At 39.0% G+C, this 115,343-nt stretch carries 90 protein-coding genes and 3 pseudogenes (1 of these 93 running past the window's edge); 55 read left to right on the plus strand and 38 right to left on the minus strand.

What is annotated here, in order from left to right; genetic code table 11:
* Positions 1-97 precede the first annotated feature (97 nt).
* Positions 98-517 (plus strand): annotated as a pseudogene (locus tag P20495_RS20205) (group II intron maturase-specific domain-containing protein); the annotation flags it as partial.
* Positions 518-585: 68 nt separating this feature from the next.
* Here P20495_RS20205 and P20495_RS20210 read toward each other — a convergent pair.
* Complete coding sequence (locus P20495_RS20210) at positions 586-1,083, minus strand: hypothetical protein (protein WP_033015166.1); 498 nt, start codon at positions 1,081-1,083, stop codon at positions 586-588.
* Positions 1,084-1,716: 633 nt separating this feature from the next.
* Here P20495_RS20210 and P20495_RS16185 point away from each other — a divergent pair.
* The gene (locus P20495_RS16185) at positions 1,717-2,016 is read left to right on the plus strand and encodes a hypothetical protein (RefSeq protein WP_242401456.1); all 300 of its coding nucleotides are present in this window, start codon (positions 1,717-1,719) and stop codon (positions 2,014-2,016) included.
* Positions 2,017-2,583: 567 nt separating this feature from the next.
* On the opposite strand, the gene P20495_RS16180 is transcribed toward P20495_RS16185, so the two are convergent.
* Entirely contained in the window at positions 2,584-3,495 is a 912-nt protein-coding gene (locus tag P20495_RS16180; RefSeq protein WP_008134411.1) for a LysR family transcriptional regulator, read from the minus strand.
* Positions 3,496-3,685: 190 nt separating this feature from the next.
* On the opposite strand from P20495_RS16180, the gene P20495_RS16175 reads away from it, so the two are divergent.
* The 3 genes from P20495_RS16175 to P20495_RS16165 all read left to right on the plus strand — a co-directional run bounded on the left by P20495_RS16175 (position 3,686) and on the right by P20495_RS16165 (position 6,538).
* A complete protein-coding gene (locus P20495_RS16175; protein WP_008134412.1) occupies positions 3,686-4,363 on the plus strand; it encodes a glutathione S-transferase family protein in 678 nt (225 codons plus the stop codon).
* Positions 4,364-4,449: 86 nt separating this feature from the next.
* Positions 4,450-5,577, plus strand: a complete 1,128-nt coding sequence (locus tag P20495_RS16170) for a zinc-binding dehydrogenase (protein WP_008134413.1) — start codon at positions 4,450-4,452, stop codon at positions 5,575-5,577.
* 403 nt (positions 5,578-5,980) lie between these two features.
* Positions 5,981-6,538, plus strand: coding sequence for a TMEM165/GDT1 family protein (locus P20495_RS16165; RefSeq protein WP_008134414.1), 558 nt, complete (start codon positions 5,981-5,983; stop codon positions 6,536-6,538).
* 121 nt (positions 6,539-6,659) lie between these two features.
* On the opposite strand, the gene P20495_RS16160 is transcribed toward P20495_RS16165, so the two are convergent.
* From P20495_RS16160 to P20495_RS16145, 4 genes are all read right to left on the minus strand, one after another.
* Positions 6,660-8,813 carry a TonB-dependent siderophore receptor gene (locus P20495_RS16160; protein WP_008134415.1) on the minus strand — a complete coding sequence of 718 codons (2,154 nt, stop codon included), beginning with the start codon at positions 8,811-8,813 and terminating at the stop codon, positions 6,660-6,662.
* A gap of 87 nt (positions 8,814-8,900) precedes the next feature.
* Entirely contained in the window at positions 8,901-9,428 is a 528-nt protein-coding gene (locus P20495_RS16155; protein WP_008134416.1) for a DUF6436 domain-containing protein, read from the minus strand.
* Positions 9,412-10,878 (minus strand): methyl-accepting chemotaxis protein, encoded by a 1,467-nt coding sequence (locus P20495_RS16150; RefSeq protein WP_007375610.1) that lies wholly within the window; start codon positions 10,876-10,878, stop codon positions 9,412-9,414. The genes P20495_RS16155 and P20495_RS16150 overlap by 17 nt, the downstream gene beginning before the upstream one ends.
* A gap of 136 nt (positions 10,879-11,014) precedes the next feature.
* Entirely contained in the window at positions 11,015-11,569 is a 555-nt protein-coding gene (locus P20495_RS16145; protein WP_007375611.1) for an isochorismatase family protein, read from the minus strand.
* 152 nt (positions 11,570-11,721) lie between these two features.
* On the opposite strand from P20495_RS16145, the gene P20495_RS16140 reads away from it, so the two are divergent.
* Positions 11,722-16,233 (plus strand): EAL domain-containing protein, encoded by a 4,512-nt coding sequence (locus P20495_RS16140; protein ID WP_008134417.1) that lies wholly within the window; start codon positions 11,722-11,724, stop codon positions 16,231-16,233.
* Between the two features lie 48 nt (positions 16,234-16,281).
* On the opposite strand, the gene P20495_RS16135 is transcribed toward P20495_RS16140, so the two are convergent.
* Positions 16,282-17,178, minus strand: coding sequence for a cation diffusion facilitator family transporter (locus tag P20495_RS16135; RefSeq protein WP_033015172.1), 897 nt, complete (start codon positions 17,176-17,178; stop codon positions 16,282-16,284).
* Between the two features lie 447 nt (positions 17,179-17,625).
* Here P20495_RS16135 and P20495_RS16130 point away from each other — a divergent pair, with 447 nt between their 5' ends.
* Together P20495_RS16130 and P20495_RS16125 are read left to right on the plus strand one after the other, a co-directional pair.
* Entirely contained in the window at positions 17,626-18,579 is a 954-nt protein-coding gene (locus P20495_RS16130) for a slipin family protein (protein WP_007375614.1), read from the plus strand.
* Between the two features lie 21 nt (positions 18,580-18,600).
* Positions 18,601-19,056: an NfeD family protein gene (locus tag P20495_RS16125; protein WP_008134418.1), complete on the plus strand. Its 456-nt coding sequence runs from the start codon at positions 18,601-18,603 to the stop codon at positions 19,054-19,056.
* A 34-nt stretch (positions 19,057-19,090) separates the two neighbouring features.
* Here P20495_RS16125 and P20495_RS16120 read toward each other — a convergent pair whose 3' ends face one another.
* Entirely contained in the window at positions 19,091-19,963 is an 873-nt protein-coding gene (locus P20495_RS16120) for an SMP-30/gluconolactonase/LRE family protein (RefSeq protein ID WP_007375616.1), read from the minus strand.
* Positions 19,964-20,117: 154 nt separating this feature from the next.
* Between P20495_RS16120 and P20495_RS16115 the strand changes: the two genes are divergently transcribed.
* Positions 20,118-20,954, plus strand: coding sequence for a patatin family protein (locus P20495_RS16115; RefSeq protein WP_008134419.1), 837 nt, complete (start codon positions 20,118-20,120; stop codon positions 20,952-20,954).
* Between the two features lie 9 nt (positions 20,955-20,963).
* Here P20495_RS16115 and P20495_RS16110 read toward each other — a convergent pair whose 3' ends face one another.
* Genes P20495_RS16110 through P20495_RS16100 form a run of 3 tightly spaced genes read right to left on the minus strand, consistent with a single transcriptional unit; the run spans position 20,964 to position 23,085 of the window.
* Positions 20,964-21,209: a hypothetical protein gene (locus P20495_RS16110; protein WP_008134420.1), complete on the minus strand. Its 246-nt coding sequence runs from the start codon at positions 21,207-21,209 to the stop codon at positions 20,964-20,966.
* Positions 21,206-22,801: a PepSY domain-containing protein gene (locus P20495_RS16105; protein ID WP_193371847.1), complete on the minus strand. Its 1,596-nt coding sequence runs from the start codon at positions 22,799-22,801 to the stop codon at positions 21,206-21,208. Before P20495_RS16105 ends, P20495_RS16110 begins: the two co-directional genes overlap by 4 nt.
* Positions 22,798-23,085, minus strand: coding sequence for a hypothetical protein (locus P20495_RS16100; RefSeq protein ID WP_007375620.1), 288 nt, complete (start codon positions 23,083-23,085; stop codon positions 22,798-22,800). The genes P20495_RS16105 and P20495_RS16100 overlap by 4 nt, the downstream gene beginning before the upstream one ends.
* A 642-nt stretch (positions 23,086-23,727) precedes the next feature.
* Here P20495_RS16100 and P20495_RS16095 point away from each other — a divergent pair.
* The 3 genes from P20495_RS16095 to P20495_RS16085 all read left to right on the plus strand — a co-directional run bounded on the left by P20495_RS16095 (position 23,728) and on the right by P20495_RS16085 (position 26,426).
* Positions 23,728-23,949 carry a hypothetical protein gene (locus tag P20495_RS16095; RefSeq protein WP_007375621.1) on the plus strand — a complete coding sequence of 74 codons (222 nt, stop codon included), beginning with the start codon at positions 23,728-23,730 and terminating at the stop codon, positions 23,947-23,949.
* Between the two features lie 180 nt (positions 23,950-24,129).
* Positions 24,130-26,154, plus strand: coding sequence for an ATP-binding protein (locus tag P20495_RS16090; RefSeq protein WP_008134423.1), 2,025 nt, complete (start codon positions 24,130-24,132; stop codon positions 26,152-26,154).
* A gap of 32 nt (positions 26,155-26,186) precedes the next feature.
* Positions 26,187-26,426 (plus strand): hypothetical protein, encoded by a 240-nt coding sequence (locus tag P20495_RS16085; protein ID WP_008134424.1) that lies wholly within the window; start codon positions 26,187-26,189, stop codon positions 26,424-26,426.
* 109 nt (positions 26,427-26,535) lie between these two features.
* On the opposite strand, the gene ahpF is transcribed toward P20495_RS16085, so the two are convergent.
* Together ahpF and ahpC are read right to left on the minus strand one after the other, a co-directional pair.
* On the minus strand, positions 26,536-28,116 hold the full coding sequence (gene ahpF, locus P20495_RS16080; RefSeq protein WP_008134425.1) for an alkyl hydroperoxide reductase subunit F: 1,581 nt from the start codon (positions 28,114-28,116) through the stop codon (positions 26,536-26,538).
* Positions 28,117-28,271: 155 nt separating this feature from the next.
* On the minus strand, positions 28,272-28,841 hold the full coding sequence (ahpC, locus tag P20495_RS16075) for an alkyl hydroperoxide reductase subunit C (protein ID WP_008134426.1): 570 nt from the start codon (positions 28,839-28,841) through the stop codon (positions 28,272-28,274).
* A 278-nt stretch (positions 28,842-29,119) separates the two neighbouring features.
* On the opposite strand from ahpC, the gene P20495_RS16070 reads away from it, so the two are divergent.
* The 3 genes from P20495_RS16070 (at position 29,120) to P20495_RS16060 (ending at position 30,827) form a co-directional block, all read left to right on the plus strand.
* Entirely contained in the window at positions 29,120-29,539 is a 420-nt protein-coding gene (locus P20495_RS16070) for a DUF3429 domain-containing protein (protein ID WP_008134427.1), read from the plus strand.
* 67 nt (positions 29,540-29,606) lie between these two features.
* Complete coding sequence (locus tag P20495_RS16065; protein WP_008134428.1) at positions 29,607-30,008, plus strand: hypothetical protein; 402 nt, start codon at positions 29,607-29,609, stop codon at positions 30,006-30,008.
* 3 nt (positions 30,009-30,011) lie between these two features.
* Positions 30,012-30,827: a class I SAM-dependent methyltransferase gene (locus tag P20495_RS16060; RefSeq protein ID WP_008134429.1), complete on the plus strand. Its 816-nt coding sequence runs from the start codon at positions 30,012-30,014 to the stop codon at positions 30,825-30,827.
* A 27-nt stretch (positions 30,828-30,854) separates the two neighbouring features.
* Here the strand turns inward: P20495_RS16060 and P20495_RS16055 are convergent, their stop codons facing one another.
* Positions 30,855-32,459 (minus strand): GMC family oxidoreductase, encoded by a 1,605-nt coding sequence (locus tag P20495_RS16055; protein ID WP_008134430.1) that lies wholly within the window; start codon positions 32,457-32,459, stop codon positions 30,855-30,857.
* Between the two features lie 101 nt (positions 32,460-32,560).
* Here P20495_RS16055 and P20495_RS16050 point away from each other — a divergent pair, with 101 nt between their 5' ends.
* The 4 genes from P20495_RS16050 to P20495_RS16035 all read left to right on the plus strand — a co-directional run bounded on the left by P20495_RS16050 (position 32,561) and on the right by P20495_RS16035 (position 36,923).
* Complete coding sequence (locus P20495_RS16050) at positions 32,561-33,568, plus strand: AraC family transcriptional regulator (RefSeq protein ID WP_007375630.1); 1,008 nt, start codon at positions 32,561-32,563, stop codon at positions 33,566-33,568.
* 28 nt (positions 33,569-33,596) lie between these two features.
* On the plus strand, positions 33,597-34,592 hold the full coding sequence (locus P20495_RS16045) for a Gfo/Idh/MocA family protein (protein ID WP_008134433.1): 996 nt from the start codon (positions 33,597-33,599) through the stop codon (positions 34,590-34,592).
* A 442-nt stretch (positions 34,593-35,034) separates the two neighbouring features.
* A complete protein-coding gene (locus P20495_RS16040; protein ID WP_007375632.1) occupies positions 35,035-35,775 on the plus strand; it encodes a FadR/GntR family transcriptional regulator in 741 nt (246 codons plus the stop codon).
* A 284-nt stretch (positions 35,776-36,059) separates the two neighbouring features.
* Entirely contained in the window at positions 36,060-36,923 is an 864-nt protein-coding gene (locus P20495_RS16035; protein ID WP_008134437.1) for a DMT family transporter, read from the plus strand.
* A 71-nt stretch (positions 36,924-36,994) separates the two neighbouring features.
* On the opposite strand, the gene P20495_RS16030 is transcribed toward P20495_RS16035, so the two are convergent.
* Complete coding sequence (locus P20495_RS16030; protein WP_008134438.1) at positions 36,995-38,191, minus strand: MFS transporter; 1,197 nt, start codon at positions 38,189-38,191, stop codon at positions 36,995-36,997.
* Positions 38,192-38,266: 75 nt separating this feature from the next.
* A complete protein-coding gene (locus P20495_RS16025) occupies positions 38,267-39,361 on the minus strand; it encodes an NADH:flavin oxidoreductase/NADH oxidase (protein WP_008134439.1) in 1,095 nt (364 codons plus the stop codon).
* 478 nt (positions 39,362-39,839) lie between these two features.
* Between P20495_RS16025 and P20495_RS16020 the strand changes: the two genes are divergently transcribed.
* Together P20495_RS16020 and P20495_RS16015 are read left to right on the plus strand one after the other, a co-directional pair.
* Positions 39,840-42,254, plus strand: coding sequence for a TonB-dependent receptor (locus P20495_RS16020; protein WP_008134440.1), 2,415 nt, complete (start codon positions 39,840-39,842; stop codon positions 42,252-42,254).
* Positions 42,255-42,339: 85 nt separating this feature from the next.
* The gene (locus P20495_RS16015) at positions 42,340-43,920 is read left to right on the plus strand and encodes a sulfotransferase (protein ID WP_008134441.1); all 1,581 of its coding nucleotides are present in this window, start codon (positions 42,340-42,342) and stop codon (positions 43,918-43,920) included.
* A gap of 87 nt (positions 43,921-44,007) precedes the next feature.
* Here the strand turns inward: P20495_RS16015 and P20495_RS16010 are convergent, their stop codons facing one another.
* Positions 44,008-44,496, minus strand: a complete 489-nt coding sequence (locus P20495_RS16010) for a GNAT family N-acetyltransferase (RefSeq protein ID WP_008134442.1) — start codon at positions 44,494-44,496, stop codon at positions 44,008-44,010.
* Positions 44,497-44,828: 332 nt separating this feature from the next.
* On the opposite strand from P20495_RS16010, the pseudogene ltrA reads away from it, so the two are divergent.
* Positions 44,829-45,938, plus strand: a pseudogene (gene ltrA, locus P20495_RS16005) (group II intron reverse transcriptase/maturase); the annotation flags it as partial.
* 79 nt (positions 45,939-46,017) lie between these two features.
* Here ltrA and P20495_RS16000 read toward each other — a convergent pair.
* The 6 genes and pseudogenes from P20495_RS16000 to P20495_RS15980 all read right to left on the minus strand — a co-directional run bounded on the left by P20495_RS16000 (position 46,018) and on the right by P20495_RS15980 (position 50,932).
* Positions 46,018-46,671 carry a hypothetical protein gene (locus tag P20495_RS16000; RefSeq protein ID WP_008134444.1) on the minus strand — a complete coding sequence of 218 codons (654 nt, stop codon included), beginning with the start codon at positions 46,669-46,671 and terminating at the stop codon, positions 46,018-46,020.
* Between the two features lie 345 nt (positions 46,672-47,016).
* Positions 47,017-47,313: pseudogene (locus P20495_RS21465) on the minus strand (transposase); the annotation flags it as partial.
* Positions 47,314-47,556: 243 nt separating this feature from the next.
* Entirely contained in the window at positions 47,557-48,531 is a 975-nt protein-coding gene (locus tag P20495_RS15995) for a transposase (RefSeq protein ID WP_008134448.1), read from the minus strand.
* 111 nt (positions 48,532-48,642) lie between these two features.
* Positions 48,643-49,593 (minus strand): Abi family protein, encoded by a 951-nt coding sequence (locus P20495_RS15990; RefSeq protein ID WP_008134450.1) that lies wholly within the window; start codon positions 49,591-49,593, stop codon positions 48,643-48,645.
* A 333-nt stretch (positions 49,594-49,926) separates the two neighbouring features.
* Positions 49,927-50,472 carry a hypothetical protein gene (locus tag P20495_RS15985; RefSeq protein ID WP_008134451.1) on the minus strand — a complete coding sequence of 182 codons (546 nt, stop codon included), beginning with the start codon at positions 50,470-50,472 and terminating at the stop codon, positions 49,927-49,929.
* 55 nt (positions 50,473-50,527) lie between these two features.
* Positions 50,528-50,932 (minus strand): hypothetical protein, encoded by a 405-nt coding sequence (locus tag P20495_RS15980; protein WP_007375644.1) that lies wholly within the window; start codon positions 50,930-50,932, stop codon positions 50,528-50,530.
* A gap of 256 nt (positions 50,933-51,188) precedes the next feature.
* On the opposite strand from P20495_RS15980, the gene uvrA reads away from it, so the two are divergent.
* Complete coding sequence (gene uvrA, locus P20495_RS15975; RefSeq protein ID WP_008134453.1) at positions 51,189-53,747, plus strand: excinuclease ABC subunit UvrA; 2,559 nt, start codon at positions 51,189-51,191, stop codon at positions 53,745-53,747.
* Between the two features lie 53 nt (positions 53,748-53,800).
* Here uvrA and P20495_RS15970 read toward each other — a convergent pair whose 3' ends face one another.
* Together P20495_RS15970 and P20495_RS15965 are read right to left on the minus strand one after the other, a co-directional pair.
* Positions 53,801-54,292, minus strand: a complete 492-nt coding sequence (locus P20495_RS15970; RefSeq protein WP_008134455.1) for a DUF2798 domain-containing protein — start codon at positions 54,290-54,292, stop codon at positions 53,801-53,803.
* A gap of 64 nt (positions 54,293-54,356) precedes the next feature.
* Positions 54,357-55,127, minus strand: a complete 771-nt coding sequence (locus P20495_RS15965) for a rhamnogalacturonan acetylesterase (RefSeq protein WP_007377242.1) — start codon at positions 55,125-55,127, stop codon at positions 54,357-54,359.
* A gap of 565 nt (positions 55,128-55,692) precedes the next feature.
* Between P20495_RS15965 and P20495_RS15960 the strand changes: the two genes are divergently transcribed.
* From P20495_RS15960 to P20495_RS15930, 9 genes are all read left to right on the plus strand, one after another.
* Positions 55,693-58,722 carry a TonB-dependent receptor gene (locus P20495_RS15960; RefSeq protein ID WP_008134456.1) on the plus strand — a complete coding sequence of 1,010 codons (3,030 nt, stop codon included), beginning with the start codon at positions 55,693-55,695 and terminating at the stop codon, positions 58,720-58,722.
* A 218-nt stretch (positions 58,723-58,940) separates the two neighbouring features.
* Positions 58,941-60,410, plus strand: coding sequence for a glycoside hydrolase family 28 protein (locus P20495_RS15955; protein ID WP_008134457.1), 1,470 nt, complete (start codon positions 58,941-58,943; stop codon positions 60,408-60,410).
* Between the two features lie 14 nt (positions 60,411-60,424).
* Complete coding sequence (gene eda, locus P20495_RS15950; RefSeq protein WP_008134458.1) at positions 60,425-61,054, plus strand: bifunctional 4-hydroxy-2-oxoglutarate aldolase/2-dehydro-3-deoxy-phosphogluconate aldolase; 630 nt, start codon at positions 60,425-60,427, stop codon at positions 61,052-61,054.
* A 64-nt stretch (positions 61,055-61,118) separates the two neighbouring features.
* The gene (uxaC, locus tag P20495_RS15945; protein ID WP_193371848.1) at positions 61,119-62,564 is read left to right on the plus strand and encodes a glucuronate isomerase; all 1,446 of its coding nucleotides are present in this window, start codon (positions 61,119-61,121) and stop codon (positions 62,562-62,564) included.
* Between the two features lie 57 nt (positions 62,565-62,621).
* Positions 62,622-64,304, plus strand: a complete 1,683-nt coding sequence (locus P20495_RS20215) for a DUF4861 domain-containing protein (protein WP_008134462.1) — start codon at positions 62,622-62,624, stop codon at positions 64,302-64,304.
* Entirely contained in the window at positions 64,304-65,173 is an 870-nt protein-coding gene (locus P20495_RS22415) for a glycoside hydrolase family 105 protein (RefSeq protein WP_242401461.1), read from the plus strand. Before P20495_RS20215 ends, P20495_RS22415 begins: the two co-directional genes overlap by 1 nt.
* Positions 65,174-65,202: 29 nt before the next feature.
* Positions 65,203-66,396 (plus strand): glycoside hydrolase family 105 protein, encoded by a 1,194-nt coding sequence (locus P20495_RS15940; protein WP_008134465.1) that lies wholly within the window; start codon positions 65,203-65,205, stop codon positions 66,394-66,396.
* A gap of 9 nt (positions 66,397-66,405) precedes the next feature.
* Entirely contained in the window at positions 66,406-68,091 is a 1,686-nt protein-coding gene (locus P20495_RS15935; RefSeq protein WP_008134466.1) for a glycoside hydrolase 43 family protein, read from the plus strand.
* 92 nt (positions 68,092-68,183) lie between these two features.
* On the plus strand, positions 68,184-69,086 hold the full coding sequence (locus P20495_RS15930; RefSeq protein ID WP_008134469.1) for an alpha/beta hydrolase: 903 nt from the start codon (positions 68,184-68,186) through the stop codon (positions 69,084-69,086).
* A gap of 127 nt (positions 69,087-69,213) precedes the next feature.
* Here P20495_RS15930 and P20495_RS15925 read toward each other — a convergent pair whose 3' ends face one another.
* The 6 genes from P20495_RS15925 to kduD all read right to left on the minus strand — a co-directional run bounded on the left by P20495_RS15925 (position 69,214) and on the right by kduD (position 74,949).
* Complete coding sequence (locus tag P20495_RS15925) at positions 69,214-70,230, minus strand: LacI family DNA-binding transcriptional regulator (RefSeq protein WP_008134471.1); 1,017 nt, start codon at positions 70,228-70,230, stop codon at positions 69,214-69,216.
* Positions 70,231-70,493: 263 nt separating this feature from the next.
* Positions 70,494-71,795, minus strand: coding sequence for a TRAP transporter large permease (locus P20495_RS15920; protein ID WP_007377231.1), 1,302 nt, complete (start codon positions 71,793-71,795; stop codon positions 70,494-70,496).
* A complete protein-coding gene (locus P20495_RS15915; RefSeq protein ID WP_008134473.1) occupies positions 71,795-72,286 on the minus strand; it encodes a TRAP transporter small permease in 492 nt (163 codons plus the stop codon). The genes P20495_RS15920 and P20495_RS15915 overlap by 1 nt, the downstream gene beginning before the upstream one ends.
* A 6-nt stretch (positions 72,287-72,292) precedes the next feature.
* On the minus strand, positions 72,293-73,270 hold the full coding sequence (locus tag P20495_RS15910; protein WP_033015175.1) for a TRAP transporter substrate-binding protein: 978 nt from the start codon (positions 73,268-73,270) through the stop codon (positions 72,293-72,295).
* A gap of 50 nt (positions 73,271-73,320) precedes the next feature.
* The gene (kduI, locus tag P20495_RS15905; RefSeq protein WP_007377228.1) at positions 73,321-74,163 is read right to left on the minus strand and encodes a 5-dehydro-4-deoxy-D-glucuronate isomerase; all 843 of its coding nucleotides are present in this window, start codon (positions 74,161-74,163) and stop codon (positions 73,321-73,323) included.
* A gap of 21 nt (positions 74,164-74,184) precedes the next feature.
* Positions 74,185-74,949, minus strand: a complete 765-nt coding sequence (gene kduD, locus P20495_RS15900; protein ID WP_008134475.1) for a 2-dehydro-3-deoxy-D-gluconate 5-dehydrogenase KduD — start codon at positions 74,947-74,949, stop codon at positions 74,185-74,187.
* A gap of 131 nt (positions 74,950-75,080) precedes the next feature.
* Here kduD and P20495_RS15895 point away from each other — a divergent pair, with 131 nt between their 5' ends.
* The 5 genes from P20495_RS15895 to P20495_RS15875 are packed head-to-tail and all read left to right on the plus strand — an operon-like array spanning position 75,081 to position 81,492.
* A complete protein-coding gene (locus P20495_RS15895; protein ID WP_008134476.1) occupies positions 75,081-76,583 on the plus strand; it encodes a tagaturonate reductase in 1,503 nt (500 codons plus the stop codon).
* Between the two features lies 1 nt (position 76,584).
* On the plus strand, positions 76,585-78,072 hold the full coding sequence (locus tag P20495_RS15890) for a UxaA family hydrolase (RefSeq protein WP_008134477.1): 1,488 nt from the start codon (positions 76,585-76,587) through the stop codon (positions 78,070-78,072).
* Complete coding sequence (locus tag P20495_RS15885; protein ID WP_008134478.1) at positions 78,073-79,023, plus strand: sugar kinase; 951 nt, start codon at positions 78,073-78,075, stop codon at positions 79,021-79,023. It abuts the gene before it with no gap.
* Entirely contained in the window at positions 79,023-80,072 is a 1,050-nt protein-coding gene (locus P20495_RS15880) for a pectinesterase family protein (RefSeq protein ID WP_008134479.1), read from the plus strand. The genes P20495_RS15885 and P20495_RS15880 overlap by 1 nt, the downstream gene beginning before the upstream one ends.
* Positions 80,073-80,088: 16 nt before the next feature.
* On the plus strand, positions 80,089-81,492 hold the full coding sequence (locus P20495_RS15875; RefSeq protein ID WP_242401458.1) for a polysaccharide lyase family 1 protein: 1,404 nt from the start codon (positions 80,089-80,091) through the stop codon (positions 81,490-81,492).
* Between the two features lie 104 nt (positions 81,493-81,596).
* Here the strand turns inward: P20495_RS15875 and P20495_RS15870 are convergent, their stop codons facing one another.
* Positions 81,597-82,214 carry a LysE family translocator gene (locus tag P20495_RS15870; RefSeq protein ID WP_007377221.1) on the minus strand — a complete coding sequence of 206 codons (618 nt, stop codon included), beginning with the start codon at positions 82,212-82,214 and terminating at the stop codon, positions 81,597-81,599.
* A 71-nt stretch (positions 82,215-82,285) separates the two neighbouring features.
* On the minus strand, positions 82,286-84,748 hold the full coding sequence (locus tag P20495_RS15865; protein ID WP_008134481.1) for a prolyl oligopeptidase family serine peptidase: 2,463 nt from the start codon (positions 84,746-84,748) through the stop codon (positions 82,286-82,288).
* Positions 84,749-84,914: 166 nt separating this feature from the next.
* On the opposite strand from P20495_RS15865, the gene P20495_RS15860 reads away from it, so the two are divergent.
* The 3 genes from P20495_RS15860 to P20495_RS15850 all read left to right on the plus strand — a co-directional run bounded on the left by P20495_RS15860 (position 84,915) and on the right by P20495_RS15850 (position 88,488).
* Positions 84,915-85,919 carry a LacI family DNA-binding transcriptional regulator gene (locus P20495_RS15860; RefSeq protein ID WP_008134483.1) on the plus strand — a complete coding sequence of 335 codons (1,005 nt, stop codon included), beginning with the start codon at positions 84,915-84,917 and terminating at the stop codon, positions 85,917-85,919.
* Positions 85,916-87,145 (plus strand): glycosyltransferase, encoded by a 1,230-nt coding sequence (locus P20495_RS15855; protein ID WP_008134484.1) that lies wholly within the window; start codon positions 85,916-85,918, stop codon positions 87,143-87,145. The genes P20495_RS15860 and P20495_RS15855 overlap by 4 nt, the downstream gene beginning before the upstream one ends.
* 116 nt (positions 87,146-87,261) lie before the next feature.
* Positions 87,262-88,488 (plus strand): threonine/serine exporter ThrE family protein, encoded by a 1,227-nt coding sequence (locus tag P20495_RS15850; RefSeq protein ID WP_008134486.1) that lies wholly within the window; start codon positions 87,262-87,264, stop codon positions 88,486-88,488.
* Positions 88,489-88,858: 370 nt separating this feature from the next.
* On the opposite strand, the gene P20495_RS15845 is transcribed toward P20495_RS15850, so the two are convergent.
* Entirely contained in the window at positions 88,859-89,206 is a 348-nt protein-coding gene (locus P20495_RS15845) for a hypothetical protein (RefSeq protein WP_008134487.1), read from the minus strand.
* A 259-nt stretch (positions 89,207-89,465) separates the two neighbouring features.
* Positions 89,466-91,190, minus strand: a complete 1,725-nt coding sequence (poxB, locus tag P20495_RS15840; protein WP_008134489.1) for a ubiquinone-dependent pyruvate dehydrogenase — start codon at positions 91,188-91,190, stop codon at positions 89,466-89,468.
* A 321-nt stretch (positions 91,191-91,511) separates the two neighbouring features.
* Here poxB and P20495_RS15835 point away from each other — a divergent pair, with 321 nt between their 5' ends.
* A complete protein-coding gene (locus P20495_RS15835) occupies positions 91,512-93,167 on the plus strand; it encodes an RluA family pseudouridine synthase (protein ID WP_008134491.1) in 1,656 nt (551 codons plus the stop codon).
* A gap of 177 nt (positions 93,168-93,344) precedes the next feature.
* On the plus strand, positions 93,345-95,264 hold the full coding sequence (locus P20495_RS15830; RefSeq protein WP_008134493.1) for a GGDEF domain-containing protein: 1,920 nt from the start codon (positions 93,345-93,347) through the stop codon (positions 95,262-95,264).
* Between the two features lie 36 nt (positions 95,265-95,300).
* Here the strand turns inward: P20495_RS15830 and P20495_RS15825 are convergent, their stop codons facing one another.
* Positions 95,301-95,519: a DUF6500 family protein gene (locus P20495_RS15825; protein ID WP_007377212.1), complete on the minus strand. Its 219-nt coding sequence runs from the start codon at positions 95,517-95,519 to the stop codon at positions 95,301-95,303.
* Positions 95,520-95,545: 26 nt separating this feature from the next.
* A complete protein-coding gene (locus P20495_RS15820; protein WP_242401459.1) occupies positions 95,546-95,719 on the minus strand; it encodes a hypothetical protein in 174 nt (57 codons plus the stop codon).
* Positions 95,720-96,258: 539 nt separating this feature from the next.
* On the opposite strand from P20495_RS15820, the gene P20495_RS15815 reads away from it, so the two are divergent.
* The gene (locus P20495_RS15815) at positions 96,259-96,684 is read left to right on the plus strand and encodes a hemerythrin domain-containing protein (RefSeq protein ID WP_008134499.1); all 426 of its coding nucleotides are present in this window, start codon (positions 96,259-96,261) and stop codon (positions 96,682-96,684) included.
* An 86-nt stretch (positions 96,685-96,770) separates the two neighbouring features.
* Here the strand turns inward: P20495_RS15815 and P20495_RS15810 are convergent, their stop codons facing one another.
* Complete coding sequence (locus tag P20495_RS15810; protein ID WP_007377208.1) at positions 96,771-97,184, minus strand: hypothetical protein; 414 nt, start codon at positions 97,182-97,184, stop codon at positions 96,771-96,773.
* A gap of 416 nt (positions 97,185-97,600) precedes the next feature.
* Here P20495_RS15810 and P20495_RS15805 point away from each other — a divergent pair, with 416 nt between their 5' ends.
* The 12 genes from P20495_RS15805 to P20495_RS15750 form a co-directional block, all read left to right on the plus strand.
* On the plus strand, positions 97,601-99,961 hold the full coding sequence (locus P20495_RS15805; RefSeq protein ID WP_008134502.1) for a TonB-dependent siderophore receptor: 2,361 nt from the start codon (positions 97,601-97,603) through the stop codon (positions 99,959-99,961).
* Between the two features lie 10 nt (positions 99,962-99,971).
* A complete protein-coding gene (locus P20495_RS15800) occupies positions 99,972-102,125 on the plus strand; it encodes an FAD-dependent oxidoreductase (RefSeq protein ID WP_008134504.1) in 2,154 nt (717 codons plus the stop codon).
* A 2-nt stretch (positions 102,126-102,127) separates the two neighbouring features.
* Positions 102,128-102,946, plus strand: coding sequence for a DUF547 domain-containing protein (locus tag P20495_RS15795; protein WP_008134505.1), 819 nt, complete (start codon positions 102,128-102,130; stop codon positions 102,944-102,946).
* Positions 102,933-104,267 (plus strand): ABC transporter substrate-binding protein, encoded by a 1,335-nt coding sequence (locus P20495_RS15790; protein WP_008134506.1) that lies wholly within the window; start codon positions 102,933-102,935, stop codon positions 104,265-104,267. The genes P20495_RS15795 and P20495_RS15790 overlap by 14 nt, the downstream gene beginning before the upstream one ends.
* Positions 104,264-106,018, plus strand: a complete 1,755-nt coding sequence (locus tag P20495_RS15785) for an ABC transporter permease (RefSeq protein ID WP_008134507.1) — start codon at positions 104,264-104,266, stop codon at positions 106,016-106,018. Before P20495_RS15790 ends, P20495_RS15785 begins: the two co-directional genes overlap by 4 nt.
* Positions 106,019-106,092: 74 nt before the next feature.
* Complete coding sequence (locus P20495_RS15780; protein ID WP_007377202.1) at positions 106,093-106,731, plus strand: ATP-binding cassette domain-containing protein; 639 nt, start codon at positions 106,093-106,095, stop codon at positions 106,729-106,731.
* A gap of 32 nt (positions 106,732-106,763) precedes the next feature.
* Positions 106,764-107,444, plus strand: a complete 681-nt coding sequence (locus P20495_RS15775) for a CDP-alcohol phosphatidyltransferase family protein (protein ID WP_008134508.1) — start codon at positions 106,764-106,766, stop codon at positions 107,442-107,444.
* Positions 107,437-108,228 (plus strand): sterol desaturase family protein, encoded by a 792-nt coding sequence (locus P20495_RS15770; RefSeq protein ID WP_008134509.1) that lies wholly within the window; start codon positions 107,437-107,439, stop codon positions 108,226-108,228. Before P20495_RS15775 ends, P20495_RS15770 begins: the two co-directional genes overlap by 8 nt.
* Positions 108,229-108,504: 276 nt before the next feature.
* The gene (locus tag P20495_RS15765) at positions 108,505-109,212 is read left to right on the plus strand and encodes a hypothetical protein (RefSeq protein ID WP_007377199.1); all 708 of its coding nucleotides are present in this window, start codon (positions 108,505-108,507) and stop codon (positions 109,210-109,212) included.
* A gap of 25 nt (positions 109,213-109,237) precedes the next feature.
* On the plus strand, positions 109,238-110,209 hold the full coding sequence (locus P20495_RS15760) for a hypothetical protein (protein ID WP_008134510.1): 972 nt from the start codon (positions 109,238-109,240) through the stop codon (positions 110,207-110,209).
* A gap of 222 nt (positions 110,210-110,431) precedes the next feature.
* Positions 110,432-112,558 (plus strand): glycoside hydrolase family 16 protein, encoded by a 2,127-nt coding sequence (locus P20495_RS15755; RefSeq protein WP_008134511.1) that lies wholly within the window; start codon positions 110,432-110,434, stop codon positions 112,556-112,558.
* Positions 112,559-112,800: 242 nt separating this feature from the next.
* On the plus strand, positions 112,801-115,343 hold the 5' portion of the coding sequence (locus tag P20495_RS15750) for a TonB-dependent receptor (protein ID WP_008134513.1). 391 nt of this gene lie beyond the right edge of the window; the window shows 2,543 of its 2,934 coding nt (coding positions 1-2,543); it begins with the start codon at positions 112,801-112,803; its stop codon lies off the right edge, out of view.

Consider the following 115,343-nt stretch of genomic DNA (forward strand, 5'->3'; position numbering starts at 1 on the left):
CTTTTTGCGTGATTCCTTATTTATAATAACGCACTCTCATGCTGTTTTTGTTGGCTTTTTTCGTAATAATTAGGATGGCTGCCATCCTAATCTTCCACAGTTCCACGAACAGGCGCTAAAGAAATTTAAAGCAAATGTAAGGGAACTCACTAACCGCAACTGGGGGATCTCAATGACCCTACAAATTCATAAACTCACGCAGTATTTACGTGGCTGGGGACACTATTACCTAATAGCCAACACTTATCAGTTAACGGTGGATTTAGATCATTGGATCCGCCGTAGGATAAGAATGTGCTACTGGCGGCAATGGCGTAAACCACGCACGAAAGTACGCAGTTTAATAAAACTGGGTGTTAGCGAACGACTCGCCATAGCCTGTGGTATCACCAGCAAAGGCCCTTGTCGAAGCTCGAAAACAAAAGGAATTAACATTGCATTAGGTAATGACTATTTAGCGTCACAAGGTTTAGTGTCATTAAGAGATATTTGGATCAATATTCATTACGGGAGATGAACCGCCCATTGCGGACCCGCATGATGGGTGGTGTGGGGGCTGGAGGTTAGAGACCTCCGGCTACCCGATTAGGCATATATATCTACTACCTCAGTTGGTATTTCTAAACGAATATCGATACGAACTAAATCCCCAGCCGCTGTGTTTTTGAGAGTAGGCGCTTCATCAAATGATTTACATTGAGGAAAAACTACTAAAGATAGGAATGGCTCTTTACGAACAGTATGGTACATCAGAGTTTCACCCATTTCATTGGCCGTCCATTGATTTGGACCACTTAATATTTTTCCTATGGCGTGAAAGACAACCCGAATAGATGAACCGTTATCAGTATCTCCGAATTTATATAGATCAGTGGGATGCCTTATCTCGATACCTATTCTAGTTAACTGCTCCCGCAAATCTTTAGGTAGCAACTCTGTAAATCCGCATTTCCAGATAAAACACCATTCGCAATTGCAATCATGGGCAGGCAAACCCTTTTGATTCTGTATTTCTCGGGTAGCCTCTAGGTGAGTAGCTAGCTTCCACTCTGAAATTGGTATTGTGGGTCGCTGTTTCTTCATGAGTGTCTAACGAGCCTGTAGATTAACTCGTTTTTTATTTGTTTTTATTGATGCATTAACCATAGCCGAGTTCCTATTTTGATTCAATTAGTTACTTCAATTTTACGTAAAATATAAAAAGAGGATTTGCTGTTATTTTAACTGGTTTTACAAGGGATTACGGGGTTTTAGAAGTTTATTTTAGGGGTTCAAACTAAAGCCGACAGTCACTCTAATTGAACAAGTAAATGCACGGTTATTCTCATTTAATCCATTAAATAAGTCATTAGCCCTATTAAACCTAAATTACACACATGAAATGGCTGCATGATTCAGTTTTAACTTTTTATTGAGTAGTTTAAGTTTTATGCGAATAGTTTTTCGCAGTTACTGATATTCGCTCGCCGTTTTCGGTTAAAAATTTTACAGTAACTTGCTTATTATGACAGCCTGTCTACTACATCATGAAATACTCGCGAAAGTTTAGGATGGGCGTCTTTGTTACTTTCACTTATGTCATTAAATGTTAATTTTTTTGTCACCAATCTTAAGTAAGTTACTAGGTATTATCATTTTACTAACAATTAGGTTGGTAAATAATATAGGATTACAGTGATGAAAAATTTATTTTTGAAAGTAGTTTTAAGTCTTATCTTGGCGATATCATTTTCAAGTCAAGCCAAAGTATTTACTTGCAGTGGTATTATTACAGACGTATTTTCAACGTTTGATACTTTTGAAGTTCGTTATGAACGAGCTTCTGGATTTGAGCTTGAACCTGTTATTGTATACCCAGAACAGGCATATCTATTAGCACCGGTATTAGTGGCAATAGCTGAAGGAAAAAATGGCAGTGAATACACTTTAATCATAGAGAATAGAGACGGTAATGATAGCCGTTGCCATGATGGTGAAAGTGAGAATGCATTAATTGGTTTATCAAAGATTAACTAATAAGACGTTGTAGCCTTTTAGTCATATTGTTACGACTGAGTGACTTAATAGATTATATCCTGACCTACTAAAATTCAATTTCAGAACTAAGCTAAGAAACTAAGATGTTGAATATAATTTATTTTCGGCTTAATGAGATACATATTTTATGTGGGTTGGGTGTACTACCTTTATGTCAGTTCTGGTCTATGGCTTAGTTTTTAAGCGGCATAAAGATAAGCAGTAATACCAATCCGCAATAATACTTAATCAATTTTAGGGATTAAATTTAACGCTAACCACGTTAAAAATTTCTGATATAGAACAACTAAATAACGAAATTTTTGCCTTGTTATCGACACGATTTTCTAACAAAATAAACTAGACAGCCACTCTAATTGCGCAAACAAAACGGTGGCAATTTAATTTAATTTTTAAGTTAATAATTTACCTTTTATTGCGGGTTATTTTCATTCCATCCATTAGATAATAGTGAACGAATAGGTCGCTGGTTAAAAACAATCGATTCGCGGATTCAAATCTGAAGTGCCTAAGCGTAAATATAGCGCCCTGAGATTACTCACTTTATTAACTTTCATTTGTTACTTTTATTTTTTGCACTAAAAAATCCACAGCCGCTTTTACCTTTGGTACTAAGTAGCGTTGTTTTTGATATAACAAGTACACGGCCATTTCGGCGCTTTGCGTTATGGTAAGTTCATGTTCAAACGTAAGCTCTTGCAATTTTCCTGACTCTAGATATGAAGCTAACGCCCATCGGGTAGACATTAAAATACCTTCACCGTTGCACGCCTTTTTTGCAAGCCAAGGTCCATTGTTTGAAATAGCGACAGCAGGCCCTGAAACATCATGCCATTGACCACTCATATTGCACAACCAAGGCGTTGGCCCTAATGGAGCTTTAAAATAAAGACCCTTATGATGCTGCAACTCCATCGCGTTCATCGGCACCCCGTATTTTTCTAAATAACGGGGTGAAGCGACGGGAATGAATCCATTGTCCATAAGCCTTATTGCAAGTACTCGCTCATTTGGGGCGTAACCGCCACGAATAGCAATATCAACATCATCACGTCCAAGTGTTGATAACTCATCACTTAAACTAACATCTAATATAATTTCTGGGTACAGCTGGCTGAACTCATCAAGTAAAGGAAGTAGGATTTTTTCGCCAAAACCCACCATCGAACTAATACGTAGACGTCCCATTGGGGTAGTTTGGTAACTACGAACAGTTTCATTGCTTTGCTCTAACTGATTTAGTATTTGCTGCATGTCGTTATAATAAATCTGGCCTACTTCAGTCAGCTTTACAATACGGGTCGATCGCTTTAAAAGCGTTGCACCTAAACTTTTTTCTAAATCTGCAACTCGCCTTGATAAAGAAGATGGCGGTACATTAAAAACGTTTGCAGCTTTAGTAAAACTTCCTGTTTCTACTACTTTATTAAAATATCGTATTGCCCGAAGTTGATCCAACTCTTCTCTCCATTAAGTAAATTTGCGAATGCCTTTATTATTGTCTTAAAGGCAAAAGTGATTCGCATTTTCTCTTATATATAACCAAATTAAAACAAGTAATAATGTATTTAGCTTAACGACTGAGATTTTAATTTGCATTTTTGATGCAATTAAAAAGTACCTTCACATTAATAATGGGAACTGATTTATGATTACTTTGCACGGCTTCGCCGCGAGTAACTATTACAACTTAGTAAAACATGTACTTTTGTATAAAGAACTCTCATTTAAAGAACACCTAATTTATAGTGGTAACGATGACTTATTGGCCATCAGTCCGGTCGGTAAAGTCCCTGCTATTACTACATCTGAAGGACTTAATATTTCAGAGTCGAGTGTTATTTGTGACTTTATTGAAGAAACTTATCCTGAAAATGCGTTATACCCAGAAAATGCCGGAGAACGCGCTGTTGTTCGCCAAATAATGAAAGTAGCTGAACTTTATTTTGAATTGCCAAGTAGACGATTAATACCTTATGTATTTTCAGGCACTGAAGTCCCTGAATCACTAAAAGTTGAAGTACGCCAAGTATTAAGCCGTGGCGTTATTGCCTTAAGTCGATTATGTAAATTTTCTCCTTGTATTGCGGGTGAGCAATTTACAATGGCTGATATTTACGTTTATTACGTTAACACCATTGTCAGTGCTTTTGGCTCTAGCCAACTTGACTGGGATGTACTTGCACAAGTACCTAAAATGAAAGAGTGGAACGATTCGATGAGTCAATCTGCTATTGCCCAAAAAGTAGAAGCGGATCGACAGGCAAATATACCTGAGTTTATGCAAAAGATTAAAACTCAAATTCAAGCAGTGAATCCAAAGTAATATTTTACGCTAAGTGTAATCAAAAAATAACCAATACAATAAAGCGATTGGTTCAACGAACTTAATTATTGACAGGAGTGACCCAAATGGCAGATACAAATATTCAACTTACTTCAACTATTAGTGAAAATGGTAAGCTAACACTTGCTTTAAAAAACATCGAAATGCCGCAACCTGGCCCCGATGAAGTTGTTGTTCGTCTTGAAGCTGCTCCACTAAACCCTTCAGACTTAGGCGTTTTATTCAGCGCAGCTGATATGTCTACAGCGGTGCAATCAGGTACTGTGCAAAACCCTGTTATTACAGCTGATGTTCCGGCTCAATTTATGCCCTCACTTAAAACGCGAGTTGATAAAGCAACGCCAGTTGGAAATGAAGGTGCTGGGACTGTTGTTGCAGCTGGCTCATCGCCAGCAGCACAAGCATTAATAGGTAAAACCGTAGCTGTAATTGGTGGAGGAACTTATCGTCAATTTATATGTGCCAATGTGCAGAGCTGTTTAGAATTAAAAGAAGGGACTACAGCTAAAGAAGGTGCGTCATCTTTTGTTAACCCGCTTACCGCACTAGCAATGGTAGAAACCATGCGCGCGGAGGGTCATAAAGCCATTATTCATGCCGCTGCAGCTTCTAACCTAGGCCAAATGTTAAACCGTATTTGTATTGCCGATGGTATTGATTTAATAAATATTGTGCGTAAAGCAGAACAAGAAACACTATTACGTAACATGGGTGCAAAATATATTGTTAACTCAAGTAGCGACTCTTTTCTTTCGGACTTAACGGCGGCAATTATTGAAACGGGTGCAACGATTGCGTTTGACCCCATTGGCGGTGGTCAATTAACAAGTGATATTCTTAATTGTATGGAAGTTGCTGCAGCTCGTGATATGAAAGAGCACACTATTTATGGCTCTGACACATTCAAGCAAGTTTATATTTATGGTGCATTAGATCGAGGCCCAATTACGCTAAACCGTAACTTTGGTTTTGCTTGGGCTGTAAATGGATTTTTATTATTTAATGCATTAGGTAAATTAGGAACTAATACAGTAATGGCGATGCGCGAACGTGTTGCAAATGAAATTACTACCACATTTGCAAGTCACTACACACATGAAGTGTCATTAGCTGAAGTATTGCATTTAAAATCAATTGCGGCTTACTCTAAGCAAGCAACCGGTGAAAAATACTTAATTAAACCTCAGGCTTAAGTGAATTTTAAAGCTCACTATGGTTTAACTAATTGATTTTAAATATATAAAAGCAGATGCTATTTATAGCGTCTGCTTTTTATTCATTTTTTAAAATAAAAGCAAACGCCATACTCTTCTTAATATTTACCGAATAAAAAATTTATGGAATAATGCAATTTCTCTTGGGGGAGTAGCCCACTCAGTACTGTCAATTACAATAAATAACTAGTTAGTGAACTAGAGCACTTATATTTTAATTAATTGATAAACGAGTAAACTTATCAACATAATTGCACCTCACGTGCATGGTAAGTTTGTAATGTTGTAGCAGCATTATCGGCGAGACCTAGGTAGGCACTATCCTCATGGCGGGAGATAGTTGTTTGCCTTGGTTTAATATTCCCGCCTGTAAGTAATATTTATGGAAGTTTTTTTCACATCAACCGTCACCGTAGCCTTAGCTGAAATAGGTGATAAAACACAGCTTTTATCGTTAGTACTTGCCGTCCGTTTTCACAATAAAATAGCACTTATTTTAGGTGTATTAGCCGCAACTATTATTAACCATGGCCTCAGTGCTTGGTTTGGAAATTGGCTGAGCAATAACTTTGCAACTCAGTACATGCCATGGATTGTTAATGTTAGTTTTATTGGCGTTGGCCTTTGGCTGCTTATTCCTGATAAGGATGAAAAAATTAGCCATAAGCACGATAAATATGGTGCTTTTTTTGTCGCGTGTATATTGTTTTTTATTGCCGAAGTTGGTGATAAAACACAAATAGCAACCATTCTATTAGGCGCGCAATACCAATCAATTTGGTGGGTTACTCTTGGCACTACACTGGGCATGTTAATAGCAAATGTACCTGTTATTTTTGCAGGTAATGCGCTTTTAAGCCAAGTGCCATTAAATACAGTGCGTGCAGTTTCGGCCAGTGTATTTGTTTTACTAGGGTTATATGGTTTTGCTACTATTTAACCCAAACTCCGGAGAATAAACCTATCTCAAGCAGCTATTTCCAACCTTAACTACATTTACTTTAAAACGAAAGCTCAATATTATTGAGCTTTCGTACTTTTATCTTAGAGGTACTTTGGTATTAAAACTGATATTTTGCAGATAAGTATACGCGTCTTGGCTCACCAGGAAAATGCCCAGTGCGGTCAATAAAGCCACTCGATGCATATTCTTTATCAAAGACGTTTTTAACTGATATTTGCCATGTCCAGTTTTCTACTTGCGTTTTCCAGGCCATGTTATAAATTGTATATGGCTTAACGTGTGCGCCATCAAGGCTTACTTGTTCGTCAACATAGTCAAGCCCTGCAGCTATTGATGAGTTGATGTTTGGTAAATCGTAGCGCGTCCATAAGCCAGCTGTATTTTGTGGGGCATTTGCAAATTTATCAGTGCCTTCTGCTTGCGCAGAAAAATCTTCACTTTGCTCATTAATACGCGTGTCGTTATACGCATAACTTGCGGTAACAACCCACTTGTCAGTTATATCACCCACTATCTCAAGCTCAAAACCATCACTTTGTACTTCACCTAGGGATTCAAGTTGATCAATTCCCGTGTCGTTTTGCAATAAGCTGGTTTGTAATATATTTTTACGAATAATCTGATACGTCGCAATATTAATGGCTAACGAGTCATCAAGTAACTTAGTACGTAAACCTAGCTCTGTAATATGGCTGTTTTCAGGCTCAAATGGTCCACCAACTTCTTGCGACTGGCTTGCTGCATCTTGCGGTAAAAAACCGGTGCCATATAAAGCATAAGGAAAAAAAGTATCGCTAATATTGTAGCTAGTACCTACCCTAAAAGTAACATCGCTATCAGAGAACTCAACGTTAGATACTTTATCCGTGTCTTCAAAATGATCGTAGCGCAAGCCTGCAGTTACATTCCATTTTTCAGTGATATCTACTTGGTCTTGTATATAAATACCTAACCTTTTTGAGTCTGTGCTTATAATTCGCGGTGTTATATTTTCTAAGTCGTAATTAGCCGCCGATGTTAAACCATATTGTGGATCAATCAGCGAGAGTCCAGGTACAGGGCCGCCTTTACTTTGTTGAGTCGCAGTGCGGTACACGGCATCAAATTTTGATGAGTACCAATCAGAGCCCACTAAAAACATATGTTCCATATTGGCTATGGTTGTTTCAGCAATTAAATTAGCGGTAATACTTAGCCCTTCATTCTCGCGCTTTTGATCTCTAAATTCGCGTTCACTCCAATCAACAACACCATCATTATCGGTATCAGACAAGCCACGTGGCTCATGATAGTTTTGTTGCTCTTCATTGGTAAAATAACGAGTCGTAACATCTAAGCTAAACACATCACTTAATTGGTTTTTATACGTTGCTTGGTATACGTCCGCAGACATTTTTTGATAGTCAGTTGCTTCATTATGATTCCAATCTCTACTTGCAATAAAATCACCATTTTCGTCAACAGGCACACCACGTAAACGTGCTCCTCCTAAATCTTGATCTATATTAGTATATTGCAGCACAAGATTAGACTCATCATTAAAATCAAAGCGATAGCCTAAATCTATAATGGTATTATCTTCTGCCGTGTTATATCTAAACGGGTTTTGACTATCTTTGTAAATACCAATTCTGTAAGCTTGCGTTTGCTCATCATTCACGCTACCCGTTGATTCGAATGCGCCACTTATAAAGTCATCATTCCCGATTTCTAATTCAATGGCAGTATTAGCGTCATATTGTGGCTTTTTAGTCATATAGTTAATAATCCCACCAGGATTACCACTTCCATAAACTGCCCCACTGGGACCTTTTAACACAGCAACTTGCTCAATGTTAAATAACTGCGGAACAGCAAAGCCATTAAACGGATCACCTTTTACGCCATCATATAAAATTTCGTCTTGGCGAAATCCTCTAAAAGTAACACCCGAATAGCTAAAACCATTTACACCTGCGATATTACTGTATAAATCGGTAATTTGACGTGCAGCTTGGTCACTTATTAAAGCTTGTGGCAATATTTGAATTGATTGTGGTATTTTTTCTAGTGGAGTATTGGTGCGTGTGCCAAATGCTGACTCTGTTGGTCGATATAATGAAAAAGCGCGACCCGTTACTTCAATAGTCTCAATAGCGTTTTCAGCTTTGTTTAATGAATTAAGTGATGTTTGTTCTACTTCACTAGCGATTACGTTTGCAGAACTGAAAATAATAGATGTGATTGCAAGAGATAAAAGAGAAAATTTCATTAGAATTAAATAGGCAAAAATACGGTGCGGGCATGATAATGAAAATAAATCTCACTTGCAATAACGTAATTACTTAACGAGGCGTGTTTATGATTCGTTATTTGTGCAATAACAGCCCTTTGTGTCAGTAATTAATAACTCAGAATTAAACCCTAAAGCCAAATTAGTAATGACTGTTTCAACAAAGCCACTCCCCTGTGAACACGCTAATCCTTCAGACAATGGCCCTGCATAAACAAATTGCCCGTGCTTATCTATAATGACAGCAGCAGGCGTAGCAGGTACAACTCGCTTCAATTGCTGCGTTAGTTGAACCTGCACAACACCAAGTCCTTTGCTTTTGGCAAAAGTAGTGAGTGAATTTATATGCGGCTTAGCCTGCGTAAAACAGCCACAACTTTCCTCAGTAACGAGTAGCAGCGACGCTGTATCTTTATTGTCCCACACAATCTGTTGTTTAAAGTCATTAAACCAACTTTTTTGCATAAATACTTTAGCGCTATCAAAAGTTTTTAACTGCCCTAATTGAAAATACACCAGCCCAGTTATAACAACACTAAACCACACAATGATAAGTATGGCATTCCAATAATTAACCTTATTTAAATTTGGCAATACTTTGCTCTAGCACGTCAATACTGACATGTATTAATTGTACTTTAGAGGTCAGTTGTTGAACTATTTTAGTGTCTTCATATTGATTTTTTCGCATATGATCAGTGCTCGTAGCTATTTGCGAGGTGTTTACTGCTTGTTCTGCAACAACCTGTGATACCGAATTTGTACTTGTAGATACCGCAGCAATTTGCTCGCTCATTGCAGAAATGTTCTCTTTCATTGCAGTACTTATATGTGTTAAATCAACAACAAAATCAACACATTGGCTCATAGACTGGGTTGATGTTTTACTGTTATTAACTAAATCTTTTAATGTAAGGCTAATTTTGTCTGTCGTCGCTTTACTGTTATTCGCAAGTGATCTAACCTCATCAGCAACCACAGCAAAGCCACGCCCGTGCTCACCCGCTCTCGCAGCCTCAATTGCCGCATTTAATGCTAATAAATTAGTCTGTTCAGCAATACCTGATATTTCATTAAGAAGACTTGAAATAACATCCCCAGCGGCAACTAAATGATTAATTTGCTCTTCAGTATGATTTAAAAGAGTTAGTAGTTCTCTACTCTTACTGTCAGTTTGTAGCACTTCATGCAGGGCATCACTTGCGGCTTGGGTGATGTTATCTACTTGATGTTTTAAAATCTCACTTTCTTGCTCTACAAGTTTAAAGCCATGCGCAACTTGGGCACCCGAACTGGCAATATCATCAGTTTGTTGTGTTCGTTGCTGTGCCCCGTCAGCTAATTGAGCCTGTACTTGAATCAACTCTTGAGAGTTACCTTGTAAAGAGTCAGATTGTGTCTGCACTTCTTTAATTACATCAGATAAATAGTCGAGCAACGTATTAAAACCTAAAACAGCTTCACTTTCAGTAGCGTCAGCCCGTAAAGAAAGCTTAATGTGAGCAGGGTCTTGCATTATTTGCTCTGTTGCATAGCTTAGCGATAAACCAGCTCTACGCTCTCGTCGTAATGTTATTGCGATATACCCAGCTACGATAACTTCAACTATTGCATACCCGGCATGGATAAGTACCGTTGTAAAAGCAAGTCTGTCAGGGTCGAATACATACACACCTGTATTTTGAGTTTGTAAGTAATAAAAAGAAAAGTGATGGACAGCGACAAATAAAATTGCAGTTATAAATACACGCCATTGTACAAATACGATTAGCATGGGCATTAAAATAAATATTTCAAAATGCACTTCAATCAGACCAAACGTTTGTTGTATATGCAAAAAAGAAAACATCATAGTTGCTGCTGCAACAATATGTGGTGTTATTTGACTATTTACATTTGTGTTGAGTAACCAAATAGGTAACAAACAAAGTGGCAAACCTACAACAAAAGCTTGCATCAACGTATCAAAATATAAGCCTAAAACTATTGATTCAATAAATAGCAGACTAAATATAATTGTAAATAACCTAGAAACATTAGACATAAAAACCTTACTACTTTTGATTTATCAGTTAAGCCCGATTCATACGTAGTTAAACGCCAATAAGTTCATTGGAATCAGGAAAATTTGGTGAATTTATTTATCCGCTTTATTTTTAATTTAAAGCAGGGTCTATTCATTATTTTATTATAGACAAAACTTCTTTAAATGTTGTCGTTGCTGAATTTTTTACCCATTGAAAAATAACAGTTTCAGCACACGAAATTATAGCACCCGCTTGTTGTAATTGATCAATAGCAATTTGCTTATGCTTTTCATTTCTAGAACCGACGGCATCTGCAATCACAATTACGTCAAACCCGCTTTGTAAAAGATCTAAACATGTTTGCAATACACAAACATGTGCTTCAGTACCAACAACAATTATCTGAGGCCGAGCAAACTGCTTCATACTCGCCAGAAAACCAGGTTCGGCACAGGCACTAAAGTGTGTTTTATCGAAATACGTTGCTTTTGGTAAAAGCGCTTTTATTTCATCTTGTGTGCCACCTAAGCCTTTTTTATACTGCTCTGTAATTAAAACGGGTATACCATATATAAGGCTCGTTTGAGCCAGCTGTAAAGTACAGCTCAAGATTGTAGGAAAACACTCTATCGCAGGTGCCAACTTGCTTTGCAAATCAATCACTAAAAGCACACTTTGTGAAGCATCAATATTAAATACCCTACTCATATTTACCTCATGGGTTTATAACACCAGTATTTAAAAGTTAACTTAATTCAATCACCAAAAAATGTTTGACTCATGTATCTTTCATACGAGTCAAAATTTAAATTTATGCTATATTACAATACTATCCTACTTATTATGGGGCGAGTTTATAAGTGTATTGGAGTAAGTTTTTTTTCCTCACCATCGCTGTTTGTTTTCTTGGCATAGGAAGTGTATCAGCTTCGCAAAATTATGCTCAACAGCTACAACGCATCTCAACTGATGAAGGCTTATCACAAAGTTATGCACTGCAATCGATTCAAGATGATATTGGTTACATCTGGATTGCCACGGCACAAGGACTAAACAGATATGATGGTTATCAAATAAAAACCTTTGATGGGGGTTTCGACCTAGACCAAGACTACATTAATAAACTGTTTAAAACCCAAGACGGTCAAATAATTGTTTCTACCGATGTATCTGGCGCATACATGATTAACCCGCTGACCCTAAAAACAGAAAAAATTTATTCGGGTCAACTAGATAAAAAACAAACAGATTTCTCTCCTATATCTAGTATCACACAATTAGAAAATACATTTTATTTTGCGATAAACGAAAAAATATTTAGCTTTAATAATGCTGAAAAAAAATTAGATTTAAAAATAGCTCTAAAAAATAAAAATTATTACATCAGAGCTCTTAAAATTTACGACAATATACTCTATGTAGGTACAGATAATGGACTTTTTACGTATAATTTAAAAACACAAAGTCTGGCGCCGCTGACAATTCACCAACCTAAAAAAACAACAGTCGACAACAATGACATCAAGTTTTTAACAATTGATGATGACTTAGGGCTGTTAATTGGCACTGTGGAAGGAATGTATCGCATTGCATTTAACACCACTAAACAGATTGATCCTACCCAGATTACCACTCTTATTGCTGATTATAATATTTGGGATTATGCGAACACTGTATATGGTGAGTTTATTGCAACTGAAAGTGGTTTGTTTCAATATCACAGAGACACAACCCAATTAGAATTCATTTTAAGCTTTGATAAAAGCAAATTTAACATCACCGAAAATACAATAAACAATTTAATGCTTGATAGATCAGGTGTACTTTGGCTCGCGTCTCGAACACAAGGCGTACTTACATGGGCAACTCAGACTCGTAGATTTAAGCAGATTACCTTACCTAAAAACAATACCATAAATAAAATTTATCAAGATAAAAATCACATTCTTTGGTTAGGCACCAACGATGGTCTAACTCGCTACAACTTAACAACAAAAGACAGTAAAACATATTTGCAATCAACTGACTCTAAAGCGGTTTATGGTGAATATTCCGTATACGACATTTTTCCTTCTCAGCTTGATAATAAGTACCTCTGGTTAGTGCGGTTTAATGGACTGGATCTATTTGACAAAAGCACCGGCAAAATTATCGGAAAAAGAAACCAGAAAAAAAGTGGCGTGAATGGTGAGAATCTATATGGGTTTTCCCCTTTCAGCTCCGATGTTTTTACCTATATGTCTAGTGAAAACTTTTATATCTATAGTGGAAAAACAGGAGAAAGCAGAGTAATCAATGGATTGAAAGACAAAGTCAACCCTCTAAAGGCTTATACATTTCACCAACCATTGAAATCGCATCCTGAAGAGCTGCTATTGAGCACTGCAAAAAGACTATATCGCTATAATGAGAAAACGCAAAAGCTCACCACTATTTTTCAATCGAACAGCACTAAAGATAATGTTTTTCATACAGTAGAAAATATTTACCTTGATGAAGCTCGGGATACTTTGTGGCTAGCTACCACTCAGGAAGGGCTAATTGGTGTAAACCCAAGTACGTATCAAAGAAAACATTATATAGGCTTAAAAAACACACTGAGAACTGATTCTATCTATTCGTTGCTTGCAGATGATCACAACGGATTTTTATGGGTTAGTAGTAATAATGGTTTATATCAGCTCAATTTAGATACGCTTAATACTAATACTTACACAATAGAAGATGGTTTAAGTACAAATGAATTTGAGCCAATTTCAGCCGTTAGACTGCAAGATAATCAGCTCGCATTTGGCAGTAACTCTGGACTACAGGTATTTGATCCATCTGATTTTATCACTACCAGTTCAAAGAGTAGCCTTGCAATTACTGATATAGGCCTATTTTCAAAAAGCCTAAGTTATTATCCAAATGAATACACTAACAAGCCATTAATGCTTAGCCATAAAGATATGGGCCTGATGATTAGCTTTTCTATCTTTGATTATCAAAACAAAGACAAAGTACGTTATAAAGTCACTTTATCAGGACCAACCTTGCTTACCTATGATGATTTAAAAGTAAATAAAGTCTTTTTTACTAAATTACAACCCGGCGATTACTCTCTCACTGTATCGGCATACACCAGAGATGGAGTTAATATAAGCATACCAAAAACATTCAACTTTAATGTAGCGTATGCCCCTTGGCAATCACCTATTGCCTATACTGCCTACTTATTCGGTATTATCATCATTTTGTCTTTACTTTTTTGGCAGTATCGCAGTCGCCAAATTGTGATTGGAAAAGCTCACAGAGCGACGAACGATTCGCAAAAGCAAACTGAGCTTGCGCTTAAAAATAATAAAAGCGGTGTATGGAACTATTACTTTAAGGATAACTCTGTAAACACACAACGCGGAAAAGAGCTAGGTTATTTAGACTTACCTAAACGTATTCAACTAGATGATTTTTTAGCCTTGATACATCCAGATGATCGCCGACGAATTGAGGGGCAATTACTTTCATATGCTCAGCAAAACGATACGCTAAGCTTGCAAAATAATTGGCAAGCTACATATAGATTACGCCATAAAACAGGTCATTGGTTATGGTATCAAGACCTTGGCCAAATTGTGTATAAACCACAATCCTCTGAGCCTTTGTATATTTCAGGTATTTATACAAACATTACAGAGCAACGAGCCAATGAACAACAAGCGGCTATTCTTGGTCAGGTTTTTAGTCAAATAACCGATTGGCTATTGATCCTTGATGATCAACTTATGCCTTTTTCAGCCAATAATAGCTTTATTAATACATTTTCAAACAAAAAATCTATTGCCGAATTAAACCCTAAACTTTTCATTAAAGCGATAGGTAAAGCCAAGTGTAAAGAATATTCAGCAATATTAAAGGCGTTAAAGCCAACACAAAATTGGCGTACAGATGCCTATATCAACACCGCAATAAACAATGAGCATCCTATACATATAAGCGTTACAGCAGTAGCAAAAGACACCAATGACGTAAGCTACTACGTTGTCGTTATCTCTGATTTAACCGAACAGAAAAATGCAGAAAACGAGCTTCGCTATCTAGCAAATTTTGATCCCCTAACACGCTTACCAAACCGTAGCTTAATGCATCAAAAAATAGAAAAAGCGATTAATCATGCAGACAAAAGCAATAAGCAATGTGCACTACTATTTATCGATCTTGATAAATTTAAACCCGTAAATGACTCATTTGGGCATGCCGTGGGCGATAAGCTACTTTGTAATATTACACAACGCGTAACAAATATACTGAGTAACAAAGCAATACTTGGCCGCCAAAGTGGTGATGAATTTTTAGTACTGATAAAGCACGTAGATTCACTAAAGTCGCTTACTGAGACAGTAAAAGAAATTAGCCGCGAATTGGCAAGCAAAGTCATTATTGAGGATTTCTCTATCAATATATCTGCCAGTATTGGTGTTGCTCTTTATCCATTCGATGCTATAAATGCAGATCTACTGATCCGAAATGCTGATGTTGCAATGATGCATGCAAAGCAAGCTGGCAGAAATGGATTTAAATTTTTTAGTGAAGAAATGAATGAAGAAATAAAACAAAAGCTTATTCTTGAAAATGATTTAAAAGATGCCGTAAAAGACAATCGGTTTTTTAATCATTACCAACCTATAGTTGATATAAAAACAAAAACTATAAATGGTGTAGAGCTACTGATGCGCTGGGATAATAAAGGTCAATTAGTGTCACCTGCTGTATTTATCCCTATCGCAGAAGAAACAGGATTAATAGAAAAACTTACAGAGCAAGCAATGAAACGAGCACTTATTGAGCTTGCTCCAATTCTGAGCAATAACCCATTGTTTTATATTTCTTTAAATTTATCACCTAAACATATTTTAAAAGCGAATATAACTGATCGGCTACTCTATATATTAGCAAAATCACAAATATCACCAAGGCAGATCAGACTTGAAATTACAGAAAGTATCTTACTTGAAGACAAGTTTAAAGCAGCTAAACAATTACAAAACTTAAAAGCAGCTGGTTTCAAATTACTGCTTGATGACTTCGGCACGGGTTACTCGTCATTAACGTACTTAAGTCAGTTCCCTATAGATGTAATTAAGATTGATCAAAGTTTTGTTAATAGTATTGGCATTGATAAAGACGATGAATCTATTATTAAAACGATATATTCGTTAGCTGAAAACTTAGAGCTTTATTGCATTGCCGAAGGTGTTGAAACACGAGAGCAAATGATATTTTTAGCAAATATAGGTTGCCATGTACTACAAGGGTATTACTTTGCAAAGCCAATGAGCGCCAAAGAGTTACGAAAAAATAGTTGTTTTGAAGAAATTTTGGGGTTAATTTAATTTTACTAATTCGTATGCGAATAAAATCACGCCCAGCATGTTCATAAATTAATGAACATGCGTATGCTCAGCATGGCTCTCTATTTGCAACACACTACTTTTAACATTGAATTTGTCTGACAGCACTTGCTCTACTTTTAAGCGACACGCTTCGTCGTGTTTTTCAATAGTGCAGTGCTGTTTAAGTACAACATGGGCACCAACTACGATCCCTCTGTACTTACGAGTAACAGTGACATTATGCACATCATGCACGTGCTCCATACGCGTTATTTCGTTTTCAATATCAATTGCTTTTGGTAACTGCGTTTTATTTAAACGTAAACCTTTAATACAACTAATAATTACTTTAATACCAGTAAATAAAACAAACGACGCAATCAACATGCTAGATAGAATGTCAATTACATCCCAGCCAGTAAAATAAATAAGCACACCAGCAACAAAAGTCGATACAGTAGAAATTAAATCAAAAAATGAGTGTAGGAATACGGCATAGATATTAATACTTGCTTTGCGTCCTTTGTATAAAACCCAAGCAGCGGCACCATGAAACAAAAACCCGATCCCCGCAATTACCGACATTAAATAACTATTAATAGCAAGCTCATGCCCCTCACTATGATGCATGAACCGTTCACCGCCTTCATACAAAATAATTAAGCTAATAGCTAAATACAAAACACCATTTACAAGTCCACCTAATAACTCAGCCCGTTGATGTCCATCATTATAGGTTTTAGCAAAATGAATCGCTAAGCTAGACGCAATTAAAGCAATAAAAAGTGAGCTATTATGGACAAATAAATGACCCGCATCAGCAAGTACCGCAAGTGAATTTGAATAATAAGCCCCGATGACTTGAATAACCATAAATGAGCACGTGATAGCCAGGGCAATCAGTAGCCTACGGCGTGAAGCTTGGTGTGTAGTGATCTCTGTCATGAAGTGCTTGAATTACCTATACTTAAAATGCAAGTAAGCCATTAAAAGGCTCAACTGGAAGGAGTAATGATATACAGTATCAATTGTAATACTTTACGCACTTAAACGCACTAAAAAGTTAAGTAAATAGATATAATAATTTTGTCTCGTTATGGGGTGGTTTTCTCATTGTTAAATAGCCCTGTATTTAAGTAAATTAATATACAGCTATTGAGTTACATCCAATATAAAACTGAGAATAGAATATTTTTTCGAAAGTAAACTTTCCGGTTCGTGCAGTAAAAATTGATAAAATTAAAATGCCAGCACTTTCAAAAAATGCTATATCACCCCACTTCTCTAGTGCCTATTTTTGTGGTTAAAACGCCTTAGTAGTGATAATCTACACACGCTGAAATTATAAACAATACAACTGCTCAGCGTTTAATTATTATAAGGAATGTTTAAATGGATCCAGTCACACAAATTCTCGATATGGTTTTTACTGTTGAGGCTTTTTTACTTGTTTTTGTTATCGTGCTTTTAAAAAGTAGCGTTAAATTTGTACCACAAAATCGCGCTTGGTTAATCGAACGTTTTGGTAAGTACCAATCAACTAAAGAAGCTGGTCTTAACTTTATTATTCCATTTATTGATAGAATATCGGCTGATCGTAGCTTAAAAGAACAAGCTCAAGATGTACCATCGCAGTCAGCTATCACTAAAGATAACATCTCACTTATAGTTGATGGCGTACTGTACTTTAGAGTACTAGACCCGTACAAAGCAACGTATGGCGTTGACGACTATACATTTGCGGTTGTACAACTTTCGCAAACAACCATGCGTTCAGAATTAGGTAAAATGGAGCTTGATAAAACATTTGAAGAGCGTGATTTACTTAATACAAACATTGTTGCAGCTATAAATCAGGCATCTGAGCCTTGGGGTATTCAAGTACTTCGCTACGAAATTAAAGATATTGTGCCGCCTAACTCTATTATGGAAGCGATGGAAGCACAAATGAAAGCTGAGCGTGTTAAACGAGCTCAAATTTTAGAGTCAGAAGGTGATCGCCAAGCAAATATCAACGTTGCTGAAGGTAAAAAACAAGCACAAGTACTTGCTGCTGAAGCCGACAAAGCCGAGCAAATTTTACGCGCTGAAGGTGAAGCAACAGCTATTACTACGGTTGCAGAAGCACAAGCAAATGCACTTATTAAAATAGGTGAAGCCGCAGATACAGAGCAAGGCCAAAAAGCAATTCAGTTAGACTTAGCAACTAAAGCAATCGCTGCTAAAGAAGCCATTGCTCGTGAGTCATCAATTGTATTACTGCCAGACAACGCGACAGATGCAAGTTCAATGGTTGCCCAAGGTATGGCAATCATTAATAGCTTAAATAAAAAGCATCAGGGTTAATAACTAAATAAAGAGGTTTGTATGGATTTTATTACGCAAAATTTACCGCAAACACTTATGGTACTTGGTATTGTTGCTTTAATAATAGAAGTAGCAGTACTTGGCCTTTCTACATTTATTTTATTGTTTTTTGGATTATCGTTATTCCTTACCGGATTATTAATGAGTTTTGGTATTTTACCTGACTCATTAACCATAGCCCTTTGGAGTAACGCAGTTGTAACCGCAGGCTTGGCGGTTGTACTTTGGAAACCATTAAAACAAATGCAAAATCGCGTAGATAAAAAACAGGTAAATAGTGATTTTGCTGAACTTACTTTTGTACTTGCTAGCGATGTAACAGAACAAGGTTTAACTACACATCAATACTCAGGTATTAGCTGGAAACTCAAAAGTGAGCAACCAATTAGCGCCGGTACTGAAGTCTTAGTAACCAAAAAAGAAGTGGGTGTTATGTGGGTTAAGCCTAAAAGCTAATCATCACTTTAAAACAAGCACTGTGTATAATAAATTACAGTAAAACGGGCGGCTCAAACTGCCCGTTTTTTATGCCTGAGATTTGAAATACAGCGCCTTGCTCACTAACAGTATTATTAACCGCCTCATCAAACGCCGATGTCACAAGTAACAACTCAGCATTTTTACCACCGAATGCAGCGCATGTCGGTTTTATTGCACAAAGCTTTATCGTTTTAATTAACGCACCGTCTGGGGATAAACACATAACACACCCCATTCCCCACACAGCTAGCCACAAATTGCCTAATTTGTCGGTTACGCAGCCATCGGGGTCAACATCCATATTATTAAATTGATAAAAAACACGTGGCTCAGCGCAAGGTTCGCCAGTTTGCTCATCCAAATCTAATACATAAATACAGCTCGTTAAAGAGTCGCAGTAATAACCGCGTAAACGTGGCTTATCAAAGCACAACCCATTTGGGATACTCAAGCCATTTACAACGGCTTTAAGCTGGCGTTTATAATAACGGTATATTTTACCATCCCCTTTTTTAGCATTTACATCCATTGTACTTAACCAAAAGCCACCCCATGGATCAGCACGGCCGTCGTTTGAACGCCTATTTAGCTGTGTATTTTCAATATTAAGAATAAGATGTCGAGTAGTTGAATTAATATGATATTTATATAAGCCAGTACTTGTACAGAGCAGCAAGTGCTGCTCATCAATCCAAGCGATTGCACTGAGCGTATCGGGCATATTAACTGTTTTTAGTTGGCTTTCACTGTGTATGTTTTTGCTTAAAAGTAATTTTTTATTTATGTCGACCCAAAAAAAAGTATTCAGCACAGGATGCCAAAGTGGACTTTCTGCAAGCTGATACTGTGTGCTTTCAAAAATGGTTACGCTAGGATCAAACATAAGTAATTATTCTTTATTATTAACAAAGCCTTGTAATATTAAACCTTACCAGAAAACAGTGAATTTCGCGATGTGTACCAGGCTTTAATTTATCAACACCATTAGTAATTTTTAGACTGAGTTGATAACATCAAATTTCATAAAAGGATTGACCATGAACAACAATAATAAAAATACACTCGTCGTTGAAGGCGGTGCAATGCGTGGTATATTTGCCGCAGGTGTACTTGATGAGTTTTTAAAACAACAATACCAACCGTTTGAACGCTATTTTGGTGTATCAGCTGGCGCAACGAATATAGCCGCATTTTTATGTAAGCAACCAATGCGAAATTATAAAGTGATTACCGACTACTCGTGCCGACCTGAATTTATCAATTTAGCGCGTTTTATTAAAGGTGGTCATTTATTTGATTTAGACTGGCTCTGGCAAGAAACAATTCGCGAAATACGCCTCCATACGGAAGTATTTGATCAAACTCCACACGAGTTTTATATTGTATCTACGGCAATCGAATCGGGCAAAGCGCACTATTTAAAAGCCACCAGCACCGATATGGTACATCAATTAAAAGCATCGTGCGCTATACCCATCGCATATCGTGACTACCCTATTATTAATGGCATAGCGATGACCGACGGCGGGGTTGCTGATTCAATTCCGGTAATAAAAGCTTACGAAATGGGCGCACGTGAAATCACCGTTATTTTGTCTCAATGTTTGGGCTATCGTAAAAAACCAAGTAAAGCACCTTGGCTTACTAAAAAAATGTATAAAGACTACCCCGCATTAATTCAAACTACGTTAGGTAGATCTGATTTTTATAATAAGTCTATCGATTTTATTATGAATCCACCAAATGACTGCAAAATCAATATTATTGCACCACCTGCTAACTTTAAAGTTGGGCGTACCACTAAAAAGTTTGAAATACTTAATAGTGGTTACAACATGGGGATTGATGCTGCTAAGGCCTTTTTAGCTAAATAACTGCATTTTTCACCCTAATAATTGCGGTGCTTTACCCGCAATAACTGCAGTTAGTAAACCAGCTAACATGGCCCCGACAACGGTGCATATTGCACCGCCTAAAATACCGTAAATACTCATAAAACATATCAGCGCTAAACCAAATAACAGCGTACTTAAAAATGTTTTAGTCACTATTGTTAGTGTATTTTTTCGTATGTTGAGCATCATTAGTAGCAAACTCACCATTGCAATTGTAATTAGTAGCTCGTTCATGCGGGTTGTACCTCGGCTTGTAATTTTTGTGTGTTTTTTATTTTTAAGGCAGCAAAAATACACGCGATACCCACCACCATAAAGCTTATATCTACTACCGCAACAAACGTACTATTAAGGTTAATAACATTGCTCACGCCAAATATAATATTGAGCGGCAGCACCAACGCAAGCGAAGCGCCGCATAGCAAAAGAGTCAGCTTAAAATAGTTTTTATAACCTACAGGCAATACACTTAAGAGTAACCATGCCAACCACGTATAAAAAAACACGGGTCCAAAAAAGCTATTTTGCGCCACACCAATAACGGTATAATTAAGTACAACTTGTAAAGGAAATAACACAAAGCTTGCTAATACCAAACCTCCACAACTGCCAATAATAAAACGATTCCATCGTGCATATGCCTGCATACTCAGCGACGGGCTACTGCCACGTGTACGCTTTGCCAGCCACATCATCATCCCTGAAATAGGTAAAAGCGCGGTACTTAAGCCAAGCAATACCCAAAGTAATTTTACAAACACCCCTGCAAAGTTCCCAAAGTGCAGCGGAAACATCAACTCAATTACTTGTATTGATACACCCGAAATATCACCAAAACTACTCATCGACTGCACAAACTCACCATTACCACGATAATGCAGTAACTGAGAAGCAACAGCCTCGCCACCTAACAAACGCAAATACACCTGCGCATTCGCATCGTTATGCGCCATTATTGTGACATCCCTAATTACTGCTTCAGGGTAACGGCTATGGGCATTCTCTAAAATAGTGTCTATTTTTGTAGGTTGCTTAATATGGCTAACTACCGGCTCAGGAATGGCGGTAAACGTTTCTATTAACTTATCTTGATCGCCACCAAAGCTCACAAACGCAGCTGCTGGTAGTAAAATAATGGTCGCGAGCCCTAAAAATGATCCTGTAAAACCAATCACAATATTAAATACGCTGCCCCAAATACCTATAACTTTGTGAGCATCACTGACTGCAATATCTAACCCTTTATTTCGTCTAAACGTAAAAAGCTCTTTTATCAATTTACGATGAATAAACAAGCCTGTAACCGCACTTACTAAAAGCGTTAGGCCTAAAAATCCAGTGAGTATTAACCCAATTGGTCGCCCTAAATGCAAGTCTGCATGAAACTCGCCTATATAAGTTGGCGCATCCGTTTTTTTATTAGCGTAAAATTCTTTACTAGGCCCATAGTAAGTATTTTCCAGCGCCAATGTATTGGGATGAAATTGAAATACTCTGGCCACCTCTTGGTCGTAATTTTCATCACCATGGTGAGATTCAAATACCAACGTTAATAAATGAAAGTTATGTCCACTTGGCAAAAACACATGAATGTTTTCGCCAAATTCACTAGGTACTTGTTTATGGTATTCATTTACTAGTCGATTAATTTGCGCGCTGGCAACGTGTTGGCTAGATTGTAGCTCTGGATTTGCCCATATTTTTAACTCAGGTCGCGACAGCACTGCTAATGCCCCACTAAATGCAACAATAAACAGCAGTACCGCAGTAATAATTCCTACCCAGCTATGTAATAAAAATAGCTTTTTTAAAGTAATCGACTTCATCCCTGCCCCTGCGTTAACGCCCAAAAACTCAATAAACCATGTGATACACACAGTACAATCATCACAACAAAAGGTTGCCATACCTTTTGCGCCAAATACGCATAAATAAACAACGCAGTCCAAATAACAGGAAAAAGTAAAATAGGCAGTAATATTTGTTCATTCATTTGAAACGGTAAGTAGGTTGTCATACCCGGAATTATTATTACCGCAGTAATTAGTGCTAATACACACGCAATTAAGTGTCTTCGCCGTGTGGCTGTAAACGTTTTTTTATTATCCATTCTTCGCTCATTAAATTTGCCTAAACATATACAAAACCGCACATGCAAATGATAACAATTGCCATTATATTGTGCATTTATTACTTAATGCAATTTATTAAACAAATTAAGCCGCTTTTATACTAAAAGCACGGTTGGTTTTTCTTATTAGCTTTTATGCTATGCAGTGCAATTTAGGTACGCAGTAATGCCCCTTTTCAGTGAAGCCGAGTTTGATTTTTTCGTTTTCTCTTGGCTTACCTGTATTAGCTATTCCCTCAGGCTACGAGTTGCTTAAACATTAGATGGCGTAACAGCCCTTTTAAAGCCTTTTATAGTCACTTATTTTTCTATTAAACTATTCATACGGTTTCTAGAAAATTTCACTTTTGTTAGTTTTGGTCTTTACCGAATCGTATTTGGTGGTATTTTATTAACTAACCTGAATTCTGGTTAAGAGATTTAAAAACACTATAAATAATAACGATATTTAAGTCTGTTTCTCTCTAGCTAGAAATTTTTGGTGAAAACAAGGCGAATTTACGCGTCAATAGCTGGTCTATTGCAAGGAAATTCAACGCAATTAGCGCTAAAAATAGCTGCTTGAGATAGATTTATTATCCAGAACTCAGGTTAGCTATAACCTACACATAAGAGAACATTATGAGCGAAAAAATAAACGAAGAAGCACTCCACGCACTTAAAATAGCCTTTACTTACATGCCTAAAGCGATTGAAGTGACAAAGTATGAATATGGCGAGCGCTACCAAAGTGTGCTTGATCACATTGAAGCTGTACGCGAAACATTGCTTATTAACGATGTTGATCCTGAAGAAGTAGGCGGCGATATCAACCCTGAGTACACACCCAATTCAACTTATTAATATAATGATTTGATAATTAAAAGATTTATAAATAATCTTTTGTGCTCAAATTCAGTAAGAAATATTGAACAAGTACTACAAATAAAAGCTGAATAACGCTATCTTTAGTTAAGCTGCTTTACTAGCTAGTTCCATATCAAGATATTAATTAGATTCTAAAAAATTAAGGGATGTTTTCTATTGAATTTTCTTAGACGTTTTCACGATATAGTATCGGATCAAGACCTTAATTTTGACGATAAAACCCACCAGCTTCTAGAGTTCGGACTCGAGGTTTTTAACCTCGATTTAGCAATCATTAGCCGTGTTGAAAATAACTGTTATTCAGTGTTACATGCCATAACCCCTAATAACGAATTAAAAATAGGCACTCAATTTGATCTGGATGGCACCTACTGCGTACACACACTTGAGGCAGGTTCCGCACTTGCATTTCATAAAGTATCACAGAGCATAATTGCAGATCACCCATGCTATATTAATTTTCAGTTAGAATCGTACATTGGTGCACCTATAAAAGTAGGTAACAATGTATACGGTACTGTTAACTTCTCTTCTGCAACTGAATCACCAGTATTTTCAGACGACGCCTACGACTACATTGAGTTATTTGCACAATGGTTAGGGGCTGAATTTGCTCGCAGCATCACAAGAGAAGAACTCACTAAAAACAGTAATAGTTTATTGAAACTAGAAAGTGTAGCTAATATAGGCACGTGGGAAGTAGACTTAACTAATAATAATATTTATTGGAGTCAACAAACTAAACGCATCCATCAAGTTGACGAAAATTATCAACCAAAAATAGACTCTGCGCTTGAGTTTTATAAAGAAGGTCAAAGCAGAGATAGTATAACAAAAGCAGTCGAACTTGCCGTACAATCAGGTGAAAAGTGGCATTTAGAACTGGAGATAATCACAGCTAAAAAGCAACATATTTGGGTGTCAACTTTTGGCGAAGCTGAGTTTGATGACGGTATTTGCGTAAGACTTTTTGGCACATTTCAAGATGTGACAGAGTCAGTTACCCTCAGAGAAGAACTTAAAAATAAAAAGGCCGAAGCGGAACGATTACTTGACGATAGAAGCATGTTACTTGCAAAAATAAGTCATGAACTAAGAACACCGCTCAACGGTATAACAGGCATGCTAACCACATTAATAGATGAACAAAACGAAGAAAAACGGTCTGAAAAAATAAAAGTTGCATTACGCAGTGCCGACATTCTTCTGAGCATAATCAATGAAGTACTCGATTTTTCTAAAATCAATCATGGTGAATTGAAACTCGAACCAACCGATTTCTTACTTAAAACAATTTTTACTGATCTTACTTCCTTGTACTCCCCATTGTTTACAAATACTAATGTGGACTTAAAAGTTAGCAACAATATACCCGACCATTGCTGGGCTTATTCAGACAATACAAGATTAAGTCAAATAGTCTCTAACCTATTAAGTAATGCTTTAAAATTCACCGAGCAAGGGTCGGTAAAATTGCAAACATCAATAACTAAAGCGAGTAATCAATTCACTTTAAATATTGAAGTGCATGACACAGGCAGAGGCATGACAAGTGGGTTTTTAAAGTCATTATTTTCACCTTTCACTCAAGAAATCGACGCCAAAAACAGCAAAGGTGGAACAGGACTTGGCTTAGCAATAGTTAAAGAACTTGTAGAGTATATGGGCGGTACAATAAAAGTAGAGAGTGAGATAAATAAAGGCACTCATTTTTTACTGAGTATTCCAATTAAACCGGGCAAAGAACAAATACATCACTCAAGTAACATATCGCAAGTTAACCCTTATGCTTGCAAGCTTTCTGTTTTAGTTGTTGATGATAACGATATAAATAGATTAGTACTTGATGCATCATTAAATAAGTTTAGTGTGAGACCCGACTTTGCAGTTGATGGGCAAGACGCCATATTAAAGTGTCAGCAAAAACACTACGATCTTATTTTTATGGATTGTATTATGCCTATACTCGATGGCTTTGAGGCAACAAAACAACTGCGTTCAAAAAACATTTGCAGGCATGACTCAACTTATATTGTTGCCTTAACAGCTAATACATCAGCGCAAGATAAGCTAACATGCAAACAAGCTGGTATGGATATGTTTATCTCAAAACCATTTAAAATGCACTCATTAGAAATTGCGATTGCATCGGCTGCTGAGCGGCTGAAACTCAAACATTAATAAGAAAATATAATTGTATAAAGAATTCAACAATGAAAAATATATTTAGAACCGTACTGTTCGCTATATTAGCTGTAGTGCTATTCAAAGGTTTTTCAACTCAACAATGGCAGGCATTAATTATTGTCATTGTGGGGATCAGTATTTTACTACTCTCAACTTTTGTTACAAAGGCTAAATCTACTACAGGCTCGTCAATTTATGTAAGCGGTGGCACGTCTCATACGGATAGCAATTGCGGCGGTGTTGATTCTGGTGGTCGCTGCGATTAAATCGCATGTTAATTTTTAAGTATAAAAAAGCCGCCTTTGGAGTAGGGCGGCTTGGGTGAACAAACAGCTAAGGGTGAACGCTGTTATATCAAGAGAGATTTCTGGTTAACTAAGCAGCGCTTTGATCTTGTTCGGTTTCATCGCTGTGGCGAATTAAATAATCAAATGCACCTAAACTTGCTGTTGCACCGCTGCCCATTGCAATAATAATTTGTTTAAACGGAGTGTTGGTTGCATCCCCCGCGCCGTAAATGCCTGGTAATGACGTTGCGCCTTTAGCATCAATCAGTATTTCACCAAATTCACTTAATTCAAGGTCGCTGTCTTTTAACCACTCGGTATTTGGTATTAAGCCTATTTGTACAAATATACCGGCAAGTTCAAGCTCTTTGCTCTCCCCAGTCACTCTATCTGTGAACATTAAGCCTGTTACTTTTTTACCATCACCAAGTACTTCGGTTGTTTGTGCACTTTTGATAATAGTAATATTAGCCATACTTTTAGCTTTACGAATAAGCACTTCATCAGCTCGTAATGTGTCTGCAAATTCAAGTACCGTAACGCTTTGCACAATATTGGCTAAATCGATTGCCGCTTCTATACCTGAATTACCACCGCCAATTACAGCAACAGGTTTGCCTTTAAACAAAGGGCCGTCGCAATGTGGGCAATATGCCACACCGTGGCCGCGATATTCTTGCTCACCTGGTACGTTCATTTCGCGCCAGCGTGCACCAGTTGCAAGTACGAGCGATTTAGCTTTAAGTACTGCGCCATTTTCTAGTGTAATTTCGTAACCATTGTTATAACCAAGTGCCGCTGCACGCTGATTATGCATTACATCTACATCGTATTCTTTAACGTGCTCTTCAAGCTGAGCAACCAATTTAGGCCCTTCAGTCGCCTTTATTGAAATAAAGTTCTCTATTGCTAATGTATCGGCAACTTGTCCACCAAATCTGTCGGCAACAATGCCTGTATTTAACCCTTTTCGCGCTGAGTAAATAGCAGCCGATGCGCCCGCAGGCCCACCACCGATGACAAGTACATCAAATTTATCTTTTTTACTTAGCGATTCAGCTTGGCGCTGTGCCCCTTTGCTATCTACTTTATTGAGTATGTCGGTAAGGCTTAGTGCACCTTGGCTAAATGGTTCGCCATTTAAATATACAGCCGGTACAGCTAAAATATTTCGCTCTTCTACTTCATCTTGAAATAATGCGCCATCAATCATGGTGGCTTTAATATTACTGTTTGTCGCAGCCATAGTGTTAAGTGCTTGCACGACTTGCGGGCACGTTTGGCAACTTAGACTTATGTATACTTCAAAGTTTAGCTCTTGAGTAAGCGATTGTATTTGATCAATGTCTTCGCTTTTAGCTTTACTTGCGTGTCCGCCAGTATGCAAAAGTGCTAACACTAAACTTGTGAATTCGTGACCCATAGGTACGCCTGCAAACGTAATATGAGTGTTTGTAATAGGTGAATGTACAACCATTGATGGGCGACGCGCGCTTTTATCAGGATTGTTTATTACCGTAAATTTATCGCTTAGTGAGGCTAAATCGTTTGCTAAGCTTTCTACCTCTGCTGATTTTTTGCTGTCATCCAAGGCAATAAGCAGCTCAACAGGTTGAGTAAGCGATTCGAAATGGCTTTTTAATTGATTTTTTATGTTGTTATCTAACATGGCTTAACCCTTTTAGGAAAATTTAAACAGCAAGCCTCCCAAGCCAAATAATGCATGTGCTTAAACAAATATATTGATATAGGAGGCATCAACAAGCGTACGTTTGTTGATTTAAGGGCAGTTACCTGCCCTTACTTGATTGGAAAATCAGGTAGTTAGATTTTACCAACTAGGTCTAGTGAAGGTGCAAGTGTGTCTTCACCTGGCTGCCAAGATGCAGGACAAACTTCACCGTCGTGAGTTGCAATGTATTGTGCAGCTTGTACTTTACGAACAAGTTCTTTAGCGCTACGGCCAATTCCTAAATCGTGAGTTTCGATAATTTTAATTTCGCCCTCTGGGTTCATTACAAATGTACCGCGAAGTGCTAAGCCTTCTTCTTCAATCATTACACCAAAGCTGCGTGTAATACGTCCTGTTGGGTCGCCAATCATTGGGTAAGTAATTTTACCAATTGTGTCTGACGTGTCGTGCCATGCTTTATGAGTAAAATGAGTGTCAGTAGATACTGAGTAAACCTCTACGCCCATTTCTTGAAGTTGTGCGTAATGATCTGCAACATCACCAAGTTCAGTAGGACATACAAATGTAAAATCAGCTGGGTAAAAGAAGAAGATTGACCATTTACCTAGAACATCTTTTTCAGACAATTCTACAAAGTCACCGTTGTGGTAAGCGGTTGCATTGAATGGTTGTAATTTTGTGTTGATTAATGAAGTGCTCATGGTATTCCTCATTTATATTTAAGTAGAATTAAAGTTACTCAACGCAGCCGTAATATGTGGCCTCTTGCGTTGGCTTGATTAGTACAATAAGGGCAATGGGAAATTAAATAAAATTGATTGTTTAGATTAAACCAATCGATTTTTAAGATTGAACTATATAATCTCTTTTATCGTAAGCATTATTTGGACTGTAGATACTGGCGAATTATTAAGATAGCTAATCGCAATACTGCTACAATACCCACGCTTTTAATCACACAAATACAAGGCATACTATTATGGAAAAATTTATCAACCACATTCAATTAGGTTACTTAGGCTTAATACCATTTTTAGGCTGCGTGGGTTGGCCGCTTGTGTTTGGTAGTAACAGTATTAACTTAGAATTTTTCACTTTTTATAGCATTGCTATATTAGCATTTATGGCAGGTAACCTATGGCGAGCGGGTGAGCAAAGCTATAGCGATGCAGTAAAAGCCGTACTACCGGTTATTCCTGTGCCATTTTTAGCCTTTGTAACTGTTGAGTGGGCACTGGGTTGGTTAGCTATAAGTTTTTGGCTTGTGCTACTTTTTGAAAAAGCGACTGCGCAATGGCAAACCTACCACAAGGATTACCAAAAAATGCGTGTTGTACTCACCTCTGTTGTGTTTGTTTGTCACATTCTGACTATTGGTATGAGTATTTACCCTAAATAACAGCTGTAAACTTAAATATTGTTCGGTAATAAGGTAATATCCGCGCACTGCTATTTGAGGACACACCATGATTGACCAACTACGCCAACAACTCGATGAACTAGGCGAAAACTACGTAGAGAAAAACGCTGCATTTAAAATCAAAGTGATCCCTTTTTTTTGTGCTATTCGCATTAAAAAAGATCATAAAAGTGAAGGTCGTTTAAGCTTTTATTCAAGTCAATTACTCGAAATATTTTTAGTCGTCTTATTTTTGCTATTCGGTTTAACACTTTACGATACAGATGCAGGATTTACTCATGGCCCTATTCATATTGCCTTTGCTGTTTTAATTACTTTTAATCTTATTATTAAACAAATCGCAATCGAAGGGTTAAAAACCAGACTTGCGTTTCATCGTTTACTAGCAAAAGACTCACAAACAAATAGCGATATAAATAATACTGCTACAAACATAAACGCTAAATAAAATATGTACTTAAATCCTCAATGGCGAATACTCACCGTAGGCGATGGCGATTTATCGTTTTCGAATGCTATTTACACTCACCTATCGCCAAAAGCTTTAGTTGCATCTACTTTCGATGACCAGACCACAATTGAGCAAAAGTACCAGCACAATGCACTTAGCAATTTAAAAGCGCACAACGTTGAGGTACTTAATAGTTTTGACGTAACAAACCCTGCGTGTTGGCAAGCTCTAAGTGAAAGCAAGCACAGCTTTGATGTGGTTATTTTTCAGTTTCCACTCATACCTGCGTTTGTTGGCCGTGAAGCGTTTGAAAACAACACGCGCAAAACCAGCATGAATGTACTTAACCGCGCTTTACTGCACCAGTTTATTAAATACGCTAACGAATACGCGCTTGATAAAAATGGTCCAATGCTGTGCTACATCACCTCAAAGGATGTAAAACCCTATCGCGAATGGAATATAGAAGGCAGTTTAAATACTCATCTAAACATTGAGTATTGTGGGCAAATGCCTTTTGATATTAGCCGCTTTGAAGGTTATAAAATTCGTAATGTTGACCGCGATAAACACGTTAAAGACACCAGCGGTATAACTTACGTTTTCAGCCCAAAAAGTATCGATAAACATACTAGCGAATTAAGCTCACGTCTTACAAAGCCTACATACTTAACACCAAACCATTGCCCGCTTTGTCGCGTTGGCCCCTATATGGCAATTGAAGATGAAACTAAGCACATAAATGCTAAAAAACATCAGCAAATGCTGCACCTTGAAAGCGATTGGCAACAATGGCTAAATGAGTTTTATAGCTAATTAATAGCCCTACTGCAGTTTATTTAATTACACCTTTTCGTGTTTAATTAAATCAGCCGCTTTTTCAGCAATCGCAATTACCGGTGCATTTGTGTTGCCGGTAATAATGGTAGGCATAATCGACGCATCGACTACGCGTAAGTTACTTACCCCGTGCACTCGCAAATTAGTATCCACCACTGCCATTGGATCTTGCCCCATTTTACATGTCCCTACTGGGTGATATTCGGTATCTGCAGTTTGGCGTATAAACTCAATTAGCTGATCATCATTATTTATATCAAGCGGGTAGACCATTTTACCGCGTATGTTATCAAAAGCTTTGCTTTGCATAATAGCGAGTGTTTTTTTAAGGCCTGCAAGCATTGCTGTTAAGTCATCTGGATGGCTTAAGTAATTAGGGTCGATAAGCGGTGCACTACGCGGGTTGTTATCAGCTAACGTAATCGTGCCTCGGCTTTTAGGACGCATAATACTGCTGTGAATACTGTAACCATGCCCAGTGTGTAATTTACGACTATGATCGTCCACCAGCCCAATAACAAATTCTAATTGCACATCTGGCGCTGGCGAGTCTTCAAATAATTTAATAAACGCATGCGACTCTGCAAAATTACTGGTTAAACGCCCTTGTCGTTTACAAAACCAATCTACACAACCTTTTAAAATATGTCCTATACCTAACGGGCTCATCCCAAACGTGCCTTTATTGTATTTGGCTTTAAATAATGGCACCACGGTTAAATGATCTTGTAAATTATTACCGACTCCCTCAAGCGGCACAGCAACGTCAATATTATGCGCTTTTAAGTGATTTTTTGGCCCAATGCCTGAAAGCATCAATATTTGCGGAGAGTTAATAGCACCTGCGCTTAATATTACTTCTTTACGTGCGAGCAAATTAATAACCTGCTTATTGCACTCTATTTGCACGCCTTTCGCTGTGTTATTTTTTATATTTATTTTATTAACATGGCTATTGGTTAATACAGTTAAATTTGGGCGGTTTAAATACGGTGTTAAATATGCCTTTGCTGCACTACACCGCTCGCCATTATGCTGCGTTACTTGCGATAAACGTGCACCGTTTTGTTCTTCGCCATTTATATCATCGCTTAAATTAACGCCCTGCTCAGCACAGGCATTTAAAAAGTATTGATTGACATGGCTTGGGCTATTTAGCTCTTGTATATGCAGTGGGCCTTTTGTACCGTGAAGATCATTATTTATAAACGTTTTATTGTTTTCAGCTTTAATAAAATATGGGAGTAAACTCTCAAAATCCCAACCAGTATTGCCACTAGCCGCCCATTGGTCGTAATCGTATTTATTACCTCGAATATAAACCATTGCATTAGTCGAACTTGACCCACCCAATACTTTGCCTCTAGGTACAAAACCGCAACGATTATTCAGCGCTTTTTGCACTACTGTATTGTAATGCCAACTATTAATACCATAAGGCACACTCGCCGCAATTCCCGCTGGCATTTGAACAAATGCGCTGTTATCACTTTTTCCTGCTTCAATTAAGCACACGCTTACATTTTTATCCTCTGACAAGCGCGATGCAATAACGCAACCGCCACTGCCAGCTCCAATAACAATGTAGTCAAATGCGGTGTTGTTCATGGTGTACCTTAATTAAAATTTAAACGGCTTTAATGGCAATAGTGCATAGAAAAACCCAGCAAAACTTGATATTTTTAGACACCGTTTATTTGAGGTTAACTATGAGCAGCCTAATTAGAGCTACGTCACTACAAGGTATAGATACCCTAATTAGAGAGTTTGGCGGCGATCCGTATATGATCATGCGAAGTAATAATATTAATATTGACTTTGAATGTCTGGAAAACCAATATTTGCCTTATCGTGCCTACGCCGAGGTATTAGAATACTGCGCCTGTAAATTTAATTGCCTCAGCTTTGGCCTTCAGCTTGCATGCAGGCAAAATTTTGATATTTTAGGACACGTTGCAATAGCAGCCAAAAACGGCACTAACTTAGGTGATGCGCTCAATTGGGTTGTTAAATACTTGCATTTACATAGCCCTGCACTGAGTTTAACGTCGCACCCTTTAGAGGATGAAAAAAGCTTATTTCTCTCATTCGAAATTAGCCTAAAACCCTTACCTAACATTAGCCAAGCGATTGAGCTTACCATTGGTTTAGCACTCGCTATTATAAAAAAGCTGAGCAATAACCGCTGTAAACCAATGAATGTATTTTTGCCACAAAGATTAAGTGCTAACGCTCGCGCTTATAACGCTTATTTTGGCTGTGACGTTATAGAACACCGTAATAGCGCCGGCATTGTAATAGTGAAAAGCGACTTGGCACTTAAGCTTGAACAATCAGAGCTAAATAAGGTACAAGCTGCGCTGAGTTTTTTAGCCAAAAATGCAGAGCACACGCAATCATTACCCAACCAAGTCAGTGCGTTAATAAGGCCAATGTTGCCTATTTATCAATGCAGTAACCAAACTATTTCTGCTGCGCTGGGTATGCACCCTCGCACCCTACACCGAGAACTTGCAAAACATAATACGAGCTTTGTAAAACTAAAAGATGCCACTCGCCGCGCTTTAGCTGCTCATTACTTAGCGCAGAACCAATATACAATATCAACCATATCTGAGCTTTTAGGGTATCAGGAGCAAGCAACATTATGTGCTAATGTTAAACGCTGGTTTGGGTGTTCTCCTCGTACATACAGGGCTAAAAAAGTGATAGACTAAGCGCTCTTATATTTTCTAAGGAGCGGGTATGAACTTTGTTATTGTTGGCACCAATTTTATTAGCGACACATTGTTAGCCGCTGCAAATACGTTAAACGATTTTAATTTGTACGCAGTGTGCTCGCGTGCAGTATCAAGCGGCGAAGCGTTTTTAGCCAAACACCCACAAAATGCCCAAGCTAAAATTTTCACCTCAATCGAGCAAGTTTGCCAAGATCACAATGTCGATGCTGTCTACATAGCCGCCCCTAACAGCTTACACAAACAATATGCCGTTATGTGCCTAGAAGCGGGTAAACATGTCCTTGGCGAAAAACCATCAGCAGCCAATTCTAAAGAGCTTGCAAGCATTATAGCTACAGCAAAAAAGCATCAGCGCCTTTACATGGAAGCCATGATGACCACTCACTTGCCTAACTTTGCACGGCTGCAACAGGCAATGGTAAAAATTGGCACACCACGTAAATACATTGGGCAATATAGTCAATATTCATCTCGCTACGATAAGTACAAAAATGGCGAACGGCCAAATACATTTTTACCTGAGTTTGCTAATGGTGCACTGGTTGACTTAGGTATCTATCCGCTTTATTTACTCATTGCACTTTGGGGCGCACCAAAAAGCGTGAGTGCCAGTGGCGTATTGCTTGATACAGGTGTAGATGGTGCGGGCGATGTATTACTAAATTACGCAGATAAACAAGCTGTTATTAGTTACTCCAAAATATCGCAAGGCGACAACATAACCGAAATACAAGGCGAACTTGGCCGTATTCGTATCGAAGCCGTATCACAACTTAAAAAAATAGAGTTTATTGCTAACAATGGAGAGCGTGAGTTAATGTCTATCGCATTTGACGAGCACTTTATGAAATTTGAAGTTGAGCATTTTATGCAAATGGTTAGTCAAAAAAAGTTACAATCGGACATTAACACACATCAATTAGCACGTAATGTGATGGCAGTACTTGACGAGGCCCGTAAACAATTAGGGGTTATTTACCCAAACGACACGGTATCCTAAAGATCTAAAAATAAATGTGGGCGTTAACCAACGACAATTAACGCCCACAGTAATTTATTTTGTAATATGACTTAGCTACCAATATTACCTAAGCCAGAGCGACCCCCTTCCATGGGCAATCAATTTGGCTTAAATTACTTTTTACAATTGTTGCTAATGGCACATGCACTTTGAATATGTAAATTATTTGTTTCAAAAAAGTACGATGCAAAACTATCACAGCAAAACCTACCAATCAAGATTACCAATTATTTATTTTAAATTAAATTGGTAATACATGTAAAAATTACCAATAATGTACTATGATTTTAGTTATAATATGACTTTGCAATTTTGACATAGTGGTTAACTTTACGGTAACCTTTGGTCTTAACATTTGGTCTACGCTTTAAGTTTTACAAGATCTAGCGCGTACAGTCCTTAAGGTATATAAAGGTAAAATATGGGAAATCGTCGCTTATTTTGGCGCATCGTTGATAAGGTTGAGTCTTTAATAAACCAAGGTGAATTTTCTGCTGGCATGCGTTTGCCGCCAGAAAGAGAACTAGCAGAGATGTTCGACGTTAGCCGCCCTACAATTAGAGAAGCTATTATCGCATTAGAAGTGCGCGGTCGTGTTGAAGTAAAAACGGGTTCCGGTGTTTACGTAGTAGAAAGCCTCGACGCACCAATTAAATCCCAAGAAATCAGTGCTTTTGAACTAACTCAAGCCCGTGCACTCATCGAAGGTGAAATTGCAGCTTTAGCAGCGTTAAGTATTACAGAACAAGAACTTGAAAAACTAAACAAGACGCTTGAAGCCATGCAAGAAGGCTTATATGTTGAGCAAGCAGACAGAGAATTTCATGAAATAATAGCACGTGCAACGCGCAACAAAGCGCTTGAATTTGCCGTCGCTAATTTATGGGATTTACGCTTAACTAATGCACAAATTGTAACTGATTACAGTAGCGTATGTGCTAATAACAACGAATGCGTAATGGACGAACATACTGCTATTTATAATGCATTAAAGCAACATGATGCAAATGCTGCTCGTGCAGCAATGCATCAACATTTTAATCGACTCATTAACGCGTTATTTGATGCCGTTGAGTCGCGCGCTTTAGAAGAAGTGAAACGTAAAAATAGCGAAAAACGAGGCCTCTACTCTTTAGATGGCTTAGTAAAAAGCGCTCATTAATACAATGAAAAGCTAGCACTCGTCCTGATTGCTAGCTTTTTCTGCTCTTTAGTAATAAAAATACCACTTAAATTTAGAATAACCCTCCTTACTTTTGAACATAAAACCTTACGTATAAATATAAAAAAAGATACTATGCCTGCCATTCAACTGGTTGTAATACCAATCTGCTTGTATAGGATCTATTTGACGATAAGAAAATCACGCTAGAACTAGGCAAAAATTTTTGTATCTAGTTGTTCTAAATGAAAGATTTATGCAGATTGGTATAATTAAGGAGTATTATGCAAGCATCTTCAAAAAGTTATTTACTGGCTATCGTGTGTGTGCTGCTTGCCATGATGACCATTCAAACGGGCGCGTCGTTTGCAAAACAGCTTTTTCCGATTGTTGGCCCTGAAGGTACAACCGCCCTTAGGCTTGGTTTTTCTGCATTTATACTTTGCTTAGTGTTTAAACCTTGGAAACACTTACCCACGTCGGGTAATCGTATTCCTATAATTGTGTATGGTTTAAGTTTAGGCGGCATGAACATTTTGTTTTATTACGCCATTGAACGCATTCCACTAGGCATTGGTGTAGCGCTTGAATTTACAGGTCCGCTTGCTGTTGCCTTGTTTTCCTCTCGCCGTAAACGTGACTTGTTTTGGGTTGCCTGTGCTATTATCGGTATTTTGCTTTTGCTTCCAAATATGAGCGGCCAAGACAGCCTTGATCCATTAGGTGTAGCCCTTGCGCTTGGTGCTGGTGCGTGTTGGGCAGGTTATATATTATTTGGTAAAAAAACAGGCACACAAAGCTCTGGTGGAGCCACTGTCGCATTGGGAATGACCGTTGCCGCTATAGTGCTAGTGCCTTACGGCGGCATTATGCAAAGCGCCGCGTTTACGTGGGAAATTATCCCACTGGGTATTGGTATTGCTATTTTATCAAGCGCACTGCCTTACACACTTGAAATGGTTGCACTGCGTAACATGCCTTCACAAGGGTTTAGCGTAATGATGAGTTTAGAGCCTGCAATTGCCTCGCTCGCAGGGTTTATTATACTGGGTGAATTGCTTACTTTATGGCAGTGGCTCGCTATTTTACTTGTAATTATTGCATCTGTTGGTAGCTCTTTTTCAAACGCAAAAAAACAAACTACTTAATTAACTACCAAATAACCTAAATAAAGTCACCACGCAACATGGTGACTTTATTGTGCTCTTTACAGTGATTTTTAACTCACAGCCTTACTTTGCTTTTTAGTTGTAACCAAATAACCAATCAACGAAATAAGCGGCATGCCGGTAGCCACCAGTGCAATACCAGTCCAACCGCCCGCTTCATATAATGGGCTGGCAATAAGCGAGCCTACTGCGCCACCTACAAATATACTCGTCATGTAAATAGCGTTTAAGCGCGCACGGCTTTGTGGCTCTAGTGCGTACACTGCACGTTGCCCCAATACCATATTGGCCTGCACAGCAAAATCAATAAATACACCGGTTAACGCCAATACTATAATGCCGTAAGGTAACTCAAATAAGCTTGGTAAAAAGCACAGTGCTGCAATAAGTTTGGCCAGTAACGATACCTGATGCGTATAACCTTTATCAGCCAAACGCCCAACAATGGGGGCAGCTACTGCACCTGCGGCGCCCACTAGTGCAAACAATGCTATTTCTGATTGGGATAAACCATACTCACGGGCAAGCACAACCGGTACGCTTGTCCAAAATAAACTGAACGATGCAAACATTAACGCTTGAAAAAGTGAACGTTGGCGTAGCACTGGCTGGCTTATCATTAACTGCTTAAGCGATTTTAATAACTTAAAATACGTGGTTTTATGGGTAGGTTGCCTACTTGGAATAGCAAAATAAATTACGCCTGCAATAAACACCATGCACCCTGCTGCAAAGTAAAATACAGCGCGCCAACCAAAGTGATCGGCTATTAGGCTCGATACCGGTCTTGCTAGCAAAATACCTAACAACAAACCCGCCATAATATTGCCAAGAACTTGTCCGCGTTTTTCGTCAGACGATAAATGCGCAGCAAGCGGAATAAGCACCTGAACAGAAACCGAACTTATACCTATCATCAAACACAAAATAAGCATTACATTGGGTGAATCAGCAAGTGCCGTACCCACTAAACTCAAAAACGACACAGTAAGAGTGACCAGCATGAGCTTTTTATTTTCAATTAAGTCAGCTAATGGCACTAAAAAAAATAACCCCAAAGCATAGCCTATTTGTGTAAGCGATACGATAAGGCTAGCACTGCGTGAACTTAATCCAACTTCTGGGGCAAGTAACTCAATAATAGGTTGAGCGTAGTAAATATTGGCAACAATAAGACCGCAACACAAAGCAATAATAGTAACGAGTGTATTGCTAAATGGTTGCGCTGAAACGCCTGTTTGGGTCATGTGTGTCTCTACTTTATAAAAATAATAAAATCCAACCAGCAAGCGCGGGTTGGGTTTTTACAAAAAAACTAAACTTTATTTTATTGGTGATGGCTGCCCATGTGGGCTTGAACGTAAATACTGTTTAGGTGCAGTTACTGTAGCGCCAAGCTCTGCAGCTGCATGCCACGGCCAATGCGGGTTATATAAAATGCCACGCGCCAGCGCTACACCATCGGCTTGATGCTCACTAATAATATCTTCTGCTTGTTGCGCCTGTGTAATTAAACCCACCGCTATAACAGGCATTTTAACCGCTTCTTTTATGGCTGTTGCAAACGGTACCTGGAAATTAGGTTTAACTGGTATTTGTTGCTCTGGGCTTAGGCCCGCCGTACTTACATGAATAAAGTCACAACCGAGTTCATCAAGCGCTTTACTAAGCACTATCGATTGCTCTAAATCCCAGCCACCTTCAACCCAATCAGTTGCCGAAATACGCACACCCACTGCTTTATTACTGGGGAATACCGCTCTTACCGCTTTAAAAACATCAAGCAATAAGCGCATTCTGTTTTCTAGGCTACCACCGTAGTTGTCGTCGCGCTTGTTTGAAAGTGGCGACAAAAACTGGTGTAACAGGTAACCGTGCGCACCATGCAGCTCGATTAAATCAAGGCCGAGTTCATCAGCGCGTTTAGCTGCACTGACAAAGTCTTTAATTAGTGAATCTATGTCAGATTGGCTCATTGCTTTTGGTACTGGGCTTTTATCGTCGTACCCAATTGCCGAAGGTGCGACGGTTTGCCAGCCATTGACATCATCAGGTGCAATGGCATCGCCACCGTCCCATGGTTTTTTAGTTGAAGCTTTACGCCCAGCATGCGCTAACTGAATACCAATAGGCATAGGGCTGTATTGCCTTACTGCTTTTAGGCTTTTGCCTAGTGCTTGCTGGGTTTCATTATTCCAAAGCCCTAAATCGCCGTAGCTAATACGCCCCTCTGGGTTTACTGCTGTTGCCTCTAAAATAAGTAATCCTGCACCACTTAAACTCAATTGGCCTAAATGAATAGTATGCCAATCGCTAGCAGCGCCATTATTGGCTGAATACTGGCACATAGGGGCAATAATAATACGGTTATCTAGTGTTACTTGCCCAAGTGATAAAGGCGAAAATAGTTGGCTCATTGTTAATCCTTAAAAACACGCACAAAAAAGTGCGGACAAAATAAAAAAGAGAATACGAAGCGGCAATCAAACACGCTCACTCAATAACTTAAACTGTCACTAGTAATGGCGACTTAACATTCTTAATGGGGATCAAAATACACTTTAATAGTGCTAATAAAAGTATAAGTAATGACATTATGAAATATTAATTTTAATGTAATAATTTGTTTAACGAGCACGTCATAACACCATCTTAAAAATATGAATGACTATTTACCTTTAAACAAGGGTTTAATTTTTAACCTAACTGTACCTAATAGCACTAAGCTATTGCTTATATTGCCTATTAGCTAAATAAAAACCCCACACATAAACCATATTTATTCTATAAAAGTGAATTAAAATTCAATTTAAATATTCCAAGCTACTTCACTCCCTGATAAACTGCTTAACTTAATTTACTAATGTAAAACATTTGAACTGGGGATCACTTTTTATGTTTAAACCAAGCTTGTTAACCTTGGCTATTTCGAGCGCTATTTCTAGCGTATTTTTATTGCCTAATGCCGCACTTGCTCAAGAAGAAGTTGCAGCTAAAAACAAATCACTCGAAGTAATCGAAGTTACAGCAACAAGGCGCAGCGGCTCGGTGCAAAATGCACCGCTAAATATTACAGCCCTTGATGCTGATATAATGAAAGATCAAAATATCAGTGAGCTTGCGGATGTAGCGCGCTGGGTACCTGGTTTAACAATTACCGATCAAGGTGGCCGCTCAGGCTCGCCTATTATTGTTCGTGGTTTAAATACAAACTCGTCTGGTCCATCATCAGATGGCGGCACAGTATCTACTTACATTAACGAAATTCCGGTTTCGGTAGATATGCGCCTGGTAGATATTGAGCGTGTTGAAGTATTAATTGGGCCACAAGGCACGCTTTATGGTGCAGGCACATTGGGCGGTGCAATCCGTTATATGCTTAAACAACCTGAGCTTGATTTTACATCGTTTGAAGTATACGGCGACCTATTTCAAACAAAAGAAAGTGACTCTTTAGGTGGCGAAGGCGGTTTTATATTTAACCTTCCTATTATCGAAGATAAATTAGCAGTTCGCGCCAGCTTAAACGTATATGAAGACCCTGGTTTTATCGATTACGGCTATGTAGTGCGTGAATCTGGCGTATCGTTGCCAGATCCAGATTGGAGCGATAGCTCAGCAGTTAATAACAACCTTAAAAATGTAAAAGACGCCAACGGCGAAACCACCACTACTGGTCGTATTTCTGTTCGCTTTAAACCAAATGAATCGTTTGAAGGTACGCTTAACTACTTTTACCAAAACCAAGACAGCGAAGGCCGCTCGATTGTTCATTACAACAGCCTTAATGCAAACAACGGTTTAAGCGACGTAATAGGTAAATACGAATCGGCTTATCGCTTTGAAGAGCCGCGCGAGAAAAAAGATCAATTACTAAGCCTTGAACTAAAAGCCGATTTAGGTTTTGCTGAGCTAGTATCGGCAACGGGTATTTCGAGCTTTGATGCCGACGGTCAACGCGATCAAACCGATTTACTTATTCGCCTAGATTACGGCTATGAAGAATTTCCATCGTTTTCAGCCTTTACCCGCGAGATTGAAGAAGAAGACACCTTCACCCAAGAGCTGCGTTTAGTATCGCAAGGCGATAGCGACTTTAACTGGATTGTGGGTGGCTTTTACAACAAAACAGAAACGGATGCTTCTAGTAAAGAATTTACGCCTGGCTTTGGTGACTTTGCAGTAGAAAACTTTGGCGCTTCGCAGTCTCGCCCAGATCAACTTGAGTACTTCTCGGTAGATCGTACCGAAATAACAGAATCAGCTTTATTTGGCGAAATAGGCTACCAAGTAACAGAAAAATTAGACGTAACTTTAGGTATGCGTTTATACCAATACGACGTTGAATCTGAGTCAGCTGTAGATTTTCCATTATTTAATACCTTATTTGATGACGCAGCACCTGATGCTATTTCATTAAACTTTGAAAAAAATAAAGCTGACGATAACGGCAGCCTCTTTAAGTTTAATGCTAAATACCAATTCACAAATTCAGTCATGGGCTATGTAACGGTAAGTGAAGGATTTAGAATCGGCGGTTCAAATGGTTTAGCACCGTGTCCTGATCCATTACCAGCTAACCAAGCAGGTTGTGGTAGTCCAGAAGAAATGCTTTACGATGCCGATACAACAACAAACTACGAGTTAGGCTTTAAAAGCACCTGGTTTAGAAGCCAACTTCACTTTAACGCCGCGCTATTTAACGTAGATTGGGATGATGCACAAATTGCAGGCGCTACTGATGTAGGCCAACTACCGTACTTATCTAACGCAGGTAGCGCAAATGCAAAAGGGATTGAAATTTCAACCCGTGCCATTTTATCTGACTCGTTTTCAGTTTACGCAACTTATGCCTACACAAAAGCAGAACTAACATCAGACGCACCATTTTTATTTAATGCCGATGGTACCGATGGCGCAGAAGACGGCGACCGTTTACCAGGCTCACCTGAAAATCAATTTTCGATGGGTGTAAACTATCAAACAGACGTGTTTAACGACAAAACGCTTGATATTAACTACGGTTTAACTGCGCAAAGCGACGTGCTTTCAAGAGTAGGTCTTCGTGATAACGGAGAAACACTACCAGGTTACAGCTTAAGTAATATATCGGCTAAATTAACAGCTGATGCATGGTCAACTACCCTATATGTTGATAACCTATTCAACAAATACGCGGTTACATCCGTTCGTCGTTCAGATGCCGATATAACATCCGCTAATGGTGCCGACATACAACGTAACTACGGCCATTACATTAATCGCCCGCTTACGGTAGGTGTTAAATTTAACTACAAATTTGAAATATAATTTATAGTAATTTTTAAACAATGTTTTAAGGCTCAAATTTATTTGAGCCTTTTTATTTTCTTTCACAAAATAATTACCAAAAACCATGCAACCAAATTTAAAGCAACTTCATCAAAGCGCAATACACTCCCTAAACCAAGGTAAAATAGAGCAAGCACACAAAGCCCTAGTGGAGTTAGTTACACTCAAACCAGACTTTGCTGATGGGTATTTTTTGCTGGCAATGGTTAATTTAACTGTTGGGCAAATACACAAAGCAATAAAGCTCATCGAAAAAGCCCTTACCCTTGGCCAAAGTATTGAATACACCGCGCAACTTGCTAAATGTTACGCACTTACTGGCGAATTACAAAAAGCAAAAAACACCGCACTATCGGTTTCATTAAAGCAAATAACTAAAGCCCTTGATGCCGACACACTTGGCGTTGCACTTACTCAAGCAGGCATTCACGAGCAAGCACTTAACTACTTTGAGCACGCTATTAAACTGGCTACAGCGGCTAACAAAGCTCAACCCCCGTTTTATTATAACTACGGCGTAAGCGCTAAGTTTTTAGGATTATTCGATAAAGCCCAACACGCTTTTGAAAATGCCATAGCGCTTAACCCACTGCACCATCAAAGTCATTTTGCATTAAGTGATTTAACTAAAGTAAGTAAGCAAAACAATCATATTGAGCGCTTAAAAAATGTATTTGAGCAAGTAACACACCCGGATGCAAAACTGCATATAGGCCATGCTTTAGCAAAAGAGTATCAAGATATTGGTGAATATTCAGAGGCTTTTAACGCGTTAGAGCAAGGTAAAGTAGCAAAACGTGCTGTGCAGCCGTTTGATCATAAAAGCTCAACTGAGTTATTTGAACATATTAAACTCTTAAGTGAACAGCACACACAAGCGCTGACACAAGGTAACCCAACGGCCGAACCTATTTTTGTATTGGGCATGCCCCGCTCTGGCACCACATTAGTTGAGCGTATTTTATCGAGCCACAGCGACGTGCAATCAGCCGGTGAATTACAAGACTTTGGCCTAAGTGTTAAAAAGCTAAGCCAAACACAAACACCTCATGTACTCGACACTCAAACACTCAGTAAAGCCTACGAGCTTGATTTTAATCAGCTTGGGTCAACCTATTTAAATGCAACACGCGTAATAACAGGCAGCCATAAACACTTTATAGATAAACTCCCGTTTAACTTTTTTTATATCGACTTAATAACCAAAGCACTGCCAAACGCCAAAATAATTTGCATGCTGCGCGATCCAATGGACACCTGTATTGGTAACTACCGCCAATTATTTACCATTAATAACCCCTACTACGCGTACTCGCTCGACTTACTCGTCACAGCAAAATTTTACAGTCGTTTTTACAAACTAATGCAGCACTTCAGCATGCAACACAGCAATATAAAATTAGTAAAATACGAAGAATTAGTCTCACAGCCCGAGCAGCAAATTAAAGAGTTAGTCAGCTTTTGTAACTTAGAGTGGCAGGAGCAATGTATAGATTTTCACTTAAACACCGCACCGGTCTCTACCGCCAGTAAAGTACAAGTACGCAAACCATTAAATAGCAAAGCAATTGGGCGTTGGAAGGCGTTTAAGCCCCATACTGATAAAGCAGTGGAGTACTTTTTAAAACAAGGTATTAGCGCTTAGTAAGCGTGTTTTATTATGGTTAGTGAAAGCAGCGACGCTGGTCGCTTTATTCCAATTACTAGCAGAGATAAATCATAATGTTCGAAGTTACACACCTACAACTTTACTTCGCCTTTCAATTAGTACAACGTCACGCCAAACATTATTCATTTGACCAAGTTTTTCACGAATACCTAGTTGGCGGAAGTTATTATTTTTATGAAGTTTGAGGCTACCTTTATTTTCAGGAAAAATAGCAGCTTGAAGCATCCATATGTTATTTCTCTCAGAATCTGAAATTAGATTTGAAAGTAATTTTTGCCCAATTCCTTTTCCTTGAGCATCCAATGCAACATACACACTAACTTCTGCTACGCCAAAATATACTTCTCGAGTTGATATGGCTGAAAGTGCAGCCCAGCCTAGAATATTATTATTGTCCACTGCCACAATCCGAGAGTGACTAAGCATTGAATTATTCCACTCATCCCAACTTTTAGTTACCTGCTGGAAGGTGGCGTTTCCGGTATCAATACCTTGCTTATATATGCTTTGCACTGAAGGATAATCAGCCTTATCAAACGCACGAATAATCACAAATCCCTCCGAGGCAACTAACGAGCCTTTAGATTAACTCGTTTTTAATTTATTTTTAATGATGGTTTAACCATAGCTGAGTTCCTATTTTGGTTCAATCGATTACAGTGTTTTATGCAGAATATAAAGTGGGAGTTTGGTGTTGTTTTAATTAGTGTTTTGAAAGGGGTTACCGATATTTGAATAATTAGAGAAGAGGATTACCATTCGAGGTGATAAAGGCTTACCACCATTATTTACTAACAGTTATCATCGTTCTATTGGTTATGTACAACAATTACGGTTTAGGTATAAATTAATATGGGTGTCATCCTAATTTTGTTAAACACCAATTACTTAACGGCACTTATCAACCATTGCCAGTAAAACGTGTGATGATACCCAAACCCGATGGCGGTGAGCGAATGCTTGGGATCCCCTCTGTTATCGACAGAGTGATCCAACAAGCCATTGCTCAAGTGAACAGCCCTTATTTTGAGCCTCAATTTTCACCGCATAGTTATGGTTATCGAGCTCATAAAAGAGCCAGTCAAGCAGTGAACCATGTTCAATCTTGTGTTAAACAAGGCTATAAAACAGCGGTTGATATCGACTTGTCTAAGTTCTTTGATGAAGTAGACCATGACATGCTGATGAATCGTGTTGGCCGTAAAATCAAAGACAAAGCACTCATGCGCCTACTCGGTAAATACTTACGAGCGGGAATAGCAGAGCGTGAAACCGGTCTGTGGTTTGAGTCAACCAAAGGTGTCCCTCAAGGTGGGCCATTATCCCCTTTGCTTTCCAACATTTTACTCGATGAATTAGATAAGAAGTTAACCTACAAACGCCTTAAGTTTGCACGTTACGCTGATGACATAATCATTTTAGTAAAAACGAAAAGCGAAGGGCTAATAATGCAACGGGACATTACTGCGTTTATCACTCAGCGATTAAAGCTCAAAGTGAATGAATCGAAAAGTCGGGTCGGTCCCGTATCAGGCTCGAAATTTCTCGGGTTTACCTTCCGTTACGGTCAAGTGCAGATCCATGAACAGGCGCTAAAGAAATTTAAAGCAAATGTAAAAGAACTCACTAATCGCAACTGGGGGATCTCAATGACCCTACAAATTCATAAACTCACGCAGTATTTACGTGGCTGGGGACACTACTACCTAATAGCCAACGCTTATCAGCTAACGGTGGATTTAGATCACTGGATCCGCCGTAGGATAAGAATGTGCTACTGGCGGCAATGGCGTAAACCTCGCACCAAAGTACGCAGTTTAATGAAATTGGGTGTTAGCGAACGACTCGCCATAGCCTGTGGTATCACCAGTAAAGGCCCTTGTAGAAGCTCAAAAACAAAAGGAATTAACATTGCGCTAGGCAATGACTACTTAGCGTCACAAGGTTTAGTGTCATTGAGAGATATTTGGATCAATATTCATTACGGGAGATGAACCGCCCATTGCGGACCCGCATGATGGGTGGTGTGGGGGCTGGAGGTTAGAGACCTCCGGCTACCCGATTAGCCTAACTTCACCAAAGCTTTTTAGTTAATAGCTTGTAAGTCGAGATAGGCTCTTCAAATGTTGATTCAACAACACAGTCGAGTTTATCCTGAATAGTTTGTAACTGCTTCCTGATTACATCTTCTTCTTCCCAAGTGTCCCAGAAGACATCCTCATGTCGGTTCATTTTTTCTAAATGTTTATTGAACTCTTCATCTGACATTTTGACCTTACCCTGACGCTGCCAATACCTAGTTGCTAACTGGCGAGCTGAGTTAAAGATGCTGTTTACAGTTTTATTGGTGTCTTTGAAAATATCTTCACTTTCTGCACCATAAGTTGCCATAAATTTATATTTCAGCGTTTCAAACTTTATGAACACCTCACGCTTCTTTTCATAGCGCTCAAAAACAATGTGCCCTCGGTTAAGCAGTTCCGTTTCTTCTGGCCGTTCTCGCTCTCCTACTACCCGAGTTTCTCCCTCCCCAATAGAGGCAAATGGATTACGAATAAATGCAATTGCATCTTTAATTTCAAAGAATGTAGCCAAGGTTTCTTCAGCAAGCTCAATTCTTCGCTTTCCAATAAATTCTCGTTTCCATGCGCTAACACCTGAGACAATAGCCCAGCACGCTGAAATAATAGCAATCGTCTTACCCAATAGGGTTAGTACTTCTAACATTGTTCTCTAAACTCCAATTGGTAGGCTAACACTTTAGTATTTATGCGACACGCAGTTTGTGTTGCATAATCGCTTGTTGGACTGAGGCGCTACCTGCTCGGTGTGTCAGAGTTGGTGTTGTTTATGCTATGGGAATTTGCTTTTTAGAGGCTCTAGCTAAATCAGCTAATTTAATAAGCTTACCTATTATAATTTAAGCTTTCCCTGCATTGCTCAGCGTTTATTATCTATTCATTAAACCGAATGTTTAACCGTTAAGCAAGGATATTTTTCGCTCGCACAGCCGCTATTAGCCTGAGCAATTAAGCAGGTTAACTTATTAATTTGATGCAGCAAGCAAGGCTGCTAACTCGTTCGCGCTATTTTATTTGTCGCCTCATCTAAATTCATCACACCAATAAATCGTAAGGTACCCGTCTTGCATGACTGGCAAGGCCAATGGGGTATTAATCGTTCTTGCTCTACCTTCGGCTTCACCGCTTTGCATGGGGTTGCTGATACTTGAGCCTTTATTAACCCGAACTTTCGCTTGCGACACGCATTAGCTAAAAATCCATAGTGGCGAATGCGCATAAACCCTTTGGGCAATACATGTTGTAAGTAGCGCCGTAAAAATTCATCACAACTCAGAGTCATGACTTTATCGCGGTTGTTATCTGCATAATCGCCACCTGGCGAAACTAGACAGCCACTTTAATTATACAAGCCAAACTGTGTCATAAAATTTATCTTTTAGGTTAAAAATTTACCTTTCCTACTGGATTACTTTCATTTCACCTATTAAATAAGTCATTAACTCTATTAAACCTAAATCACACGCATAAAAATGGCTGCATGGTGCAGTTGTGATTTATTACTGAATAGTTTTACTGGGTAGCTTAAGCTTTATGCAAGTAGCTTTTCGCAGTTACTGATATTCGCCCGTCGCTTTCTGTTTAAATTTTCACAGTAACTTGCTTGTGAACTTGGCCTGCCTACTGCACCATGAAATACACGCGTAAATTGTGTGGTGAGTTTTAACCAGTTTTCGGGGGATATATTCACTCTTTCGAGTAAGGGTAGGTGCGAACTTTCAATATAACCGCGTTTATCCTCTCGTATACAACGCCCTGTTAATTCAACAAGTTCAAGGTACGATTTAAGCTCAAACGGGAGTCCTTTTGGCATTATCTGACGTGGTATTCCTGCAAAACGCAGTAGTTGTTTTGGTTGTTTGCCTTCTTTTGCGTATGTTAGTCGTTGTATAACGCTGGTGTGGTCTGATTCCTCAGGCGTTTTAGCCATTTTAGCTCTAATTGGGTTTAAATCGACATACGCCATACAAGCGGCAAGTGCTGCTTCATCTAATAATGCTTGTGATGTGAATCTGCCTTCCCAGAATCTACCTGTGCAGTTATCTTCTTTATTTGCTCTGCGAGCAATGTTTTCATTTAACAACCGCATAAACCAGCTAATACTTGATAGGCGCTCGCGGTAGTCGTTTACTGTTTGATTGAAAAAGATAAGTTCGGCTTTACTTAGCTTTTCACCTTGTACATATTTTTGCGTAAGTACAGTGCCTTTACAGAGCTTATGCCAGCGAATGATAATCGCTTTATCGTTTAATCGATTCGCTTTTTTATCATCAACATACAGTACTAAGTGGGTGTGATTACTCATAACAGCGTAAGCACATACATCAATACAAAATACCTTCGCTAATTCAAGCAGCTTATCTTCAACCCAGCCTCGTCGATGCTCGTAAGATTGACCAGTAAAACGGTCTTCTCCACATAAAAATGCACGACGAACACAGCGTGAAATACAGTGGTAGTATTTTGTATCAACCAAACTTACTTGTCGTTTTCTTGCAATTGCCATAAGACAGCCTGCTTGTTTTTTACACTAAATAAAGCCTAGTACTTTGAGCGTAAAAGTGCAAAATTTTGAGTGGGTGTCTTTTCTATTTTTACCCCTTAACGATTTGATATATTATTTAGCCCAGATATCATCTTTGTGCCAATCATGAGGGAAGCCAGCTGAATGACATTTTAATTGAGCTGCAGGATACTTATTGAAAAGACTTTGTAATGTTATATTTATGTCAAACCCCATACCCAAACGGTCATCAATTAGTTTTAACAATACACAGAATAAATAAATCTTATTATTATTTGTAGGTAAGTATTTAGGATCTAACTTATTTAAAACTCCGCCAGCCTGCCGATGGTTAGCATTCCATACCCTTGAATGATGGGCACAGCGGTTTCTCACATCTCTAATGGCTGTAATCCAATTATTAAGCTCTTTGTAATTTTTAGCTCCAAAGTCATGAGCAAGTGTATTTAGTTCATTTGTATTCTGAGCCCCTTGAAAAATAGACTTTTCTAAAGATGAATAAACAGTTCTAACTTGCCCAAAGGTAGCTAGCTCTGTTAGAACCCAAAACGGTGGTAACTGCTTAAAGTTAGCATTTACCTCATTGTAATAATTGTCTTTAAAGTGTTTAGAGAAGTCATCTTGAGATTGCTGAAAGTAGGATGCTAAGCTTGCTCTGACACCATCCATAGAGTAAATTTTATTTTTAATGAAAAGCTCGTTTTCAAGATACCAAAATGGGTTATTTGAATAAGAAGCTACAACTTGATCTAGCTTTGAACGTAATTTAATCTCAATTTTACAAATTATAGTGAAGATAAAATTGCGCAGCTCTTCATCAAATCGATATAACTCAACTCCTTGCTCGAAAGTTGAATGAGGGACATATGAAGACAAGGTTGCATCTAAGAATGGCCAGAGGTAGATCTTAAAACGGTAATAATTTACATTTTCTAAGAATTTTTGGGCACTTTGCTCGTCACCAACAGTTAAACCTTTCGTTTTCATATATAAAACTAGATCTTCTGGGGACTGGTATTCTTTATCATAAACACGGTAGGCCACAAAATTTCCTTTTTTATAGACAAAAAAAACCCACTGACTTCCAATTAAGGAGTAGCGGGCGTTGTTATGTACAATCTTAGGCTGTGTTCTTATTGTTGTCAAGCAATATGATGAAGATCATATTGCAATATATCGAACACAATCCTGGGGGCTCATAACACCCCAATACGGCGTTTAATAATGCTAATTTAACTTTTCAATGACCGCTTTTCGCTCTAAGCCAACTAATAGCTACATGCAATTTGCAGATACTCAATACTTTAAAAGCCTTTGCTGTATACCAAGCTGAAGAGTAACACCAACAGCATACTATTTTGCGATTATAAGAGCTTGTTATTCTGTTTTTAACACCATACCTTTCGATTGGGCAAATATTACTAGCGCAAATACTATTTCGGTTATCCCGCCAATAAAGGCGCCGATTACAAAATTGGCATTTAATACAATACACAACATGCCAGAAAACATAAGCGAAGCACCTAAAATCCAGTACACTTTCATGCCATATAATGTGTTGAAAACTAAATAGCGAACACCAATTATCATCAGCATTATTGAATAAAACCATTCAGCTTGAAGTTTTGCTACGTAAAACGCTAAAAACAAACCAACAAATAAAATAATAGTGCTTTCTAAGGCCAATTTACCTAATGGGTTTTTAGGGTCATGATTGCCAGAGCGTTTAAGAGCTTTTGAAAGTAGCATGGCTAAAGGATGTATAAACATACCACCAAAAAACAAAGTAAGCATACTCGATTGATTTGAATGCAGTAATGCGACAAAGCCAGCTATACACCAAACCAAGCCAGACACTAATACACCGGTTCCACCACCGAAGTAAGCGAGGTTCATATTTTGTTGCGCATCTTCAAACTTCATAAAAATCCTTAATTTTAGAAATATCCCTAATTTAATATTATCGCATCGTTATTAATTACAAATCGTTACTCGAATACACACTTAAAATAGGGAATTTATAATCGGCAAACGATACAGTTACCGATTGTGTTTCGTTGCCTTTAAAACCGAGTTTAAATTCCATTGGCATGAATCGGCTGCCGTCAGCAAAAAGTGCAAGTAAGTGCTCCTCGCCTAATTCTCGATTGCCCGACGATAAGTTAGTTAGCGTTATAACAGCCCAGCGTTCGCCCTCTTCATTGCTCATTAATACATAATTAACGATTTTAAAATCCCCTTTTTTAGGGGTTATGTTGCTATCGTTTGCAAACGATAAGTGCATGCTATTTGGTACTGCACGGTCAACATTTAGCGCTTTGATAGAGTCGGCTTGGGTTGCCCACGAAAGCACCAATAAAATAATCACTAAGGCTTTATTCACTGTTAGTTCCTTTTTATTACCTCGTAAAATACCTAGTAAATTACATAACAATAACTGTTTAAATTATATTCGCATTCCATACCTATTATGTAAACAAACAATCATCGTAATTTTATCCAGCGCTTTGGTTGCGCCACTACAGACTAAGCGCTCATTCAGTGTGCTTGCGCTACTTTAGGGTAATAACGAGTAATAAGAGTAAATAATTCAAAGCTAACTTAAAGTAAAAAACGCGATTAAACAGGAGTATAAACGTATGGCAAGCACACATAAAAACTCAACTATGGATTTATCTGATCCCAGTAATAGCATTCAAGTAAGAGGGGCACGCGTTCACAACTTGAAAAATGTAGACGTTGATTTACCTCGTAACGCATTGGTTGTTTTTACAGGAATATCGGGCTCTGGAAAATCGTCGCTTGCGTTTGGAACGCTGTTTGCTGAGTCGCAGCACCGTTATCTTGATTCAGTATCGCCTTACGCCCGTAGGTTAATAGATCAAGTTGATGAGCCCGATGTTGATTCTATTGAAGGACTACCGCCTGCTGTTGCTTTGCAGCAGCAACGCGGGGCACCGTCGGTTCGCTCATCAGTTGGCAGCATAACAACTATTTCTAACGCGCTACGCATGCTTTACTCTCGTGCTGGCGATTATACCAAAGGGCAAAGCATACTTTACGCCGATGCGTTTTCGCCAAATACGCCACAAGGTGCGTGCCCAGAATGCTCAGGAATAGGCCGAGTGTTTGAAGTAACCGAAAAGCTACTTGTGCCAGATGATACAAAAACTATTCGCCAGCGCGCCATTGAAGCGTGGCCACCAGCATGGCAAGGTAAAAACCTAAGCCGTATACTTACCTCGCTTGGTTATGACATAGACACGCCTTGGAATAAGCTTTCTAAAAAAGCGCGCGATTGGATTTTATTTACCGACGAAACACCTACTGTGCCGGTATACCCAGATTACACCTATGAGCAAACACAAAATGCGATAAAAAATAACGAAGATCCAAGCTACATGGGAACGTTTTCAAGCGCTAAACGCTTTGTTTTACAGTCTTTTGCTACTACCCAAAGCCCGCGTACAAAAAAGCGCGTATCGCAGTTTATGCAAATATCGCAGTGCCCTACTTGCCAAGGTAAAAAATTAAAACAAGCATCGTTAAGTGTTAAATTTGCAGGGCTTGATATTGGCGAGCTATCTCAACTTACATTAAACGAGCTTGCTAAAAAACTAAGTAATGCCGCCAATACCAAAATAAATAAAAATACAAAAAATCCAGAGCAAGCCATTGTTACGCAGCGCATTGCCAGCGATATTCTTACCCGTATTGAAGCACTAACCATGCTTGGTTTAGGGTACTTGTCGCTTGAGCGTACAACGCCAACGCTCTCACCCGGAGAGCTACAACGGTTGAGACTTGCCACACAAATTCGCTCTAAATTATTTGGGGTGGTTTACGTGTTAGATGAACCATCAGCGGGTTTACACCCTGCCGATACTCAAGCATTGCTAAAAGCGCTCGACGAGTTAATAGCGGCTGGCAATTCTGTATTTGTTGTTGAACACGATGTTAGCGTTGTTAAACACGCCGATTGGATTGTTGATGTAGGCCCTGATGCAGGTGTCCATGGTGGCGACATTATTTACAGCGGCCCTGTTGAAGGGTTAAGAAAAATAAAAAATTCGCACACCGGTCGCCACCTTTTTGCTAAAAACGCCAGTCAAGAGTCTACTCAAAACAGCGCGCAAAAAAAGGAGCAAAGGCAGCCAAAAGCGTGGTTAAAATTGGCTAATATTGAGCGTAACAATCTTAAAAAACTCAATGCAGAATTTCCACTGGGTGTTATGACAACCGTTACTGGTGTTTCGGGCTCGGGTAAATCAAGCCTAGTAAGCCAAGCGTTAGTAGAGCTTGTTTACGAAGCACTTGGGCAAAAAGTAATATCGGAAGCCCCCACCGACGAAGCCGACTTACTCGAACAAGAACTGCAAACACACACCAGCGGAAAAATCATTGAAGGTATAAATAATATAAGCCGCCTGATTACCGTAAATCAAAAAGCGATTGGCCGTACACCTCGATCAAACTTAGCTACCTATACGGGTTTATTTGATCATGTGCGTAAACTATTTGCTTCAACCCAAAAAGCAAAAGAGCGCCGTTACGATGCAGGTCGCTTTTCGTTTAATGTTGCTAAAGGTCGCTGTAAAAATTGTGAAGGCGTTGGCTTTGTGAGTATAGAACTGCTGTTTTTACCAAGCGTTTACTCACCTTGCCAAGTGTGTCATGGCAAGCGCTATAACGAGCAAACACTTGAGATTACATATCGTGATAAAAACATCAGCGATATTCTCAATTTAACGGTTGAATCGGCTCATACCTTTTTTGAAAACGAACCTGCAATACTGCGAGCACTCGATGCACTTATGCAAGTAGGTCTTGGGTATTTACGTTTAGGGCAACCTGCCACTGAGCTTTCTGGCGGTGAAGCGCAGCGTATTAAATTAGCAACTGAGCTGCAACGTGCGCAGCGCGGTAACACACTTTATATTCTTGATGAGCCAACGACAGGCCTGCACCCATCGGATGTATCAATGTTAATGGCACAGTTAAATAAATTAGTTGATGCTGGCAATACCGTCATTATGGTTGAACACGATATGCAAGTAGCCCGCAATAGTGACTGGGTAATTGATGTAGGACCCGGTGCTGGCGAAGAAGGCGGCTTAATTGTAGCGCAAGGTAAACCTACAGATGTAGGTCAATCTAAAATAAGCCGAACAGCACCTTTTTTGAATGGCGCAATTTAAAGAGCAGGTAAACACTAAATAACAAAAAAGAGCCAATGGCTCTTTTTTTGTTTTTAGCTTTTTAAAAAGCGTTCTATTTTAGGTTTTACCGTAACCGACATTATCAGCATTATAGTTAAACCTATTGGTAATACGGCTAATAACCCTTCAGCCCATCCAGTTACAAATACACGCATATCTGCATAGCCAATATTATTAGTAGCGGTAACAAACGCCATCACCGACTCCATGATCAGCGCCATAAAAACACTAATCACTAAATTACGTTTTAGCTCGCTACTAGTAGGCAATAACTTATTAGCTAGCTTATGCATTAAGGTCATCATTAAAAAACCAATAGGCGCCATAACCAATACTGCACTTATAAATGAGGTAAACCAATCTACATAAAAATGCTCTGTAACACCCACATTCACATAAGTCATAATGCCAGTTAGAGTACCGCCAATTAAGGTAATAATACTTACCATAACCAGTATTTTATAAATTACAGGTGTTTTTTTAGGCTCAACCATTACTGGGTTTGCTGATACGGGTGTACTCATTTTTGGGCATGCCTTACACGCTAAATAGATGACAAAGTCAACTATAGCAAATTAATTGATAATATCAACCTTTTAGTTTTAAATGCTTTGGATCGGGAGTACGTAGCTTTTTTACCAATGGGTGGTTCAATATTTTTAGTTGAGTTAATACCAATTGTGCGACTTCGCGTGCACCAAGCTGATTTAAATGCGTATCATCTGTTACCCCAAATGGGTAGTTAGGGTGTAAATTTGCACCAATGTGCATAAAACGAAGTGCAGAACCTTTATCACCCAAAGATTGAAAATAAGCCGTGGTTACCTTTTCCATATCTATAAAATCAACACCTGTTTCTTGTGCAACCTGACGGACTTTATCAGCGTATATAGGGTGTGTCTCTTTTAAAATACCCATTTTGTTAAAGTAACGACGCGTAATTGGAGTGAGTAAAATAGCATGTGCTTTTTTAGCATTAATATCATTAATGAAATGAGTAAGATTATCTGCAAACTGATCCGGTGAGGTATACCTATCTATTTTTTTCTTGGATTCATCATTGTGGCCAAACTGAATAAACACGTAGTCACCAACTTGAATATTATCTATTATTTTTTTCCATAGCCCTTCGGTTTTGAATGTACGCGTGCTGCGACCATTTTTAGCTAAGTTGACCACCGAAACTGATTCATTAAAAAAAATGCTGAATGGCATACCCCACCCTGTTTCAGGATAGTCTTTAACATCTTTAATAGACATGGTTGAATCCCCAGCCATATATATATGTGTTGTACCTTGTTTACTCATTGCAAAAAAACTACTCAATATTAGTATTGAGCCTACTATTTTTTTTATCATTATTATCTCCTGCTTACGAAATAAGCTATAACGCTTGGCTAATTGACTGATTTAATTCAAAGGCTTTTATTAAAAATAACACAATTGCCACCGGTGGCAAATAAAATAATATATAGTCAATATATTATTCAGTTGTGCTTAAAGAGTGTTGAACTTTTTGGATTGATATTTGTTCAATTTAGGGGGCGATTAAATCGCTTTGCTCGGTTTTTTACCTAGTGGGCTAAGTAAAAACCGAGCAAAGTTTCCGCATCCGCCTTGTCTAAACGGCTGTAAATTTAACCTCGAAAGATAAACAAACCCTAGTCTATCTCAGATAATTAAATGTTAAATTATGTGAACTAAGTATTAATTTTATTGTTTTTATTATTTGACAGTCGCTATTTTTAGGTATAGTTTTCATCGCGTGCCACCGGTAGCAATTTGTATCGTTCATTCATTGGCATTTTAAATGAAATTACTTAAACATATATTTTTCAGTAATTTATGTTAAATATAGCAAACACATGGCAAAACACCGACACGGCCATGTAATTTATAACAATAAAACACAACTGGGATCGCAATGGCAGCAATTACACACAACTTTAAACTAAACACACTCATGACCTATCTTATTTTAGGTGGCGTAATTACTAGCAATGCTTTTGCAGCTGAGCAATCACAGCAAAAGGCCAGTGACGACAGCGATGACATAGAAATCATTCAAGTTAAAGGTTATCGCGGTAGCATTAACGCAGCTCTTATGGCAAAACGTGAAGCTGTAGGCACACGCGAAACCATTATTGCAGAAGACATTGGTAAATTCCCCGATTTAAATGTAGCAGACTCCCTTGCTCGTGTACCCGGAATTTCAATTGAAGAAGATGCCGGCGAAGGTCGTCAAATCACGATTCGTGGTTTAGGTTCTCGCTTTGTTAAAACAACTATTAACGGTATGGAATCAGCATCTGCTGGGGCTGCAACAGATGCTGCTGGTGGTTCAAATACTTCTCGTGCATTTGATTATAATGTATTTGCATCTGAGCTTTTTACTCAAATTGATGTCGATAAAACAGTTTCTGCCGAAATGGAAGACGGCGGTATTTCAGGTAATGTTAATTTACAAACGGCGCGTCCATTTCAGTATGATGGTTTTAAAGGTTCTTACAACGTAAACGCCCGCTACAACGACATTTCTGAGGATGTATCCCCTCGCATTTCATTTATGCTGAGCAATAACTGGGATAACAAATTTGGAGTGTTAGCATCGGTTGCTTACAGCGATGGAACAGTACAAAGCGAAGGATCATCAAGTGTGCGCTGGACCGTCAATAACCCAAAATACCAAGATGATGGTTTACCTGTAACGCAAGGCGGCACTAACTATTTAACGGCTTCGCCTAAAACACTATTACAAGAAAATGGTAACTATACTGATGATAATTTAGATGGCTTATATTTACCGCGTATCCCTCGCTATTCTATTTTTTCTAAGCAGCAAAAACGTTTAGGTGCAACGGTTGCTTTTCAATACGCTCCCACCGACAACCTGTCTATGAATTTAGACATATTACATGCAGCCCTTGATACAACAATGGATGAATATCAATACTCTGTATTGTTACGTGACCAAAAAGACATTGTTCCAGAAAACATCCATATAGATGATAACAATACAATTGTAGCGGGAGCCTATTCTAATGCAATTATTCGCTCTGAAGCTCGTCAAGATAAGGCTGAGTCTGACTTTGACCAAATAAGTTTTTCTGGTGATTGGTATATTAACGATCGCCTCCAAATGAACTTTTTAGTTGGTATGGGTAAATCTGATTTAGACGTTCCTTACTCTAGAACATTTGCACTCGATAGCGCAGGTTCGACTGTTGCTTATAGTTACGATAGTAATATTGACCCTTTGGAGTTAATAAATAATCCAGGTGGAGTAGCAATAGGCAGTGGTGAGTTAAATTCGACCATGCCTTCATTTGCATTTGCTGCTGGCCAAGCCCCTGGCGCCATATTTACACGTGCCGATTTAGAAAATTCAATGGTAGATGGTAACAACTACGCCGCAGCTCTAACACGTAACCGCGCTCAAACAATCGAGAGTGAAAATAGTACAGTTAAAATCGATTTTAGCTACGAGATAAATGACCAATACACAGTTAAATTTGGTGTAGGTCAACGTTCGTTTGAAACAGAGCAGCATGATTATCGATCTTCGTGGAAAGACCTTAATATTGAAACAAATAAAACCAGTGGAAAAAGTGCTGAAACACGCGTTATGGATTTAGATAATTCACAAATAAATGGCTTATTATTTTCAACTACGTTAGATAAACAAGGTGTCAAATTTGGTAATGATGCTTCAGTACCTGCCACATCAACACTAAACGATGGCACATGGTTAACGCCTGATTACAATGCAATGATGGCTGCATTTTCAGGTCGTGATTTTTTCGAAGCTAAAGAAGAATATAAACGCACATATTATATTAAAGAAGAAGTAACAACAGCGTATGCTCAACTTAACTTTAGGCACGACATTTTTGATAATGAACTGCGCGGTAATATAGGTTTACGTTATGTTGATAATAAAAATACCAGTCGCATCGTTAATTTAGACCACATCTATAAAGATGGTTACACAGCAGGTCGCGGCGACGGTGCAAATTTTGATAACGGCTACAGTTGGCGCGAATCAGTAAGTAAAGGTGACGAATGGTTGCCATCGTTAAATATTGCTTACGATATCACTGAAGATCTAGTTGGTCGCTTTAGTTATTCACATGCGATAACTCGCCCTAAATTGTCTGATTTACGCTCATCGATTAGTGTTAATGTCCCTGATGAAAACGATCCTACAGCATCAATTAAACGTGGCGCGGGGCCCTCTTTACAACCCTACAAATCGAAACAATATGATGTAGGCCTAGAATGGTATTTTGCAGAAGAGTCGCTTATTGCAACTTCATTATTTTATAAAGATATTACTGGCTTAACTAAGGACAGTAGTGATGAGGTATTAACGCAAGATGAGTTGGATCGACTCGGGATTGATATTGGTGATATGGATCCAAGTACTATAACTTGGCAAGTATCTCAACTCGTTAATACGGATGCCGAGGGTATGTGGGGGGCTGAATTTATCTATCAGCAACCTTTTACATTTTTACCTGCACCATTTAATAATTTAGGTCTGCAATCAAACTATACCTACATTGATTATTCTCGCGATGTTGAAGACCCTTTTTATGGTACTGAGCTAAATTTGGTAGAAGAAGAAACGTCCAAAAATTCGTACAACATTACACTTTATTATGAAGAAGAAAGCTGGTCGGCACGTTTTTCTTATAACTACCGCAGTGGGTATAACAAACAGTACCTCAATGAATATAAGGATGAATCTACTTTTGTACGTGGTTATGATGCAAAAGCTAAACTTAACTTTTCTGCTCGCTATGAGTTGAGCGAATCGATGAGTGTGTCGTTTGAAGCAGTTAATTTAACGGACGAAAAACAAGAACAATGGAATGATATTTATACCCAGCGTCCTTATGAGAGCTTATCCTCTGGTCGTCAATTTTTAGTAGGCTTGCGCGGATCATTCTAACAATGATCTTACCTAAAATAGCCGGTAACTTTGTTACCGGTTATTTTATATCAAAAAGCTATAGTGATTTTAATTATCACAAAAACAAATTGCCACCGGTGGCAATGGCTGATAAAGTTAATTTATAATAACTAACTCAATAATATTTAATCGTGTTAGTTAAGCGTACCAACAGCACTACTAATAATAAATAAGGTGCCACACTGTAGGATACATACATGGATAATACACGTAGATTTTTTATAAAGGCAGTTGCATCTAGTACATTACTTGGAGGAGCGTTAGTTGGATGTAAATCAGCCCCCCTTGTCGATATGTTAAGCAGCCCTGTAAGAGGTGATGACTGGAAAATGGCAGATGCGATTAAATCATCCATTAAAGTCCCCTCGTTCCCAGATAAAACATTTAATATTATCGATTTTGGCGCTAACGGCGATAATAAAACTAACAATACTGTCGCAATTAATAATGCAATCAAATCCTGTAACGCCCAAGGAGGGGGACAGGTAATTATTCCTCAAGGTCAATTTATAACAGGCGCAATTCACCTACTTTCTAATGTTAATTTACATCTAGAGGAAGGCGCTATACTCAGTTTTAGTACAAGCCCTGAAGACTATCTTCCAGCTGTATTTACCCGCTGGGAAGGCCTGGAAATGATGGGTTATTCACCGCTTATTTATGCTTTCGAGCAAGAAAATATTGCTATAACAGGCAAAGGGATTCTTGAAGGTAATGCAAATAATACCACCTGGTGGCCATGGAAAGGTAAGCACAAAGAGGCTCACTGGGAGCTTTTAACTGACAATAATGGCCAGATAATTGAGCAAAAAACAGCTCGAGATAAGTTAATGCGAGATGCTGAGCAACATATCCCCGTTGAGCAGCGCATTTATGCTGATGGCGCTTATTTACGCCCTCCTTTTATACAACCTTATCGCTGTAATAATGTACTTATTGAAGGTATCACAATTAAAAACTCGCCATTTTGGCTAGTAAACCCTGTACTTTGTAATAGTGTTACGGTTTGCGATGTCACTTTTTCAAGCCATGGACCTAATTCTGATGGCTGCGACCCTGAAAGCTGTAATCACGTCCATATCAAAAATTGTGTATTTGATACCGGAGATGACTGCATTGCAATTAAATCAGGAAGAAACGCTGATGGACGCAGAGTAAATACAGCCTCACAAAATATTGTCATTGAAAACTGCCATATGAAAGAAGGTCATGGCGGCGTCGTAATAGGCAGTGAAATTTCTGGCGGTGTGAATAATGTTTTTGTACAAAATTGTACTATGGATAGCCCCCATTTAGAGCGTGCTATTAGAATCAAAACCAACTCAGTTCGAGGTGGTTTAATTGAACACATCCGTATTCGTAATATTGAAGTTGGTACCGTTAAAAATGCGATTGTAATTAACTTTTACTACGAAGAAGGCGATGCGGGGCAATTTGATCCCATTGTCCGCGATATAAAAATAGACAACTTACATTGTAAAAATGTACTCAGTAAAGCCCTTTATCTTAATGGCTTTGCCCGTGATCCAATTAAAGATATTACGCTAACAAACAGCCACTTTGACCAAGTCGGTGATGAATCAATCGTTAACCATGTGACTAATTTTACAATTGATAATGTCACACTAAACAAACAACCAATGTCATTAGCTAAAATAACCCAGTAAAAGGTAGTAAATGAATGAGCAATAAACCGTTTTCCGCATTAATGGCATCACAACCTATTTTACCAATCATTCAAGCTAATGATGAACAACAAGGTATTGATATAGCAAACGCAATGTACGAATCAGGGATTCATCTTGTTGAAGTTGTATTAAGAACAGAGCAATCGATTAATGCCTTAAAAGCTATAAAACACGCAATACCAAACCTTATTGTTGGTGCAGGAACGGTGACGAGTACACATATTTTGGACAAGGCACTTAACGCAGGTGCTGATTATATTGTTACTCCTGCCGTCTCTTCTAAATTACTGGATGCGCTTTCTAGCTGTGAAGTTCCATGCTTACCTGGTGTATCAAATACTTCTGACATATTACTTGCAACAGAGTTTGGTTTTAATGAACAAAAATTATTCCCCGCTTCTCTTGCTGGAGGCCAGCCTTTTTTAAAAGCAGTATCGAGCGTATTTAAAGATGTTCGCTTTTGTCCAACAGGTGGAATAAATCAAGATAATTATCAAGAATATTTAGCTCTGAGTAATGTTTTTGCCGTAGGTGGTACATGGGTAGCCAATCCTCAATGGGTGATAAATAAACAGTGGCAACTTATTACACAGGCATGTTTACAGGTACTCGAAGCTAAATAATTTAAGTTTATAAAATTTGCCACCGGTGGCTAAATAGGTAAAAGAAATGAATGCAGGAATTTCCATGACGAAGAATATTGAACAATTAAAATTACACCCGGACCGTCTTTTCTCAAGTGATCCAAGCGTTATTAAGATTGCACGCCAACTGTATGAAAAAATAAAGGATTTACCAATTATTAGCCCACATGGGCATACGGATCCAAGTTGGTTTAACGAAAATAAGAACTTTGGCAACGCAACTGAACTCTTTATTAAACCTGATCACTATGTATTTAGAATGCTGTACAGCCAAGGTATTGACCTTACCACGCTAGGGATCCCCGAGCATGGCCTTGAAGGTGATATGGAACGCTCGAGAAATGCGGATCCAAAAAAAGCGTGGCAAATTTTTGCTGACAATTATCACCTATTTGCTGGCACACCAAGTGGTTACTGGTTAGATGCGGTATTTAGTGATGTATTTAACTTTACAGAAAAACTTTGCTCTGTAAATGCACAAGACTACTATGAAAAAATAACGGCGGCCTTAGCAACAAAAGCATTTAAGCCACAAGCACTGATGGACAGATTCAACATTGAACTAATTGCAACAACTGAAGGTGCTTTGGATACACTCGCGCACCATAAAGCGATTGCTGGTACATCGATGGAAAAACGTGTTATTACCTCGTTTAGACCAGATGATGTTGTTGATGCAAGCCGAGAAGACTTTATTGAAAATATAAAAAAACTAGGTGAACTAACCAGCCAAAATACTGCTACATGGCAAGGTTATCTAAGTGCAATTCAAACTCGCCGTGATTACTTTAAACAAGAAGGCAGAGCAACAGCAACTGATCATGGTCACCCTAGTGCACTAACTGCTGATTTAAGTTTAAATGAATGTGAAGCCCTTTTTGAAAAATGCCGTACAGGTCAAGCAACAGAACAAGAACAAGAGCTTTTTCGCGCCCAAATGCTAACTGAACTGGCTGGAATGAGTATAAAAGATGGCCTAGTGATGCAAATTCATCCGGGGGCACACCGAAATCATAACTTACCAATATTCAATCAATTTGGCCGAGATAAAGGCGCAGATATACCAAGTCAGACCGAGTATGTTAATGCACTTAAACCGCTGTTAAGTAAATACGGAAATAACCCAAATCTAAAGATTATTCTATTTACCCTTGATGAAACAACTTACAGTCGTGAACTTGCGCCCCTCGCAGGCCACTACCCTAGTTTAAAACTAGGCCCAGCATGGTGGTTCCATGATAGCCCCGCAGGTATGTTAAGATTTCGTCAGCAAGCAACTGAAACTGCTGGATTTTATAACACGGTGGGCTTTAATGATGATACGCGAGCATTTTTATCAATTCCTGCACGTCATGATGTAGCACGCAGAGTAGATTGCCGATATTTAGCCGAGCTGGTAGCAAATCATCAAATTAATGAAGAAACAGCTCACACGTTAGCTTATCAATTAACCTATGGGTTAGTTAAAAAAGCATATAAATTAGATTAGCTTATTTAATTAACAGCCAAGTACTTTTTGCTTGGCTGTTATTATTGGGAGAAGATTATGACAATAAACGCCCCTTTAAAACAGTTTGCACTCACATCCGGTGCTATTATTTTTGCAAGTTTGTTTCTATCGGCTTGCCAGCAAAAAGAAAGCATTGCAGCATTACCAACACTTAAAAAAGCGCCCCCTTTAGCACAAATAGAAATCAGTAACCCCTCTGATTTTGCACGTCCTGATGAGCCTATCTACGTGAGCTACTACGACTTAGGCCTCACATCAAAAGAAGCACTCAGCGTTTTCAGTGCTGATGTGGAACTTCCAAGTCAAGCAGTTGATATTGACTACGATGGCACTGTTGACGGACTTTACTTTGTTGTTGATTTAAATAACAGCACACCTGTCAGTATTACTATTGAAAATACACCTGTTAGTGTTAAACCTGTCGATAAAGTAAAACGAGTACAGGCAGATCTTGCCCATAAAGTTGCTGGGCAATGGCACCCGCATAGTCGCCCCCCTAAACACCAAATAAATACAGGTAAAAAAGAATACGTTGGAGGTCATTTTGAAAATGTTAAATCACTTACACCGCCAGATTACTATACGGACCATTCAAATTGGATACGCTATGAAGGACCCGGTATTGAATCAGACAAAGTAGGCTATCGCTTTTATTTAGATTGGCGAAATGGCTTTGATGTTTTCGGTAAATTAACACCAGAACCCGTGTTACACCAAATTGGCTTAGATGGATATGAATCTTATCATCACAAAGCACGTTGGGGGATGGATATCCTTAAAGTAGGAAGCTCTCTCGGTGCAGGCGGCTTTGGTGTAATGAATACAAAAAACCAGCTTGAGCACGTCGCCAATGTAAAAACACGGACAGCACGCATTGTCGAAAATGGCGATTTACGCGCGAGTGTACAGCTAGATTATAACGACTGGAAAAGCTCATATAATCAACAAAATCTTGTTGCTGATATTAGTATGCATGCAGGTTCACGCCTAGCAAATGTAGCACTAAAGCTAAGTAAAGATTTACCTAATATGGCTACAGGCATTGTTAAACATGAAAATACTGTGTTCATACAAGGTGATTTAAGCAACTTAAGTAACTATGGCTATAGCTATATTGCTAGTTGGGGTAAACAAAGCTTAGATAAATCACCACTTGGTATGGCTATTTTTTTCAAAAAAGGCGATCTAAAAAAAGTAACCGAAGATAAAAACAACTATCTCGCGATACTTGAGCCTAAAGGGGATAAATCTCAGCAACGTGTTAATTACTATTTTGCTTCAGTGTGGCAACCAGAAAGCGGCATAAATAGTAAAGATGCTTTTATTGATTATTTAAACAAGGAAGCCGAAAAATTAACACAAAAACCACGTTTGCGAATTAAAACGCGTTTATCAGCAGCTCAATTCAAAGCACCACTTGATGCAAAAAGTGCTTTAAAGTGGACACAGGCATTAGCTGACACCGAGCTTTCTCATAAAGTACTTGGTTATCACTATATGGGCTGGGATGTAAACCGTAAACGCTTACCAAAATTTGAATACGATATCATTGGTATTCAGCCTTACGCATATAATCAGTTAGCTCTATTGACCGGAAAAAAACAGTACAGCGAAGTCATTGAAAAAGTAACCGCGAGCTTCATTTCTGATCAAGGTAAAATTTATGCGTATAAAAAAGTAACTTCAATATTGATAACATCCCCCCCGGCCAAAACTTAATTAGCTTATATGAGCGTACAGGTGAGGCTAAATACCGTGTAGCTATTGAAACACTTAGAGAACAATTGCACGATCAACCACGCACCTCTGCTGGTGCTTTTTGGCATAAAAAGAAATACCAAGGTCAAGTATGGTTAGATGGTGTTTACATGGGTATGCCATTTTTAGCTCATTATGCAAAAAAATTCGAGCTTGGTCATAAACAGCAAGAAACGCTTAATGAAGTAGTCAACGAATTTAAACTTACTCGCGAATTTTTACGCGACTCAAATACAGGGCTTTACTACCATGCATGGGATGAGCTAAAAGCACAAAGTTGGGCTGATAAAAACACAGGATTGTCGCAAGAATTTTGGGCTCGCGGCATGGGCTGGTTAGCCATGGCTGTTGTTGATGTACTGGATTATATTCCGACAGAAAATATCGAGCAGCGTGATTTTTTAGTCACAATGATTGGTGAGATTGCCGTTAGCCTTAAAAGTGTTCAAGATCAAAACACCGGAACATGGTGGCAAATACTTAACAAACCTGCGCAGCGCGGTAATTACCGCGAGTCGTCAGCCACAGCAATGTTTATTTACTTTTATGCCAAAGCAATCAATAAAGGCTACTTAGCTAAAGAATATACTGCTTTAGTAAAATCAGCTTATAAAGGTTTACTCAGTGAATTTACCCTTGTTCATAAAGATGGAACTGTTTCTATGCTAAATCAATGCTACGTAGCAGGGTTAGGTTTTGGTCGTGATGGAAGCTATGACTATTACATGAGCGAACCTATTAGCCGTAACGATCCCAAAGGTGTTGCACCATACATTTTGGCTGGTATCGAAATGGTTAAGCTACTAGGTATAGATAACTCAGTAAAGTAAGTCATTCTTCAAAATAAGGTTGCGTTACTATGCATTTACCATTTAGTTCAGCTGTATTTTCAGTGCTTATCTGTATTTTTTGTTGTGTTTTTACTTTGAAAGCCGAGCCATTACCAAATGAAAATTTATGGTCTATCAGAATGGCTGAATCAGAGATGCAGCGAAACCCACAGGCGTATACCCTCGATTGGCGCAAAGCGCCACGTTGGGATTACACACACGGCCTTGAGCTACTCGCATTCTCTCGGCTTTATCAAAATACAAAAGACAAACGCTACTTTGATTATATACGTGAGTATGTTGATAGCTTAATTAATGAAGATGGCACCATTAAAAGCTATCAACAGAGTAAATATAATATTGATATGCTCAACGCCGGTAAATTATTGTTTTTTATGTATGATGAGACTAAAAACAATAAATATCGCTTAGCAATCGATACTCTTTACAAGCAGCTAGAACATCATCCTCGTACTAAAGAAGGTGGGTTTTGGCATAAAAAGCGTTATACCTCCCAAATGTGGCTCGATGGGCTTTATATGGGTGCGCCCTTTTATGCACAATATATACGCCGCTATGGCAGCGAAACGCAATTCGACGATGTAATCAAACAGTTTGAATTAATAGAAAAATACCTTTATCGCAGTGATACTAAACTACCTGTACATGGGTGGGATGAATCTAAACAACAGGCATGGGCAAACCCTAAAACAGGACAATCGCCTAATCATTGGTCTCGTTCTATTGGTTGGTATGCCATGGCAATGGTCGACGTACTTGACCAACTCCCGAACAATTACAATAAAAAAACGTGGCTAAACACACGCTTTAAGGCGCTAATTGATGCCGCTCTTATTTACCAAGATAGTTCTGGCACCTGGTTTCAAGTAACTGATAAAGCAAGTATTAGAGGCAATTACCTAGAATCATCAGGCAGCGCTATGTTAACTTATGCTATGGCTCAAGGTGTTATGAACGGCTACCTTCCTGCGGACTACTTGTTACATGCACAGCGAAGCTACAACGGTTTAATTAAACAATTTATTTTAGTCGATGCAACGAACCAACGTATTTCTTTTACTCAGACATGTGCCGTAGCAGGCCTTGGTGGTACACCCTATCGCGATGGTAGCTTTGGGTATTATATAAGTGAGGATATTCGAGCCAATGATCCTAAAGGCGTAGGGCCATTTATTTTAGCTAGCCTTGCTTTGATGCGTTAAGGCCTAATAATGCGACCAATAAATATAATAATACTGTTAAAATTTTTTGTATATTACCTCGTTACTTTTTCATTTTCAGCCAAATCAATTACCCCACCAGACGCGGCCTATGTAACAGATAATACTGGTATTAAGCGCGTTAGTTTAAATACCGACGATTATACAAATCCTATATTACACGCCGATTATTCCGATCCTGATGTTGTTGCTGTCAGTGGCCACTACTACATGACCGCGTCTAGCTTTAATTCAGCCCCAGGATTGCCAATACTTCATTCAACCGATTTAGTTAATTGGTCTTTAATTAATTACGCACTAACAGAACAGATCCCCGTAACGCATTACCAAAAAGTGCAACATGGTAATGGTGTTTGGGCACCAAATATACGTTATCACAATAACTTGTTTTGGATATTTTACCCAGATCCTGATTTTGGTATTTATGTTACCACGACAGCCAATCCAGCAAAAAAATGGAGCAAACCGCGCTTAATTTTATCAGGAAAAGGACTCATCGATCCAACACCTCTGTGGGATGATAACGGTAAAAGTTACTTATTACATGCTTGGGCAAAGAGTCGTTCAGGCTTTAATAATGTTTTAAGTTTGAGGGAAATGACAAGCGATGCATCATCGGTAAGCAGCCTATTTACTCATATCATTGATGGCAAAAATTTCCCTGGATATAGGACGATTGAGGGACCCAAATTTTATAAGCGTAATGGCTATTATTATATATTTGCCCCAGCAGGTGGCGTTGATTTAGGTTGGCAATCGGTGTTTCGTAGTAAAAATATCGCCGGTCCTTACCAAGCTAAAATAGTTATGAATCAAGGTAATTCTATTATTAATGGCCCGCATCAGGGTGCTTGGATACATACTGACTTTGATGAAGATTGGTTTATCCACTTTCAGTCAAAAAAAGCGTATGGCCGTATCGTACATTTACAACCAATGCAGTGGAAAAATGATTGGCCTATCATCGGCAAAGACGAAGACGGTGATGAAATAGGTGAGCCTGTTTTACGCTATAAAAAACCAGTGCATAGCGATACAGTGACGATTAAATCACTTAAAGCGAGTGATGATTTTACCGCTGAACAACTGGCTCTACAATGGCAATGGAACGCAAATTCTGATGTACGTTGGTATTCGCTAACTAAAAAGCTTGGTGTTTTGCGCTTATATCAGCAGAAAAAGATAGCCGAAAGCAATGACAGCTTGTGGTTAACACCTTCTCTATTACTACAAAAATTACCCACAAATACCTTTACTCTAACCACTAAACTTACGTTACCTAAATTGCCATTAAAAGGCCAAGCAGGACTTGTTTTATTTGGTGAGAACTATGCATGGATCGGTATTACTTATGATAAAGAAACGCAAACTAATCAACTGGTTTACGCACAATGTATAAATGCACGTAAAGGCTGTAATGAATACTTAAAAGAACCTCAACCTTTCTCTGGTAATAATGTTGAGTTACGTATGACAATGCAACCCACTGGCGATGCTATTTTTAGTTATCGCACTAATAGCACAGATCCTTTTCGAATTATTGGTGAACATTTTAGTGCTACAAAGGGACGCTGGGTAGGAGCAAAAGTGGGTTTATTTCATGTTGCATCTAAGCCAAACGCAACGCAATTTATAGATGTTGATTATTTTCGTTTCACACCAACAGAGCAAAATTAAAAATGCGTAATAGCAACAGATTAATTCATTGTATTATACTCATTCTAAGTACCTTTTTTGTAGTATCATCCGCATATGGAAAAGAGTACACGTTGCAAAATAGGTATAAAAAATTAATAAAGGATTACCCACAAATACAGTTACCCTCACAAACAATACCCCGCGAAATCTTGTCCTATCAGGATGTTGTTTATAAAAAAGTTACCGACCATGTATTAGCAATGTCTATTTATCGCCCCAAAAATTCAACCGCTTCCTTACCACTTGTTGTCATGATTCATGGTGGGGGCTGGCAATCAGGAACACCTGAACTATTAAAAACATTAGCATTTTCTATTGCAGCACAAGGGTTTGTGGTTGCAGTGCCTGCATATAGATTATCAACAGAGGCGCAATATCCTGCTGCAATTAATGATTTAGCCACTGCGCTGAATTGGCTTACAACTCATAAAGCACAATATAATATAGATACATCAAAACTAGCGCTAATTGGCAGCTCTGCAGGAGGGCAAATGGCGGCCTTACTGGCCTACAGTCAAGGGCAATTAAAAGAAACTAATAACCCACTTATAAAAGCTAACGTATTAATAAATATTGATGGATTGAGCGATTTTACAACACCTATAGCCCTACGCTATGAAAATGACCCAAGTAAAAAAATAACATCTGCGAGTGCTTGGCTCGGTTCGCGATATGAAGATAACCCCCAGCGTTGGCATAATGCGTCACCAATTAACTATATTAACGCAAGCTCACCCGCGACCTTATTTATCAATAGTAGTGCTAAGCGTTTTTATGCAGGCAGAGAAAAAGCCATCCAAAAGTTAAACTTTCTGGGTATAACCACTGAAGTTTATCAATTTAAGGATGCTCCTCATTGTTTTTGGCTATTCCAACCGTGGCAAACAGACACAATAAAAGCAATGACGTTATTTTTAAAAAACAGCTATAACGGGTATTTTATACCAACCGGCTTATATATGGGGTCTATTTAACGATAAGAAAATTGCACTATAACTAGGCAAAAAATTTTATATCTAATTGTTCTAAATAAAAAATTTTTAACAACGTTATAGAGTGATTTAATTCATTAAATTGTTCAAGTATTTATGCCGTTTGGTATTATTCGCTACATTGCCCTGTCGACTCTCGCTTAACTAAAGTGGGCGTAACCGTTTTTTGAAGTGGTAACTTTTCTTTTGTTGCACGTGACTTATTTATTAACTTTTGTACTGCTAAACATGCCATATTATAAACAGGTCGACGAATCGTCGTTAACGAAGGAATAATGCGCGACGCTAAAATATTATCATCAAATCCTGCAACTGAAAGCTCATCGGGTACTTTGATATTTAAGTTACTTGCAACTCGTAATGCCGCTGCGGCCATTTCATCATTATTAGCTACAATAGCTGTTGGTCTATTAGGCGTGTCTAACAGTGTTTGTGCGCACATTAAGCCACTTTCGTAATTATTTTTCCCTTCCACAATACGACTGTCTGGTAGTTGCACATTGTAAACCTGTAACTCAGCCAAAAAACCAGCTAAACGCTCAGTAGATGAACGAAAATGTTGCGGCCCAGAAATAAAACCAATATCGGTATGACCAAGTTCAACTAAATGGCTTGCCATATCACGCATGGCTGCACGCTCATCCGAGACAACTATATTGTCTGCATCATCTAAATCAACAGAGGCAAGGCGTACATAAGGACATTCTGCTTCACGAAGAGCCGCCGCAAGTGCTTTATTTTCAGATACTGGTGGTAGGATAATCACGCCATCTAATTTTGAGCGTGAAATAAAACGTAAGCAATCATCAATAAAGTCCTCATGCTTTGACGACCCAGGGTGAACAACTAGCTCATAACCCAGTTCGGCGCACACACTTAAAGCACCGCGTTGTACTTGGTCAATATAAAGCGCATCAGGGTTATCATAAATTAGCCCTAATAAATAAGAACGACTAGATGCGAGTCCACGAGCCTGCTTATCTGGTGAAAAGCCTGTTTCTTTAATTATTTCCAGTACCCGCTCACGCGTTGCCTCACCTACTGCTGGTGAGCAGTTAATTACGCGAGAAACAGTACGTTTTGAAACACCTGAAAGCCGTGCTACATCATTGATCGTTACTGACATTATAAGTTCCTGAACAAGGGTAATCTTCAATTTTACCAGCTACTTGATGTCTGTAAAGAAACCATTGCAGTGATTAGTCTTTCAAGGCAAAAATGAACACAAAAATAAATTATTTTGTAAGACAATAGTTATAACAGCGGTTGGCTTTTACGCAAAATAAATTCGACCAACCGCTTTTTGTATAGCCTATTGTAGTAGATTCAGTGCTGTTAGCGTGAAAATTACGGCTTAAGACAAGTTTATTATCCCAAGTTCAGATTATGTTACTCAATAAGACCAAATAAGCGAGGTAAAAACTCACTCACAGCAGGTACGTAGGTAACCAGCATTAAAACTAAAAACATAACGATATATAATGGGATCATTGGCTTAATAATTTTATGAAGAGACGTTTTAGCCACTGCACAACTTACAAAAAGTACACTTCCTACTGGTGGCGACACCAACCCTATGGATAAATTTAATACAATCATAATACCAAATTGTATAGGCGACATACCAAACTGTTCAGCCACAGGCAAAAATATTGGCGTAAAAATAAGCACCGCAGGAGTCATATCGATAAATGCTCCCACTAGAATTAAAATCAAGTTTATGAGTAATAATATAATAATTGGGTTATCACTGAGTGTTAAAAAGAAATCACTGACAATTTGCGGAATATGGGTAAACGATAGCAGCCAAGACATTGCAGAAGAAGCACCAATGATGAGCATTACAATCGCGGTTGTTTCACATGCTTTTAGTAATATTCCAGGTAACGCGGCTAAACTAATTTCCTTATAAACAATAACAGATAATATTAACGCATAAATTACCGCGATTGCCCCCGCTTCAGTTGCAGTAAATACCCCTCCAATAATACCGCCTATTACAATAAAAATAAGCAGCAAACTAGGAAAGGCAGCCAACACTTTTTCAATAACAATTTTCAACGGTAGGCGTGCTGTTACAGGGTATTTATTTTTAATAGAATACACCGCACAAACAGTCATTAATGCAAGTCCAACTAATATACCTGGAAGGTAGCCTGCTATAAATAATGCCGCAATTGAAACACCACCACTGGCGATTGCATAAATAATTAAAATATTACTGGGTGGAATTAGCATGCCCGTCGTGGATGCCGTCGCGGTGACAGCAGCCGCAAAGTTTTCACTGTAACCATGTTTTTTCATCTCTGGTACCATAAAACTACCAATCGCTGAGGTTGCAGCTACAGCAGAACCTGATATTGCACCAAATAGCATACACGACAAAACATTTACCAACGCTAAGCCACCAGGTAAAAACCCTATTAATGCCATCGCACATTCGATTAACCGCTTGGCGATCCCTCCTTGGCCCATGATAAGCCCAGAGAGAATAAAAAATGGAATAGCAAGTAAAGCAAAACTATCTAATCCACCAGCTAACTGTTGGGCGATAGTCGTCGCCGCCGGCGTAAAATCCATATGCATTAATAAGGCGAGTAAAGTAGCTAAACCAATGCATATTGAAATAGGGACATTAATAAGTAGTAATGCAAAGAAAGTAACGACGAGAATTATTGCTGTAAAATCCATTACACCTCCTCCTTCTGTCTAGTAGCGGCTAATTGAAGTAAATTATCTAAGCAATTAATCGCAATAAGTACCCCGCTTAATGGCAACACTAAATAAACAAATCCCATATTAATGCCTAAAGCTGCTGATGTTTGCTTCAAATCAAAGCTTAATAGCATCAATAAAGCGCCCCCATAAATTAATAGACTGCTGGCTGTTATTAGCGCTATTAATTCTATAAAAATAGCGCATTTGTGCTTTAGTCTCGGTCTCATTTTTTCATAAAACAGATCAAGCCCTAAATGTGCACGTGTTCTATAAGCGTAGGCTGCACCTAATACGCCAATCCAAATAAGCAAAAAGCGCGCTAATTCTTCGGTATATGAACTTGGCGAACGCATTATAAATCTCGAAAAAACCTGCCAGCAAACCACTGCAACAATGGCAACCATAGCCATAATCAAAATACGCTCAATTAGGTGATTTAAAAGTGTGTTAAATTTACGCATCATCTCTCACTACATTGCTTTAATTTTTGTTATTACTTTTGCAACAGGAGTGTTGTCAAAAGACGCATGAAACTCAACGACTTGATCGCGAAATGCTTTTTTATCTGGATAGGTTACTTCAACACCCGCTTCAATTACTTTTGCAAGGGCGTCATCAGAAGCAGTTTGCCATAACGAACGCTGGTACTTTACTGAATCAGCCATTGCTTGGCTTAGCCATTGCTGCTGCTGAGTATTTAACGAATCCCACACACTTTGGCTGGCTATAATCACATCAGGTACAAATGTGTGCTCATCCAATGAATAATATTTTGCTATTTCATAATGGCGAGATAAGTAATAACTAGGTGGGTTATTCTCTGCACCATCAACAACACCTTGTTGCAAAGCTGCATAGAGTTCACCCCATGCAATAGGCGCAGCTGCACCACCAAGGGCTTGGACAGTGGCAACCGCAGTTGGACTATTCAGTACTCTTATTTTTTCACCCACTAAGTCATCAGGTGTGTTGATTGGTTTATTCGTTGTATAAAAACTACGGCTACCCGCATCGTAATAACCCAGCCCTTTAAGTTTTGCAGTTGCAACCTTATCGAGTAAATTTTGGCCTGTTTCGCTATTGAGTACTCGCCAAAAATGTTCACTATCTCTGAATAAGTAAGGGATACCAAATACTTTCATTTCAGGTACAAACCCTTCAAGAGGACTGGCTGATACTTTGGTTATAGCAAGGCTGCCTATTTGTAATAGTTCAATTAACTCTCGTTCAGAACCAAGTTGGCCACCTGGGTAAATTACTATCTCCATACTCCCCTTTGAATAGTAATCTAGCCGCGTTGCCATATATTCCATCGCCTTGTGAACCACATGACGAGTATCAAGTGTATGCGCTAATGTTAAACGTATGGTTTTTTTATCATCGCTACAACTGGTGAGTAGCCCGATCGATAAAACCAAAAAAACGACATTGAGAAGATTCTTATGCATTATTATATTTCTTCTTATCAGTGTGTGAATAAGCGATTGTACGAACTACATTACCTCAGTTCATGCGGCTGATATTTATCCATATCATCATAATCTAGATTTTCGCCAGCCATCCCCCAGATAAAACTGTAGTTTTGAGTACCCGACCCAGAATGAATAGACCACGCAGGTGAAACAACGGCCTGTTCATTATGTATCCATAAATGGCGCGTTTCTGTGGGTTCTCCCATAAAATGGCACACAGCTTGTTGCTCTGGTATTTCAAAATAAAAATACACTTCATTACGTCGATCATGTTGATGAGCAGGCATTGTATTCCATACACTACCAGGCTTTAGCTCAGTCAAACCCATTTGTAATTGGCATGTCTTTACAACTGTATTAATCAGCATTTGGTTTATATCACGCTCGTTAGACGTTTCTAAAGCGCCTAAATGCAAGACGTTTGCATCATTACGGGTAACTCGTTTATTTGGGTATTTATGGTGTGCTGGCGCCGAATTTAAATAAAACTTAGCTGGATTTGTGTTATCACAGCTTTTAAACGTCACATTTTTTGATTCTTTACCTATATACAAAGCATCTTTGTAGTTAAGTTCAAACGTCTCATTGTCTGCGGTTACCGTACCTCGGCCGCCTACATTGATAATGCCCAATTCACGTCCATTCAAAAAATGAGCTGCTTTAAGGTTATCTACTGTCTCTAGCGTTAAAGCTCCTGCAGTTGGAACCGCACTACCTACCATAAAACGTTCGTAATGCGTGTACAGCCAATAAATTTTGTCTACTTGCATAAGCTTATCAACCAAAAACTCATCTCTGAGCTGCTGTGTATCGTAGCCTTTCACTTCATTTGGACCAACGGCGTAACGTGACTCAATTTCTGTACTCATAGTTTGCTACCTAAAATAAAGTTATCGTGCTAACCAGCCGCCATCAACAGCTAAAATATGTCCATTAACATAATCGCTAGCAGCTGATGATAAAAAGATGGCGGTTCCAATTAAATCCTCAGCTTCACCCCAACGCCCTGCTGGTATACGTTTTTCGATCTCACTGTTTCGAGTAGGATCATCTTGTAAAGCTTGTGTGTTATCGGTTTTAAAGTAACCGGGAGCAATTGCATTTGTTTGAATATTATATTGCGCCCATTCATTCGCTAATGCTTTAGTAACGCCTGCAATAGCATGTTTACTTGCTGTGTAAGCAGGTACTGTCATGCCACCACTATATGAAAGCATTGACGCAATATTGATAATTTTCCCTTGCCCTTTTTTAATCATTGCAGGTGCAAGTGCCTGAGCAAGTAAAAAACTAGCATCAACATTTACTTTCATTACGTTTTGCCACTGCTCGTACGGATAATCTACGGCTGGACTTCGAAAAATAGTGCCACCTACATTAATTAAAATATCAACAGTCCCAGCATACTCTAATGCACGCTCCGCAAGCGAAATAACAGCATCTTCGCGGCTTAAATCAGCAGATAATTCAATCACTTGCCCTGATTCATTTTTAATCATCTGGCACGTGTTTTTGCAACCATTCTCTTGGCTACTGCTACATATAATATTTGCACCTGCTTGAGCTAAACCCAAGGCTATTTGCTGCCCTAATCCACGGCTGGCCCCAGTTACTAAGGCCGTCTTTCCCTTTAAATCGAATAAATGCATGCTCATTGCCAATTCCTATCGTTAATCTCTATATTTATATAATGTAAATAAAATAATTTGAGTTGTTAAAAGCCATTCTTCGCTACCGGTGGCAGTTTGTCAAATTTAATTTGCCACCGGTGGCATTTATAAGTAGTATGAAATCAACAACAGGCCAATCGATACTCAAAATGGGTTATATTATGCAAACATTGAATAGAAAAAACTTTAATAAAAACAAATACCCAACAAAAATAATGCAATTTGGTGAAGGTAACTTTTTACGCGCTTTTGTCGATTGGCAAATAGATAAATTAAACCAAACGAGTGATCTAAGTGCAGGCATTGCAATTATTCGCCCAATTGATTACGACACATTACCGCTGCTAAATACACAAGATGGTTTGTACACCACTATTATTCGTGGCTTAAATGAGCAAGGTGAAACCGTAAGTGAAGAGCGTATTATTGGTTGCGTTAATGAAGAGATCCCTATTTATAAAAACCTTGAGCGTTTTTTAGAGCTTGCTACAAATTCTGATTTGAAAATCATTTTTTCAAATACAACTGAAGCAGGCATAGAGTACATTGATTCAGACAAGCTAGAGGATAAACCTGCAAAAGCATTCCCAGCAAAGCTAACACAATGGTTATTTCATCGATTTAATCACTTTACTGGCTCAGCAGAAAGTGGCATGGTCATTATTCCGTGCGAACTTATTGATTACAATGGCGAAAAGCTCAAAGAAATCGTTTTAAAGTACGCAAAAAATTGGCAATTACCAGAAGAGTTTACCCAATGGTTAAATGTACATAACCATTTTTGCTCAAGCCTAGTTGACCGTATTGTGACAGGCTTTCCACGAGGCGAACATCAACAACTGCAAGAGTCACTCGGTTATTTAGACAACTTTATGGTCACTGCCGAGTATTTTCACTTATTTGTTATTCAAGGACCAAAACATCTCGCTGAATTATTGTGTTTGAAAGACAGTGACGTAAATATAAAAATTGTCGACGATATTTCACCTTACAAACAACGTAAAGTGGCTATTTTAAATGGAGCACATACAGCGTTAGTGCCGCTGGCATATATGGCAAATATTGACTCGGTTGGTGATGCCCTTAGTACTCAATTATTTGAACGGTATTTAACTCAACTCATTGCTGATGAGATTATTCCGACCCTTGATTTACCCGCAGATGAGCTAAAGAAGTTTGCCAGCGATGTACTTAACCGCTTTAGAAACCCCTATATTTGCCATCTACTATTGTCTATTTCACTAAACAGTATGACTAAATTTAAGACACGCCTGCTACCTCAGCTATTTAAATATGTGGAATTAAACCAAAAGGTTCCTGAGTTAATTGCGATGGCAATGGCTGGACAAATTTTATTTTACCGTGGTGTACGTAATGATGAGTCTATAGCTCTCAGTGATAGCGAACAATGGTTAGCGTTTTTTAAAGACAACTGGCTGGAGTATGGCCGTGGTAGCTTAAGTATTGATCAATTGGTTGAAAAGTTCCTAGCCTGTGATTGGCACTGGGAAACAAATTTAAATGATATTTCAGGCCTTAAACAAAGCATCGTAGGTTATCTACAGAGTATGTTGAACACCAGTGTAGCAGCCACCATTGAAAGTAAATTAGGTCAATAAAATGAAACCATTAATCAAATTACACCCAACCGATGATGTAGCAATTGCCATGCGCAATATTGGAGCAGGCGAAACATTACCGGTTGATGGCATCGACATTTTAGTAACTCAAGATGTAGACAAAGGCCATAAAGTAGCTTTGCGTGACATAGAAAAAGACGAGAAAGTTATAAAATATGGAGCTCCAATTGGCTTTGCTTTAGCTAATATACCAAAAGGTACGTGGGTTCATACACACTGTGTTAAAACCACCCTAAACGATGAACTTGAATATCAATACACCCCTGAGTTTATTGACCAAGCAGCAGCAACTCCATCACCCGATGTTAATATTTATCGTCGTAAAAATGGCGAAATTGGTATACGCAACGAGATTTGGCTTATCCCTACTGTTGGCTGTGTAAACGGTATGATTGCACAAATGAAAAAAGAGTTTATGCAACGAAACCCTGATCTTGGCATTGACGGAATTCATGTTTTTCCTCATCAATTTGGCTGCTCACAGCTCGGTGATGATTTAGAAACAACCCGTATTCTTTTACAAAACATGGTATTGCACCCTAACGCAGGCGGTGCGTTGGTTGTTGGCTTGGGGTGTGAAAACAACCAATTAAATGTGTTTAAAGAAGGGCTTGGGGATTTTGATGAAAACCGCGTTAAATTTTTAATCACACAACAAGCTGATGACGAAATTGAAGATGGTGTCGCTCTTCTCGAAGAAATTTATAGTCGAATAAAGCACGACAAACGCGAACCTGGAAAATTAAGTGAAGTTAAATTTGGTTTAGAGTGTGGTGGCAGTGATGGCCTATCGGGCATAACAGCTAACCCTATGCTAGGTGTGTTTTCAGATTATTTAATAGCCCAAGGCGGTACAACCGTGTTAACCGAAGTACCAGAAATGTTTGGTGCCGAAACGCTATTAATGTCGCGTTGTAAAGACGAAGCAACCTTTCATAAGTTAGTTGAAATGGTTAACAACTTTAAAGGTTATTACAAAGCACATAATCAACCCATCTACGAAAATCCGTCACCTGGAAACAAAAAAGGCGGAATAACCACATTGGAAGATAAATCACTAGGGTGTACACAAAAAGCTGGCAGCAGCAAAGTACAAGCCGTCTTACACTACGGTGAACGTTTGAGCGTACCCGGTTTAAACTTACTAGATGCACCTGGCAATGACCCAATTGCAACAAGTGCTTTAGGTGCTTCTGGTTGCCACATTGTACTATTTACCACTGGTCGTGGCACCCCTTATGGCGGCTTTGTTCCTACGCTTAAAATTGCCACTAATTCAGAGCTAGCTAAGAAAAAAACACGCTGGATAGATTTTGATGCTGGTGTGCTCATCAACGATGTAAGTATGGAGCAAGTGCATGGTGAGTTTGTTGACTTGCTTGTTGAGATAGTCAACGGAAAAGAAACCTGTAATGAAAAAAATGATATTCGTGAAGTCGCTATCTGGAAAAAAGGAGTCACGCTTTAAATGTCTATCAAAAAAATAGCAATTATTGGCGAGTGTATGGTTGAGCTATCGGGTCAATTATTTTCTTCTATGCAACAAAACTATGGCGGTGACACAATGAATACCGCTATTTATTTGAAAAAGCTCGCAGGTCAAAGTGTTGATGTAAATTATGTTACTTGCATGGGTGCCGACACTTTGAGCACCGAGATAATAAAGCAGTGGCAAAAACATCAATTAAATACTGATTTTGTACTTATCGCACCTGATAAACAGGTTGGTTTGTATATGATCCAAAACGATGTTCAAGGAGAGCGCTCTTTTCAATATTGGCGAAGCGACTCAGCAGCAAAATATTTGGTAACACATCCTGATTTTAACCATATTGTCGCGCTTCTTAGTCATTTTGATGCTATTTATCTATCGGGGATATCACTCGCTATTTTATCAGTTAAAGATTGCAATACCCTGCTTGAAATTCTGACAAAGCTTGCTCATCAAGGTGTCGATATTATTTATGACAGTAATCACCGCCCGGCTCTTTGGGCAAGTGATGAACACTGTAAAAAAACCAACAAAGTCATGTATGCGCTTGCTAATTTATCATTGCTCACTTTTGATGATGAAGTACAAATTTGGGCCGATAATAATATTACCGCTTGCCATTCTCGTTTACACAAAGCCGGCGCTCAGCATGTGCTCATAAAAACAGGTGCTGATGGTTGTCAGTACAGTAATAAAAACACCTCAGAGCCCCGCTATTTTAAAACCAACAAAGTCGATAATGTTACTGATACAACAGCGGCTGGGGATTCATTTAACGCGGGGTTTCTAGCATACTGGCTACACGGTAATTCAATAGAGGACTGTGCCAAAGCTGGTAACTTATTAGCCGGACAGGTTATTCAACACCGAGGGGCGATTGTAGGTATTGATACTGATTCAATAAAAACGTCAATAATAGGTCGTTAATGATGAAGTTTACTTTTTTCGTTATTTGTCTATTGGTTAGTTGCAACATCCACTCAAAAACACCAGCCATTGGAAGTGAGCCCAGTACTATTTTGTATGTTGATAAGCATAACCCTAAATATTTCAGCTCTATTCAACAAGCTATTGATGCGAGTACTCACTTTAAACGCGTTATTATTTTAATCAGCGCTGGCGAATATAACGAAAAGCTATTTATAACTCGCAATAACTTAAGTTTAGTTGGTCAGTCGCAAAGTAATACGCGAATTACTTTTCCTGAGCTTAGAAATAACTGGCGAAAAAATCACGACAGTGATTGGGGGGCGGCGGTTGTAAATATTAACGGTAGCGATATAAATATCGTCAACTTACAAATCACTAATCACTACGGCCGAGAACACAACACTAACGAGCACCAGTTTGCGGTTCGTAGTTTTGAAAACGCCACCCGCATCACCTTGCATCAATGTAACATTAGTTCCGACGGGGCCGATACTCTGAGTTTGTGGAATAAAAAAGATGGATTATATTACCATTCATATTGCTCATTTACTGGCGCAACCGATATGGTGTGTCCTCGTGGTACCGCGTTAATTGAGCATTCTAAATTCTTCAACATAAAGCAAAGTGCCACTCTTTGGCATGATGGCGAACTCAATGTAAATCAAAAGCTCGTTGTAAATGACAGTGAATTTGATGGTGTAAAAGGTTTTTGGTTAGGTCGACATCATTATGATGCACAGTTTTATTTAATTAATAACCAGTTCTCTAGCCACATGGCTGACAAACCAATATTCAAAAAAACCTACCCTGATAAAAGCCGTAATAAGGCAAACAAATTTGGCGCTCGGTATTTTTTTGCGAATAATCAAAACATTAATAGTTATTCATGGGCGCGTAATAATTTTCAGCCCACTAACACTTATTTAGCCCAACAAACTGTCGAACAGTGGGTATTTGGTGATAAATGGCAACCAAATGCCGTACTTCATAATTTAGCACAACAAATAAATAAAACTGCTTTTGCTACTGATAGCTTTAGCTTATAAACATAACAATTTTAGGGTGCATACTTTGGATACAATCAATAAGAAAATTAAATATTTAAGTTTAAGTGTATTTGTTTTATTAGTGGGCGTATTCACCTCTCACGGGTATGCACTCGACTCAAATTTAGCCTTTAAAAATGCCGATGGATACGGGAAATACACGCAAGGGGGGCATGGCGGCAAAATCTATATTGTTAACTCACTGGAAGATAATCCTAAAAACCCAGCAAAGGGAACACTTAGACACGCCTTAAAGCGTAAATACAAGCGCACAGTGGTATTTAATATCTCCGGTGTTATTCATTTAAAAGAACCTATTATTGTAAAAAGTGGCTTTTTAACTATTGCAGGGCAAACCTCTCCTGGTGGCATTACCGTTGCGGGTGCGCCAGTTCAAGTTTCGGATGCTGATCATATCATTATTCGCTATATGCGTTTTCGCCTTGGTACATTTAAATTAGCTGAAGATTCGATGTCCGTGCGCAATAGCCGAGATATAATAATTGATCACTGCTCATTTAGTTGGTCAGTCGATGAAACTGCTAGCTTTTATAATAACCAACGATTCACGCTGCAAAATTCAATTGTAGCTGCGAGCCTTAATCATTCAATCCACCCTAAAGGACACCATGGCTATGGTGGAATTTGGGGGGGGAATAAAGCCAGTTTTATTAATAATGTCATCGCTCATCATAATAGCCGCACACCACGATTAAATGGTTCACGCTTAAAACCCCCTTACGATGAACAGCTTGAATTTGTTGAATTTTCCAACAATATCATTTTTAACTGGGGCAGCAATAATGTTTATGGTAGCGAGAATGGCCGCTTTAACTTAATAAACAACATTTACAAACCGGGACCCGCAAGTAAAGCAATACAACTTGTTGATTTATGGTACTCACCAAATATAACAAAGTCTCAAGCTTATATATCTGGTAACTATTTTGTGGGAGATGAGAAAATAACTGCCGATAACCGACTGGGTGTAAACTATCGCACTAGCAAAGATGCAAAACGTAAAAATATATCAATGGATAATAAACGACTCAGTCGAGTTAAGTTAGAGCCAATCAATGGTGCTGTAAATAGTGCGACAATAAATAGTACTCAAAAAACCTACAGCACACTTATAAAGGAAAAAAACGTAGGGGCTAATTTTAATGCCAATGGCATGTTTTTAGATAATATTGATACACAAGTGTTAAACCAAGTAGATGGTAGTACGCCTATTAATGGCAAAGGTTTAATAAACAGTGAACTAGAAATGATTAAAAGCTGGGAAGAATATGAACGACAATTTCTAGGATTCCCTGACATAATTGATAAAAATAAAGATGGTATAAATGATCGTTGGGCAGCTAAAAACCCAACTAACCAACATAATATAAACGCTTATATAAATTCGATTACGGAGTAATCATTCTTCACTTTTATTATATGAAGGCCGGCTGGTGAATAAAGTCATCCGGCCTTTGAATAGGTCAAACTTAGAGATGACAAATATGTTCCTTCGCTAAGCGATTACCCTAGCGCTAACCAGATACCTACAGCAGCCATTAAGCTGCCAGCAATACGGTTCATCCATTTTATATTATCGCCACGGCTTAAAAATAAACGCAGGCTTTTACCGCCTGTTGCGTAAGCTAACATGCATACAAATTCGCTCACCATTATTACACTTAACAATACTAAAAGCTGAGGAGCTACAGCATGCTCAACACTTATAAATGGCGGCAGTAGTGAAATCATAAACGCCCAGCCCTTAGGATTTGCAATTGCAGTTACAAAACCTTGGGTAAATAACGACTGCCTACTTACATCACTTGGCTTTGAGGTATCGACCGACATTTTTCCTTTGGCTCGCCACATGTTAACGCCAATATAAATTAAGTACGCGCCGCCTACCCACTTTAAAATAGCGAACGCATCTGGGTAATTTAGCATTACGCTTGCAACGCCTAATACCGCAGCTATAGCAACACTTGCGACACCTAATAGCTCGCCTATCATCATCCATAATGTCCGGCGCACGCCAATGCTCATACCCAAAGTCATAGCGAGCGTCATACACATACCAGGGGTGATAGACACAAAAAAGAACGTAGGAATAAAAACCGCAAGTGCTGCTACATCAATCATTAATTTACTCTCATATTAAAAGCAAAAACGCGGCTATAAGTAGCCGCGCTGTTACTTACTCATGTTTATTACTATTTCCCAGCACTTACCATTGGTTCAGTAATGACCTCTACTGGCTTTGCTGTATCATTTAACAAATACTTATCTAACCACTGTTCTTGTTCCCACAATACATGCAATAAGCTTTTACGCGCGCGGTAACCATGTGCTTCATAAGGGAGCATTACTAAGCGGGCATCTTTACCTAAACCTTTTAGGGCTGCGTACATGCGCTCACTTTGCATTGGGAAGGTTCCTGAATTAGGATCTTCTTGGCCGTGGATCATTAGCATTGGTTCGTTAATTTTTTCAGCATGGAAAAACGGCGACATATTAGCGTACACACTTTGTGCTTGCCAAAAATCACGCTCTTCTCCTTGAAAACCAAACGGCGTTAATGTGCGGTTATACGCGCCACTGCGGGCAATACCGGTTTTAAATAAATCGCTATGAGCCAATAAGTTAGCAACCATAAATGCACCATACGAGTGCCCTGCTATGGCAATTTTATCTTTATCGGCAATACCTTTTTTAACTAATACATCAACAGCTGCTTGCGCACTTGATACTAACTGCTTTCTAAAGTTATCGTTTGGCTCGCTGCCATCAATACCCACTATTGGCATTTTAGGGTCGTCAAACACGGCAATCCCTTTGGCAAGGTAAGGCATTGGGCCCCAATAACCAATGTAGGTAAATGCATAAGGCGATTCGCGTACTTGCGATGCAACCGCTTTATCTTTGTATTCAAGTGGGTAAGCCCACATAAGTACCGGTAACGGGCCTTGTGTTTTGTCATACCCTGGTGGCAAATAAAGCGTGCCAGAAAGCTCAACCCCGTCGTCACGTTTATAACGTAATTGCTCTTTAGTTACCCCTTTAAATGCAGGGTACGGGTGCTCAAATGTTGTTAGTTGCGTTAGCGTGTCGTTATCTAAATCGCGTATAAAAAAGTTAGGTTGCTCAGTTTTAGATTCACGAATAGTAATAAATCGCTCACCTTCGTCGTCAAGCAGTGCGCGTACGCGCTCGTAGTATGGTGCTTGTGATTGCCATAAACGCTTACTGCTATTTGTTTTAACATCGTACCTATCTAAAAACGGCACATTACCTTGCTCTGAAGCACCATTACCGCGCAGGTAAATATAACGCCCGCCTACAATCTTAATAACGTTAGCACCTAAATCGTTGTGCTCGTAAATTGCATTACCTGGATCTTTATACGCATCGTTATAACTACGCTCTGAAAATAAAACGCGGTTTCTGTCGGCATTTCGTGGTTGTACGATGTAAGTACGTACTTGGCGATCACTAAAGCGCCAATCTGTCAGCATTGCAATGTTCTCGTTGCTCCACTCCATTCCCGCGTAACGGCGCTCTACTTTGGCAAACAATTTAGGCTCGCGTTTAAATGGTGCACGTAAGCTGTAAAGATAATCGTGGTGCTCAACGTCGGTTTTCATGTCGCCGCCATCTTGCGCCTGCGCCCAAATAACTTCAGCGCCTTGATCGGCTCGCCATTCAAAATCACGGCGGCCAGTGCGAACACTGTCATAACCTTGCGGAATATTATCGGCAAGAGGTTGCTTTGCAAGTTCGGCTAAAACATAACCGCGCATGCCCCATATTTGCCAAGTGCTTGCAAAACGGCTGTACGGTACTTGATACGAAAATGGCTGGCTAATACCTGCAACCAATATATTTGTCGAATCAGGTGATATCGAAAACGCTTTAAATAAAGAAGGACGTCCAATTGCTTGGGCATTACCATCAAGTGTTATGTAAGCCAGCTGACCTAAGCCATAAAATTTAAACTGCGCTTCATCAAATGGGCTTGTTAATAGATTTTGATAAGTGCGGGCGGGCGCTTTTTCACCAGTGCTTTGTTGAATAACAGGCACTACATTTTGACTGTCGTTTTGCAAAGCAGGTTTACCAACATTTACCGCCAAGTTTGCCACTATGGCGCTACTGTCAGGTAACCATTCGTAGGGAGTTGCTGTTATTACTGAATTGAGTGCTGCACTTGAAAGCTCTTTTGCTTGTTTTGTTTCAACATTGTAAAGCCATAAATTTGCTTGGCTAGGTTGCTCAACTATAAACGCTAAATACTTGCTGTTAGACGACCACTGAGGAGAGCGAATAATACCGCGTGGTAAATTATTAATACTAATCACTGTACCAGTGCGAACATGTTTAAGTTCAACAGCGCTAAACTTAGCGCTCACACGAGAACGCGAAAAATTAGCTGGGTTCAATTTAATCCCTGCAAGCTTAAGCTCTTCTTTTGCAAGCTCATCAAGTGTTACCACTCGTTTGCGTTCAAATAATGCAAGCCACTGACCATCGCTCGACGAGTAACTAGTGGGGGCTAATTTAGCATCAACCAAAGCTGCAAGCTCTGGTGAGGGCATTTGATACCCTTGTTCTGCATAACTTGCTGGCAATAATGCAACACAACAAATAAAGGCAACTAACAGCCTAAAAGCGTTCATGTTTTTATCCTTTTGTTATTTTTTACTTTTATAAACGTATATAAACACGTTTTGCTTTGTTCATAAAGCATTAAGCTCGTTTAAAGTATTCCAATAGATGACTTAATAGTGTTATTTAAGCTACACTATTGCGCTATTTATTAACTATTTCGGCACTTTAAGTACAATGCAGAACAGAGCTAAATCAGTCACTATTTTTGATGTTGCAGATCTTGCTGGTGTATCAAAGTCAACCGTATCCTTGGTGCTTACTCAAAGCGATAAAGTCGGCAAAAAAAGTAAACAAAAAGTACTAAAAGCCATTGACGAACTAGGCTACATTTACAATCGCGATGCAGCAGCTATGCGCTCAAGGCGCTCTAACTTAGTCGCTATTGTAATAAACGATTTAACTAATCCGTATATGGCGCAACTCGCGACTAACCTTGAGCGTATTTTAAACGAAAATAACTTACAAGCCATGATAGTAAGTAGTAATAATAATCTTGAGCTGCAAACAAACGCGGTTAAAAACTTAAAAGAATACAACGCCGCCGCATTTATTATTTGCCCTGTTGCTAATACTTGTGCCAAATGGCTCGATACTCTCAGCGCACAGCAAAAAGTAATGACCTTAATGCGAGAAGTTCCCTTTAGCGCAGCGCCATGCGTACTTCCCGATTATAAAAAAGCCAGCCACGTAGCCAGCATGCATTTGCTTGCACAAGGCGTTACACATATTGCATTTATAGGAAGCGAGCTAACGCTAAGCGACTCTCAAGCACTTCAAAGTGGCTTTAATACTGCTTGCTCACAGCACGGCGTTACGCCTTTGGTAGCCATATCATGCAGTCAAAACCAAGCGCTTAGTGCTAAAAATGCATTTATTGAAGCTTACGCAAAACACCCTCAGTTAAGCGCCCTTGTATGCGAAAATGATATAATTGCACAAGGTGTTTTTGCTGCAATACAGACGCTTAACATACCAACCAATAACAATATAAAAATAGCGAGCTGCTACCACTTACCTTATTATAGCGTTATGCCTTACAGCTTAAGCACCGTTGTAATTAACACACATGACATTGCTAAACGTTGTCACCTAGTACTCAAAGAATTGCTACAAAACACAGCTCCGCCAGTAAAAACACTGGTAAATGTAAACTCACTAATTAGAGATTCTAGCCAATGAAAAAAGTGCTGGTAATTGGTTTCGTATGGCCAGAACCAAATTCATCTGCTGCGGGAACGCACATGATGTCGTTATTAAATACTTTTAGAGCGCAAAACTGGGACGTTGAATTTGCAACGCCCGCGCAGCGCACAGAGCACATGGTAAACCTTGACGCTTTTGGCATAACCAGCCAAAGCATTGCACTAAACTGCGATAGCTTTGACGAATACGTTAAAGCCTATAACCCAGATATAGTCATGTTTGACCGTTTTATGATGGAAGAACAATTTGGCTGGCGCGTCGATAAACATTGCCCTCATGCGATTAAAATTTTAGATACCGAAGATTTACAATGTCTGCGTAACGCTCGTCACGAAGCGTTTAAAGGTGAGCGTGAGTTTACAATCAGCGATTTACACTCAGACATAGCAAAACGCGAAATCGCCGCTATTTTACGCTGCGATTTAAACTTAATTATTTCAAGCTATGAAATGCGTTTACTAAGCAGCGTATTTAAAATAGAGCCAAGCTTATTGCACCATTTACCATTTATGGTCGATTTAAGCTCATTACCTGCAAGTACTAAAACGTTTGAGCAGCGCCAACATTTTATGACCATAGGCAATTTTAGGCACGCGCCAAACTGGGATGCCGTGTTGCACTTACAAAAAATATGGCCACTTATTCGCAAGCAACTTCCAAAAGCAGAACTTCATATTTATGGCTCTTATCCACCACCAAAAGCTACGGCGCTAAATAACCCTAAAACAGGGTTTTTAATAAAAGGCTGGGCCGATAATGCGTTTGATGTAATGCAAAGCGCACGTGTATGTTTAGCACCACTGCGCTTTGGTGCTGGCATTAAAGGTAAATTGCTTGAAGCCATGATTATGCAAACACCCAGCGTTACCACCAATATTGGCGTAGAAGGCATGCATGACGATTTACCATGGCCTGGTAAAATAGCCAACACCGCCGACGATTTTGCCAATGCTGCCATTGAAATGTACAACAATCAAAGTGACTTTGAACAAGCACAACAAGATGGCAATACACTCCTTAATACGCTCTACGATAAAGCACAATTGAGCACGGCGTTAATTAAAAAAATCGATTCAATAAGTAGCGATTTAGAGGGTCATCGCGAAAAAAACTTTACAGGCCAAATGCTCAAACATCATACAATGCGCAGCACTCAATACATGTCGCAATGGATAGCTGAAAAAAATAAAAAATTAGATTAAAAATGACTAGACACACACCAATTAGTGTTTAAAATCGCGCCCATCAAACGTGGGCAGTTTTAGCTGTATTGTCTATATTTTTAGCTTAGTTATCGCAATATTTGGTCCAAAAAGATTTGAAAACTGCAACCTTTACAGAAAAACGCAAATTTATCGTTAAATTGGGTAAAATGCTTCACAAGTATGGTACGCCTGCTTACCGCCTAGAAGCCCACCTAATGGAAGTGGCTACCTATTTAGGACTTAAATCGTCGTTTGTTATGTCGCCAACTTCGGTAACGTTTGTTATTTGGACTGATGGCCACGAAGACGAGTACACCCATGTTGCGCGTGTAGACCCTGGCGATCACGATTTAGGCTCACTTGCCGATACCGACGACCTTGTAAACCAAATGCTTGACGACAAGTTAACTTTACAAGAAGTTGACGCCCAGTTAGATGCTATTTACGACATGCCAAACCCATACAATAAACTTGTTACGGGCGTTGCCTTTGCAACTTCTGGTGGTGCGTTTGCCATGTTAATGGGTACTAGCTGGACTGATGTTATTTGGTCATCGCTACTTACTTTGGTTGTTTATGTGTTTGTACTTTGGTCTGGACGCTCAAAACGCGTAGCTCATATGCTTGAACCATTGGTAGCCATAATATCGGCAATACTTGCGTGTGCAGTAAGTGTGTATATAACACCTGAAATAAACATACGTTTGGTGGTACTTTCGGCCATTATTGTGTTTATACCCGGTTTAGCACTTGCGCTTGGCTTAGCAGAGCTTGCGGCGCGGCATTTAGTGTCGGGTACAGCAAGAGTCATGGACTCGTTTATGCTGTTATTTAAACTCTATTTTGGCGGTTTTATTGGTATAGGTATTGGCTTTGCACTCTTTGGGCAAGCTGACTTTGTACAACCTGATCCTCTACCAAAATGGACTGCATGGCTGGCTATATTTTTACTTTGTAGTAGCCTAATCGTTATTTTTAGAACCAAACTTAAACACGCTGTGTGGTCTATAGCATCAGGCTTTATAGCGTACGGCACCAGTATTGGCTCGGCTATGTACCTTGATTACACGTTAGGTACGTTTGTGGGTGCTTTATCGGTGGGTATTTTTAGTAACTTGTTTAACCGCGTTGCTAATGCGCCGGCCTCTATTGTGGCCATGCAAGGCTTAATTGTATTAGTACCAGGTAGCAAAACGTATATTGGCTTAAACTCACTCATTGAAGGCCAAGACTTTATATATGCAGAGCATATAGGCCAGCAAACGTTTTTAATATTTATGTCGCTTGTTGCAGGGCTAATATTTGCAAACGTCGCCCTACCGCCTAAAAAGAGTTTGTAAGTGATACTGAGCACTCGCTTTACTTTAATTGAGTAAAGCGAGTGAAACGTTAAGCTAAAAACAACCGCCAAGTAGCAATTGAGGCCAATACTAAGTGTTTTAGCTCATTACATTGCACTTGAGTCAAACTCAAAAACCTCATAGTGATTCCAACGTAAAAACAGTTCACCGCTTTCTAAATAACCTGAACTCTGGATAATAAATCTATCTCAAGCAGCTATTTTCAGCGCTAACTGCGTTGAATTTACTTGCAATAGGCCAGCTATTGACGCGTAAATTCGCCTTGTTTTCACTAAAAAATCTCTGGCTAGAGAAAATAAATTTAAATATCACTATGATTCAATATTTTAGTAAATCTCTTAACCAGAGTTCAGGTTAAATACAGATTTATGTCATCACTTGATGGATAGCAAAAATCATCCCAGTGATCACAAAAAACTATCCAAGGTAGGGCTAATGCTGTTTCTTGATCCCAGCAAATTGTTACTGTTTCCGAATCATTTACTAAGCCCTTTAACCATTGGCGTGTTAACTCACTCCCTTGTGTGGAGTCGAATCTTTTTGCTCCAAACGGAAAGTTAATGGGTGTGGCGGCAATTAATGCTCTTGCTTGATCTTCACTCAATGGATTGAGTTTATTTAGTGTATCTTTAGAAAAATCACCATGGGATGAGCTAATCCAGCGCCATGCTAAAGAAAAGTCTTCAATTTTAATCACGCTCTATACCTACTTTTATAAACACGTAATTGACCTCATAGGTTATTACTATTACCTACTCTATACAAACTTCATGTTATTTTACCTTTAGTTCAACAAGTTACAAGAAAGCACTATGGTTTATTAATATTTAAGAAAGTATGTCCGACGTTTTTTACATTACGTGAAAGGCATACCTTTGCAATAAGCACATAATAGAGGACATTATTGCTTCATACTTCCCTATTGAGCCAAAGCACTCAATAGGGAAGTAACTTAACTAACGTAACCAATTAGTTTTACCCAGTTCGACAACTTCATCGCCTTTTCCATTTATCAGCGCTTTCATCATGTAAACACTAAAGCCTTTTGCTTGCTCTAATTTGATTTGCGGCGGCATTGAAAGCTCTTGTTTTGCGGTATCGACTTCTAAAACAACAGGTCCTGAATGGTTCATCATCTCGCTCATTGCCGATGGTAATTTTTTAGGGTCGTCCACATGAATCCCTTTTAAGCCACAGGCCTGTGCAATGTTAGCAAAGCTTGGGTTTTCTAAATCGGTATCGCTTGATAAAAACCCACTGGCTTTCATTTCCATAGCCACAAAACTAAGTGAGCGATTATTATAAACAACAATCTTTATTGGTAAATTGAGCTGTTTAAGTGAGATTAAGTCCCCCATTAACATCGAAAAGCCACCATCACCACACATTGCAATGACTTGGCGATCTCTATCTACAGATTGAACCCCCATTGCCTGCGACATAGCATTTGCCATAGAGCCATGATTAAACGATCCAATTAAGCGGCGCTTACCATTCATTGATAAATAACGCGCAGCCCACACTGTTGGCGTACCTACATCACAAGTAAAAACAGCATCGTCAGTCGCTTGTTCGTTGAGTAAACGTGTTAGGTATTGCGGATGAATTAAATTTTGCGAGGTTTTGCCACTGGCAAGTTCATCAAGATCTTGTCGAGACTCTTTGTAATTTTTAACACATTTTTGTAAGTGCGAACTTGTCCGTTCACCTTTAATATAATCAAGCAGTGTGGTCACTGAATTTTTAGTATCCCCTAACACGCCACAGTCAATTTGCACGTGTCGCCCGAGTGACGCAGCCTGATTATCAATTTGTAATATGGTGGTATTTTCGGGATAAAAAGCACGATAAGGAAAACTAGTACCAATCATTAATAACGTATCGGCTTCTTGCATTGCATGATAGCCCGACGCAAAACCAATAAATCCGGTCATACCAACATCATAAGGGTTATCGTATTCAATAAACTCTTTACCGCGCATGGCATGCACTATCGGTGCTTGTAATTTTTCGGCTAGCGCAACAATTTCGTCGTGGGCATTCTTACAACCAGCACCACACAATAAGGTTACTTTTTTACTTTTATTAAGATGAGTCGCCATCGCTTCAATATCAGATAAAGCGGGGGTATAAGTTGCTAGTTTTGGCACGTTCCATTTTGGCTTGATAGCTTTAGGCATATCTTTTAATGCAATGTCGCCAGGTAGCACAAGTACACTCACGCCTTTGTTTAATATTGCTTGTCGCATTGCGGTTTCTAGCAGGTACGGCATTTGCTCGGGGCTCGAAACCATTTCACAATACACACTGCATTCTTTAAATAATTCTTGCGGATGGGTTTCTTGAAAATAACTACTGCCAATTTCAGATGAAGGAATGTGTGCGGCAATAGCTAATACTGGTACATTATTGCGCTGACAATCAAATAAGCCATTAATTAAATGAAGGTTACCTGGCCCGCAAGAACCCGCACACACCGCAAGCTCGCCTGATAAATGGGCTTCGCCACCAGCTGCAAATGCGGCAACTTCTTCATGTCGCGTTCCTAGCCATTCAATTGTTCCCATTTTTCGCAGACTTTCACTAATGCCGTTAAGTGAATCGCCAGTTACTCCCCAAATACGTTTTACGCCCGCTTGTTCGAGGGTTTTAGTGATAAAACTTGCGATATTTTGACTCATAATATAGAACTCCTAAATATTCAGTTATTCTGTAAATTGATTTTTCGTCTCTGATCTATCAGGTAAGTCATCGTTTCGAAATGCGCTCAATTATTGAGAATCGATAAGCTTAAATATTTTGATAATGATAGATATATTACTACTGAGACTTTACTAACAAACGATACTCCTAGGTTTGCTGCGACCCCATACTGATACATAAAACATGAATGTCCGCTTTAAAGTGTTTATGAATATGCGGGTGCGAGATTTTTAGTGGCTTAACTATGAATATGTTATTATGCGCTCAATTATTTTACTGAATGCTTTTCTCATACTTCTATGTCAAATTCTGCTTCTTGCTTTACATTATTTTCTCAAAATATTGATGCTCTCGCGCTTTCTGAAAAGTTTACTTTCCCTTTTTATTACGAGCCGCAACCATTAGCTGTAGCAGCCACAAAACAATTACAGCAACAACTTGAAACGTTAACGCATTTAAAAGCAGAAAATGCAGGTAAAATGTTTGGGGTTTTAGTGGTGCAAAATGCTAAGCAACAATTAGGCTTTTTAAGCGCTTATTCGGGGCAAATTGAAGGTGATAAAAGCAACATTAGCTTTGTGCCGCCTGTTTCTAGCATGCAGCTGCAAGACGATAGCTATTTGGCTCAAAGTAAAATAATTAACGATATTAATGCTCAAATTGAGCAATTAGAAAATAGTGAACAACTGCATGAAGTTAATAGCAAACTTGATGATGCAACACAGAGCTACCAGCAAGCGCTATTAGCTCAACAGGCAGTAATGCAAACCGGTCGCCAACAACGAAAAACACAACGTACCGAAGGTGAATTAGAGCTTAGCGAAAGTGATTTTGAGCAGTTAAAAAATAAGCTTGCAGGGCAAAGCATCGTAGAAAAAAAGCAACTGCTGGCACTTAAAGCCTATTGGCAAAATATAATCGAGTCACTGCAGCAAACACACATCAATATTTCTGATGAAATTGCTCATTTAAAAAAGCGCCGTAAAACGCTTTCTAAAAGCTTACAAAAAAAGTTATTTGCTCAGTACCAGTTTTTAAATGCAAATGGTGAAACTACAGACTTAAATGCCATATTCGCAGCATTACCTGAGCACACTCCTCCTTCGGGTGCTGGCGATTGTGCAGCGCCTAAATTATTACAATACGCCTATAAACATGACTTAAAGCCACTTGCTATGGCTGAGTTTTGGTGGGGAGCAGCACCTAAATCAGCAATTAGGCAGCATAAAAACTACTACCCTTCTTGTTACAGTAAATGCCAACCAATACTTGGGCACATGCTAAAGGGTTTAGATGTTGAAGATAACCCGCTACTTATTAACCCAGCTCAGGGTAAAGATTTAAGTATTGTTTATAAAGATGACGACTTACTTGTGGTAAATAAGCCCGCTGAGTTTTTATCGGTACCTGGCGTTAATATTGATGACTCAGTTTATATGCGAATCAAAACGCAGTTTCCAGAGGCATCAGGGCCACTAATTGTTCACAGATTAGATATGTCGACTTCTGGGTTATTGATGATTGCGCTTAATAAACGCGTGCACAAAGCACTGCAAAAGCAGTTTATTGAACGCACCATAGATAAACGTTATGTAGCATTAGTTAATGGTAACGTAGCTGAGGATAGCGGAGTAATTGATTTGCCCTTAGTGCTCGACTTTGATGATAAACCGCGCCAAATGGTGTGTTACACACACGGTAAGCCATCACTTACTACCTGGCAGGTTTTAGAGCGTAACAACAATATTACCCGATTACAGTTATACCCTAAAACAGGGCGAACTCATCAATTAAGAGTGCATTGTGCGCACAGCTTAGGTTTAAACATGCCAATTATAGGCGACACACATTACGGGCAAAAGGCCGATAGATTACATTTACATGCAGAATACTTAGCATTTACTCACCCTATTACGCTTAAACGATTAGAGTTTGAAGTAGCCGCTGATTTTTAATAAAACACTTTGCTATAACAGCTATATTATTCAATGTGTTGGTTTTTATTAAATTTAATTGATATTGTTTGTGGTCTTTTTCTTCAATGATGAGTATAAAAAACTGTTCAAACCCAAGTTTATTAAGCACTGTGAATAAGTATTTCAATAATAAAAATAAATCAGCAAAGGATTAACATGGCTAACAATACACAAATAAAGATTTTAGGTAATACTTTATGGGCAAAGTATATTGTTCTCCTTTTATTTTTACTTTTTAGTAAACTTGCCTCTGCTAACGGCGTTTCATTAAATGCAACTTCACATGCGCTAGACTTTGACACGACTCAAACTCTCATCAATAGCATAAAACTAAATGAATTAGACTATCTTCAAAATGAAGACAAACTCGCTCAAGCGTTTAAAATAAGCAAAGAGCAAAATTGGGAAAAACTTCATCTAGAAGCGGCCGCTTTGTATGCGGAGCTACTTTTTAGACAAGAAAAATACGCAGCGTTAAATACTCACTTATCCTATTACTTAAAGAACAAAGAGTTACCAAACCAAAAAAGTGTATATTTATTATTTCTCGAATCACAACTCAAGTCTCTAGCGAGGGATGCAAACCCAGCTCCAGCACACATGCTAGCCACAAAATTAGAAGAGAGCTTGCAACAGCATTTATCTAAAGAAAAAATTATTATTTTACGAGCACTTGCTTACTATTACACCGATACAGATGCATTGAAAAAGACCCTAAATGTTGCACTAGAAGGGCTAGAATTAGCATTAAAAGATGACGACTCAGCATCTCAGGGATACTTTTTTAGAAAAATAGCCGATGCATATAATTATCTAAACGAAAAAGACAAAGCCATATATTATGCAAAAAAAGCGGTTGCAGCATATGAGCAAACACAAGATGGGCTTTTTACTGCAAAAGCATATTGGAGTTTAGGCAATATATTGCTCGAGATAAAAAAACCTAAAGATGCCTTAATATACCTAGACAAAGCATTGCTCTATTTTAAAAAAGCTAATATGCAAAAAGGCTTAACCTTTGCCCAATACTCAATTGCTAGCATTGAGTACTTACAAGCAAACTACGATAAAGCTTTAACTTTAACTAAAGAGAACATTGAGCTTGCTCGTTCTGCAGGTGTACACGACATGCAACTCGCATCGCTCATTTTGTTAGCTGACATATATATAAAACTAGATTTACTTGAGCAAGCAAATGAAGCAAACGATGAGGTGTTTTTAAACTTAGATAAATTCAGCCGCAGTATTTATAAAGCCGATTTTTTAAGTAAACGCTATGAGTTAAAGCGACACCTTAACTACACTAACGAGGCTTTTGAAGCAATTGAACAAAAGCTCCTTTATACAAAAAAACACTACGAAGCTACCAGTGAAAGTAATATAAAAACACTACAGGTACAGTTTGAAGTAAAAGAAAAAGAAGAGAAAATACAGCAACTAGAGTACGCAAAAGATATTAGTGAACTACAAGCTAAAGAAGAGTACCAACAAAAAATAATTTGGCGACTCAGCGCTGCTATTGCGTTTATTTTAGTGATTGCTTCATTATTTTTATTTTATCGGCAAGCTCGACAACGTCAAAAATATCACGATATTTCATTAACAGATTATCTAACAAATAGCCCTAATCGCAGAGGAATAATACGCGCAGCAGAAACAAAGCTTGATGAAGGTAGAATGACAATAGCAATTGTTGACTTAGACTACTTTAAAAAAATTAACGACCAATTTGGTCACAATGTTGGAGATTTAGTTCTTATTGCCTTTGCAAAAGCTGCAAAAGAAACACTAGGTAATGATCATCAGTTTGGCCGTTACGGCGGCGAAGAATGGTTGTTTGCACTTAATTTGGTTGACGAACTAGCTATTCGAGATATATTTGACCAGCTCGCCACTAGGTTTACCGAGCATTGTAGTAATATAAAAGACCTTCCTAGTGATACAAAAATCACTTTTAGTGTGGGAGCCTCTGTAAGTAGCCCTTTAAAAAGCACACTAGATGTTCTTATTAAACATGCAGATAAATTACTTTATAAAGCAAAAGAAAACGGAAGAAACCAAGTCGTTGTTGATTAAATAAGCACAGCTAAAAGTACTTGCTCATTTACTTGACTAAAGTCCATCTAAAACCATCTGTTTAATTTTATGTGCTTTTACAAAATGATCTAATTTATGGGTGTGTATCCACCAAGTAGCGGCCTCCATAAGTAGCTCTGGGTCGTCGTTTTTATTAGCAAAAAATGCATAAAAAGAAAGCCCTACATTTTCGCCTTTAGCTGCTATTTTTTTATCGCATACGGTAATTATTTTTGCTCTTAGTTCTTCTCTCATACATACCTTATTTAATTATATTTTTACTATTTAAATACGCCATTTAAAAAACTAACTATTAGCTGTAAAAGGCTTCTATCACCCAAGCCATGATTCTCAAGCTCTTTATTAGGCATATTAACTTTTGCAGCTTTGCATTCATTATCTAATGTCTCATTTTTACGTGTATCGGTTTCGTATGCAATATCTGCTTGTTCCATACATTTTGCCGAGGCTGCGCCGCACAAGCGCTTAGTAATAAAAAAAGTGAAATTACTATCAATAATTGCTTCATAAATAATCCTATTTTTACGCAACTTATTTACTTTAAATCACAGCTGCAAGTTAGGGTCAGAACGCGAGGCAGTACTACATGCACTCAGTAGAGCGCACAGCAATAATGCGGCGATGGGGCTTTTTATGTTCATCCTTAAACTATCCTATTAAGTTAACGTGCTACTAGGCATTTATGTGTGAGAGTAATATATAGGTTGTACCCAAATAACACTGATACTTTATCACTGCTATAAAATAAACAACCAGTAAATATTTGTAAGGTTCTGTAGGAATTTATACTCACTTTTATAATTGAACTACGCAAAAGCCTGAAATTATTGCATTCATATCACTGTAAAATTTACAGTGATCGCAGCCAAGGAATAAAAAATTAAATTAAATTTATTAAAATACAATAACTTAATATTTGGCATTTAGTTTGCTAGTTAATGATATAAGCAAATAAATTGTAAAAGGACTAGTTATGAATATTTTTGAAGCACTACGTCACGATCACGACAAACAACGAGAATTGGTAGATGCGCTTATTCAAACACACGGCGACACAGAGCAGCGCCACACGCTAATGGATGAGCTAAAAACAGAATTAGAAAATCACGCAAAATTTGAAGAACGTTACTTTTATAACCCACTTATGTTTGATGACTTAACTCACGAAAAAGCGCGCCACAGCGTAGCTGAACATCACGAAATTGATGAATTAATTGAACAACTTGAAGATACCGAAATGAGCTCGTCTGCATGGTTAGTTGCAGCTAAAAAGCTACACCATTTGGTACATCATCATTTGAGTGAAGAAGAACACGAAGTGTTTCAATTAGCGGGTAAAGCACTTACCGAAGGGCAAAAAGAGAGCCTTGCTGAGCAATACAACGACGCAATGCATTAGTTGCATAACATGCAAACCGACTTCCACACACTCCCTGTGTACTTATTGGTTATAAGCCATATGGCTTATAACCATTTTTTCTTTTACTACTTCACAGTAAATTTCACGTCTTGGTCGCGTAATAAGTAAAGTGCAAAACACGCAGCCCACATTGGCCATGCAGTGAAGAATAATAAGTTGTTGAAGCCATCAATGTATTGGTTATAAGATGAAAGCGTAGACAAACCATGCATCACAAAAATCACACCATAAGTAATGCGTTTTTTAATACCCGCTAAAAATGCCAATACTAATACAAGTTGCAGAGCACCGATAACATAAGCAACCATGTCTGATGAACCGCTGATCCCATAAAAGTGCTCGAAAATACGTGCGCTATGGCCTGGATTTACGAATTTATCGAATGTCCACATAATCATTACAATAAAAACGCCCAAACGAAGCGATAAAAGAGACCACTGCAGACGATTTTGTACGTCTGAACTCATTGAACCTGTCATAAAATTCCCTCAAAAATGTATAAATAAACCTTGAAGTAATCAAGACCGTATTAGTTAGTTTTTATTTCAACACAGCGTAATTATTTTTGCTTATTTTACTTTTAGAAAATAAAGCGTGGATTATTTGAAATATGCAGATTTATTATATGAAAGTTAATACATAATAAAAGGTTAACGACCCAAAAGTAGACTACAATAAAAAAGCCGATTAAAAGCAATAATTTACAGGGAATATCATACAATTGCTCTATTGATGTTTCATCCACTAATGAAACAACATTACTTAATTACAGCCCCTAAAAAGCAACTGTTTTTATAATGTTCTATAAACAAAAAGAATCGAAGTTTTACTGAAAGTTATTTTTAAACCTTTCGGTCTTTATCGACATCAACATATAACCGTAGAGAGAAAACGTTTGAAACACGCATACTTGGCTTTATCCTTAGCCGCCATATTAAATACACCACTTAACTCATTTGCAGCTGAAGAATTAAAAATAACAAAAAATGATGTAATAGAGCACATTGAAGTGGCGGGCCAAATTACTAAATCTCAAGGCCTTTCAGTTAAAGATACCACTGTAGATGGCCCGTTTGGTGATAACTTAGCACTACAAGATATAGCCCGCTCGGTAACACCAATTTCAAGTGAGTTAATAGAGCAACTTAATATTACTACGCTACAAGATGTATTAGCAGTAAGCCCTAATACCTATTCAGCGAGTGGCTTTGGTGCACCAAGTTTGCCAACAATTCGCGGACAATTGGGTGAGCTTTTTCAAGATGGTACACGCCGCCAAGCTGGCAATAATGGTTTTGGGGTGCCGTTATCGTTCAACGCAGTAGAACAAATTGATGTTGTAAAAGGCGCACCGCCGGTTCTATTTGGCTCAAGTCAACGTAACGGCGGCTTTGTGAATCTACATTCTAAAAAAGCATCTACCGATGAAAGCAAAGGCAAAGCAAGTTTATCCGCAGGCCGGTGGGATCAATACCGCGTTTTGGTCGATTACAGCGCACCGATTGTAAAAGACAAAGTTGGCTTTAGAGTAAGCGCTGAGCACATAGATAACGGCAGTTACTATGATTTTTCAGGTACTAAAAGTGACAGCCTATTTGCTGCCCTTCGGGTATTACCTGATGACAAGAGCAGCTGGGATCTTAACTTTGAGTTGTACCAAGTTGAATTTACCGATAACGCAGGTATTAACCGCCCAACACAAGCACTCATAGATCATGGCTTATACATTACTGGCCAAGGCGTACAAGCAAACGGCAGCACAATACCAGCAGCAGGGTCTATCATTTCGCCTACTGGACAAGTAAAAATAGACCGCAGCACGGTACTTACCGATCCTGATAACCAAAACGAAGCTACTACTTACTTACTACACAGCATTTATAAGCGTGAACTTTCCAGCAATGCATCAATAAAAAACATTACGTATTTTCAGCACTTACAACGCGAAGAAATTGCACAAAACAGCTTTGTTGAAATTATAGACGGTGCCGATACCGCGCAAAATCGTACCGAATTGACTTACCAATGGAGCAATGAACAGCAAACAATTTTTGCATTTGATGTGCGCTATAATCGCGTATTCGGCTATAGCCAATTTACTACCGAAGCCGACTTGCCTATTGATTTAACTGGCCCAATTTCAAATCGTCGTATTCCTTTAACCGATACGCAACAAGCGCGTTTAATTGAAATTAGCCCGGGGGTGTTCGTATCCCCTGGTGGCCAGTACGATATTAATAACGATGGTAGCGGCGACTTTAACTTATCAGACACTACGGACTCTCGCTCATGGCAAACTGGGCTTGCTATTCAGCAAGATTCAGATTGGACAAATAAGTTTCATACAAGCGTAGGTTATCGTGTTGATTATTATGATGTAGATGCGCGCGACCCAATCGCACCACAAGGTCAAGTTGCAGCAAGTGATAGCATTAATGACACGCTGCAATCGGGTCAAGTTAGCTTTAATTACAAACTAAATAATGATTACACCACTTACGGTGCAGCAAGTTATAACGAAGCTACATCAAACAGCATGGCTGGCGGTACATCACTGGGTGGCGACAACACAATCAGTGCACAAAATTTTGCTACCGAAAACACCCTTGTTGAGTTTGGTTTAAAATACGCACCAACCGACAGCGATTGGTACGCCGATGGTGCTTTGTTTAGCCAACGTCGTAGTTTACGTAACCGCGATGGAAGCAATACCGGTATTCGTACACAAGGGTTTGAAGGCCAAGTGTTTTACGATGCCTACCCTTATTGGTTAAGTGCCGGCTACAGTTATATTGATGCACGTTACGACAACTCTGCAAGCAGTCAAGATTCAGCGCAAGTAGCAGATGCATTTGACAACTCTCGTCCAGATATTATCGCAGGCACCGGTGTTGGTGCCCCAAGCTTTACACCATTTGCACGCTCTAATCGCCAAGTTCAAGGCATTCCTGAGCAATCGTTCAGTTTTAACGGAAATTATTCAATTAATTCGAAATGGCAAACGGGTTTTTCAGGTCTATATACAAAGAGTTACCCATTGGACTTTTTAGCGACGGTAAAAATTCGTGATCAGTACACATTAAACGTAAATACTAGCTATGCTTTTACGCCTAGTACTAAATTACGTTTAGATGTAAATAACGTCACAAATCAAAAAAACTGGCGCCCCGTATTTGAAGGCGGTTACTTTGGTGCAACTTTAGCTTTTCCTGAGTTGCCAATAAACGCCAAGTTAACCCTTACGCATAGTTTTTAAGAGAGAGAACATGATTAAAAAAACATTTCTATTATTGATTGCAGCGGCCGCCGTCGGCCTGTTCTTTCATTTTGACTTACACCAATTACTTACGCTTGATGGCTTAAAAGGGTCAATGGATCAGTTTAGCGATTACAAAGAGCAGTCACCGTTGTTGGTTATTGGTGGGTTCTTTTTACTATACGTAGTTGTAACAGCTCTCTCGTTACCGGGCGCCGCTATTTTAACACTTGCCGCAGGTGCATTGTTTGGCTTGGTAGAGGGTTTATTAGTTGCATCTTTTGCCTCAACTATTGGCGCTACACTTGCTTTTTTAGTATCGCGTTACTTACTACGCGACACTATTAAACAACGTTTTCCTGAGCGCTTAGCCGCAATTGATGCAGGCGTTGAAAAAGAAGGTGGATTTTACTTATTTACTCTTCGTTTAGTGCCGGTGTTTCCGTTCTTTTTAATAAACCTACTAATGGGTGTTACCTCAATAAAGTCATGGACTTATTACTGGGTAAGCCAAGCAGGTATGCTAGCCGGTACGTTTGTATTTGTTAATGCAGGTACGCAACTGGCGCAAATAGAGAGCTTATCTGGAATTTTATCATTCAACTTAATCTTATCATTCGCTTTATTGGGTATTTTTCCATTCATTGCTAAAGGAATTTTAAACGTGTTTAAAAAACGTCGCGTATACAAAAACTACACTAAACCTAAAAAATTCGACCGTAACATGATTGTTATTGGTGCAGGCGCTGGTGGTTTAGTAACAAGTTATATTGCTGCTGCGGTTAAAGCAAAAGTAACCCTTATTGAAGCGGGCGAAATGGGCGGCGATTGTTTAAACTACGGTTGTGTTCCAAGTAAAGCAGTCATTAAAAGCGCTAAAATTGCAGAGCAAATTCGCCACGGTGAAAACTATGGTTTAGAAAACACAACTCCACAGTTTTCGTTCAAAAAAGTAATGGCACGTGTACATAAAGTAATTGCAGATGTAGCACCACACGACAGTGTTGAGCGCTACACCAATCTAGGCGTAGATGTAGTAAAAGGTTACGGTAAATTAATCGACCCGTGGACTGTAGAAATTAAACTTAACGATGGCGGCACGCAAACATTAACTGCACGCACCATTGTTATTGCAACTGGCGCACGCCCATTTGTACCGCCACTACCTGGTATTGAAGAAACAGGCTATGTAACAAGCGATACATTGTGGAATAAATTTGCAGAGCTAGATGAAGCCCCTAAAAAACTTGTAGTACTTGGTGGTGGCCCAATTGGTAGCGAATTAGCACAAAGCTTTGCACGTTTAGGTTCAAGTGTTACGCAAATTGAAATGAGCGAACGCATCATGATCAAAGAAGATCTTGAAGTGTCTACTTTTGCTCACGAAGCGTTAACCGAAAGTGGCGTTAATATTTTAACATCGCATCAGGCATTACGTTGCGAAGCTCGCGATGGTAAAAAATATATTGTTGTTAAACATAACGACAAAGAAATAGATATTGAATACGATGAGCTACTATGTGCCGTTGGTCGAAGTGCGCGCCTTAAAGGTTACGGTCTTGAAGAGCTAGGCATTGAAACAAACCGCACAGTAGTAACTAACGAATACCTAGAAACACTGTACCCAAATATTTTTGCAGCTGGCGATATTGTAGGTCCATACCAGTTTACACACGTGGCAGCTCATCAGGGTTGGTACGCAGCGGTAAATGGCTTATTTGGTCACCTTAAAAAGTTTAAAGTAGATTACCGTGTTATTCCGTGGACTACGTTTATTGATCCAGAAGTTGCACGTGTTGGCTTAAACGAGCAAGACGCAAAAGACAAAGGCATAGATTACGAAATTACTCGCTTTGAATTTGAAGAGCTAGACCGTGCAATTACCGACAGCGCTACAAAAGGCTTTATTAAAGTGATTACACCCAAAGGCAAAGACAAAATATTGGGTGTTACTGTAGTATCTGAACACGCTGGCGATTTAATTGCTGAGTTTGTACTGGCAATGAAACACGGCTTAGGCCTTAACAAAATACTCGGTACTATACACAGCTACCCTACTTGGGCTGAAGGTAATAAATACGCAGCAGGTGAGTGGAAACGCGCTCATGCACCTGAAAAAGTGCTTAACTTGCTTGAAAAATACCACACTTGGCGTCGAGGTTAATTATGTTTAAAACACCTCTAAAAGCATTGCTACTTGGTTCGGCTTTAGTTGTAACATCGTTTGCAACGTCATTTTCGACTCAAGCCCAAAACATGCACGATAGCTGGAATACATTGTTAAATAAGCATGTTGTCGCTATTAACCATAATCACAGTACTGAGGTTGATTACGCTGCCATAAAACGTGAGCATGCACAGCTAAAAATGTATTTAGATTCGTTAACGGCTGTAACGCAAAGCGAATTTGACGCATGGGAAAAACCTAAGCAACTCGCTTTTTTAATCAATGCATATAACGCATGGACTGTTGAACTTATATTGACTAAGTATCCAGATCTTAAATCAATCAAAGAGTTAGGGAGTTTTTTTAGCTCACCGTGGAGTAAAGAGTTCATTCCTTTACTTGGCAAAACTCGCAGCCTTGATGATATAGAGCACGGTTTAATACGTGGCAGCGGGAAATACAACGACCCACGCATTCACTTTGCAGTAAATTGCGCGAGTATTGGTTGCCCTGCACTTCGAGAAGAAGCGTATACAGCCACTGATTTAGAGAGCCAATTGCAAGAGCAAACGGTGCGCTTTTTATCAGATATGACACGTAATATGGCCCAAGAAAATACGCTAAGCCTCTCTTCAATATTTAAGTGGTACGGCGATGACTTTGAAAAAGGCTTTCGAGGTGCAAACACGCTACAGCAGTTTTTCTTGCAATACAGCGATGCACTTAAACTGATACCAGCTCAGCAAAAAGCACTTAAAAATGATGACATGGAAGTTAAATTTTTAGACTACAACTGGGATTTAAATGTTCGCCATTAAGTTTTGGCAAACACAGGCGCGATACAGCTTTTGCTGTGTCGCGTTTTACGTTTGTACAATCGCAAATTCAGCTGTTTTTTCGAGCACTGTGTTTGCTAATACCGTTATTACTGCAAATAATAAAAGTGATTTGGTAATACACACACAGCAGCAATCTCGATGGCAACAAGTTCAAGCACTTGGTAGTAATCAAGATGTATACTTTTATGCATGGGGCGGCGACGCACAAATAAATGCGTATATTCAATGGGCTGCGCAGCAAGTTAAAACTAAGTACAACATTAACTTAGTGCATGTAAAACTAAGCGACACCAGCGAAGCGGTAAGCCGTGTACTTGCCGAAAAATCAGCAAACAACAACAGCCAAGGCAGCGTAGATTTAATGTGGATCAACGGGGCTAACTTTGCCACCATGAGTGAGCATTCTCTTCTTTTAAAAAAATGGGCGAGTAAACTCCCCTACTTTGCATTAACCGATGCTGCTAATAACCCTGCTGTAACCTTTGATTTTGGTTTACCTACCAATGGCATGGAAGCGCCATGGGGGCAAGCGTCACTTACGTTTTATTACGACAGCATTGTAATAAATGGTAAGGCAAACAATAAATTGCCGACGACATTAAACGAATTATTAAACTGGAGCGCGCAAAACCTTGGTCGCTTTAGCTACCCAAAGCCGCCTGACTTTTTAGGTATGAGCTTTTTAAAATACGCCTTAGTTGTACTGCATCAGCAAAGCAGCGAAAATATTAAAGCGCAGCTAAACCAACCAGCTACAACTAAAAACACAGCGCAAGTGTTAAACCCACTGTGGGACTTTTTAGATAAACTACACCCAACGCTTTGGCGTGGTGGCACTCATTTTATGCAAAGTGGTGCTCAAATGCGCCGCCTTGTGGACGATACAGAGTTGAGTTTAGCCTTTACTTTTTCAGCACCTGAAGTACCGGCAGCTGTAAAACGCTATGACTTACCAAACAGCATTCGCAGCTATGCAATGAGTGATGGCAGTTTAAGTAATACCCATTTTGTGGCAATCCCTTACAATGCAAGCCACCAGCAAAGTGCGCAATTAGTGGCTAATTTTTTACTCAGCCCTGAGGCGCAAGCCCAAAAACAAAAAGCGCATATATGGGGCGATAAAAGCGTACTTATTCAATCAACGTTAACGCCCGATCAGCAAGCCTTATTTAAAACGGCTAAACCGCATCCAAGTGCACTGCCTTTAAACAGTATTAAACGCACATTGAGCGAACCTCATCCAAGCTGGGTAAACGCCATTATGCAAGGTTGGCAAACCCGTTATGGAGTAAGCCAATGAGCGTTATTTCAAAAAGTGTACCAGTAAATACCAAAGCAACAACGCAGTGCAGCACCGATATGTTTACGCGCATTGTAAAATTTAGCCCGCGATTTTTACTCGCTTTACTTATACTACCCGTACTTGGTGGCTTAATTAGCGTATTGCTGCCTGCCTTTGGTTATGCGCCCGTACTTGAGCAAACAACGCTTAGCTTGCAAGGTTTTCATGCCCTTTGGCAAACACCCGGCCTTACCCAAATGGTTACCTTAAGCGTTGCAACGGGCTTAATAAGTACCTTGCTTGCATTTATCATTACCTTAATGATTTTAGCTGCGTTTTTTAATAGCCCGTGGCTTAACCGAATTCAGCGTTTATTGAGCCCTATATTAGTGATACCTCATGCCGCAGCGGCTATTGCAGTAGGGTTTTTAATTGCCCCTTCAGGTATGATTTCACGCTTAGCCTCGCCTTGGTTAAGCGGCTGGGAACTTGCGCCAAACGGCATGTTTCCACATGACTCGTTCGGTATTAGTATTATTTTAGGCTTAACACTCAAAGAGCTTCCCTTTTTATTACTAATGGCACTGGGCGTACTTGCTCAACCTGAGCTTGGCAAAAAATTACGCCAACAACATAAGGTTGCGCTTAACTTGGGTTATTGCCCAATGACCGCTTTTTTTAAAGTAATACTGCCAAGTCTTTATCCGCTGTTGCGTTTGCCGCTTTTAGCCGTGCTTGCCTATGCAAGTGCCAGTGTAGAAATGCCTCTTATATTAGGCCCAAATACACCACCCACGTTGGCGGTTGCAATAATGCATTGGTTTAACGATGTTGATTTAAACCTGCGCATTAAAGCCTCAGCGGGTGCTTTATTACAGCTGGCTGTTACAGGCGGTTTGTTAGCGCTTTGGCTTGGCGCAGAAAAGGCCGTAAAAGTGCTATTTAGCGACTCCCTCACTAATGGAGTGCGCGAATACGGCGGATTTTATTGGCAAAAAATAACGGTAGTACTCACCACATTAGTAATTAGCTTTATACTGTTGTCACTTATTGGTTTAGTTATGTGGTCGGTTGCAGGTTTTTGGCGTTTTCCAGATGCAATGCCTGAGCAATTTACGCTACTGCATTTTAAAAGTGCGCTAATGCAAATGGGCAGCCCGCTTTTTAATACGCTAGCAATCGGTTTAGTAACCACACTATTTGCCATTATTCTTACTCTATTGTGTTTAGAATCAGAGCAGTTGAGTGACAAACCTATTTCTCGTTTTACCAGTTTAATTATTTACTTACCGTTATTAGTACCCAGTATTGCCTTTTTGTTTGGGCTAGTATGGATACAACAATTGGTAAATAACCAAGCCGCATTTTTTAATGTGGTACTTACGCATTTACTGTTTGTGTTGCCTTATGTGTTTTTGTCACTTGCGAGCAGTTATAGGCGCTTAGATCCTCGTTTTGCTCATGTTGCAGCATGCCTAGGCGCAGCGCCATGCAAGGTGTTTTTTAAAGTAAAACTACCTCAGTTGTTTGCCCCTATTTTAATTGCAGCCGCACTGGGCTTAGCAATTAGTTTTGGACAATACCTCCCCACGCTTTTAGCTGGCGGCGGGCGCATAGCCACAATAACAACCGAAGCTGTTACGCTTGCCAATGGCGCAAGCAGACGCACCAGTGCCGTGTACGCTATTATGCAAATGGCGTTGCCACTTATTGGATTTATACTGGCATGGGGTTTACCTAAATATTTTTTCAAAAGTGCACGTGTTTAAAGTACGCAAGTTTAAAAGTGCACATATTTAAAGCACCCATGTTTAACACTATCAATCAGGGTTAAGGTTTTTTAATGCAGTCATCGTTACAGATTAAAAATTGTCAGCTTTATCGCCAAAATGAGCTGCTACTTAGCTTAAACGAGCAAGTTAATGGCGGTGAAATTCTGACTATTATGGGCCCATCAGGCAGTGGTAAATCAAGCTTATTAAATTGGCTTACGGGTACTTTACCAAGTAGCTTTAAGGCCAATGGAGAGGTATGGCTTAATGGTCAAAATATCGATAACACCCCTCCACACTTGCGCCATATTGGAGTGCTTTATCAAGACGCTTTATTGTTTTCACATTTAACTGTTGCTGGTAACATTGCCTTTGCAATGCCTAAAGGTAATAAAAAACAACGCCTTGAAAAAATAGCACACGCACTTGAGCAAGTAGGTCTTAAAGACATGGGTAATCGACACCCCGATAACTTATCGGGCGGGCAGCAAGCCCGTGTTGCATTATTACGTATGCTGCTGAGCGAACCTAAAGCCATTTTACTCGACGAACCCTTTAGCAAACTCGACACCCAACTGCGTATTGATACACGCGAACTCGTGTTTAGCCAAATACGCGATCATAAGCTACCTGCAATTATGGTAACTCATGACCATAGCGACGCCGACGCTGCAAATGGCAAACTCATTACTTTAAATAGCGCACTTTAATTCGTGGCTTTAATACGCATAAGGCAACAAACATGCTAGACAAATTTATCACCCCTGTAATTAAGCCACTTTTAACACCTGTAGTTATGCTTATGCATAAACGCGGCATAACTGCCGATCAGCTAACCGTGGTTGGCTTTTTAGTTGGCTTATTAGCCGTGCCATTACTGGCATTTGAAATGTGGTACGAGGCATTAGTTGCCATTGCTTTAAATCGAATTTTAGATGGACTTGATGGCGCATTAGCACGTTATGCAAACCAAAGTTCAAGCGCAGGTGGCTTTTTAGATATCACACTCGACTTTTTATTTTACGCGGCTATTCCGCTTGGCTTTATTTTGGCAAACCCTGAGCAAAACGCGATAGCGGGATCGTTATTACTTGCCACTTTTATTGGTACGGGCTCAAGCTTTTTAGCTTTTGCGATTGCCGCCGAAAAATTTAAACTCGAAAAACCGCAATTTAAATATAAAAGCTTTTACTACTTAAACGGCTTAACCGAAGGCACTGAAACAATAGCGCTATTTATTGCATTTTGTATTTGGCCGCAGCACTTTGCGGTTATGGCGAGCATTTTTGCTATTGCGTGTGGCATAACTATTTTTACCCGTATACATGGCGGTTATCACACGCTTAAGCAACAAGAAGCCGATGCTAACAAAGCAGCTGAAAACGTGCCTAACAGTGCAAATTCTGAGGTAATAAATGACTAATGAAGTATGGTGGCGACTCGGCTGCTTTTTTAGCATTTTAATTATAATGATGCTGCTTGAATGGCAAAAGCCAGCTCGCCAAGCACCTATTAAAAGCAGTACACGTTGGTTTGCTAATTTTGGGTTAGTGTTTGCCTCGTCGCTTATTGCACGCTTAGTTGTACCCATTGGGTTAACCGCTGTTGCACTTTACAATCAAGAGCACGGCATTGGCTTATTTAATCAAATAGCCCTACCAAGCAGTTTAATTATTATATTGAGCATACTTTTACTCGATATATTAATTTATTGGCAGCATAGATTATTTCATCAAGTGCCTATTTTATGGCGCTTGCACCGCGTTCACCACGCCGATGCGCATGTTGATACAAGTACGGGCTTGCGCTTTCACCCTATCGAAATTGTACTGAGCATACTTATAAAACTCATTGCAGTAACAGCTCTTGGCGTACCTGCTATTGCGGTACTTATTTTTGAAATAGCACTTAATGGTTTAGCACTATTTAATCATGCAAATATACGCCTACCTAATGCCATTGAAAAACCACTGCGTTTAATATTAATGACGCAAATATTGCATCGAATTCACCATAGCCAAGTGGTTAGTGAAACTAACTCAAACTATGGTTTTAGTGTAATTTGGTGGGATAAATTATTTGGTAGCTACAAAGATAAAGCAAAAAAAGCCGACGCAGATATAAATATTGGCTTAAAAGAATACCCAAGCCAAAAGCAAAATGCCTCATTGTGGGGTTTATTGATCATGCCATTTAAAAATAAGTGAGCTCTACTTAATAATCAACAAATAAACGATTGCACCCTACAATCGAATTAAAATGACTTTACTAAACATATTATTGAATAAAAAGGCAAATAATGGCAACACTCATATTTTATTAGGGCTATAAAATATTAAAATTCAACCTTCTAAAACGAACGTAATAAAGTGTAATAATTATTATTGCTAAATAGAACTACTCTTATCGAACCTGATGTATTGAGCAACGATTGCTCACTTTGGTACTTAGAACTTTAATTTATTATATTGGAGATAAGAGCTATGAGTACAATTACTTGGAATGACGGACGTTCTATTCAACTTACAGGTGGCGATACAGCGCAGTGCGAAAACCTAAAGGCAGGACAGCTTTACGCTGTATTTTTATATAATGCTTCAGGGGAAGACCAAAATATCCCAGTGACCGTAAATATAGGTAACGGCCACCCCCCTAAGACTGTCAATGTCCCAGGAACAACAGGAAATAATGGTCTAGCGGCTTTAGCCCTTATTTCAGGAAACGATACACAAACCGCTAATGTGTCGATTGTGAGCCATCAAAGTGGTGCAAAAATTGATGCATGGATCGGTAGTGTTGGTATGCCAACCAATACATCAGGCATCGAAAACATGCAATTACCATTCAATGGTGAGCTGCAACAATTTAATAAACGCGCTAGATACTACGCAGTACCGGAGTCACGTTGGTATCAGTTGACGCTCAATAGTCCACAAACTCAATTTATCTCTGTTCAGTTTTCAGAGAACCATGCAAAAGTATTTATAAATAACCCTGTGGGCGACCCAAGTAATATAATCGTACCTACAGGTACTGTAGCTGAAGGTTCAAGCTATGAAGTTGTTAAACCACAAGGGCAACCACAAACGATCACTTACCAAGGCCAAGGTAATGGTCAGCAAAAAGTATGGATGAATGCTGATAGTCAGCAAAATTCGTCTGACTCAACCATAGTTGCTCAGTACATTTAAGTTAGCTTTAATGTAACAGGAGTCGATGAATAATATGAAATTTAAAACATCTTCTCCTGAACCATTACACAGTAATCAAAAACTTAAAGCACGAAGAACGTTTATTAAACTTTCCTTAAGCTTATTTACATCTACCCTCATTCCCTCTTTTTATAGCAAGGCAATAAGTAACCCAGAAAATTCAAATAGCTGGAGTATAGGAGAGAGAGTAGAGCTCTGTGAAGGACAAACTATAACCTGTACTTCTTTATTTCCTAAACGTATTTACTGTGTACTTATATACAATACGTCCAAAAATGACAGAAACGTTTTCCTAGATGTAAATTGGAGTAATCAGCAAGCGCCAAAAAAAATGACAATTCCAGGCTCAGAAAACAAACAAGGCGATGCATCACTAATTTTAGTTTCAGGTAACGATACATCGACAATTTCGCTGTCGATTACCAGTGGTAACGGTGGACAAATAGAGTGTTTTTTAATCAGCACGGCAATAGAATCTCCTAGCCCGAATCTACCTATTCGACATATTGTTACAGGCGGAAAACGATATATAGTTGAAAAATACCAACACTATCTTGGCCTTATTAATAGAGGTTGGTATCACCTAACATTAGAAAATAAAATTTCCCAGTCAGTTGTTTTACAAATTCAGCACCATCAGGTCATAATTTACATACTAAACCCTACTCAAACTCCACTATTTAATATCACCAGTGTAGGAAGTATTACTAAAAACAAAGACTACCTTATTCAACGCGCCGATTTTGAGGGCCAACCACAACGTATTGAAGTGCTTATTCAAGGGAATGAGGAAACAATAATGTGGGTTGGCGCTTCTAGTAAACAAGCTCTGAACAATACAACTTTAGCTCTGCAAGCGCTGTCTATAACAAGAGTATTGTCTAGGGAAGAGCCCAGTACAGTAAAAAGAAAAGCTTTGCAGTGTTATAGCGATAAAAACAAGGTTTATAGTGGGCCTTGGGTTAACCAACAATGATATTCATTAATCTCAGTTCAAGTTAATTAGATTTTTTGCATAGGCCTTACCGTAAACTAATTGTAAATAAATTAGACAAATAAGTTGACCAATTCGTCACTCCACAATATCATTTGTAAGCGCTTACAAAACACAACCTAAAATGTAAGCGCTTACAACATGAAAAACAAAGCTCAAAAAACAATTAATCTGACAATAATCTGTTGAAACCGGGGTTCAGTTATGAACATTGAAACAACGCACATTACACGTTTACTTACCGCTATCTCTTTAGTTACGTTAGCTGGCTGTGGTGGCGACTCTGCCACTAAATCAAATTTTGAAAATGTAGATGCCTCTGAGCCAGTATCAGATTGGCAAATGGTTTGGAGCGACGAGTTTGAAGGCTCAGCCATTGATACAAACAAATGGAACTATGAATTAAACTGCAATGGCGGTGGTAACAACGAGAAACAGTGTTACACCGACAGCGAGCAAAATGCATTTATTGCAGACGGTGTGTTAAACATTGTTGCCCTACCCGCTGAAGAAGGTGCAGAAAAACCTTACACTTCAGCGCGCTTAAATACGCGTTACAACGCCGACTTTACATATGGTCGCTTTGAAGTGCGCGCCAAACTTCCATCAGGACAAGGTAGCTGGCCAGCATTTTGGATGCTGCCAACAGATGAAGTTTACGGCACTTGGCCTCGTTCTGGTGAAATAGATGTTTTAGAATCAGTAAACCTTAAAACACCGGATGAAGATGGCGGGATAGAGTCTAGTATCCACGGCACCCTTCATTACGGACGCGCGTGGCCAGATAACAGCTACACAGGGCAAGAATACAAATTCCCTGAAGATACTAATCCAGCAGATGATTTCCACACGTATGCTGTTGAATGGCAAGAAGGTGAAATTCGCTGGTACGTAGATGGCTACCTTTATGCAACTCAGCGTCAATCTGAGGTTTTATATAATTCCAAAAATGAGCCTGCGGGCTTAAAACATCGAGGTTGGTTTGCAGAATACTTTGAACAAGGTTCTGGCGAACTTACAACGCATTGGGATAGCGCACCATTTGATAAAGACTTTCACTTATTGCTAAACCTAGCAGTAGGCGGCGACTGGCCTGAAAACGTTAATGATTTAGGTGTAGACGCTAGCGCATTTGAAAACGGTCAAACCTTTGCTATTGATTACGTGCGTGTTTATCAATGTGCATCAGATCCTGATACAGGTAAAGGCTGTGAAACCGTGCGTCCAGGTTACGATAGCCTAGACGATGCCTTACTTGAGGGTGAGGCACCAGTTCCTATAGCTGGAGGAGTTACTCCATTAACCATATTTGGTGATTCTTTTAATATTAATTGGCCTGCATGGGATTGTTGCGGAGGTTCAACTCCTGCAATAGTTGTTGATGAACAGCAAGGTAATACTGTTGAATTTAGTGTTGGTGAAAACCCAACGGTAAACGGCTTTATTTCAAGAACTGAGAATATTACTGATGAGTCAGGTGTTGCCTCTCCATTTGATGCAACGCCACTTCTAGCAGAAGGATACTTTCAATTTAAGATGAAAGTAATGAGTGCTCCAGCGGACCCAAACTCTACCTGGGTTATAAAGCTTGAAAGCGCAGGAGATGCCCCTACTGCAGCCGAATTGCCTATTACCCAAAGCGTTGAAGGTATTGCGCCTGTTGTAGGCCAATGGCAAATATACACATTTAAATTATCGGATCTTGTTGCAGCAAACTTAGATATTAGTGCTATTGATGTAGTTATGATTTTCCCTGCATGGGGCACTGGTAACGGTGCTGTTTATAGAGTTGATGATGTAAAAATAACTCAAGATTTCCCAGAACTTGATGTGTTCTCTGATACCCAAAATCTTGATTGGCCAATGTGGGACTGCTGTAGCGGCTCTACGCCAGTGGAAGCAATGGATGATGAACAACATGGTATAACTGCAGAGTTTACAATAAACGATACGCCTACTGTAATGGGCTTTAATAGCCGTACATCTGTTGGCGGGAGCGGCGAAGCATTTGATGCAAGCGCTATCATAACGGTTGGTCAAATTACATTCGATATGAAAGTAACAAGTATGCCAAGCACACCCGATGCTCCATGGTTTTTCAAAGTTGAGTCAAACGAAGGTGATTCTGCTGTAGAGCTTGCACTTACTGAAAGTGTTGAAGGCATTGCCCCTGTTTTAAACGAATGGCAAACATATACTTATACGCTTTCTGATTTATCAGCTGCCGGTTTAGATGTAAGTGCAATAGATGTATTAATGATTTTTCCTAATTGGGGCCAAGGGGCTGGCGCAACATATCGTGTTGATAATGTGACAGTTTCAAACCCATAATTAAGATTTCACTGACAAAAATTTAGGTGTTTATACCAATTGCATTAAACAAGAGACCTATTATAGCGCTAAGAAAATAGCACAATAACAAGGCGAAAATTGTGACATATAGTTGTTCTATATAAATAATTTTTAACGCAGTTAGTGAGTTATTTAATGCGATAGAATGATCATATTTTTAATAAAATTGGTATTACACAGCACCTTCACTCTTGAACAACATTTTATAAAGCAGAGCTATTATGAACACATTCAATTTTAAAAAGAGCCAACTTGCGGCTTCTGTGTCTCTCATCATTGCTGCGAGCACATTAAACACAGCTATTGCGGCAGAAGCACAAACAAACGTTTCACCTGATGTAGAAGTTATTGAAGTAAAAGGTATTCGTGGTTCACTTATTCGTTCTATGGATATGAAACGCGACTCTTCTGGCATTGTAGATGCCATTTCATCTGAAGAAATGGGTAAATTCCCAGATACCAACTTAGCAGAATCATTACAACGTATTACCGGTGTATCGGTTAGTCGCGCAAACGGTGAAGGTAGCCAAATTACAGTACGTGGTTTTGGTCCTGAGTTTAACTTAATTACCTTAAATGGTCGCCAAATGCCGGGCACAGGTTATACACGTTCGTATAACCTTGAAAACATCGCCTCTGAAGGCGTAAGTGCGCTTGAAGTATTTAAAACAGCACGTGCAGACGTACCAAGCGGTGGTTTAGGTGCAACGGTAAATATTTCTACTGCACGCCCTTTTCAAAAGCCGGGTCAAAACTTTTCAGCAACCGTTAAAGCAAACCACGACTCGTCAAACGAAGCTGGCGATGACGTAACACCAGAGTTTTCTACTGTTTACAGCAATACTTTTGTAGATGACACTTTTGGTTTTGGTTTTTCATTTTCGCACCAAGAGCGTGACTTTCAAAAACAAAGTGCCAATATTCAAGGCTGGCAGGCAAACGTAGACTTACCTGAATTAGATAGCAGCAACGTAGTCGATAACCGCACAGACCCTGCAGGTAACTACTACTTCCCTAAAGATATGAACTACTCTATTGAAGATGTAGAACGTGAACGTACAAACGGACAAGTTACCTTTCAATACGCACCGGTAGATGGCTTTGTAGCAACACTTGATTACACTGCAAGTAAAGCTGTAACAGGTTCTCAGAGTATTGGTTGGGGTATTTGGAACGACTTTGGTAGCAATATTAATGGCTACGAACTAGATGAAAATGGTACAGCTGTTTATGCTGATATTAGCGGTAACGATGCGTCATTCACAGCCAATAAAGGTACTACAGAAGTAAAAGCACGCTCACTTGGTTTAAACCTAGATTGGGAAATTAACGACACATGGCACGTAGAGCTTGATTACCACGACTCTAAAAATGAGACTGACAACGGCGCCGATGACGGGCTAGGCAGTACCGGCCAAGTGATTTTGGGCTCAGATCAGCTTGCTAATAAAATTTACGATTACCGCACAGGCGATATTCCAAGTGCTCAAGTTAACTGGTTAAACGGCACAAGCGAACTAACATCAGGCGAAATTGACTCAAACTTTAGTCAGTTTACTCACTCACCGGGTGAGTCAAACATTGAACAGTTACAACTACATACTACGTGGTATAACGAAAGCTACGACATTGGTTTAGTTAAAGTTAAATTTGGCGCATCACGTACTGAGCAAAACACTGGTGGTTACACCGCGTGGAGTGGTTTAGTAGGTGGCCCTGGTTTTAACCCGTCGTATACAGAAATATTCCCAGATAGCATGTTTACCCGTCACGATACATCGGGTCTTTTAGATCAATTTGCTGGCGGCGGTAGCGACTTACAACCTAATTACTACTACACGTATGACTTTGATGAAGCTGTTGCACGCCAAATTGCTTATTTAACAGCAGATGTAACAGGCTCAGATGCATACGCAGCTAATGCCTATATGGATGGTATTGACAGCGAAAGTTACGTAGAAGAAATCACTAATAGCTTTTATGTTCAATCAAGCTGGGAATTTGACGTAAGTAACTACTACGTAAAAGTAAATGCAGGCCTACGCTATGAGCAAACAGACGTAACCAGTACTGTACGTCAACGCGTTGAAGATCAAGTTAATTGGATCAGCGCTTCTGAGTGGATCATGCAATACGCTGCTGGCGGCGATGATAACTTCTTAGAGCAACAAGGTGATTACGATGTTTTACTGCCTTCAATCGACGTAAGTGTTGATTTAACTGAAGACGTAGTAGCCCGCGTATCTTGGGGTAAAACAATGTCGCGTGCACCACTAGGTAATTTAGCCGGTGGCCGCAGCTTAACAGGCAGCCCAAAACCAGGTTCTCGCACAGGTAGTCAAGGTAATACAAACTTATTGCCATTTGAATCAACAAACCTTGATTTATCATTTGAGTATTACTACGCAGAAGGCAGCTACGCGTCTGTTGGTTACTTTAAAAAAGATGTTGATAACTTTATTCAAACCACCATTACGCAAACCACTATTGATGGCTTGTACGATGTTTTAAACGGCCCTCGTTACTTACAAGCCGTAAGCGATATTGAATCACGTGGCGAGCAAGCAACAACCGACGCTATTTTTGCACAAATGATTGCCAGCGGTTACGGCAATGCAAATGGCGTTATTGAGCCAAACAGCGACGATCCGCTAATTACATGGAATATTAGCCAACCACAAAACACCGACAGTAAATCGGTAGATGGTTTTGAAGTAGCTGTTCAACACTTAATTGGTGAAACCGGTTTTGGTGTTGGTGTTAA

The organism is Pseudoalteromonas sp. BSi20495 (genome assembly GCF_000241185.1).
Lineage (GTDB): Bacteria > Pseudomonadota > Gammaproteobacteria > Enterobacterales > Alteromonadaceae > Pseudoalteromonas > Pseudoalteromonas fuliginea.

Bases quoted from the DNA above. Each gene is read 5' to 3' on its own strand.
- ahpC (WP_008134426.1), bottom strand. From the start codon at position 28,841: ATGAGCACTTCATTAATCAACACAAAATTACAACCATTCAATGCAACC.
- P20495_RS15825 (WP_007377212.1), bottom strand. From the start codon at position 95,519: ATGAGAGAAGAACTAAGAGCAAAAATAATTACCGTATGCGATAAAAAA.
- P20495_RS16105 (WP_193371847.1), bottom strand. From the start codon at position 22,801: ATGAAGTCGATTACTTTAAAAAAGCTATTTTTATTACATAGCTGGGTA.
- P20495_RS16160 (WP_008134415.1), bottom strand. From the start codon at position 8,813: ATGAAATTTTCTCTTTTATCTCTTGCAATCACATCTATTATTTTCAGT.
- poxB (WP_008134489.1), bottom strand. From the start codon at position 91,190: ATGAGTCAAAATATCGCAAGTTTTATCACTAAAACCCTCGAACAAGCG.
- P20495_RS15910 (WP_033015175.1), bottom strand. From the start codon at position 73,270: ATGCATAAGAATCTTCTCAATGTCGTTTTTTTGGTTTTATCGATCGGG.
- P20495_RS20210 (WP_033015166.1), bottom strand. From the start codon at position 1,083: ATGAAGAAACAGCGACCCACAATACCAATTTCAGAGTGGAAGCTAGCT.
- P20495_RS15955 (WP_008134457.1), top strand. From the start codon at position 58,941: ATGGATAATACACGTAGATTTTTTATAAAGGCAGTTGCATCTAGTACA.
- P20495_RS16020 (WP_008134440.1), top strand. From the start codon at position 39,840: ATGTTTAAACCAAGCTTGTTAACCTTGGCTATTTCGAGCGCTATTTCT.
- P20495_RS15795 (WP_008134505.1), top strand. From the start codon at position 102,128: ATGTTTAAAACACCTCTAAAAGCATTGCTACTTGGTTCGGCTTTAGTT.
- P20495_RS16060 (WP_008134429.1), top strand. From the start codon at position 30,012: ATGTACTTAAATCCTCAATGGCGAATACTCACCGTAGGCGATGGCGAT.
- P20495_RS16145 (WP_007375611.1), bottom strand. From the start codon at position 11,569: ATGAGTAGGGTATTTAATATTGATGCTTCACAAAGTGTGCTTTTAGTG.
- P20495_RS16130 (WP_007375614.1), top strand. From the start codon at position 17,626: ATGGATCCAGTCACACAAATTCTCGATATGGTTTTTACTGTTGAGGCT.
- P20495_RS16170 (WP_008134413.1), top strand. From the start codon at position 4,450: ATGGCAGATACAAATATTCAACTTACTTCAACTATTAGTGAAAATGGT.
- P20495_RS15920 (WP_007377231.1), bottom strand. From the start codon at position 71,795: ATGGATTTTACAGCAATAATTCTCGTCGTTACTTTCTTTGCATTACTA.
- P20495_RS15830 (WP_008134493.1), top strand. From the start codon at position 93,345: ATGGCTAACAATACACAAATAAAGATTTTAGGTAATACTTTATGGGCA.
- uvrA (WP_008134453.1), top strand. From the start codon at position 51,189: ATGGCAAGCACACATAAAAACTCAACTATGGATTTATCTGATCCCAGT.
- P20495_RS16175 (WP_008134412.1), top strand. From the start codon at position 3,686: ATGATTACTTTGCACGGCTTCGCCGCGAGTAACTATTACAACTTAGTA.
- P20495_RS16040 (WP_007375632.1), top strand. From the start codon at position 35,035: ATGGGAAATCGTCGCTTATTTTGGCGCATCGTTGATAAGGTTGAGTCT.
- P20495_RS16165 (WP_008134414.1), top strand. From the start codon at position 5,981: ATGGAAGTTTTTTTCACATCAACCGTCACCGTAGCCTTAGCTGAAATA.
- P20495_RS16025 (WP_008134439.1), bottom strand. From the start codon at position 39,361: ATGAGCCAACTATTTTCGCCTTTATCACTTGGGCAAGTAACACTAGAT.
- P20495_RS15810 (WP_007377208.1), bottom strand. From the start codon at position 97,184: ATGACAGGTTCAATGAGTTCAGACGTACAAAATCGTCTGCAGTGGTCT.
- P20495_RS16135 (WP_033015172.1), bottom strand. From the start codon at position 17,178: ATGACAGAGATCACTACACACCAAGCTTCACGCCGTAGGCTACTGATT.
- P20495_RS15890 (WP_008134477.1), top strand. From the start codon at position 76,585: ATGAAACCATTAATCAAATTACACCCAACCGATGATGTAGCAATTGCC.
- P20495_RS15765 (WP_007377199.1), top strand. From the start codon at position 108,505: ATGAGTACAATTACTTGGAATGACGGACGTTCTATTCAACTTACAGGT.
- P20495_RS15865 (WP_008134481.1), bottom strand. From the start codon at position 84,748: ATGAACGCTTTTAGGCTGTTAGTTGCCTTTATTTGTTGTGTTGCATTA.
- P20495_RS15970 (WP_008134455.1), bottom strand. From the start codon at position 54,292: ATGAGTACACCCGTATCAGCAAACCCAGTAATGGTTGAGCCTAAAAAA.
- P20495_RS15770 (WP_008134509.1), top strand. From the start codon at position 107,437: ATGACTAATGAAGTATGGTGGCGACTCGGCTGCTTTTTTAGCATTTTA.
- P20495_RS16035 (WP_008134437.1), top strand. From the start codon at position 36,060: ATGCAAGCATCTTCAAAAAGTTATTTACTGGCTATCGTGTGTGTGCTG.
- P20495_RS15775 (WP_008134508.1), top strand. From the start codon at position 106,764: ATGCTAGACAAATTTATCACCCCTGTAATTAAGCCACTTTTAACACCT.
- P20495_RS16125 (WP_008134418.1), top strand. From the start codon at position 18,601: ATGGATTTTATTACGCAAAATTTACCGCAAACACTTATGGTACTTGGT.
- P20495_RS16095 (WP_007375621.1), top strand. From the start codon at position 23,728: ATGAGCGAAAAAATAAACGAAGAAGCACTCCACGCACTTAAAATAGCC.
- P20495_RS15855 (WP_008134484.1), top strand. From the start codon at position 85,916: ATGAAAAAAGTGCTGGTAATTGGTTTCGTATGGCCAGAACCAAATTCA.
- P20495_RS15835 (WP_008134491.1), top strand. From the start codon at position 91,512: ATGTCAAATTCTGCTTCTTGCTTTACATTATTTTCTCAAAATATTGAT.
- ahpF (WP_008134425.1), bottom strand. From the start codon at position 28,116: ATGTTAGATAACAACATAAAAAATCAATTAAAAAGCCATTTCGAATCG.
- P20495_RS16030 (WP_008134438.1), bottom strand. From the start codon at position 38,191: ATGACCCAAACAGGCGTTTCAGCGCAACCATTTAGCAATACACTCGTT.
- P20495_RS15895 (WP_008134476.1), top strand. From the start codon at position 75,081: ATGAAATCAACAACAGGCCAATCGATACTCAAAATGGGTTATATTATG.
- uxaC (WP_193371848.1), top strand. From the start codon at position 61,119: ATGACGAAGAATATTGAACAATTAAAATTACACCCGGACCGTCTTTTC.
- P20495_RS16000 (WP_008134444.1), bottom strand. From the start codon at position 46,671: ATGTTAGAAGTACTAACCCTATTGGGTAAGACGATTGCTATTATTTCA.
- P20495_RS16065 (WP_008134428.1), top strand. From the start codon at position 29,607: ATGATTGACCAACTACGCCAACAACTCGATGAACTAGGCGAAAACTAC.
- P20495_RS15985 (WP_008134451.1), bottom strand. From the start codon at position 50,472: ATGAAGTTTGAAGATGCGCAACAAAATATGAACCTCGCTTACTTCGGT.
- P20495_RS15965 (WP_007377242.1), bottom strand. From the start codon at position 55,127: ATGATAAAAAAAATAGTAGGCTCAATACTAATATTGAGTAGTTTTTTT.
- P20495_RS15880 (WP_008134479.1), top strand. From the start codon at position 79,023: ATGATGAAGTTTACTTTTTTCGTTATTTGTCTATTGGTTAGTTGCAAC.
- eda (WP_008134458.1), top strand. From the start codon at position 60,425: ATGAGCAATAAACCGTTTTCCGCATTAATGGCATCACAACCTATTTTA.
- P20495_RS15940 (WP_008134465.1), top strand. From the start codon at position 65,203: ATGCATTTACCATTTAGTTCAGCTGTATTTTCAGTGCTTATCTGTATT.
- P20495_RS15860 (WP_008134483.1), top strand. From the start codon at position 84,915: ATGCAGAACAGAGCTAAATCAGTCACTATTTTTGATGTTGCAGATCTT.
- P20495_RS16070 (WP_008134427.1), top strand. From the start codon at position 29,120: ATGGAAAAATTTATCAACCACATTCAATTAGGTTACTTAGGCTTAATA.
- P20495_RS16085 (WP_008134424.1), top strand. From the start codon at position 26,187: ATGAAAAATATATTTAGAACCGTACTGTTCGCTATATTAGCTGTAGTG.
- P20495_RS16100 (WP_007375620.1), bottom strand. From the start codon at position 23,085: ATGGATAATAAAAAAACGTTTACAGCCACACGGCGAAGACACTTAATT.
- P20495_RS15995 (WP_008134448.1), bottom strand. From the start codon at position 48,531: ATGGCAATTGCAAGAAAACGACAAGTAAGTTTGGTTGATACAAAATAC.
- P20495_RS15780 (WP_007377202.1), top strand. From the start codon at position 106,093: ATGCAGTCATCGTTACAGATTAAAAATTGTCAGCTTTATCGCCAAAAT.
- P20495_RS15785 (WP_008134507.1), top strand. From the start codon at position 104,264: ATGAGCGTTATTTCAAAAAGTGTACCAGTAAATACCAAAGCAACAACG.
- kduD (WP_008134475.1), bottom strand. From the start codon at position 74,949: ATGAGCATGCATTTATTCGATTTAAAGGGAAAGACGGCCTTAGTAACT.
- P20495_RS15885 (WP_008134478.1), top strand. From the start codon at position 78,073: ATGTCTATCAAAAAAATAGCAATTATTGGCGAGTGTATGGTTGAGCTA.
- P20495_RS15760 (WP_008134510.1), top strand. From the start codon at position 109,238: ATGAATAATATGAAATTTAAAACATCTTCTCCTGAACCATTACACAGT.
- P20495_RS16015 (WP_008134441.1), top strand. From the start codon at position 42,340: ATGCAACCAAATTTAAAGCAACTTCATCAAAGCGCAATACACTCCCTA.
- P20495_RS15815 (WP_008134499.1), top strand. From the start codon at position 96,259: ATGAATATTTTTGAAGCACTACGTCACGATCACGACAAACAACGAGAA.
- P20495_RS16045 (WP_008134433.1), top strand. From the start codon at position 33,597: ATGAACTTTGTTATTGTTGGCACCAATTTTATTAGCGACACATTGTTA.
- P20495_RS16055 (WP_008134430.1), bottom strand. From the start codon at position 32,459: ATGAACAACACCGCATTTGACTACATTGTTATTGGAGCTGGCAGTGGC.
- P20495_RS16150 (WP_007375610.1), bottom strand. From the start codon at position 10,878: ATGTCTAATGTTTCTAGGTTATTTACAATTATATTTAGTCTGCTATTT.
- P20495_RS15915 (WP_008134473.1), bottom strand. From the start codon at position 72,286: ATGATGCGTAAATTTAACACACTTTTAAATCACCTAATTGAGCGTATT.
- P20495_RS20215 (WP_008134462.1), top strand. From the start codon at position 62,622: ATGACAATAAACGCCCCTTTAAAACAGTTTGCACTCACATCCGGTGCT.
- P20495_RS16115 (WP_008134419.1), top strand. From the start codon at position 20,118: ATGAACAACAATAATAAAAATACACTCGTCGTTGAAGGCGGTGCAATG.
- P20495_RS16110 (WP_008134420.1), bottom strand. From the start codon at position 21,209: ATGAACGAGCTACTAATTACAATTGCAATGGTGAGTTTGCTACTAATG.
- P20495_RS15800 (WP_008134504.1), top strand. From the start codon at position 99,972: ATGATTAAAAAAACATTTCTATTATTGATTGCAGCGGCCGCCGTCGGC.
- P20495_RS15790 (WP_008134506.1), top strand. From the start codon at position 102,933: ATGTTCGCCATTAAGTTTTGGCAAACACAGGCGCGATACAGCTTTTGC.
- P20495_RS16120 (WP_007375616.1), bottom strand. From the start codon at position 19,963: ATGTTTGATCCTAGCGTAACCATTTTTGAAAGCACACAGTATCAGCTT.
- P20495_RS15935 (WP_008134466.1), top strand. From the start codon at position 66,406: ATGCGACCAATAAATATAATAATACTGTTAAAATTTTTTGTATATTAC.
- P20495_RS15870 (WP_007377221.1), bottom strand. From the start codon at position 82,214: ATGATTGATGTAGCAGCACTTGCGGTTTTTATTCCTACGTTCTTTTTT.
- P20495_RS15960 (WP_008134456.1), top strand. From the start codon at position 55,693: ATGGCAGCAATTACACACAACTTTAAACTAAACACACTCATGACCTAT.
- P20495_RS16050 (WP_007375630.1), top strand. From the start codon at position 32,561: ATGAGCAGCCTAATTAGAGCTACGTCACTACAAGGTATAGATACCCTA.
- P20495_RS15755 (WP_008134511.1), top strand. From the start codon at position 110,432: ATGAACATTGAAACAACGCACATTACACGTTTACTTACCGCTATCTCT.
- P20495_RS15820 (WP_242401459.1), bottom strand. From the start codon at position 95,719: ATGGAACAAGCAGATATTGCATACGAAACCGATACACGTAAAAATGAG.
- kduI (WP_007377228.1), bottom strand. From the start codon at position 74,163: ATGAGTACAGAAATTGAGTCACGTTACGCCGTTGGTCCAAATGAAGTG.
- P20495_RS15925 (WP_008134471.1), bottom strand. From the start codon at position 70,230: ATGTCAGTAACGATCAATGATGTAGCACGGCTTTCAGGTGTTTCAAAA.